This is a genomic window from Bosea sp. BIWAKO-01 (assembly GCF_001748145.1).
GTDB lineage: Bacteria > Pseudomonadota > Alphaproteobacteria > Rhizobiales > Beijerinckiaceae > Allobosea.
Genome location: NZ_BCQA01000001.1, coordinates 1 through 111656, shown reverse-complemented (window position 1 = coordinate 111656; position 111656 = coordinate 1). Strand labels below are relative to the sequence as shown.

Here is a 111656-nt window from a genome sequence, read left to right as displayed (position 1 = left end):
ACGGCTCCTTCAAGGCGATCAACGACCGCTACTGGTCCTTCAGCGTTCTGCCCTGATCGGGTCGGGGTCGGGCGGGGCGCGCGCAGCGTCCGCCCGCCATCCGCCAGCCGGAGGTTGCCAAGATGGATCTGCTGATGGGCTGGGGTGGCCAGGTCGCGCGCGGCGTGGTCACCACCATCGAGGTCGCCCTCGCATCGCTGCTGCTCGGCTTCATCTGGGGCATCCTGGGAGCGCTCGCCCAGCTTTCGCGCTGGTGGCTGGTCCGCAAGATCGGCTTCTTCTTCACGCTGGTGATGCGCGGGACGCCCGAGCTGCTGATCATTCTGATCGTCTATTTCGGCGGCTCGGTCGCGCTGGGCGGCCTGTCGAAGGCGATGAACAACGCCGGCGGCTTCGTCGAGATCCCGGCCTTCGCAGCCGGGGTCTTCGCGCTCAGCCTCGTTTTCGGCGGCTATGCGGCCGAGGTCCTGCGCGGCGCCTTCCTGGCGATCCCGAACGGGCAGATCGAGGCGGCCGATGCGTTCGGTTTCTCCTGGTGGGATTCGTTCGTGACGATCCGGCTGCCCCAGATGTGGCGCTTCGCCTTGCCCGGACTCGGCAATAACTGGATCTCGCTGATCAAGGATACCTCGCTGGTTTCGGTCGTCGGCCTGGAAGAAGTGATGCGTGTCAGCGCCATGGCGACCTCGGTCACGGGCGAACCCTTCCGGTTCTATCTCGTCGCGGCGGCGATCTTCTACATCCTGACCACGTCGAACGGCCTGCTCGTCGCGATGCTGGAACGCCGCGCCTCGCGCGGCGAGCGGGAGCTTGCCCGATGAACACCGCCTTGATGATCGAAAGCATCCCGGCGCTGCTGCGGGGAACCTGGCTGAGCATCCAGCTGCTCTCGGCCTCGCTGCTCTTCGGCCTGCTCCTGGCGGTCCCGCTCGCGATTGCGCGTCTGGAGGCTCCGCGGCCGGTGCGCGCGGCTGTGGCCTTCTACATCTCGTTCTTCAGGGGCACGCCGCTGCTGGTACAGATCTTCCTGGTCTATTACGGCGTCGCGCAGTTCGAGTTTGTCCGCGACAGCGCGCTCTGGCCCTATATCCGCGAGGCCTGGTTCTGCGCGGTCCTGACCTTCTCGCTGCATACCGCCGCCTATACCGCCAACATCCTGCGCGGTGCGATCAGCGCCGTGCCCGCCGGCGAGATCGAGGCCGCCCGCGCCTTCGGCATGTCGCGCTCGCTGGCCTACCGCATCATCATCCTGCCGCGCGCCGTCCGGCTGGCGCTGCCGGCCTACACCAACGAGGTCGTCAGCATGCTGAAGGCAACCTCGCTGGCGAGCACGATCACGATCATGGAGCTGACCGGCACCGCGAACACGATCGTCGCCCGCACCTTCGCGCCCTACGAACTCTTCGTGACGGCGGCCGCGATCTATCTCCTCATCACCACCGTCCTGACCGCAGCCCTGCGAGCGCTCGAATACCGGCTCGCCAGGCACCAACGCGATCTGCGCCCATCGGCCGTGATCGTCGGAGACCAACATGTCGAAGCCTGACCTGACAAAGACCGACCTGCCCGCGCTCGCCCGCTTTGCCGAACACCTGGCCGACCAGAGCGGCGCGATCATCCGCGACGCCATCGCGCAGCGGCGCAGCTTCGACACGAAATCCGACAGGAGCCCGGTCACCGAGATCGACCGGCGCGTCGAGGCCAGCCTGCGCCGTGCGCTGGAGGTGGCGCATCCCGACCACGGCATCCTTGGCGAGGAATATGCCTCGGTCGGGCTCGATCGCGATTTTGTCTGGGTGCTCGACCCGATCGACGGCACCAAGGCCTTCATCACCGGCATTCCGACCTTCGGCACCCTGATTGCGCTGGCTTTTCAGGGCGTGCCGATCCTCGGCGTCATCGACAACCCCGTCACCAGGGAACGTTGGGTCGGGGTCGACGGAAGCCCGACGCAGCGCAATGGCGAGGCCGTCGCCTCGCGCAAGGGGACGGTGCTCAGTGATGCGACCCTCGGCAACGGCAATCCGGAGCCCTTCGACGTCAGGGAGCGAGCCGCCTTCGAGAGGCTCAGGGTCGATACGAGATGGTGCGTCTATGGCGGCGGCTGCCATGCCTATGGCCGTGTCGCCGATGGCGCGCTCGACATCAGCATCGATAGCGGGCTCGACGCCTTCGACTACTGCGCCCTTGCCCCGATCGTGCGCAATGCCGGCGGCGCGATCAGTGACTGGGAAGGCAAGCCGCTGACGATCCATTCCGGCCGCCGCTGCGTCGCCAGCGGCAGCCCCGAACTGCACGAAAGGGTGCTCGAGCGCCTCAGGCTTCAGTGAGGCCAGTCACATCTGCCCGTGATGCTCAGTCCTTTCTGGCGCCGGGAACGCCGGCATTTCGTCCGTTTGCCCGGGAATTGTCGCGACCGTCCTCCGGTCAACCGAGAAGCCCGGTCTCGCGGAGGATGGCCTTGATCGTTGTCGCTTCCTCGGCGTTGAGGGAGCGTTGCGGGCGGGCCATCACGTTGGTGTCGATGATGCCGAGAAGCTGCATCGCCGTCTTGAACGCGCCGACGCCGGCCGAGCCGGCGCTGGTCCGGCCGAGCGAGATCCAGACCATCTCGAACAGGCGGCAGAGCCGTTCCTGCTCCTTGCGGGCCTCGTCCCATTTGCCTGCCTGGCTGAGCCGCCAGAGTTTGACGTAGCCCTTGGGGTCGACATTGGCGAGGCCGGGGACCACGCCCTGCGCGCCCATCAGCGCGGCGTTGTCGACGACGATCTCGGAGCCCGTCATGGCGAAGAAATCCGGCATGTCGGCGAGGTCCTGCCGCACGAACCGGAAATTGCCGTCGTCTCCGCTGGAATCCTTCAGGCCCGCCACGGTGCCTTCGCGGGCGAGCGTGACGGTCGTCCGGCGCTCCAGCTTGATATGGACGCAGACGGGGATGTCATAGGCGATCACCGGGCGATCGACCGCCTCGCGGACATAGCGGAAATGGTCGATCGTCTCGGCCTGGTTGGTGCGGGTGTAGAAGGGGGCGGTCACGACCAGCGCATCGGCGCCGGCCGATTGCGCCGCCTTGGCGTGCTGGATGACGCGATCGGTCGTCGGGTCGATCACCCCGGCAAAGATCGGGACGCGGCCGTTATTGATCTTGACGGCATGCTCGATGATCCTGCGGCGCTCGTCATCGCCGTGGAAGACGACCTCGCTGGTCGATCCGAGCACGAAGAGCCCGTCGACGCCGCCCGAGAGCAGATGCTCGATGACGCGGGTGAATGAGGGGTAATCGACCCGGAAATCCTGTGTCAGTGGGGTGACGACCGGGGGAACCACACCGTGGAAACGTGCCATGGAGCTTTGACTTTCTCTGCTTTGATCAGGTGATGTCGGCGCGGGGATCGAAGGCGTCGCGAAGCCCGTCTCCGATGAAATTGATGGCGAGCACGGTCGCGACCAGCGCGGCGCCGGCCGGCATCCATTGCCAGGGGTGCAGCTCCAGCACGACGGTCGAGCGCGCGGCCCTCAGCATGTTGCCCCAACTCGCTTCGGGTGGGACGATGCCCATGCCGAGAAAGGAGAGGCCGGCTTCGAGCAGGATCGCATTGGCGACCTGCAGGGTGGCGTAGACGACGAGGATATCGAGCGAGTTCGGCAGGGCATGGCGCCAGAGCAGGTGCCCGAGACCGGCCCCGAAGCCGCGCGAGGCGACGACGAAATCGCGTTCGCGCAGCTCCAGCAGGCGCGCCCGCACCATGCGCGACAGCACCGGCCAGGAGAGCAGGGAGATCACGAAGATCGTTGGCAGGATGCCCGTGCCGGTGATCGAGGCGAGCACCAGCAGCAGGATGACCGGCGGCAGCGTCATCGCGAGATCGACCAGGCGCATGATCATGCCGTCGAGGGCCCGCCCGCCGAAGGCAGCGACCGCGCCGACGACAAAGCCGACGCAAAGCGAGATCGCGACCGAGACGGAGGCGATCAGCAGCGAGATCCGCCCACCCTGCAGCAGCCGGGCCAGCGTATCGCGGCCGACGCCGTCGGTGCCGAGCCAATGGGCTGCCGTCGGTCCAGAATTCAGCGCCCGCAGATCGATGCTGTTGGGCGCGTGGCGCCACCAGAGCGGGTAGGTCAGCACGGCGAGCAGGACGGGCGCCAGGATGAGCAGTCCCGCGATCGCCGCGCGATTGCGAAGAAAGCGCCCGAGCGCGCGCTGCAGCGGGCTCCGGCTGCGGCCTCGCAGAGGGACCGCGCTCGCGGCGATCTTCGCATCCGCGTTCATCATCTCACCTGGATGCGCGGATCGACCACCGCATAGGCAAGGTCGGTCAGAAGGTTGACCAGGATGACGCCGGCACCGATCAGCAGCGTCGCGCCCATGATCACGGGGTAGTCGCGGGTCTCGACGGCCTTGACCATCAGCAACCCCATGCCCGGCCAGTCGAAGACACTCTCGATGAAGATCGCGCCGCCGATGGCGATGCCGATGGTCGAGCCGATCAGGGTGATGACGGGCAGGACGGCGTTGCGCAGGGCATGCCTGACGATGACCGCGAACTCGCCGACGCCCTTGGCACGCGCCGTGCGCAGATAATCCTGGTTCAGCACCTCGATCATCGAGGAGCGCATGTAGCGCATGAACAGCGCGGAATAGACGCCCGCCAGCAGCGAGGCGGGCAGGATGAGATGGGCCAGCAGGTCGGAGAGCGAGAAGGGCGCGCCCGGCGTCAGCATCCCGCCCGAGGGAGCCCAGCGCAGCACCACCGCAAAGACATAGAGGCCGAGCAGGGCGTTGAGGAAGGCCGGCGTCGAGATCGTGACGAAGGCGACCAGGCCGAGCCCGATATCGAGGGCGGAGTTGCGCTTGACCGCGCCGAGGACGCCGGCCGCGATGCCGAGCATGATCGCCATGGCAAGGCCGGTCAGCATCAGCAGCAGGGTCGGCCCGGTGCGCTCGACCAGCAGCGGCAGCACGCGCACGCCCGCCCTGTCGATGGAGTAGCCGAGATCGCCGGCGAGCGCCGCACTGAGCCAGACGAGATATTGCACCGGCCAGGACCGGTCGAGGCCGAGCCGCTGGCGCAGCGCGTCCATCTCGGCCTGGCTCAGCGGCGCCAGCGGATTGAGATAGGCGTCGACCGGGTCGCCGGGTGCCAGCCGGAGCAGCACGAAGACCATGATGCTGAGCGCAATCAGCATCATCAGACCGGCGGCGAGCCGTTTCAGATAGAAGCCAAGCATGGGTCAGTCCGTCGTCGAAGGGACGAGGGAGGGCCTTTTCGGCCCTCCAGCCGGCTCAGGGCGCGATCGACCATTTCTCCGGCGTGGCCGCAAACGGCCCGCCGCCCGGCGCCGGCGTCCAGACGAAGTCCTTGAGCTTGACCGAGGCGACACCATAGCGATTGGCGACCCACATCGTGCCCCAGGGCAGCGTCCTGTTCATGACGGCGCAGACATCCTGGTATTTCGTCGTCGCCTTGGCCTGATCGGTCTCGGCGACGGCCGCGTTCAGCGCGCTATTGAGTTCGGGGATCTTGATCTGCAGGAAGTTCTGGCCGACGGGCGGGATCTGGCTCTCGTTCAGCCCGAGATTGAGCGTTCCGGGATCGGGGCCGTTCTGCAAGCCGGCATAGACCAGGGGGAAATCAGCCGGGTTCGACGTCCGGGACATGGCGATGGCGTTATAGCCGGCGGGGTCCAGGGCGCGCGGCACGACATTGATGCCGACCTGGGCGAGCATGGACTGGACGGCGGCCATGACATTGGCGGTCAGCGGGTTGTTGTAATAGGTCAGCCAGGTGATCGGCTTGGCGCCGTTGATCTTGTCCCAGCCGGCCTCCTTGAGCAGCTGGGTCGCCTTGGCCGGGTCGTAGGCATAGGCCTCGAGGCCCTTCGGGATCAGGCTGCCTTCGACATAGCCGCAATCGGCCTTCTTGGCGGCGCCCTTGTAGAGGCTCTCGATGATCGCGTTGCGGTCGATCGCGTGCATCACCGCCTGGCGCACGCGGATGTCGTTCCAGAGCGGCACCTGGTTGTTGAAGCCGATATAGTTGGCGACGTAGGAGGCGCCTTCGATGATCGTGTAGTCCTTGTTGCCCTTGAAGGTCGGGACGTCGTCGGACTCGATATAGGTGAACTGGATCTCGCCGGCTCGCAGCGCCGAGATCGCGGCGGCCGCATTGGCGAAGTAGCGGTTGATCAGCCGGTCGACCTTGGGCTTGCCGCCACGATAGCTCTCATGCGCGGCGAGCTCGACGAAGCGGTCGGTCTCGTAACGCACGAATTTGAACGGGCCGGTGCCGATCGGCTTCGTCGACCAGAGCGCGTTCTTCGCCATGTCCTCGGGCGCGATCCCCGAAAGCACATGCGCCGGCAGGATCATCATCTTGGTCAGGCTGACGATCAGGGCGTTGTCGGGCCTGGAAAGCCTGACCACGACGGTGCGCGGGTCCTTGACCTCGACGCTGTCGATGGCCGCCAGGCGCGCAGACAGCAGGCTCGCGGTCTTCGGGTTCTTGTTGAGCGCGATGGTGAACTTGACGTCGTCGGCGGTGAAGGCCTGGCCGTCATGCCAGGTCTCCTGCGCCAGCTTGAACGTGTAGCTCAGCTTGTCGTCGCTGACCTCCCAGCTCGTCGCCAACGCCGGTACGAGCTTGGTCAGGCCGGCATCATAGGTCACCAGCGGCTCGAAATAGGTGCTCAGCCAGGTGTAGCCGGCCGGCGCCGTCATCGGGTTGAAATTGCCCTGCAGGCCACCGGGGCCGACATCGAAGCCTCCGGTGATCGTCTTCATCTGGGCGAAAGCCGGCGTCATCATCGTGCCGGCCAGCAATGCGGCGCCGATCAGCGCCCTACGATACGTCCTCATGGTCATCGTAACCTCCCATCAGCTCGCCGCCTTGTTGGCTGCGATTATTTTTGAGATGCCGTGATAGTGGTGGTCGAGGCGCTCGCGCGCCGTCTCGGCGTCGCGTTTCGCGACGGCCTCGACGATCTCGTGGTGATCGCGCCAGGTTGCGACCGGATCGCGATTTTCGAGATTGATGAAATCCGAGGCCTTGACGAAGGCCTGCCAGAAAATGTCGAGCAGCTTCAGCAGGAGCTGGTTGTTCTGGCAGCGGAACAAGGTGCGGTGGAAGCGCCGGTCCTCCTCGAGGAAGCTCTCTCCGGCATCGACCCTGGCCTTCATCTTTGCGGTGAGGGCGCGCAGCTCGGCGATGTCGTCGGCGCCGATCACCTGCACCGTCCTGCCGATCAGCGCGCCTTCCAGCGCGCGCCGAATGGTCAGGAGCTCTTCGAAATCATCGAGCCTGCCGCGCAGGCCGAAGGCGAGGTTGTCGAGCAGCGGGGCGAAGGAGAAGTCGCTGACGAAGATGCCGATGCCGCGCCTGGTCTCGACGATGCCGACCGATTCCAGCGCCTTGACCGCCTCGCGCACCGAGTTGCGGCTGACGCCGAGCTGCTGGGCGAGGTCGTTCTCCGGCGGAAGCTGGCTGCCCGGGGGCAGGCCGCTCTCGTCGATATAGGCCTTGACGCTTTCCAGCACGGAGACGTGCAGCGATTGCGGCTTCACCAGGGGCCTGATCGTCCGGGTCACGGCCTTCGACCTCTCCTGTGGCGGGTAACCCACGCCGCGCCCGAGAGCGCAGCCGGGCTTCCATCCGGTTGTTGAGCGATATCTACTTGTAGGATATCCGTGAAGTCAACAAGACGACTTGAGGGGATGCGACGATGGCGGGAAAGCTCGACCGGCCGGGCAGGTGGGGCTCGCTCCGCGGCAACTGGGCGACCTTGCTGCTGCCGATCGAGCCCGATGGGCGGATCGATCTGTCGCGGCTCGCCGACGAGATCGATGTTCTGATCGCCGCCAGGGTCGACGGCATCTATTCGAATGGCACGGCCGGGGAATGCCACAACCAGACCGAGGCCGAGTTCGACGCGATCCAGCGCGTGCTGGCCGAGCGCTGCAGCCGCGCGAACATGCCCTTCGTGATTGGCGCCTGCCAGCCCGATCCGAGCGTCGCGCTTGAGCGGCTGAGACGCGCCGCGGCGCATGCGCCGGACGGAATCCAGGTGATCTTGCCGGATTGGTGGCCGGTCAGCGATCCCGAAGCGGTGGACTTCCTGCAGATGGCCGCCGAGGTCGCTGGAGACATCAAGCTCGTGCTCTACAACCCGCCGCATGCGAAGCGTGTCCTGTCGCCGGCCACGCTCGCGGCCGTTCTGACGCAGGTGCCGCAGGTCGTCGGCATCAAGCTCGCCGATGGCGATGCGGCCTGGTACGCCGAGGCGCAGACGCATCTGGACGATTGGGCGCTCTACCTGCCCGGCCACCATCTTGCGACCGGCGTCGAGGCCGGCGTCGCTGCCGGCGCTTTCTCGAATGTCGCCTGCCTCAGCCCGCGCGGAGCGCAAGCCTGGACCGAGATGATGCTGAGCGATATCGGGGGCGCCCGCGAGATCGAGCAGCGCATCTGCGCTTTCATGGACGCCCATATCCTGCCGTTCCGGCGCGACCATGGCTATTCCAACGCCGCGCTCGACAAGCTGCTCGCCGCCATCGGCAATTGGGCCCCCGTCGGCCCGCGCCTGCGCCGGCCCTATCGCTGGATCGATGCGGCCGAGGCGGAGCGGCTGAGGCCGATCGCCCGGCGCATGATGCCCGAGATCATGGACGCGCGCTGAACCCCACCATGCCCTGACCGGTACCGAAGCGAGGGAGTGCCATGCCTGAGATCACCGGGGTTCGCTGCGTCCTGCTCAGTTCGCCCTATGCCGATGCCGATGAGCGCGAGATCAGGGCCTGTTTCCCGAACGGGCCGAAGCGCACGATCGGCATGGTCGAGGTCACGCTGGACAATGGCGTGACCGGCCTCGGCGAAGGCTATATCGCCGTGTTCGCGCCGCTGGTCTTCCAGGCTATCGTCGATCTCTGCACGCCGCTGATGCTGGGCAAGGATGGCTTCGACATTCCACGCCGGGTCAGGGACCTGCGTTCGCTCTGCGATTACTGGTCGCTCCAGGGCGCGGCGCGCCATGTCATCAGCGCCTTCGAGGCCGCCTTGCAGGACGCCAGGGGCAAGAGCCTCGGCCTGCCGGTGCATGAGCTGCTCGGTGGCGCCAGGTGCGATGCCATCCAGATCTATGGCAGTGGCGGCTGCTGCGACGCGAAGCACCAGTTCATTCGCGAGTTCGACCTGCTAAGCGCGAAGGGCATCAAGATCTACAAGATCCGCTCGCTCAAGGCTGATATCTGGCGGACCGTCTGGGTGCTGGAGGAAGCGGCCAGGCGCGGCATAAGGGTCGGCGTCGACATGTGCCAGAACCTGGCCGATCCGCCGCAGCCGGTGGATGACGTCGTCGCCTTCGTCGAGGCGGTGCATGCGGGGACGGCCGAGCGCATGCTGTTCCTTGAAGAGGCCGTCGGCCCCGACAGCCCCGAGGCCTTCCGCGAGCTGCGCCGGCGCATCGACGTGCCGGTCTGCGGCGGCGAGATCATCACGACGCCGAAGGAGATGATCGAGCGCATGCGCGCCGGCGCCTATGCCTTCGTCCAGCCCGACGCCTCGGTGATCGGCGGTCTCAGCGCGGTGATGGAGATTTTTGCCGCCGCGGACGAGCTCCCGGTCGAAGTCGTCGTGCATGCCTGGGGCGGAGCAGCCGCGATCATGACGAATTACCACGCCGCCTTTGCCGGCGGCGGCAAGCTGGTGGAATTCCCCATGCTCGATTTCCCGCTCGGCCGGGAGATGATCGGTGATCAGGGCCGGATCGACAACGGCCGGCTGCTGCTCCCGACCGCGCCCGGCCTCGGCCTGACCCTGACGCCGGAGATGGAGGCGCGCTATCCTTTCGAGGCGAGCGCCGTCTATAGCTGCGTCCTGAAGGACTGGGGCCCACCGCCGGACGAGGACTGGAAAGATCGAGGAGCGGCTGGTCGATTCGCTTGATGCGAGGCGTCATCTCCCAGGCCTATCTGCGGCAAGCAGGCTTTTCCTCCGGCAGCGACCAGGTCCGGCCATGGCCCCTTCCGCAAGCTGTGGGGCCAAGGCCGTCAATGCGCGCCGGCGCTGACGAAGTTGCGCAGCTCCGGCGTCTGCGGGTTGGAGAAGAGCTCCCGTGACGGCCCGCTCTCCCAGATCTTGCCCTGATGCATGAAGATCGTCGTGCTGGCGACGTTGCGGGCGAAGTTCATCTCATGGGTGACGAGCAGCATGGTCATGCCGCCCTTGGCGAGCTTTTCCATCACCAGCAGAACCTCGCCGGTCAGTTCCGGATCGAGCGCGGAGGTCACCTCGTCGAACAGCATCACCTTCGGCCGCATCGCAAGCGAACGGGCGATGGCGACGCGCTGCTGCTGCCCCCCGGAGAGATTGTCGGGATAGCTGTCGAATTTCTCGGACAGGCCGACTTGCGTGAGCACCTCGCGCGCCAGTGTCTCGGCCTGCGCCTGGGGCACATTCTGCGTGATCCGCGGCGAGAGCATGATGTTCTGGGAGACGGTCAGGTGCGGGAACAGGTTGTAGCTCTGGAAGACGATGCCGACATCCTTGCGCAATTCGCGCAAGTGTTTCGGATCCTGGTCGACGACATGTCCGGCGACCTCGATGCGGCCGGACTGGATCGCCTCCAGCCCGTTGATACAGCGCAGCAGCGTGCTCTTGCCCGAGCCGGAGCGGCCGATCAGGGCGACGACCTGCCCGGGTTCGACGGTGAGGGAGACGCCCTTGAGGACCTCGAGATTGCCGAAGCGCTTGTGGACGTCGTCAATGAGAACGGCTGGCATTCATCACCTGTTCGAGATGGCGGCTGAGCCGGGACAAGGGGAAGCAGATCGCGAAATAGATCAGCGCGACCAGCGTGAAGATCTGGAAAGGCTGGAAGGTCGCGTTGTTGACGAGCTGGCCGGCGCGCGAGAGTTCGACGAAGCCGACGACCGAGACGATCGAGGTGTTCTTCACGAGCTGGACGAGAAAGCCGACGGTGGGCGGCAGCGAGATGCGGATCGCCTGCGGCAGGATGATGTAGCGGTACTGCTGGCCGCGCGTCAGCGCGAGCGAGGCCGAGGCCTCCCATTGCTGGAAGGGGACGGACTGGATCGAGCCGCGCCAGATCTCGGCCAGATAGGCCGAGACATAGATCGAGAGCGAGGCAGCAGCCGCCAGGAAGGGCGGCAGTTCTACGCCCATCGCCGAGAGCCCGTAATAGCTCATGAACAGAACCATCAGCACCGGGATCGACTGGACGACCAGGATGTAGCCGGCGGCGAAGCGGCGCAGCGCGGCGACCTGCGAGAGCCGCATGATCGCGAAGACGCCGCCGATCAGCCCGCCGAGGATGAAGGCGACGCTGGTCAGCACCAGCGTCCAGCCGGCGGCGCGCAGGATGAAAAGCGCTTCGGGGAGGCCGAATGTTGTCATCAGGCTGCCTCCGCCTTGGCATCGACGCGGGCGAGCCCGGAGACCGGCGCGAAGAGCCGCTGGCCGAGCCAGAGCAGGAAGACCTTCAGACTCAGCGCCAGGAGCAGGTAGATCACGGTGACGATGATGTAGGTCTCGAAACTGCGGAAGGTCCGCTGCTCGATGATGGCCGCGGCGCCCGAGAGTTCCTGCACCGAGATGAAGGAGCAGATGCTCGATGCCAGCATCATCAGCACGAACTGGCTCGACAGCGCCGGCCAGACCCGGGCGAAGGCCGGTTGCAGCACGACGTACTGGAAGACCTGGCGCTTGCTGAGCGCGAGCGAAAGGCCGGCCTCGAGCTGCGATTTGTGAATGGAGTCGACGCCGGCGCGGATGATCTCCGTCGCATAGGCGGCAAGGTTTAGCGTCATGGCCAACAGGGCGGCCTGGGTGCCCGACATGCGGATGCCGACCAGCGGCAGGCCGAAGAATATCATGAAGAGCTGCACCAGGAACGGTGTGTTGCGCATCAACTCGACATAACAATCGACGGCGATGCCGGCCCAGCGGCCCGCCAGTGTGCGCAGCGCGACAAGCAGCACCGCGAAGATCAGGCCCAGCAGGATCGCGCTGGCAGACAGGCCGATCGTCAGCATGATCCCGTCAAGGATGATGTCGGTTTCGGCGAGGACGGATTCGAACTGGAGCGACATGATCCCTCGTCAGTCTGGCGCGAGACCCGCCGCGCAGGATCTGCGCAGCGGGACGATGCGAAACGGATCAGAAGGTTGGCAGAGGCGGCAGCGGACCGCCGACCCACTTCTCGGAGATCGCGTTCAGTTCGCCGTTCTGCTTGATGTAGTAGATCATGTTGTTGAGCCACTGCTTCAGCTCATAGGCGTCCTTGCGAACGGTCATCGAGTTCGGCTGCATGCCGAAGACGAACTTGAGCTCGGTCTCGGTTTCGCCGCGCGCCTTGATCGCGGCGTTCGCCTGCGCGTCGGGGCCGGCGATCGCTTCGACCTGCCCGGAGAACAGCGCCTGCATCGTGGTCGCGTCATCCTCGAAGCGCAGGATCGTGAGGTTGAGCTCCTTCTCGCGATTGGTGAATTCCCGCTCGACGCTGGAGCCGCGATTGACGCCGACCTTGCGGCCCTTGAGATCGGCCCAGTCTTTGATAGGCGTGCCCTTCTTGGCGTAGATGCCGGTCTGGAAGGCGCTGTAGGGGATGGTGAACATCACCGCCTTGGCGCGTTCCGGTGTCGGCGCCAGCGTCGCGACGAGGAAGTCGACCTTGCCGGCCTCGAGGGCAGGAATGCGGGCCGGCGGCGTAAGCTGGACGATCTCGACGGGCAATCCGAGATATCTGCCGATCAGGGCGGTGACGTCGGCATCGTAGCCGATCGCGTTGCCCTGCGAGTCGACGGAGCCATAGGGTGGCGCGCCGATCAGCACGCCGACGCGGACCTTGCCGCGCTTGATGATATCCGTGACCGACTGGGCCGAGGCATGACCGGCCGCGAGCGCGCCGGCGCCCAGCGCAAACAGCATCCCGATCATTCTGAGATTCTTGAACAGGCTCATGGTGCGTTTCCTTGTTGCGATCTGCTTCGTTGGCGACCGGCTTCGTGGCGTCCGGTTCGTTGAGAGGTGAGCAGGCGTGGTCGTTCAGGCAGTCTGGCGCGCCTCCCGTACGAGATTGACGAGGGGTTCCCCGGCGAAGCTGCGCTTGATGTTGTCGGCGATGGTCTGCTGGCGGCGCCAGATCGTCCCGCTCGTCCAGCCCGACATATGCGGGGTCATCACGATGTTCGGCAGCTCGTGAAAAGGCAGCTCGGAAGGCAGCGGATTGGCAGCGGCCGCGCTCGGGTAGCGATACCAGGTGTCGATCACCGCCCCGCCGATGCGCTTGTCCTTCAGGGCCTCGAACAGCGCCGTCTCGTCGATCGTCGGGCCGCGCCCGACATTGAAGATCAGCGCGTCGCGGCGCATCGCTGCGAAGGCGGCGGCGCCGACGAGGCCATTCGTTTCCGGCGTCAGCGGCACGGAGACCACGATGGCGTCGGCCGAGCCCCAGAATTCCTCCAGCCGATCGAGCGTGAAGGCGCGGTCGACGAGATCGGAGATCGGGACAGCGCTGCGATTGGCGACATGAACCTTCATCTCGAAGGCCTTGGCGCGCCGCGCGATCGCCTTGCCGATATGGCCGAAGCCGAGCAGGCCGATGGTCTTGCCGGCGATCTCGCCATGGACGCGCGCAGGCGAGCCGGCCCAATAGGCCCAGTCGCCGCGGCGCAGCTTCGCGTCGGCATCCGCCAGAGGGATATGCCGGGCGAGCAGCGCGCTCATGACATATTCCGCGATCGCCTGCTCGTGGCCGAAGCAGTTGCAGACATTAGCGGGAGCCGGCAGCAAGGCCAGGTCGACCGCGTCATAGCCGGCGCCCGGCACGTGGAAGAGCTTGAGCCCTGACGGGATCGGCAGACTGGCATCGAACTTCACGCCGATGATGACGTCGGCCTGCGCATAGGCCTGCTGGTCGGCGCCGATGCCGAGCCCGTCCGGCAGGATGCGAATATCGGCTCCCGGGCCGACGAGTTCGGCAAAGCCGGAGCTGAAGGAGGCGGCGTTCTCGCCATGGAAGATGATGCGCATGGGGTCCACTGGCCTGTTGCGTTTCAGGCGCCGAGCAGGGGCTCGACGCTGCAATCGAGTAAAGAAGGGTCGATGCGCGCCTCCATCTCGTCGAACATGCTGTCGACGAATTCGATCAGCGCATCGGAGGCCGCGACTGCGCGTTCGGCATGGCGGGTTGCGATCGCGTTCAGCACGGCGAGATGGTGATCGATCGTACCGTCGAGCGTGGTCTTCTCGGCCATATAGCTGTGGTAGATGAAGCCGATGCGCCGGAAGATGGTGTGCAGCGGGCGCAGCGTGTGTTCGAGGAACGGCTCGCCCGCGGCGGCCAGCACCATCTGGTCGATCCTGCGATCGAGCGCATTGAACTCGGCAAGCGTCAGCCCGTCGCGTTTCTCTCGCAGCAGGCGTTCCATGTGCAGCATCTGGTTGCGATGCGAGGGGCCGGCCCGTTCTGCCGCGAGGCGGATGACGAAGCGCTCGATGTCGCGGCGCAGATGCAGCAGCACACGTTCACGGGCGAGGTCGATCGGCGCGACCTGCAGGCCATGACGCGGGCGGATGATGATCAGCGTGTCGGCGGCGAGACGGTTGACGGCATGATGCACCGGGGTGCGGCCGAAGCCGGTCAGGTCCTGCAGGTCCTGCATGGCGAGAAAGCGGCCGGGCGCCAGCTCGCATTTGACGAGCAGTTCCTCAATCCGGTGATAGGCGAGTTCGAAGAGATTGATGCGATTACGCCGTGGCGGCGCGCTCGTCTCACCCTCTGCGACCAGCCGCGGGCGGCTTGGGCGCTTGGCCATGTCCCGTCTCCTCAGTCGTGGAACTCGTTGAACGGATCCATCTTGGCGTCGACCATAAACATGTTGTGATATTTTACAAGCACTCCTATGGTCGCCTCGTTTCGAGGGGGCGGGGCCGTCATCGGGCTCGTCTGTTCGGCACTCAACCAGGGCGTTCCCCGGCAAGAAACCCGGTGAAGAGCGCCAGCCGCCAGGGAGGCAGGCCGTGAAGATCACCGCCATCGAGACGTTGCGGACCGAAGAATTCGCCAATGTCCTGTGGGTTCGCGTCCATACCGATGCGGGCATCATCGGTCTCGGCGAGACCTTTTATGGGGCAGGGGCCGTCGAGGCGCATCTGCACGACACGCTCGCCATGCGGCTGCTCGGCAAGAACCCGCTGCATATCGAGGCGCTGCACAAGGAGATGACGAACCTGCCGATGGCGCAGGCCTCGACCGGCGTCGAGTCGCGTGCGACCTCGGCGGTCGATATCGCGTTGTGGGACGTCTTCGGAAAGGTTTGCGGCCAGCCGGTGCACCAGATGCTCGGCGGCCTCTGTCGTGACAGGCAGCGCATCTACAATACCTGTGCGGGGTACAAATATGTCCGCTCGCAGAACATCAAGCCGGTCTCGACCTGGAACCTGGGGGATGCATCAGGTCCCTATGAGGATCTTGACGGCTTCATGAACCGTGCCGATGCCGTCGCCGAAAGCCTGCTCGAAAGCGGCATCACGGCCATGAAGATCTGGCCGTTCGACCCGCCAGCGATCGAAAATCAGGGGCTTTTCATCACGCCTGACCAGATGCGGAAGGCGATCGAGCCCTTCGAGAAGATCCGCAAGGCGGTCGGCGACAAGATGGAGATCATGGTCGAGTTCCATTCCCTCTGGAACCTGCCGACCGCGATCAAGATCGCCCGCGCTCTCGAACCCTACAGCCCGACCTGGTACGAGGATCCGATCCGGATGAACTCGCCGCAGGCCCTGGCCGAATACGCCCGTTCGACCACGGTCTCGGTCTGCGCCAGCGAGACGCTGGGCTCGCGGTTTCCCTACAAGGACATGCTCGACCGCGACGCCATGCACATCGTCATGGCCGACCTGTGCTGGACCGGCGGGCTGACCGAAGGTCGCAAGATCGCCGCCATGGCGGAGACCTATCACCGCCCCTTCGCCCCCCATGACTGCATCGGCCCGGTCGGCTTCATCGCCGCGATCCATGCCTCCTTCAGCCAGCCCAACACGCTGATCCAGGAATCGGTGCGCGCCTTCTATACCGGCTGGTACAAGGAGCTCGTCGACACCATGCCGGTGATCAAGGACGGTTATGTCCTGCCGATGGAAGGGGCGGGGCTCGGCGTCGAACTGCTTCCCGCCGTCTTCGAGCGCGCGGACCTCACCGTTCGCCGTTCCAGCCTGTAAGGTCGCTGACCATGAGCAACCCTCTTTTCGATCTCACCGGCAAGACCGCGCTGGTGACAGGCTCCTCGCGTGGGCTCGGCCGCGCCATGGCGGAAGGACTGGCCGTTGCAGGCGCCCGCATCCTGATCAACGGCACCGACCCTGAGCGCGTCGCGCAGGCCGTCGCGGAGTTCCAGGCGGCCGGCCACCAGGCGGATGCGGCACCATTCGACGTGACCAACGAGCCCGAGATCCTGCGGGCCTTCGACGGCTTCGATGCCGCGGGCATCGCAGTCGATATCCTCGTCAACAATGCCGGCATCCAGTTCCGCAAGCCGATGGTCGAGCTCGCCACTGCGGACTGGCAGCGCGTTATCGACACCAACCTGACCTCGGCCTTCATGATCGGGCGCGAGGCGGCCAGGCGCATGATCGCGCGCGGTCATGGCAAGGTCGTCAATATTGGCTCCCTGACGAGCGAACTCGCCCGCGCGACGGTCGCGCCCTATACGGTCGCCAAGGGGGGCATCAAGATGCTGACGCGGGCCATGGCGGCGGAATGGGCCGAGCATGGCATCCAGGCCAACGCGATCGGCCCGGGCTACATGATCACCGACATGAACCAGGCCCTGATCGACAACCCGAGCTTCGACGCCTGGGTCAAGGGCCGGACGCCGGCCAGACGCTGGGGCAAGCCGGAGGAGCTTGTCGGGGCCGCCGTGTTCCTGGCCTCATCGGCATCGGATTACGTCAACGGCCAGATCATCTATGTCGATGGCGGGATGTCATCGGTTCTGTGATGGACTGCGGGCGTCCGTCGTCGCGTGACTTGTCCCGCCGCTTCAAGCCGGTTCGAGGTTCAGAATGGCGCGGGCCTCGGCGGGCGTTGCCGGCCGGCGGCCGTGGCGGGCGATCAGCTCGACGGCGAGGCTGACCAGCTCGGCATTGCCGGTCGCAAGCCGGTCCTTGCTGATCCGGATATTGTCCTCCAGCCCGGTGCGGACGGCGTCCGCGCCGCGGGCCAGCGCCCAGTCCATCACCCGCATCTGGTCGCGCCCGATGCCGGCGGCTGTCCAGGTCGCGCCGGGAATGATCCGCTTGGTCTCGGTGAGCAGGATGTCGAGCAGCACCTCGTCGGCCGGCATCGCATTCCGGACGCCCATCACGAACTGGATATGCGGGCGCGGTCCGATCAGCCCCTCGTCGATCAGGCGGCGCGCCGCATGAAGATGCGAGAGGTCGAAGATCTCGATCTCCGGTGCGATCCGATGCTCCTGCATCCGCGCTGCGAGATCGTTCACCAGGCTCGTCGGGTTCTCGTAGACGATCGTCGGAAAATTCACGGAGCCCGTCGAAAGCGAGGCCATGTCCGGGCGATGCACGAGGCTGAGGCCCCGCGCGGCGGGGTCGCGTCCACGGCCCCCGGTCGAGAACTGCACGATCATGCCCGGGCAGGCCTGGCGAATGCCGGCCTGCACCTCAGCGAAGCGCTCCGGATCGGAGGAGGGCGTCTCGTCGTCATGGCGGACATGGATATGGACGAGACTGGCGCCCGCCTCGAAGGCGGCGCGGGTCGAGGCGATCTGCTCGGCCGGCAGCACGGGCAGGTTCGGATTGTCCTTCTTGCGCGGCACGGAGCCGGTGATGGCGACCGCCACCACGACGGGAGAAGTGGTCATGCTGTCTGTCATCCCTGGTCGCCGCCGCCGGCCGGAAGCACGGTTCCGTTGATATAGGAGGCATCGTCGGAGGCCAGGAACAGGATGGCGGCGGCGATCTCGCCGAGCTCTCCGTAGCGGCCGAGATGCGAGGCCCTGAGCGTCTGGTCGACGACCTGCTGCATCCACTGCTTGTCGGTCTCGGTCAGCGCGTCGGTTCCCCGCGGAATCCGGCGCGGCGGAGCGGTGACCCCACCGGGGGCGACCGCATTGACGCGAATATTCGTGCCCGCGAGTTCGAAGGCGAGCGCAGCGGTCAGCGCGTTCACGCCGCCCTTGGCCGCGGAATAGGGAATGCGGTTGATGCCCTTGGTCGCAATCGAGGAGACGTTGACGATCGCGCCCCGGCCCTGTTCCAGCATGATCGGCAGCACGGTGCGGCAGCCCCACAAGGTCGGAAACAACGAACGGTTGATCTCGGCGACGATCTGGTTCTCGTCGAATTCCTGGAAAGGCCGCATCCAGATCGCGCCGCCGACATTGGTCACCAGCACGTCGATGGCGCCGTGGCTTTCCTTCGCCCGGGCCATCACCCGCTCATTCCCGGCGAAGGTTTCGAGATCCTCCTCCAGGGCGACGACGCGTCCCGGCCCGTAAGCCGCGGTGATCTCCTCTGCGACCTCCTGGATGATGGCCGAGCGATCGACGATCGTCAGCCTTGCCCCTTCGGCGGCCGCATCCAGCGCCACCTGCTTGCCGACGCCCTGCGCCGCGCCGGTGACGACGAGGCTGCGGCCTTCGAACCGGAGGCCGCGCGTGGATGGCTGGGACATGGTCATCTCCGGGAAAATGCCGCCATGAGGGCGGGGACTGGACGGTTGCGCACCGTCTCCGGTCAGGCCGGCGGGCGAAAGCCCGCCGGGGGGAGGGCCTCAGCCGGCGGTGACGTGCGCGCGGCTGACCTGCGTCTGCGGCACGCCTTCGCGCTCCTTGGTCAGCACGATGTCGAAGGTCGTGCGGGCGAAGGGGCGGTTCAGCCCGGCATTGCGGATCGCGTCCGCGTCGACGACGCGGTCCAGCGTGACGACGAGTTCGTCCCGCGTGCCGAAGGCGAAGTCCGTGTAGAGGTATTTGTCGCCGGTGAAGTTGAACTGCGTCGTCAGCTGGCGGTGACCCGGCGCCGAGATGAAGTAGTGGACATGGGCCGGGCGTTCCGCATGCCGGCCGAGCGCGGTCATCAGCTGGCGTGTCGCGCTTTCCGGCGGGCAGCCATAGCCGTTGGGCACGATCGTGCGGGCGCGATAGCGGCCCTGCTCATCGGTCTCGATGCGACGGCGCAGGTTGTAGGGCGCCTGCTCGCCATCGATGAAGGAATAGCCGCCCTTCGAATTGGCGTGCCAGAGGTCGACGATCGCGCCGGCGATCGGCTTGCCGTCCTCATCCGTGACCTGGCCTTCGATGATGAAGATCTCGCCCGGGTCGGTGCCGTCATCCATGCGGGCCTCGCCCTTGGAGAGCGGCGCGCCGGGCACATAGAGCGGACCTTCGATGGTGCGCATCGTGCCGCCCTTGAGGCCGGCAAGGCGTTCGGCCTCGTCGAGCCGCAGGTCGAGGAAATGCTCGAGCACGATGCCGGGAACGAGCAGGCCGAGCTCGTCATTCTTCGCCGCCCTGCCGATGAAGGCGACCGCTGCCCAGAATTCGTCCATCGAGACGTCGCACTCGTCGATCACCTGCATGATCCGGTAGAGCAACTGGGCCGTGACGGCCTTGGTGCGCGGGTCGCCCTTGTCATTGTCCATCCCGGCCGCGCGCGCAGCGAGATCCTTCTTGTCCTCGTCGGAGATCAGGTTGGTGGGCATGGCGGTTCCTCGTGTTTTGATGATTGGCGGCCATTTCCATGGCCGCAGCCGTTGTTTGTCAGCGGTCGTTGTCGTGCACGGATGAGGGATGGCGGCAGAGCGCCGTGACCTTCACGTCCATGTAGGGGAAGAGGGGCAGTTCGGAGAGGATGTCGTGCAGGGCCTGCGGGCTCTCGACATCGAAGATGCTGGTGTTGGCATAGCGCCCGGCGTGACGCCAGAGATGGCGCCAGAGCCCGACCCGCTGCAGCTCCTGTGCGCGCGCCCGCTCGCTCGCCTTCAGTGCGGTCGCCGTCTCGACCGGCAGGTCGGGCGGAATCCGGACATCCATTTCAACCTGGAACAGCATGGTTCTTACAATCCCGTCTTGGCGCGTGGCAGCACATGGACCGAGCGCTCGGTGCGGTCGCGCCGGAAGCGGGCCAATTGTGCTTCGGACACTGTTACGCCGAGCCCCGGCGCCGTCGGCACGGTGAGGCCGAAATCGGCATAATCGAGTGGTGTTTCCAGGATCTCCTCGGTCAGCAGCAGTGGGCCGAAGAGTTCCGTTCCCCATTCCAGCTTGCCGATGGTCGAGAAGAGATGGGCCGAGGCCGCGGTGCCGATGCCACCTTCCAGCATGGTCCCGCCATAGAGCCCGATGCCGGCGGCTTCCGCGATCGCGGCCACCTTGGCTGCGGCGAAGAGCCCGCCGGATTGTTCGATCTTCAGCGCGAACACGTCGGCGCCCGCCTGGGCGGCGATCGCGAAGGCGGTTTCGGGACCGTTCAGGGCCTCGTCCGCCATGATCGCAACCGGCGTCTCGCGGGCCAGCCGGGCGAGCGCGCCGAGATTGCGGAAGGCGACAGGCTGTTCGATGAGCTCGACACCGGCAGCCGCCAGCGCCGGCAGCATCGCCGACGCGGTGGCTTCCGACCAGGCCTGGTTGATGTCGACCCGCACGGAGGCGCGGTCGCCGAGCGCGCGCTTGATCGCAGCGACATGGGCGACATTGGCGCCGGGATCACCCTTGCCGATCTTGAGCTTGAAGATGTTGTGGCGGCGGCGTGCCAGCATCTCCTCGGCTTCGGCGATGTCGCGCTCGGTGTCGCCGCTGGCCAGCGTCCAGGCCACGGGCAGCCGGTCATGCTGGCGGCCGCCGAGCAGTTCGGAGATCGGCAGGCCGACACGCTGGCCGAGCGCATCGAGCAGGGCCGTCTCGACGGCGCATTTGGCGAAATGATTGCCCTGGACTGAAGCTGCGATGGTCGCCATCGTCCGGGCGATGCGGCTTGCGTCGCTGGCGAGCAGGATCGGCGCGAAATAGGTATCGATCGCGAGCTTCATGCCCTCCGGGCTCTCGGGACCATAGGCCAGGCCGCCGATCGTGGTGCCTTCGCCGATTCCGACCAGGCCGTCCGACATGTGCAGCCGCACGATCATCAGGGTCTGGCGATGCATCGTCGTCATCGCCAGCTGGTGCGGACGGATGGTCGGCAGATCGACCAGAATCGTCTCGACCTGTTGAATCCGCGGTCCTTCAGACACGTTTCGCTCCCATATTCATTGCAGCAAAGGCTAGGGCGCGCCCTTCCCGGGGAACAGGATCGATTGGGTGTATTTTGATACCCGAGGGGTATGGAGCCCCGTGAGGGCGGCCTTCACCACCGGCTTTCATCCGCCACGAAAAAGGGGCCGCGACCTGCCCCTCGGCGGTCGCGGCCCCTGGTTGTTCCTGCGGCTTCGCCTAGGCCGGGCGCAGCCGCATGGGCCTTACCGGGTCGCCGGAGCGGCGGACACGGGAGCAGCGAGGGCGGCGCCGACTGCCGGCCGAACCATCAGCGTCGCCAGCGCCGCGATCACCAGCGGAATGGCAAGCGTCATGAAGTAGCCGGACGGACCGGCACCGGTCAGCAGCGTGCCGCCGATCGCGGAGCCGATGATCGCCCCCGAGCGACCGACGCCGATGCCCCAGCCCGTGGCGGTTGCGCGCAGCTGGGTCGGGTAGGTGTTCGAGATCAGGTAGTTCAGCACGAGCTGCTGGCCGCCGATGCCGAAGCCGGCGAGCGCGATGAGGGAGAAGACCAGCGGCCAGCGGTCGCCCGCGAAGCCAAGCCCGAGCGCAACCGCGATCCCGACGGCGAACATGCCGATCAGGAGCTTTCGCGGGTCGACCTTCGGCAGGAAGGACGAAAGCGGCAGGGCCATGAGGATGAAGGCGGCGTTGACGACGACGGTGCCATAGGCGGCCTGGGCCTTTTCCAGGCCGAGCGTGGTGAGCGCGGTCGGCAGCCAGAGCAGCAGCAGGAACCAGGCGATCCAGTTGAACAGGTAGATGGCGGAGATCGCGATGGTGGCGCGGCGATAGCCCGCCTCGAACAGGCCGGCGATGGAGCCGCCATGGACGACCTTGCCGGCGCTGACGAGGCGGACCTGGTCGGGGATCGGCTGGCCGGTCATCTGCCGGAGCAGGCGGCGCGCCTCGTCCTGCTTGTCGTTCTGCTTGCGCGAGACGAGATAGGCGGGCGATTCCGGCAGCAGGAAATAGGTGATGACCATCAGGCCGAGCGGCAGGATGCCGCCGACGAGGAAAATTCCGCGCCAGCCCAGGATCGGCAGCCAGCTCGCCGCGATCAGGCCGCCGAGCATGGCGCCGGCCGGCAGGCCGAGCAGCACGCCGGTGATCATCGTGCCGCGCCGGGAAGCGGGGCTGTACTCACCCGCCAGCGCCAGAAGCGAGGGCGTCGCCCCGCCCATGCCGAGGCCGATCAGGAAGCGCAGCACGATGATCTGCGTCGGCGAGGTGGCGTAGGCGCCCATCAGGGAGAACACCCCGAACAGGAAGATGGCGATCAGGATCGCCTTGCGCCGGCCGTAGCGGTCGCCGAAGCTGCCGAGGCCGATCGCGCCGAGCGTCATGCCGATCGTGCTGGCGGTGATGACCCAGGTCAGGTCGGCGGCCTTCATGCCGAAATCCTGCGCGATCGCAGGTCCGATGAAGGCGATCGACTGGGTGTCGAAGCCGTCGAGCAGGGCGATGACGAAGCAGAGTGCGACGACGGCCCATCGGCGGCCCGTCATCGAGCCTGCATCGATGATGTCCTTGATGTCTTGCGTGCGGGCGGGTGGACTGGACATGGGCGCTCCTCAGATTTGTGATTTTTGTGGGTATGAACGGGCGAGATCGCGCCGCAGCTCGGCTGCGACGCGCTCGGCCTGCTCGATGGCGAGCAGATGGGCTGCGGGCGAGAGCATGACGAGGCGCGAGCCGGCGATGCCGGAATGCAGGGCCTCCGCCATCGCGAGCGGCGTGGCGGGGTCCTCGCGGCCGGCGATCACGGTCGTCGGAGCGTTCACGCGAGGCAGCAGCGGGCGCAGATCCATCCGGCCGATCGCCTCGCAGCAGGCGGCGTAGCCGTCCCGGTCGATGGCGGCGAATTCGCTGGCCACCGCGTCCGTGGCGCTGCGATGGGCGTCGCGGAAGCCCGGCGTGAACCAGCGCTGCATCGTGGCTGCGAGGATCGCCTGCGTGCCGTCGCGCCTCACCAGCCCGGCACGCTCCTCCCAGGCCTCGCGCGTCGGCATATAGGCCGTCGTCGCCATCAGGGTCAGGCCGGCAAGGCGCGCCGGGTGCCGCGCGGCAAAGGCCTGGCCGATCATCCCGCCAAGCGAGAGGCCGGCGACATGGGCGCGCGTCAGGTCGAGATGATCGAGCAGGGCTGCGAGATCATCGGCAAGATCGGCGATCTCGAAGGGCGAGGGGCCGTGGTTCGAGCCGCCATGGCCGCGGGTGTCGTAACGCACGCAGCGATATTCGGCCGAGAGTTCGCTTGCGATGGCGTCCCACATCCGATGCGTGGTGCCGAGCGAATTGGAGAAGACCAGCGCCGGCGCGGAGCCCGGACCGGTGACCGTGTAGAACAGGCGCAGGCCCGGTCCGGTTTCGAGATAGGGCATGGTCAGGCCCGCCGGCTTCGGCCGCGGCGCCCCGACAGGACAGCCGGCGCGCGTTTCGCAAGCCGCGCTGGCGCGGGCCGCAACGGTTCGGTCTCAGACATGGCTCTCCGGCGGCTCTGACGGCCAGCTCAGGTTCGCGGCGGAGCATCCTTCTCCTGCGCGAACGCTTCTTCCCTGCTTGTCAGGCTAGGCAGGCATAGTGTCGCTGGACAGGATCGTTTTGGTGTAAATTAATACCCCTACGGTATGGAAGCCCGGCTTCCCTGCCGATGCGGCGCGGAAGCCGGGCATTCGCCCGCGAGCATGTGACAACCGCCATGATGGCGGTCTCCGGGATGCAGCCGCACTGCATCGATCGGAGAGCGGGAGGAGCAGGCAGCGATGGATCTGCGTCATCTGCGCTATTTCACGACCGTCGCCGCGGAGGGCTCGTTCAGCCGCGCCGCCGAGAAGCTCCATATCGCCCAGCCGCCGCTGAGCCGGCAGATCCAGCAGCTGGAGGAGGAGCTTGGCGTGCGCCTGCTTGATCGCGGCCGGCCGATCACGATGACCGAGGCCGGGCGCTATCTCTACGAGCAGGGGCAACAGGTGCTGCAGCGCGTCGAGGAGATGAGCGCCATGACGACGCGCATCGGCAAGCGTCTCGTGCTGCAGTTCAATGTCGGCTTCGTCGCCTCGACGCTCTACGACACGCTGCCGCAATTGATCCGCGATTTTCGCATCCTGGTGCCGGATGTCGAGGTGCAACTCCTCGAGATGACGACGCTGGAGCAGATCTCCGCCTTGAAGGACGGTCGCATCGATGTCGGCTTCGGGCGTCTGCGCTTCGATGACGACATGCTGGTGCGCAAGGTGCTGCGCGAGGAGGGATTATGCGTGGCGCTCGGCGGAGCCCATGCGCTGCTGGCAAGCGGCCGGAAGCCGAAGCTGGCCGATCTCGAGACGGAGCCGTTGATCCTGTACCCGAAGGCGCCTCGGCCGAGCTATGCCGATCAGGTCCTGTCCTTCTACCGCGAGGCCGGGGTCAGGCCGCGCATCGGTATGGAGGTCCGGGACGTGCAGACCGCGCTCGGCCTTGTGGCCTCGGGCGTCGGGATTTGCGTCGTGCCGGCCTCGGTCCGGCGCTTCGGCCGCGACGATGTCCAGTTCCTCGATCTCGATGAGAGATTCACCAGCCCGATCATCCTCAGCTATCGCCGGAACGACACCTCGGCCTTGCTGCAGCAGATCATCGGGCTGGCGGGCAGGGGAACGCCCTGATCGCGATGTCTGAGGCGACTTGCCTGCCGTCGACCGGCTTGTGGGCGGGGCCGTCGATTTTGCTGCGTCCGCAATCTGAAATCCTGCGGCAATTGCCGGAAGCGCCTCGTCCTAAGTGGCCGTTCGCTTCTGGCCGCTCATCGCCAGCAGCACGAGCAGGAAGGACGCCGCCGTCAGCAAGGTCGAGATCGAGGCTATGGTCGGGTCGATTTCGTCGCGCAGTGCGGTGAACATTCGCTTCGTCAGTGTCTGGTATCGACCACCCGAGATGAACAGCGCGATGATGGTCTCGTCGATCGCCGATATGAAGGCGAAGATGCCGCCGGCGAAGACGCTGGCCTTGATCTGCGGCAGCGTCACCGTGAGGAAGGCGCGCAGACGGTTCATGCCGAGACTGCGCGCGACCATCTCCTGCGTCGGGTCGAAGCTCTGCAACCCTGCCACGACCGAGGTGATCACGTAGGGCAGGCCGAGCATGACGTTGGCCAGGACGAGCCCGGTCAATGTCGAGATCAAGCCGACCTTGGCGTAGATGAAGAAGATGCCGATCGCGATGATGATGATCGGCACGATCAGCGGCAGCATCAGCATCAAATGCAGGGCCCGCATCAACCGGCCGTTACCATTGCTGATGGCGTAGGCCGCCGCCGTTCCCAGCGGCGTGGCGATCAATACGGTCAGGGCCCCGATCATCAGGCTGATGCGCGTCGCCTGCATCCAGTTCGGATTGCCGAAATACTCGGCGTACCAGCGCAGGGAGAAGGAGGGCGGGGGGAAGGTGAGGAAGCGCGTGCCGGAGAACGACATCGGCACGATAATCAGCAGCGGCAGGATCAGGTAGATCAGGACCAGAGCCACGAAAGCTCCGAAGAGGATGCGCGGAAGGAGGGGCTGTTTCATTTCTGCCCCAGCATCTTGTCGAGCGGGATGATCCGCCCGACGGCCATGAAGATCGCCAGCACGCAGACGAGCAGCACCACGCCGACCGCGCTTGCTGCACCCCACTGGTTGTAGAGTTCGACATTCCGGCTCACGACCATCGAAATCATGATGGTGCGCCCGCCACCCAACAGTTCGGGCGTGATGTAGAAGCCGAGCGTCAGGACAAAGACCAGTGTCACGCCCGCGATGACGCCTGGCAGCGACAATGGCAGAAAGATGCGCAGGAAACTGTGAAGTGGCCCCCCGCCCAGGCTCGCGCCGGCAAGCATGAGTTCGCGGGGGATTTTCTGCATGGTGGAATAGAGCGGTAGCACCATGAAGGGCAGCAGGATGTGGACGGTCGCGATCACCGTGCCGAGTTCGTTATGGACCAGTGCGAGCGGCTCGCTGATCAGTCCTAAGCGCTCCAGAACCTGATTGGCGACGCCCGTGCGCTGCAGCAGGACGAGCCAGGCATAGGCGCGCACCAGAACGCTGGTCCAGAACGGCAGGATCACGAAGCTCAGGATCAGCACGTCCCAGGGCCGCCTGACATGAGCCGCAGCATACGCGACGGGATAGCCCAGGATCAGCGTCAGTACCGTGACCATCAGTGCGATTCGGAAGGTCAGGATGAAGCTGCGCCAGTAGACGTCCTCGCTGAAGATCCGGCGATAGTTCTCCAGTGTGAAGCCGTTGTCGTAGAAGGACTGGCCCATCAGCCAGCCCACAGGCAGCACGACGAGCGCCACGATCACGATCACGGCCGGCGAGGCGAGCAGGAGCATGAGCCCCTGTTCGCGGCGCCGGTAGCGGTCGGAGGGGTCGATGACGCTCATCCTGTCTCTCCCGTCAGGCTCGGGCTTGCCCCGAGCATCTCCTCCAAGGGATTCTCGGGTCCGCCTTGGGCGCGACCCGAGCCCGATGCCGTGTGGCGAGGCTACTTCTGGGCGAAGGAGAGCCAGCGCTTTTCGGCCGCTTCGCCTGCGGCCGAGGTCCACCAGGCATACGACATCAGGGCCTGTACCTTGGCGTTATCGGGCGCGCTCGGCAGTTCCTTGACGCGCGCCTCGGGGATGACCTTGGTGTCGTAGGCCTTGGGATTGGCCGGTCCATAATCGATATGCAGCGGGAGGTTGGCCTGATGCACCGGGTCGACCGCCTCGTTCAGGAATTTGATCGCGGTCGGCAAGTTCGGTGCGCCCTTCAGCACGCATAGCGAAGTGCTTTGCAGGATGCCCTGGTTATAGGTGTAGGCGACCTTTGCGCCTTCCTTGGCAAGCGCGCTGATGCGGCCGTTCCAGGCCATCACCATGTCGACCTCGCCGTCATTCAGGAGCTGGGCCGATTGCGCGCCCGACGTCCACCAGACGGTGATGTGGGGCTTGATCTCCTCGAGCTTCTTGAACGCGCGATCGACATCGAGCGGGTAGAGCTTGTCGGGCGCGACCCCGTCCGCCATCAGCGCGGCTTCCAGCGTGGCGAGGGGGTGATTGCGCAGCGAGCGGCGGCCGGGAAACTTCTTCACGTCCCAGAAATCTGCCCAGGTCTTGGGGGCCGACGCCGCGTCGGGGAATTTCTTCAGGTTGTAGCCCATCACGCTGGAATAGAATTCATAGGCGACCGAGTAGTCGCTGCGATACTCCGCGGGCATTGCGGCGGCGTTGGGAATCTTGCTGAAATCAAGCTTCTCGACGATGCCCTGCTCGCCACCGCGCAGGCAGAAATTGGTAGCGACGTCGACGACGTCCCAGGTCGGCTTACCCGTCGCGACCTGCGAGCGCATGATCGGCCAGGCGTCTGGAACGCTGTCTTGATTGACGGTGATGCCAAGCTTCTTGGCGGCGGGGTCGAGGATCGCCACGGTCTGCGCCTTCTGATAGGCGCCTCCCTGCGAAACGAAGAGTATCTCCTCGGCAAAGGCCGGCATGGAGCCGATCAGTGCCATCGAGAGGGCTGCGGCCGTGCCCGCAAGCCGGGTCTTCCCATATCGCTCAGCCATGGTCTGGTCCCCTTTTGTTGGATCGGATCTTCGAGCTACCGTCCGATCGCGTCTAGAAACTGGTACCAGCCGGCGACCATGCGCACGGCTGGCTCCCGAAGCGGATAGAAGGGCACGTGCCGCATGCGGGCGGCGTCGAGCAGGCCGACATCCGGCGTCTCGCCGCGCGCGTAGGCCGCAAGATAGCGCCCCATCAGGCTTGCCATCGCGACCCCGGCGCCGTTGTAGCCCATCGCGAAAAGCACGCGATCATCGGCGCGCCCGACATGCGGCACCGAATCCAGCGTCATCGCAACGAGCCCGGACCAGCGATAGGCCAGCGGCACGTCGGCCAGCTGCGGAAAAATTCCAACCATTGCCTTGTGCAGGGCGCGGAACGCAGCCGGAGAGTCCTTCTTGCCGAAGGCGCCGCGCCCGCCGAAGACGACCCGGTCGTCGACCATGCGGAACCAGCGCATCATGCGTTTGGTCTCGGTGTAGGTCCGGCGCGTCGGCATCACGCTTGCGGCAAGATTGGGTGAAAGCGGGTCGGTTGCGATGATCGCGCTGCGGAACGGAATCAGCGTCGTGCGGTAGTAGGCCGTTGCCGCCGTGAGATCGGAATAGCTGTTGGTCGCGACGATCGCCTGGCGGGCACGAACCGTGCCCTGCGGGGTTTCCACCAGAATGCCGTCGCCTTCCCGGCGCAGTCCCAGCGCCGGCGTATCGGCATAGATGTAGATACCGCGGTCAAGCAGGCCATTGGCGAGACCGCGGAGATAGTTCAGCGGATGGATGCCGCCGGAACCGGCATTGAGCACGCCGCCAACAAAACCGGCTGATCCGGTCTCTTCGCGCACCTGATCGGCGTCGAGCACCGACATGGTCGTGTCGCCGAGCTCGGAGCGCAGCCATTCAGCTTCCCTGACGGCGTAGTTCAGCGTCTCCTGGTTATGCGCGGCCTTGACCTGGCCAGAGCGCGTCAGCGCGGCATCGGCAATGTCGAATGCCTCCACCAGCTCGGCAACGATGTCGGTTGCTTCATGGGCGATCTCGTACATCCGCCGCGCCATCGCCTTGCCATGTGCAGCGGCGATCGCCGGGAAGGGCAATCGGAACTTGGCGGTGATGACGCCGCCATTGCGGCCGCTGGCGCCCCAGCCGGGCTGGTTGGCCTCGATCACGATCGGATTGAGGCCGCTCTTGGCCAGGTGATGCGCTGCCGAGAGCCCGGTATAGCCAGCACCGATGATTGCGACATCGGCCTGCTTGTCTCCATGCAGGACGGGCAGGGAGCGCAGGTCGTTGGCCGTCGCCCGCCAGAGCGAAGGGGCGGCCTCCAGGGATTGCCAGGCGGCGGCGTTGCTCACGTTGGATCACGCCCTCTCTGCTTCGACAGCGTCGGCGAGCGCCTTCAGCGTGGCGAAGTGGTAGTCCGGCTTGGTGACCTCCACGGTCGGGCTGCCGCCAAAACCCTTCTGGCCCTGGCGCCGCTCGATCCAGCACGTGGTGTAACCGAGCGATTTGGCGACGCCGATGTCGTGATACTGGCTCTGGGCCACATGCAGGATCTCTTCCTGCTTGAAACCGAAGGCCGACTGCCGCCCGCGATTGAACGCAAAGAACAGCGGATCGGGCTTTGGGTGGATGGCCTCGTCAGCGGTCACGCTGTCGTGGAACGGGTTTCCCAGTGCCTGCGAATAGAATGCGAAGGTCGGGCGGTCGGCATTGGTCATGGCCACCAGCCGAAAATGCTTGCGAAGCCGCACCAGGGCCTCGACGGAATCCGGGAAGGCCGGGTGGCGCAGGATCGCGTGCTGGAAGGCATCGGCGGCGGCGTCATCATGCGGCAAGCCGAGTTCCTTCGCGAGATGGATGTAGACGCGGCCCATCACCTCGCTCGAGCGCTCGTAATTGAGCTCGCGGCCCCTGAGATACGGCCCGAAGATATCGTCGTCCGAGAGCTTGGCGGCGGCTGCGCCGCCGATCCTGCGCACCGCGTTGAGGATGCCGGTCTCGAAATCGATCAGCGTGCCGACGACATCGAATGTGAGAACCTTGAAATCACGGAGCGCCATGGTGTCGACTTCTCTTGAAAGGGGCGGGGAGGGCCGAGCGATCAACCGCCTTTGGGTACGATGATCGTGTCTTGGGGGTGCAGGCTGACCTGGATGCGCTCGCCGATCGGCGGAATCCGGCGGGCGGCCTCGTAGTGACTGGGCTGGCGCAGGCTGAGCGTTGCGCCGCCGTCGATCCTCAGGAAAACGCGCAGGCTCTCGCCCTGAAAGACGATGTCGGTCACCTCAGCCGAAAAACTGTTGCGCTCGGGCGCGTCCGTTGGACCTGCGACGAGCAGCTTCTCTGTCTGGATCGCCAGCAGCAGATCGCCGGCGGGCGGAATCTTGCGGCTTGTCGCGAGCACGGTGCCAGCCAATGACACATGCTGGCCATCGACCCGCTCAACCGGCAGCAGGGCAGCTTCCCCGATGAAGCTCGCCACGAAGGCATTGCTTGGGTGGTCGTGCAGGCGGGTTGGCGCGTCGATCTGGACGAGCTTGCCGTCTTTCAGAATGGCGACGCGGTCGCTCATCGTCAGCGCTTCGCGCTGGTCGTGCGTCACGTAGATGATGGTTGCGCCGAGCCGCTTGTGCAGTTGGCGCAGCTCGATCTGCATGCTCTCGCGCAGCTGCTTGTCCAGCGCCGAGAGCGGTTCATCCATCAAGATCAGCCGCGGCTCGAAGATCATGGCCCGGGCAAGCGCGACGCGCTGACGCTGTCCGCCGGAAAGCTGGGCGATGCCGCGCTCCTCATAGCCAGCGAGATCGACCATCGCGAGCGCGCTTCGAACCCGCTCCGCATAGGTTGATTTTGGCAGCCGCCGCGCCCGAAGCGGAAAGGCGACATTCTCGCCGACGCTCATATGCGGAAACAGCGCGTAATTCTGGAAGACGATGCCGATATCGCGCTTGTGCGGCGGCGTGAAGGTGACATCGCGCCCGCCGAAATGGATCGAGCCGCCCGAAGGCTGGATGAAGCCGCCCAGGATCCCCAGCAGCGTCGTCTTGCCGGAGCCGGACGGGCCGAGCAGCGAGACGAATTCCTGCGGTGCGATGTCGAGCGATACGCCGTCCAGGGCCCGCACCGATCCGTAGATCTTGCTTGCGGACCGGATCTCGACGCGCTCGCCACCGGATTCTGCCATCGTGCTCTCCCGTGAGGAATACAGCGGCTGTTGGTGCGTCCCGGCAAAGACCGATTTCGGATCGAGCCATAAGGCGATCTTATGCCCGGCATCCAGGTCCGGCACTTGCCGTCAGGCAACGCAGCCCTCTCCGGGGCCATCGCTGCGAAGCTGCATTTCACGTCGCTATAAGAGTAATTTTGGCCGACAGCGGCAATTGCCAAATAATCAGCCTGATCATAACCTGATGTAATGTCAGAGCTGCGCCGCATGGTGTCGTCGAGCAATGCGCTCTTCGTGTTCGAGGCAGCCGCGCGCAGCGGTAGTTTTACGCGCGCAGCCGACGAGCTGAACGTCACCCAGCCGGCGGTCAGTCGCATGCTGTCGCGGCTCGAGGGACACCTGGGCGTGAAGCTGTTCGAGCGCGGCGGCAAGGGCGCGGTACTGACCAGGGAAGGGGAGGTGCTGCACCGCCGTGTGGCGGACGGTTTCCGCAGCATCGAGATCGGGTTGCGTGAAATCGAGCAACTCCGCGATGGCAAGGAGGCCGTGACGCTTTCGGTCTCCTCCGCCTTTACAACCCATTGGCTGATGCCGCGCATGGACCGCTTTCAGCGGCATTTTCCGGCCGTCGACCTGCGCTTTCAGATGATCGCCGGCTCCCTGCGCGGGCCGGTCGAGAATGTCGATCTCGGCATGCGCTTCGCCGAGGCCGACGAGGGTGTTTCGGCCGAGGCTGTCATCATTCGCGAAGTCATGCTTCCGGTCTGCAGCCCCGGCTATCGGCGTGATGCCGCAACGGCATCAGACGACGGCAACACCATCATCCAGCTGACCGACAGCTCGTCGGACTGGGCGGAGCAATATCCCCCATTCGCGACCGGCCGCGGCGGCCCGGTCAAAACCTTGAATTTCTCCGACTATGCCGTCGTCGTGCAGGCTGCCCTGCTCGGGCAAGGCATCGCCTTTGGCTGGACCACAGTCGTTTCGCACGCGTTGATCGTGGGTGCGCTCGTGCCGGCCTCGCAACGTCTGACGGTGGGCTCCCGGACCTGCGTGCTGGTCACGCCGCGCAACCGCCAGGCTCGGCCGGTCGTCCGGGAGATCCGGGAGTGGATCATCGCCGAGTTGCGTGCCGAGATCGAAGCCATCGATGCGCTCTACCCCGACATGGACCTGTTGAGGGCAAGCTATTAGGTCCCCCCGCCGGCCCGGTCTGCGACGAGAACATATGCGCCTGTCGCGGCATCCGGATCTGACCTGGAAGGCTATGCCAAACACGGCTCAGGAATCGGCAGCTTCTGCTCGGTCCGGCCGCGCCATCGGCGCCTGCACCCTGTGCCGCATGGTTTAGCATCGAACGATGGTGAAACGATCGTCCCTGCGCCGCTCGGCCCGATGCTGCGAATGGTCCGTTGGGGCGACCTTCGCGTGGCCGCAAGTTCGGATGCCGCCATCCGACGGGATTCAACAACGTGAGGAGCGGTTTCTCGATGTCACGACATTCCGACGGCACAGGGTCTGCTGACGTGCTCGATCTAGGAATGGCCCTGCCGTGACCGTGTCTGGACGCGTTTCCTCGCTTTGGCGCTATCCGGTCAGCTCGATGGCGGGCGAGCGCCTGGACGTCGCTCCGCTCGATGCATCCGGCGTCGTGGGCGATCGGCTCTGGGGCGTCGTTGACGCATCGAACGAGCGCATCGCCTCGCCCGGCCGCGAGAGGCATTTCGTCGAGGTCCCGCGAGGACACGCGCGCTGGACGTCTCAAGCCGGCGTATCCATCTCGGCCGACGGGTCGACCTGGGCGCAGCCGGACGATGCAGGCGCCGTCGAGGCCCTATCCTCCGTCTTCGGTTTTCCGGCCAACCTGAAGCCGTTCGTCGGGCGTGGGCAGGGTGGTTTTCGGCCGCGCTATGAGCATGCGCCGATCCATCTCCTGACAACCGCTGCCTTGCGAAGCCTGGAGCGCGAATTGCCAGGAAGCATCGTCGACGAGCGTCGTTTCCGGCCCAATATCGTGGTCGCGTGGCCGGACGAGCAGGAGGCGATTCCGGAGAATGCCTGGCTTGGCCGTGAAATCCGCATCGGCGATGTCGTTCTGAAGGGCAGCATCCCCTGTGGGCGGTGCGGCTTCATCACTATCGAGCAGGAGGGGCTTCCGGTCGATGTCGAGCTGTTGCGCACGGTGGTCAAGCGTCACAACCGCAACTTCGGAATCTATTGCGACATTCTGGTGCCCGGCGAGATCAGGCCGGGCGATGCCGTGACACTGGCCGGCGCCTGACCCCGGACCCGAACGGGCGTTCAAAAATCATTAGTCGGTTCAAGCCGTGCCTCCGCGATCCAGGGCGCCTCTAGGATGTCTGAAGGCGCGCGGGCTCGAGGTCCGGCACCTGAGGATAATCCCGCCGGACGCGCGCGAAGGCCGCCGTGACATCAGACTTTTGCCCAGCGGGCCCCGTCAGCATTGCGGCGAAGATCTTCGTCTTGGTGAAGAAGCGCCAGTGCACAGGCAAGGCGCTGAGTATCCGAGTCAGGCTTGCATAGGTCGGGGCGTCCCACACGGCCTCGAACGCGTCCCGCTCCGGTCCGAAATGGAAATGCGTGCCATGCGCGAGCGCCGCCATCGCCCTCCGGCGCGCGGTTGTCCCGGCCGGATCGACGGCGCCATCCGCGATGACCACGCCATAAAGGGAGGCCGCTGCCTCTGCGCTGACATAGCCCCGCGCCACATCCAGCATCACGCGCTCCGGCTCGCGCTCGAGCGCCGAGCCACGTCCGCCTCCACCTGGTGAATGGATATGGATGACGTCGCCCGGTTCGGCGATGGCGATGTCGATATTGCCGAGGATGCGCTCATTGGCGGCGCCCGGGTTGATCAGGAAGTTCGACGGCTCCGATGCGCGCCCGCCGAGCGTGCCCCAGGGCCGGAAGCGCGAACGATCGCGGTTGCGCACCGTGATGCGGGTGTTGGGTGCAAACACCTTGAACTCCATCACGGTCGCAAGCCCCCCACGCCAACGGCCGGCGCCTCCCGAATCCGGCAACAGCCCGTAGCGGACGAACTGGATCGGAACCTCGGTCTCTGTGATCTCGATCGGCGTATTCTTGAGATAGGCGCTGTCGGCGCCCGAGCCGTTCGGGCCATCGCGATGGGGCATGCCGCCGCCTCCACCCACGACCGGATTGATCGCGGCGATGACGCTGCGATGCGTGTGCTCATCGGTGGTCATCACGTTGACGATCGAGCTCGATCCGGCCGGAGCTGCCGGCATGCGCTCGGGCATGGCAAGGCTGAAAGCGCCGAAGATCAGGCTGCGAAGCCGCGCGCATGTCAGGCTCCGCATGCCTACCGCCGCCGGGAAGACCGGGTTCAGCACCGTGCCCTCGGGTGCGATGCACGTGAAGGGCCGCGTCAGGCCGGAATTGAGCAGAAGCTGCGGGTTCAGCGTGTAGAGCACATAGTAGACGCCGACGAGCAGCAGCGTGTGGCGCGGGTCGCTGCCGGTCGGGACGTTCAGCGAGGAGGTCAGCTGCGGGTCCGAGCCGGTGAAGTCGAGGGTGGCCTCGTCGCCCTTAATCGTCAGAGTCAGCGCGAGCCGGCACGGATTACCGTCGACGCCGTCCTCATCGGCGTAATCGGAGAAGAAGTAATCACCATCGGGGATCGAGCGCAGGATATCGCGGGCCTGATGCTCGGCGTAGTCCATCAAGCCTTCGAGGCCGTCCATAAAGCCCTTGGCGCCGAATTTGGTGATCATCGCCTGGATCTTGCGCTCGCCCGTGTTGAGCGCACCGGCCAGGGCCTTGAGATCGCCCATGTTCAGCTGGGGCTTGCGGACATTCATCATCATGATCCGCAGGATCTTGTCGTCAAACACGCCATCGCGGACCAGGGTCATCGGCGGGAAGCGGATACCCTCCTGGTGGATTTCGGTCAGAGAACGCGACAGGCTTGCCGGTACCGCGCCGCCCATGTCGGTGTTGTGGACATGGCCACCGACAAAACAGACGATCTCGCCCTCGTGGAAAATCGGCTTCCAGAGATGCGTGTCCGGAGCGTGGGTGGCGAGATAGCCGCTATAGGGATCATTGGTGAAGGCGATGTCGCCCGGCCGGTATTCGTCGACGAGGTCGATCGCACGGTTGTAGTTCATGCCGGGGTACCAGGTCGCGCCGAGATCCATCGGCACCGCGACGACCCGGCCGGTCTTGTCCATCAGCATGACGGTGAAATCCTCCGTCTCCTTGACGAAGGTCGAATGCGCGGTCCGGTACAGCGTGTAGGCCATGTTCTCCGCGGCGGCGCGGCAATGGTTCGCAAGAACCTGCAGGGTGACCTTGTCGACCATGATCAGGCATCCGTCCGCAAGCTGAGGTGAAGGTTGAGGCCGGCATCGACATGGCCGTCAAATCCCGACGGAATGCAGATGGTGGTATCGTCCTGCGCGACAACGGCCGGGCCGGCAAAGCGATGGCCGGGCTGCAGCGCCGAGCGGTGATAGAGCGCGACCTCGCGGCTCTCGCCGTCGAGCCAGACCGTGATCATCCTTTCCGGACGAAGCTGCGTCGCGGCCGGAGGAGCAAGCGTCAGGCTCGGCCGGGCGGTCGCGCCCGCAACGATGAGCCGCAGATTGACGATCTGCACCTCGGCGGCCTCGTCGTTGAAATCGTAGATCGCGAGATGCTGGCGATGGAACGCTGTGTTGAGCGCCGATATGTTGCCTTCGGTGATCCAGGCCTCCGAAAGCGGCACCTCGATCTCGAAGGATTGGCCGTGATAGCGCATATCGGCGGAGAGGCTTTCGATGACGGGCCCTTTGAAACCCTGCTCGCCCCTGATCCAGGCCTCGCCATCGGCTTTGAGCCGGGCCAGTGCCTCGTTGAGCCGGGGCACTGATGCCGGTTCGGACGTTGCGAAAATCGTCTGGATGAAATCGCCCTTCACATCGGCAATGAGCCCGCCGAGCGCGCTCACAACGCCCGGGCGTGGCGGCACCAATATTCTGGGAATGCCGAGTTCGCGCGCCAGAAAACAGCCCAGCATGGGCCCAGCGCCACCAAAGGGCATCAGTGTGAAGTCCCGCAGGTCGACGCCGAAGCGCGCGACGAGCTTGTTGACCTCGACGAACATCTCGGAGATCGCGACTTCGATGATCGCCTCGGCGGTCGCCTGCAGGGGATAGTCGAGGCGCACGGCGAGCTCTCCGATCACCGCCTCGGCGCGCTCGCGGTGCATGCCGATCTGATCATAGGCAATCGGCGCGTGGCCCAGGAAGCCGCAGGCCGCCATCGCGTCGGTGATGGTGGCGCGTGCGCCGCCGCGCCCATAGCAGGCCGGCCCAGGTGTCGATCCCGCGCTTTCCGGGCCGACCTTCAACACGCCGAACTGGTCGACCCAGGCGATCGAGCCGCCGCCGCTCCCGATCGAGGTCACCGAGACGCTGGGTACGAAGAGCGGGAAATCGCCAATCACCTCGCCAGTGCCGAATTGCGGCTCGCCATCGATGATCAGCGCGAGGTCCGCGCTGGTGCCACCAATGTCGAGCGTCAGCACGTTGGTGACATCGGCCTGTTCGGCAAGATAGGCCGCGCCTATGACACCTGATGCCGTACCCGATAGCAGCATGTTCACGCAGGCCGTCTTGCCTGCCTCGACATTCATGACGCCGCCATTCGATTTGGTCAGCATGGGAGCCGCCGGCACGCCGCGCGAGGCTAGTGCTGCTTCGAGCGAGGCGAGGTAGCGCGCGACGCGCGGATGCACATAGCCGTTCAGGATCGCCGTCGTCGTGCGCTCATATTCGCGGATGACCGGCCAGACTTCGCTCGATGCGAAGACGAACAGCTCCGGCGCGAGTGCCGTGATCTGCGCCTTCGCACGGGCCTCATGGACCGGATTGCGATAGGAATGCAGGAAGGAGACGATGATGCCGTCGGCTCCCTTCTTGCGGGCGCTCTCCACCGCTTTTTCAAGCGCCGCGCGATCCAGCTCCTCGACGACGGCGCCGCCGGCAAGCGTGCGCTGCGGTACGCCAAAGATCAGGTCGCGCGGGATCAGCTGTTCGGGGCGGGCACAGAACAGCGAATACATTTCCGGCATGCGCAGGCGCGCCAGTTCAATCACGTCCTCGAAGCCGGCTGTCGTGATGAGGGCGAGCCGGCTGCCCTTGCGCTGGATGATGGTGTTGATGCCGACCGTTGTGCCGTGAACGAAGGAGGTCACATCCGTTGGCGCGATGGCGTGGCGCTCGTGGAGCAGCGCCAATCCGTCCAGCAATTCCCGTCCCGGCTCGTCTGGCGTTGTCAGGACCTTGATCGTCTCGAGACGATTGGTGTCGGTCTCCAGCGCACAGAAGTCGATGAAGGTACCGCCGATATCGACACCAATACGCCAGCTCATGATCCAGACCGCCATGCAGGAGAGGGGGGCAGTCTCCGTGGCCGCGGCCGCGGCGTCCAAGATCAATTGCCGCAAACCCCATAAGTCTGGATTATGCCTTTGATGCGCCGGGCACCGTCAGGCCAAGCTCGCTGCAGGCTCTCCGGAGATGGTCACGCAGCAATTCGTGGTTGCGCGACAATGGCCGCCTGGCGCTGGTCAGAAGGCAGAGCGGAAGTGCGACAGAAGGTCGGAAGGGGCGCGTGACGAGGCCGGGAAAACTGTGCCAGGGTAACAGCCCGTCGACGATCGCGATGCCGAGCCCCTGCTGCACGAAGGCGAGCGCGATGATCGAAACGTCGATCTCGATTTCCGGCTGAAACGGGACGCCCTCGCGGCCCAGCGCATCGCGCAGCAACTGGCCCGGCAGCGACTCGGCTCGGTACGAAATCAAGGTCTCGCCGACGAGATCGGCGGCATCGATTGCGTCGCGTTGCGCCAAAGCATGACCAACAGGAAGCACACAGACGATCTGGGTATGCCCGATGATCTCGGTATCGATCAGCGGGATTGTCTGGTCGGTCATGGCGATGCCGAGCCCGGCATCGCCACGATCGATCATGACAACAATCACCTCCGCGGGCACGACGAAGGAGAGGATGCGAATATCCGCATGAGCGGCCCTGAAATGCCGTAGCGCCTCCGGTACCAGCGACAGCGAGGGCGGCGCCGAGGCGGCGAGCCGCACCACGCCGGATTTGCCGAGCCGCAAATCCTGTGCTCGTCGGCGCAGGCCGGCGAGATCGCCAAAAAGCCGGTCCACTTCGGGGAACAATTCCTCGGCCTCTGGCGTCGGAATGAGCCGTCCCTTGACGCGCTGGAACAGTTTGAGACCGAGTTCGTCCTCGGTGTGCAGGAGGATCTGGCTTAGCGCCGGCTGCGAAACGTTCAGCGCCCGTGCTGCGCTGGTGATCGTGCCGCAGCGCATGACCATCCGGAACACTTCGAGCTGTCGCGCGCGCATCAGACGTCCCTCATAATCGCAGCTTATAGGAAGCGGCGCGACTTGTGGATTGTACGGGATTGTGAGGGGTCGGCGACCGGAGTTCATGCTGGTCCCGGCGAACGAGCCTTTTCGGCGGTCCGGCTGTGGTCCTCATCCACGACGGCGGGCACTATCCCTCCGATACTGTTGCCGGCAAGCACATGGCCGCCCAGGCAACGATGTTTCCAAGGGAGCGCGCGACGATCAGGAATGATGTGCCGGCCTCGCTGTCGCGATCCCAGCCTGCGCCACGGCATGGGCTGCGCGCAGGCAAAGGTCCTCGCGCCAGGGCGGGGCGATGAGCTGCACCCCGATCGGCAGGGCGCCGGCGAAAACGGGCACGGCTGCGACAGGCAGGCCGATGCAGGAGATCGGTTGCGTGAACAGGCCGAGATTGGGCCGCAAGGCGACCGTCTCGCCCCGCAGCACCATGGTCTTGCTGCCGATTTCCGGTGCGACGCAGGGCGTGGCCGGCGCGATGATCAGGTCGACCGTGTCGAACAGCTGCATCATCTCGTCATGAAACCAGCGCCGTGCCCGCTGCGCCTGGAGATACCAGGCCGTCGGCTGCAGCGCGCCGGCGAGGAAACGGTCGCGGGTCTCCGGGTCGAAATCATCGGCACGTTGCTGCAGCCGGGCCAGATGGAAGGCCGAACTTTCGCCATTGGTGATCAGAAAGGCGGCGGCCCGGGCGATGCCCGCTCCGGCGATATCGAGCGGCCGCGCCGCACCCAGCGCCTGCGCGACCGCGGCGACGGCAGCTTCCGCATCGGGCATTCCATCGGTCGAGAAATAGCCGCCGGCGACTGCGATGCGCAGGCCGTCGACGCCCTGCTTCAGCGTCGGCAGCGTCGCCTCGGCCGCCTGGCGCGCACAGGCCGGATCCCCCGCATCATGGCCCAGCATCAGGTCATAGGCCATCGCGAGGTCGGTCACGTCCCGGGCGAAGGGGCCGAGATGGTCGAGCGAGTCGCAGAACGGAAAGCTGCGCGTGCGCGGCAGCCGGCCATAGGTCGGCTTGAGCCCGAAGACGCCGCAAAGCGAGCTTGGCACGCGAATCGACCCGTTCGTGTCCGAGCCGAGCGAGATCGGGGCGAGCCCCGCCGCCGTCGCGGCGCCTGACCCAGAGGATGAACCTCCGGCCATGCGGCTGAGGTCGTGCGGGTTGCGGCAGGGGCCGTCATGCGCGTTCTCGCCGGTGAAGTCATAGGCGTATTCGCCCATGTTCAGGCCGCCGAGCAACACGGCGCCTGCCGCCGTCAGGCGCTCGATCAGCACGGCATCGCGCGGGGCGGGCGGGCGCTCGCGGTTGATCTTCGAACCGGCCCGCGTCGGCAGGCCGGCAATGTCGAACAGGTTCTTGGCGGCGAAGGGCACGCCAGCGAGAGGGCCGAGGAGCGCGCCGGCTGCGCGGCTGGCATCGACTGCGCGCGCCTGCGCCAGCGCGCGCCCGACGGTGACGTCGGTGAAGGCATTGATCGCCGGGTTCAGGCGTTCGATCCGCTGGAGGAAGCCGGTGATGACCGCTTCCGCGGTCATCACGCCCTCCCTGATATCGGCCGCGATGCGGTGGGCCGGTGCGAAGGCATCGAAGCTCACGCAGGCTCTCCATCATGCGGGCGCCCGGCGCGGAACACGCCGGCCGGCTCGAAGCTGGCCTCGTCGAGCGGCGCGGCGAAGACGATCTCGGACATGGCCTTCGCCACCGCCAGGAATTGCAGGACGGCCGGGCGTTGCTCCTCGCTGATCTCCAGGCCGAGCGCGGGCGCCATCGCATCGCAATGGCGCGCCGCATCGAAGACGGGCTTCGGTTCGCTCATTCCGCCGGCTCCAGCTTGCCGCGCGGCTCGGTGGTCATCGTCTTCGCCGCGGTCACGACGGAGAGCGTGCGTGCGCAGAGGAAGAGGAAGCCCGCGACGATCGCGTAGGCGAGGCTGATCGAGGGCGTGACGCCGAACCCCTTGCCGATGCCGATCGCCTCGCCATGCATCAGGCCGAAATAGGTGAGGACGGCGCCCGCGGCCGCAAAGCCCGCTGCGTGCAGGAACTGCTTTTCGATGACGAAGACGGCGATTCGATGACGAAGACGGCGATGGCGCCGAGCACCAGCCCGGACAGGATCGCGCCGCCACCCATCAGTTCGAGCCCGTGATAGAGCACGCCCATACTGGCCATCTTGTCGATGCCGACAGCGGCCGCATTGGTCCCGGCCGCGCCGAGCGCTCCGTCGATCAGCACCTTGGCCCAGGCCGCGAGATGCGGCGTCAGCGCCAGAACGATGGCAGGCGCATGGCTTGCCGGCGTGGTCTGGAAGGCCTGCGCGCCGATCAGCATGCCGATATAGAGCAGGATCGGCGAGATCGCGACCAGCGGGATCAGCGCCAGCAACAGGGCAATGACGCCGAACCAGCACAGCACGATCACGATCAGCCCGGTCGCAGCGGAATAGCCGATGCGTCCGCCCATCGCCTTCCAGCCGGGATGGCCGATATAGACGGCATTGATGAACGGGTTGCCCATCAGGCAGCCGATCAGGCTGACGACGCCGTCGGCGGTCAGCACCCGCGTCGTCGGGTAATGGTCGCCGGCCGCTTCCGCGCTCTCGACATTGTCCATCGCCTCCACGAGATCGTAGATGCCGAAGGGGATCGCCGTGACGAGGATGATGCCGAGATAGGAGAAGCCGGAGAAGACATGGTCGACCGCCGGCAGCGGCAGCGAAAAACCGAAGGTCGAGAAGGCGGCGCCCAGCTTGGCGAGGCTCAGGCCCCCGACATCGAGCCCCAGCAGGGCCGAGCCCCAGGCGATGACCATGCCGAAGGCGATCGCGACCAGCCCCGCCGGGATGCCACGGGGGTAGCGCACGCCGCCGAACCAGCTGACCAGGATGATCGCGAGGCAGGTGAGGCCGATCGCCGGCGTCAGGAAGATCTCGAGTGCCGGGCGCATCGAAATGAAGGCGATCGAGACGCCGGCCAGCGTGCCGAGCAGCGCCGCGCGCGGTGTGACCTTGCGGATATAGGGCGCGATGAAGCCGCCGGCCATCAGGATGAAGCTCTGGAAGAACACCCAGACGAGCCCGGCCTCCCAGCCCTTGATCGGATCGCCGGTCATACTCGCGATCGGCAGCATGATCACGAAGGTGACGACGAACATATGCGGCACGCTGATGCCCGAGGGCAGGGCGCAGACATCGGCGCGGCCGGTTTCCCGGGCGAGCCGGTAGGCGAGCCAGGCGTAATAGCCGGTCGAGAGCAGCATCATCAGGCCAAGCGCGGGCAGGATACGGCCGAAGACGATTTCGCCGGGCATCTTCAGCACGAACTGCAGAAGCCCGGTCAGCACCAGCAGGTTGACCAGGATATTGGTGCCGAAGCCGAACAGGGCGTTCCAGTCGCCCGGCGTCCACAGGTGCGGCCTGCTTGTCGCGCTCGTCATGGTCTTCACCTCCGCGCTCAGGCAGCCCGGTCCCTGGCTGCGAGGGCGGCCAGCACCGCGTCCGTGGACGAGACCCAGCCGAAAATCCCGCCCTGGGCTGCGATCATCGCCAAGCCCACTCTGTGGAACTCCGGAAAATACGAGGCGCAGGCGTCGCCAAGGACGAGGCAGCGATAGCCCCGGTCATTCGCCTCGCGCACGGTGGTGTGGACGCAGACCTCGGTCGTCACGCCGCTGACGAGCAGCGTCTCGATGCCGCGATTGCGCAGCATCAGGTCGAGATCGGTCTGGTAGAAGGCGCCCTTGCCGGGCTTGTCGATCACCGGTTCGCCGGGCAGCGGCGCCAGCGCCGGCACGATGTCATGGCCGGCCTCGCCGCGGATGAGGATGCGCCCCATCGGCCCGGCAGCGCCGATGCGCCTGGCTGGATCGCCGCGCAGCACCTTGGCCGGCGGCGCGTCCGAGAGATCGGGCCGGTGGCCCTCGCGCGTGTGGATCACCAGCATGCCGGCCGCGCGGGCTCCTGCGAGCATGGCCTTGCAGGGCTGCACCGCCGCGCCGAGCAGGGCCACATCATTGCCGAGCGCGGCGCCAAAGCCGCCCGGCTCCAGGAAATCGCGCTGCATGTCGATGATCACGAGCGCGGTTCGCGCGAAATCGACGCTGAGCGAGAAGGGCTGGGCTGCAATCTCGGACCGGCTCACGAATGGCGCTCCCGTCGCTGGCGAACGGAACAAGCTTTGCAAGGGCTGTGCCTGAGCGCGGGGTGTGGCCCGGAGAGTCGGGCGGTGCCCGCTAAGGATTTGAAATCGTTTGATAGATTTGAACGCCGGAGGGTCGCAATCGGCGGATCGCCCAGGTCCGGCTCCGCAGCGCGGCCGATACGGGTGGCGGCATGCATAATCTTTGCATGCATCTCGCAAGCAAATGCTCATTCCATAGGCTGAAAAGCAGAGAGGCTATCTCGTGAGCACAATGACCATGCTTCTCGCCGATCATCTTGCCGGTCGGCGCACCATCCCGGAGACCGTCGCGGCAGCCTATGCGCGCTATCGCGACCATGATGACGAAGCGATCTTCATCAGCCTGCGGCTCGAAACGGAGGCGCTGGCCGAGGCGACGCGCCTTCAGGCCGAGGGCCCGCGGGGGCGCAGGCTCTGGGGCGTGCCCATCGCGGTCAAGGACAATATCGATGTCGCCGGGCTCGCCACCAGCGCGGCATGCCCGGCCTTCTCCTATCTCCCCGTCGCCGATGCCGGCGTGGTCGCGCGGTTGCGGGCAGAGGGCGCGATCATCATCGGCAAGACCAATCTCGACCAGTTCGCCACCGGCCTGAACGGCACGCGTTCGCCCTATGGCGTGCCGCGCAACGCCTTGCGCCCCGACCTGGTTCCGGGAGGCTCCAGCTCAGGCTCCGCCTGCGCGGTCGCGGCCGGCATCGTCCCTGTCGCGCTCGGCACCGACACTGCGGGGTCGGGCCGGGTGCCCGCCGGCCTGCAGAACCTCGTCGGTCTCAAGCCGAGCCTCGGCCTGGTCTCGACGGTGGGCGTCGTTCCGGCCTGCCGCACGCTCGACTGCGTTTCGGTGTTCGCGCTGACCGTCGATGACGCATCGGCCGTGCTGGAGGTGATCGCCGGCCCCGATGCGGCCGACCCGTTCTCCCGTTCGATACCGTTCGGGCGGCCGGGCGCGCTGGCGCCGCACCCGCGGCTCGCCATCCCGCGCCCGGCCGATCTCGATTTCGACGGCGCTTCGGCGGCGGCGGCGAGCTTTGCCCTTGCGGTCGAACGGGCGCGAGCGCTGGGCGCGATCATCGTCCCCATCGACATGACGCCGTTCTACGAGACCGCCCAACTGCTCTATGACGGGCCTTGGGTAGCGGAGCGCTATCTCGCCATCCGCGACCTGTTGATGGCCGAACCCGAGGCGATCCTGCCGGTGATCCGGCAGGTCATCACGGGGCGGCCGCTGCCGGATGCGGCCGAGGCCTTCGCGGCGCAATATCGGCTGGCCGGGCTTGCTCTCCGCGCCCGGGCCGCGCTGAAGGGCATCGATGCCATCATGGTGCCGACCATGCCGCGGCCGGTCACCCTGGCCGAGATGGCCGCAGACCCGATCGGCCGGAACTCGCTGCTCGGCCGCTACACCAATTTCGTCAACCTGCTCGACATGTGCGCGCTCGCCGTGCCGGTAAGCCTGATGGAGGACGGTACGGCAGCCGGCGTCACCTTGATCGCGCCGTCCGGCCAGGACGCGGCGCTGGCCGGCCTCGGGCGGGCCTTCCATCAGGCGTCGGGACTGACGCTGGGCGCGACCGGCCTGCCGCTGCCGCCGGCGAACGAGCCGGTTGCTGCCGCGACCGGCATGCTGGAGATCGCCGTCGTCGGCGCGCATCTCTCGGGCATGCCGCTGAACGGCGAATTGACCGCGCTCGGCGCGACCTTCCAGCGCGCGACAAGTACAAGCGCCGAATACCGTCTCTTTGCCCTGCCGGGTGGCCCGCCGGCGCGGCCGGGCCTGATCCGGGTCGGGCCAGGGGGAGTTCCGATCGCACTCGAGGTCTGGGCGCTGCCTCCTGAAGGCTTTGGCCGGTTCGTTGCCGGGATTCCTTCACCTCTCGGCATCGGCACGCTGGCGCTGGCCGACGGCACGCGGGTCAAGGGCTTTCTCTGCGAGCAGATCGCGACCGAAGCGGCGCGCGACGTCAGCGCGTTCGGGGGCTGGCGGGCCTATATTGCGGCGCAAGGCGCGCGTCAGGGCGCGCCCGCATAGCTCCTGAACGCATCGCGCACGATCCCGATATGGGCGCGCATCGCCTCGCTCGCGCCGGGCTGGTCGCCGCGCAGGATCGCCTGGACGATCAGGTCGTGCTCGCGATAGGAGCCGCCGAGCCGTCCGGTCGCCCGGAATTGCGCCCTGCGGAACGGCGCGACCCGGGCGCGCGTCATCAGGGTCAACTCCGCCAGGTAGCCATTATGCGATCCGGCATAGATCGCGGCGTGAAAGGCCTCGTTGGTCTCGTGATAGCGCGCGGGATCGCCCTCATGCACCAGCGCGCGCAGGGCCTGGTGCAGCACTTCGAGCCCGCGCCGTTCGGACACGGTCATGTTGCGGGCGGCGTGTCCGGCGCAGAGCGCCTCCAGCTCGGCCATGGCTCCGAACATGTCGTCGAGCTGCCGCGGGGTCGGCAAGGCGACGAGCGCACCGCGATGCGGCCGGACGCTGACGAGGCCCGAGGCGGACAATTGGCGGATCGCCTCGCGCACGGGTGTCCGCGAAACGCCGAACCGCGCCGCCAGATCCTGCTCGTCGAGCGGCGTCCCCGGTTCGAGCACACCGGAGACGATCTCGTCGGCGATCTGGAGGCGCAGCGCTTCCGTGCGCGTCGGCGCCGGCGCTGCGGGCTTGGCTCTGGCGGGGAGGGCGTGGGGCGGCATGGCATCAGCACCGGAGAACGGGCAGGGGCGTCGGCGCCTGCATCACAGGCATCGACGCGCCGGTCATGGCCAAGGTCGTGGCGAAGGTCATGGCCCGACGCGAAAGGAGCTCATTCCGCGATGACGCTGACATGGGCGGCGACGACCCGCCAGCCTTCGGGGAATTTGACCCAGGTCTGGCTTTGCCGGCCGACCTTGCCCTGCATGCTGGCGCGGCGGAACATCGTGTTGGCGGTCGCCATCGCATCGCCATAGCTGGTGATGACGGTGCGTTCGAGCGCGCGCTCGAGCCCGACGGGCGAGCGCGCCGAGCGGAACGCGGCGATCTCATGATGGCCGTAGAGGTTCTCGGCCACACCATAGCGCAGCGTCAGCGGGCTGTCCCTGAACAGCGCGTCCAGCGTGGCCACGTCGTTGCTCGTCAGCGCCTTTTCATAAGTCGCGAAGGCAGCCTCGACTTCGGCAAGCACGGCAGGGTCGTTGATCTTCATGAAAGGCGTCTCCAAAGGCCATGGCCGGTTTCGGCGCTGCACGCGCAACGGCATCTTGCGCCGTCACACCGGCGGATGCGGAATCGCGGTCAGCAGCTCTCTGGTGTACTCCGCTCTCGGATTGCCCAGAACCTCTTCTGCGGTGCCTTCCTCGACGATCGCGCCGCTGCGCATCACGATCACCCGGTCGCAGAGCAGCCGCACCACATTCAGGTCGTGCGAGACGAAGAGATAGCTCATGCCGAGCCGCCCCTTCAGCTCCTCCAGCAGGTTCAGCACGACGGCCTGGACGGAAACGTCGAGCGCCGCAGTGGGCTCATCCAGGATGACGAGGTCGGGGTCGAGCGCGATCGCGCGCGCGATGCCGACGCGCGCCTTCTGCCCGCCCGAGAGCTGATGCGGGAACCGGTCGATCAGCTCGGACGGCAGGCCGACAAGCCGCGCGAGGTCCTCGCAGCGCGCTCGCAGCGCATCGCGGCCGCTATACGCGCCCATCCGCATGATCGGGTCGGCAATCGCCCGCTCGGCGGTGAAGCGCGGATTGAGACTGTCGGTCGGGTCCTGGAACACCATCTGGATCCGCCGGCGCTGGGGCGAGGCTGCGAACTGCCGGGCGGGGATCGCGCCGATATCGCTGCCGTCAAAGACGATCCTGCCGCCGCTCGGGTCGATCAGGCGTGTGATCATCATCGAGGTCGTCGACTTGCCGCAGCCGGATTCGCCGACGAGCCCGAGCGTCTCGCCGCGCGCAATCGAGAAGCTGATGCCGTCGACGGCGCGGTAGGCGGGCTTCTCCCGCTCCGCCTTGCCCATCAGCCTGGCGAGGAACGCCCCCGCAGCTGGGCGCGGATACTCCTTGACCAGCGCCTCGACGCTGAGCAGCGGCCCAGGGGCCGCTTCGCCTCGCGCCATGTCAGATGCTACGGGCGCTGTCTTGGGCACCGGCTCCGCTTTCGGCGGTTCGGTCAGCAGATCGGCGAGCGACATGCCGATGCGCGGCGTCGCCTGCATCAGCCGGCGGGTATAGGGGTGCTGCGGATTGCGGAAGATCTCACTGGCCGCGGCCGTCTCGACGACGCGGCCCTTCTCCATGACGACGACCTTGTCGCAATAGGCGGCCGCCAGCCCGAGATCATGGGTGATCAGGATCGTCGACATGCCGCGCTCGCGGGTGAGCTCGACGATGAGGTCCATCACCGCCTTCTGCGTGGTGGCGTCGAGCCCCGTGGTCGGCTCGTCGGCGATCAGGAGCTGCGGCTGGCAGGCGATGGCGAGCGCGATCACCACGCGCTGGCACATGCCGCCCGAAAGCTCGAACGGGTAGGCGTCGTAGCGCTCCTCGGGCCTTGCGATCCTGACGCGCGTCAGGGCCTCGATCGCCTTCTCCCTGGCGGTCGCGCGCGTCGCCTGGACATGCTGCAGCAGCACATCCTCGATCTGCCGTCCGACCTTGCGGATCGGGTTGAGCGCGGCGCGCGGGTTCTGGAAGACCATCGAGATCTCGCGCCCGCGCAGGTCGCGCATCTGCGCCTCGTCGGCGGCGACGAGATCGACGCCGGAGAACGAGATCGAACCCTCCGCGACCCGGCCCGCCCGATCGAGAATGCGCACCACGGCATAGGAGGTCACCGATTTGCCGGAGCCGGACTCGCCGACGATCGCGACCGTCTCGCCCTTGCCGACGCTGATATCGATCGACTTCACCGCCTGCACTGCCCCCCGGCGCGTGGCGAATTCGACGGTGAGGTTCCGGATCTCGAGCAGCGGGATCGTGGCCACGGTCAGTTCCTCCGCTGGGGATCGACGAGATCGCGCACGCCGTCGCCGAGCAGGTTGAAGCAGAACACTGCGATCATCAGCGCCAGGCCGGGGAAGAAGGCGATCCACCATTCGCCGGAGACGATGAAGCTCGCGCCCTCGGCCACCATGATCCCCCATTCCGGCGTCGGCGGGCGCACGCCAAGGCCGATGAAGGAGAGGCCGGCCGCGTTCAGGATCGCGTAGCCCATGGTCAGCGACATTTGCACAGCCATGATCGGCATGATGTTGGGCACGATCTGGGTGAGGAGCAGTCGCCAGTCGGAATTGCCCGAGAGCCGCGCCGCCTGCACGAAACCGGCCTCGCGCCGCACATTCGCCTCGGCTCGCGCCACCCGCGCATAGAGCGGGAAATTGATGATGGCCGTCGCAATCACGATATTGGTGACGCTGTTGCCGAGCGCCGCGACGATGCCCATCGCCAGCACGAAGAGCGGGAAGGCCATGATCGTGTCGGCGACGCGCCCGACCAGCTTGTCGACCCAGCCGCCGAAGAAGCCGGCGCTGACTCCGGCGAGCCCGCCGAGCAGGAAAACGAGCGCGACCGAGGCGACCGCAATGGTGAAATCGAGCCGCGTCGCCGCGATGACCCGGCTGAAGATGTCCCGGCCGAGCTGGTCGGTGCCGAACCAATGCGCTGCGCTCGGGGCCTGGAGTGCCGCATTGGTGTTGCTCGCCAGCGGGTCGTAGGGCACGAGCGAGGGGCCGAAGATCGCCGCGAGCAGGATCAGCCCGAACAGCAGGAAGGCGAAGCCGGTGATCGGGTTTTCCGAAACCACGTGGCGCGCATGCGCCCACAGGCTCGTCGACGGTGGCGCCTCGAAGCGCAGGGCCGGCGTGGCGGCGGGGTCGAGCTTGCTCATGTCGTTCATGGGCCTCACCCCTCCAGCCTGACGCGGGGATCGATGACGCCGTAGAGCAGGTCGATCAGCAGGTTCAGCACGACGTAGAGGATCGCCATGGTCAGCACGAAGCCCTGGATCGGCGCGTAGTCCGAAGCGATCAGCGCCTCGACCGCGTAGGAGCCGACGCCTGGCCAGGCGAAGACCTTCTCGACCAGGACATTGGCGCCGAGCAGGAAGGAGAACACCATGCCGAGCGTGGTCACGACGGGCAGCATGGCGTTGCGAAACGCATAGGTGCCGATGACCTTGGCATTGGTCAGCCCGCTGGCGCGCGCCGTGCGGACGAAATCGGCTCCGAGCACCGCCAGCATCGAGGCGCGCGTCATCCGCGTGATCGGCGCCAGCGAGAAGATGCCGAGCGTGACCGCCGGCAGGATCAGTTGCGCCAGCGCAGCGCGAAAGGTTTCGAAATGCCCGGCAAGCAGGCTGTCGATCAGGAACAGCCCGGTGATGCGCGGCGGTTCCGAGGCGAAGACATCGAGCCGCCCGAGCGGCGCCGGCGACCAGCCGAGCAGGAAATAGAAGACATAGACCAGCAGGAGCCCGGTGAAGAACACCGGCAGCGAGACGCCGGCCGTCGCCACCACGCGGCAGAGATGGTCGATCCATGAGCCTTGCTTCACCGCGGCCAGTACGCCGAGCGGCAAGGCAACCGACATGGCCAGCAGCAGACCGGCGAGCGTCAACTCGGCGGAGGCCGGCAGCCGCGCCGCCAGGTCGGCCGTCACCGGCTGCCCGGTGGTCAGGGACTGGCCGAGATCGCCCTTGGCCAGCGCCGTGACATAGGAGACGAACTGCACCGGCAAGGGCTGGTCGAGCCCCAGCTTGCTGCGGATTTCGGCAATCGCCTGGGGCGTCGCCGCCGGCCCGGCGAAATAGGCTGCCGTGTCCCCCGGCAACACCCGCGTCAGCAGGAAGGTGACGATGATCACGCCGATGACCGACGGGATCGTCGTCATCAGCCGCCCGCCGATCATGCGAAGCATTGTGCAGCCTCCTTACCGAAATCCGGCGAAGTCGCCGCCGTCGCCGTTGCGCGCGGGGCTCGGTGCGCCGAGCGCTCAGCCCTTGGTCAGGTAGCGAAAATCGGGCTCGCGGCAGGGCTGGAACTGATAGCCGCCGATCGCCTTCTGGAGCGCCACGTCATGGGTCGGCTGCGCGATCGGCACCATCGGCACCTCGCGGTTCACCAGCTTGATGAAGTCGACGACATTGGCTTCATAGGCTGCCTTGTCGGGCGCGAAGCGCGCGGCGTCGATCAGCTTGTCGAGTTCCGGATTCTGATAGGCGGCGATGTTGAAGATCGAATTATTGCCGTGCATCGTCCAGAACAGGTAGTAATCGGGATAGTCGAGCCAGCCGGCGAAGCGGTTCAGCACCATCGGATTGGTCTTTTTGGCGATCTCGGTGCGGAAATTCGCGCCCGGCACCTTGTTGATCTCGACGGTGATCCCGATCGCGCCGAGCGCTTCCTTGATCAGCACCGCCATCGGCTCGGCAACCGTCGCATTGCCGGCGTCGAAATACAGCGTGGTCGAGAAGCCGCCGCCGGCGGCATCGACCAGCGCCTTGGCCCTGGCGACGTTGGATGTGTAGGGAAAGGGCTGCGGCCAGGCGACCTTGGGCGTCTCGGGCCCGCCCGACATGTCGACGCCGCGGCCGAACAGCGAGGCCTGCAGCAGCTTCTCATAGGGCATCACCCAGGCCACGGCCTGGCGCAGGCGCACATCCTTGAACGGCCCGACCTGCGTGTTGAGGTAGCAGCCCCAGACACCGTTGGGGATCGGCACGCCGACGACATTGACCTTGCCAGCGTCGAGCAGGTCCTTGAAGTCCTTCGGCGGCAGCCCGTAGGAGACATCGGCATCACCGCGTTCCATCAGGGCCCGGCGGGTCGAGGGCGAGGCGATGTCGCGCGCAATGATGCGGCGAAGCTGCGGCAGCTTGCCCGAGGTCCAGGCATCGTTCCGGACATAGATCGTTTCGACGCCGGGTTTCCAGCTCTCGACCTTGTAGGCGCCGGAGCCGGCCACATTGTTCTTGAGCCACTCCTTGGCATGGGGATCGCCGCCGCCGTTCTTGATCGCGAGCTCGGAGTCGAACACGAAGGGGATGGTGACCGCGAGGTTCGGCAGCGTCATCTTGTCCTTGCGGACGAAGTCGACGCGGAAGGTCTTGTCGTCGACGACGACGAACTGCTCGGGCTTCTCGAGCGAGCCGGCATTCATCTGCGTGGTGGCGAACCCCCCGATCGTGCAGGCGCGGTCGAGGGACCATTTCACATCGGCGGCCGTGACCTTGCGGCCGGAATGGAAGGTGGCGTCGCGCAGCTTGAAGGTGCAGCTCATACCGTCCGAGGCGATCTGCCAGCTCTCGGCCAGCTCGCCCTCGAGCTCGCCCATCGCGATCGTGTTGCCGCCGCCTCCCGGGATCGGCACCGGCTTGAAGCGCAGCAGCCGGTCATAGCAGTTCAGCGCGACGCCATTGACCGGCTGCGACGAGCCGATGCCCTGCATGTCCAGGCTGTTGGGCCCATATTCCTGCACCAGCAGCAATGTCTCGGCCCGGCTGGGTGTCTGTGCCCCGAGCTTGCCCTGCGCGACGAAGGGGGCAGCAAGACCGGCTGCGATGGCGGTACGGCGAGTGATCATCGGCGAGAGATCCTTGTTTTGCCAGTCGGGATGTCGCGGCGCGCCGGCTCGCCAGGATCAGGCCGGCGGGCGGGGCAGAGCGCCCTGTGGCCGGTCGCGAGGACACTCCGTTCCGCGCCTGTCGCGGCTCGGATGGTGCTCTGTCCTGGATGCGGGTCAGCAAAGGCGCACATGGGCGCCAGTCAAGCACGTAGCGTGCCAAGACTTAGACGATTGAAATCTCTTGAAAAATGCCGGCGTGGGCAGCCGCCCTCGTCGCGTTGCATGCAATGACTGGCATTCCGGCTATTTAGTGGGCAATTATCTCTGTTGCCGCGCGCTTGTGCTTATCAGCGCAGCGTTGATGCCGATCTCGGCCGCGTCGAGGATGGCAGGGTCCGATGCCGGATCGGCGGCCAGGCCTGCGGCGTAGCCGGAAAGATTGGTGCTCCAGACCAGGATAGTGTCGAGGCGCGATCGCGCGGCCAGGGTCCTTGCCTCGGTGAGCAGCCTGTCGCCGGTAAAATCCGCGGCATCGAGATTATTGGTGATGCCGAGCCAGAGATGGTCGCGGATGTCGACACCCCCACGGCGAAACTGCCGGGTGACATGCAGCGATTCCGCTTCGTCGCCCTGCGCGATCAAGCCGACGCGCCGGCCCGGCTCTGCCCTGAGGAGTGCAAGGGCCGCGAGAGCGGTGGTGACCGCCGGGATGCCCGTCTTGTCCTCGATCCGCCGGCACAGGTCGCGATCGGCGGCAAAGCCCAGCGCCGCGCCCCGCGTCGCGTTCCAGCAGATCGTATCGACGCCGGCCTCCTCCAGCAGCATCGCAGCGGTGTCGAAGGGGTCGAGCCTGTAGCCGGCCGCCGGCCCGGCCGCGACGATGCCGCCATAGGGCACTCGGGCGATGCAGCAATCGATCTCCGGAGTTCCAGCCAGCAGACGGGCCGCCGCGCGCTCGACGACCCGGTTGGAGGAGGGAACGATCAGGCCGATGGCGCGGCGTGCGGAAGCAGTCTCGGGCATGGCAGGCAGCGCGTTTCCGACGGGAGCGGGGGCGATCAGCGTCCCGGCTCATGGCCGGAAAGTAAAGCCTCGCCCCGCCTGTTCGCGACGAGCCGGAGCCAGCGCATGCGACAAGCGGACCGTGGCGGTCGCCGGGATTGCCCGTATTCGAGCTGTCGGTGCGTGTGCCGCCACAACGCCGGCGCGCAGTCAGTTTCGTCGCTGCCACCGGGTACGCAGCCTGGTCAACAGGTTCATGGCGGCGTGGACAAAGCGCGCCATGGGTTTGCGCAAGGGCGCAATGTCCGCGGCGATCAGCAGCAGGCCGAGCGGCAGCATCCAGAGCCCAAGCACGGGCAAAATCGAGAAGATGCCGCCGATTACGAGGATGAGGCCCGCGGGGAGCCGCACCCAGCGCGAGGCGGGATGCCGCAACCAACGCAGCAGGGATGCAAACCCCTGCGGAACCTCCCGCTCGATGCGCCGGAAGGCCAATCGGAGCTCGTGCTTTCCGTCGCTCATCATCTCTCCGGTCCAAAGGCGGTCGGATAACGCATGGCGGAACAACATGTTCGCCTCGGGGCCGCGCCTGGGCTGGAGCCGGGCATTCCCGGCGGATCGTCCTTCGTCGACCTTCTTCGCGCCGACACCGGAACAGCCTGTCCGGGGCGGCGTTGGGAGATGGGTGCAAGCGAAGGAGATCCCATGAGAAACGGCCAGGAAGCTCAGATCCGGGCGCGCTATTCGGCGCGACGGGGCGCCGGCGGCCCTGTCGCGCCTTCGCCGGTGCCGACCAATGCGGCTGGGTCGGCAGGCCCTGATGCCGTCGAGGCGACCGCTACGCGCGACGGCGCGCGCGCACGGCGTCTCGACCTTGATACCCCCGGCCGGGAATAGCCCCATGGAGTTGCTCGCGTGGGCTGAAGTCGACCTGATCTTCAGGTTGTTGGCGGGAACCGCCGCAGGCATTGCCGTCGGCTGGGAGCGCACGCTCAAGCAGAGCAGTGCGGGCATTCGTACGTTCGGGCTGGTTGGACTCGGAACGGCCGCAGCCGCCGGGATCTTCGGGGAGCCCGATCAGGCCGATGCGGCAAGCCGTGTCGTCCAGGGTGTTCTGACCGGAATCGGATTCCTGGGCGCCGGGGTGATCGTCCTTCGCGATCGGGAAATGACCCCCAGGGGGCTCACCACCGCTGCGGCCATCTGGGTGACGGCCGCTCTCGGCTGCGCTGCCGGCCTGGGCGACTGGAAGATCGTCGTAACCGCAACGGGCCTCGCATTGCTGCTGCTGGCGATCAATCATTCGATCGAGCGGTGGGCCGGCCGGAGAGGCGGGGGAACCGCAGCGAGTTCTCGGCGTCACGACCCTAATCTGGTGCGGTCCGCGTCCTGGAAACAGCCGAATAAAATGGACGATTAGGTTCGATCTTTTCGAACGGTCCTGGATGCCCTGAACGCTTGGCCTTCGAGCGTGACGTGCCCGTTCTGGCGCGCGGCGGCTGAGGTTTTCTGCCAGCCGGCTTATGGTGACGCGGCCGCCACGACCAACCTGATCGACAGGGCCCGGCCTTTCGAATGCGCCGCCAGGCCGGTCCTGCAGCCTTCGTTGACAGGCGTTCGATGAGCCGCTAGCTCTTAATCTAATACGTATTAGATTCAAGGAGAGGGCGTTGCCGCGCGAGCCGCATTCATCGAAACGTCTGGGAGTCGCGACCAGCACGGATGTCGCGAAGCGTGCGGGCGTCTCGCAGGCGACCGTTTCGCTGGTGCTGAATGGTGCGAGCGGGCGTGTCGGTCTGTCCGAGGCCACGCAGCAGCGTGTGCGCGAGGCGGCTGCCGATCTCGGCTACACCCCGAACTCCGTCGCGCGGAACCTGAGGCAGCGGCGCACCAATACGCTCACCTTCATCACGCCCGATATCGGTAACCCCTATTCGGCCGAAGTGATCGGCGCCGTGCAGCAGGTGGCGCAGGAACGCGGCTATCTGCTCGACGTGCTCGTCGCGGAGGATGAGGCCGCCAAGCTCAAGGCGATCGCGCGGCTGCGCGGGGGCGTCTCGGACGGCGTCATCACCTCGGCTCCGACGCGGGCGATCTGGGATGCGCTGAAGGAACTGGCACGACACGGCGTCCCCTGCGTCGCGCTGCAGGACCAAGGCGACGGCACGGAGATCACCTCGGTCGGCGTCGATCTCGAGGGCGGGGGATACCTGGCGACGCGGCATCTGCTCGCCTGCGGCTATCGGCGGATCGGCCATGTCTCGGGTCAGCAGCGGCATCCGTTGCGCGAGCGAGAGCGTGTGCATGGCTATCGTCGGGCCCTCCTGGAAGCCGGCTTGCCGGTGCGTCCGGAGTGGGAAATCGAAGTCGCAAACTCTCCGGAAGGCGGCGTGAAGGCGGTGGAGCTGCTGCTCGCCTTGCCGCAGCCGCGGCCGGAGGCGCTTTTCGTGTTCAACGACCAGATGGCGATTGGTGTGCTGCACGGCTTGCGCCGTCACGGCCTGCGCGTGCCCGAGGACATGGCCGTCGTCGGCTTCGACGGCATCGCGCTTGCGGCTTTCACCGTTCCGGCGCTGACGACGGTGGAGCATCGCCGGCTCGAGCTCGGCCAGCAGGCGGCGACGAGCCTGATCGACCAACTCGAGGGCGGGGAAAGCCCCGTTCGGTACACGCAGCTTCCGGTCCAGCTCGTGGTCCGGGAATCCTGCGGCGGCCTGAAGGATGGTGGCCTGCCAGCATAGAGCCCGCGACCACCAACAACGAAACCAAACCGCGAAAAGCGGTGATGATCCAGGGAAGGGAACAGGAATGACGAACGTCAACGGAACAGGCACGGCTTTCTCCCGGCGGCATATTCTGGGCGCCGGGCTCGCCCTCTCGGTCGCATCGGGGAGGGCCGTGCGGGCCCAGGCGCCGGTGAGCCTCAATTTCGCGGTCTGGGGCAACCGGGCGGAGGAGGACGCTTTCCGGCGGCTGATCGCCGGCTACACCGCGCAAAACCCCCATGTCTCGATCCGGCTGGAACTCAGCGGATCGTCAGGCCAGCTCTATCAGCAGGTCGATACGCGCCTCGCCGGCCGGCAGGCGCCCGATCTGGTCCGCATCCAGTACCAGCAGGTCGGCCGCTATGCGAAGGCGGGCGCCATCGTCGATCTGAGCGGGCATCTCGACGGCGGACTGGCCGCGCAGTTCGCCCCCGCGTTGTGGAAGGCCGTCACCTATCGGGACAAGGCTTTCGCCATTCCCCACCACACCGACACGCTCGCGGTCTATTGCAACATGGAGATGTTCCGGCGGGCCGGGATCGAGCTGCCGCGGCGGCTCGAGGACAGCTGGCGCTGGGAGGAGTTCATCCGGATCGCCCGGACGCTGAAGGACAAGGCCGGAGCGCCTTTCGGCTTCGCCTGCGCCTGGCAGAACACCGCCGCCTATCGCTTTCTGCCTTTCCTCTACCAGAATGGCGGCCAACTGCTCGACGAGCAGCTGCTCCAGCCGCGGCTCTCGTCGAAGGAGGGCCTTGAGGCGATCGCATGGGCGCAATCCTGGTTCACCGACAAGCTCGTGCCGCCCACGACCTCGATCAAGACCAACGAGCAGACGCAGAACCTCTTCGCCAACGGCACGATCGGCATGCTGGTGCATGGCGACTGGCAGATTCCGTTCCTGCAGGAAGCGATGAAACAGGCGGAGTGGCAGGTGACCTATATGCCGCGCAGCGTGAGCATGGCCTCCGATCTCGGTGGCAACTGCCTCGCCGTGACGCGCGACAGCAAGAACCGCGATGTCGCCATCGATTTCCTGCGCTATGCCACCAACGAGGCCAATATGCGCGATTTCTGCATCGCCGCCGGCTTCCTGCCGGTTCGGCGCAGCCTCATGGACACGAAGCTGGAGTACCCGCTCCGGCCCGACGCGATGCAGGTCTTCGTCGAGCAGTCGCGGACGATCCCGGACCATCTGGCCGCGACGGTGACGCTGCCGGATTTCAGCCGCATCAATACGAAGCTCGGCGAGCAGCTCGACCTCGCCTTCACCTCGGGCCAGTCGCCAAAGGACACGGCCGAGAACATCGAGGGCACCATCCGTAGCGTCCTCAAGGGGTGACGCCCGTGTCGCCTTCCTTCCCGTCTGCGAGGTGATCCATGTCCAACAGCGCAGTCATGGCCAACTCCGTACGCCCCGCCACCGCGGCGCGTACGCGCCGCTCCTTTCGGCGTCCCTGGATGCTGCCCTATCTCCTGATCACGCCCAATCTGCTTCTGTTCAGCGCCTTCAGCTTCTTTCCGCTGCTCTACGCCTTCTACATCAGCTTCCATGACTGGAGCCTGATCGGCGACGTCACCTATGCCGGTCTGGCCAATTACCGCAGGCTGGTGGCCGACACGCAGTTCTGGCATGCGCTGTTGAATACTGCGGTCTATGCCCTGGCTTCGGTGCCCACCACCATGGCAGGCGGCCTGCTGCTTGCAGTCGCGCTGAACCGACGGATGCCGGGGCGGGTCTTCCTGCGCAGCGTCTACTTCCTTCCGGTCGTGGTTTCAGCGGTTGCCACCGGCATCATCGCCGCCTGGATGTTCAACGAGCATTACGGCGTCATCAACTCGCTGATCGTGCGCCTGGGCGGCGACCGGATTCCCTGGCTGTCCTCGCCGGCCTGGGCGCTGCCGTCGCTGGTGCTGGCAACCTTCTGGGTCAGGGTCGGCTTCTGCATGGTGGTCTATCTCGCCGCGCTGCAATCGATCCCGACGCTCTACTACGAAGCCGCGACCATGGATGGCGCGTCACCCTCTCGCCAGTTCTGGAAGATCACGCTGCCCTTGCTGCGGCCCGCAACCTTCCTGTTGCTGATTCTCAACGTGATCCACTCCTTCCAGGTCTTCGACCTGATCTACGTGATGACCGGTGGTGGCCCGGGGTTCTCGACGACGATGCTGGTCCAATACATCTATCAGTCCGCCTTCATGACGTCCGAGATGGGCTATGCCAGCGCGATCGGCGTGGTGCTCTACGTCATCGTCCTGGGCTTCACGATCATTCAGTGGCGGGTCAGCCGCCAGTCGGAGAACGTGCTATGAGCGGCGTCACCTTCGAGGCGGGCGCCAGGCGCCCCGGCTCTCGCCGAACCGGCAACGTGCTGATCTGGATCGCGGTCGTGCTCGGCGCGCTGGCGATGATCTTTCCACTCTACTGGATGCTCGCGACCGCGATCCGGCCTCGTTCCGAGGTCTTCCAGCCGGTGGTGAGCCTGATCCCGCAGATGCTGACGCTGGAGAATTTCAGGAATGTCGCCCAGCGCCATCCGTTCCTGACCTGGGTGATGAATTCGACCTTCATCGCCGTGATCGCCGTGGTGATCACCGTGTCCGCCAACCTGCTCTGCGGCTACGTCTTCGCCAAGTTCCGCTTCCCCGGGCGCGACATCCTGTTCTTCGCGATCCTGGGTGCGCTGATGATCCCGATCCAGGTAATCCTGGTGCCGGAATTCCTCGTGACCTCCTGGCTGGGGCTGCTGAATTCTCCCTGGGGCGTCATCCTGCCACGCGCGGCTGAAGCCTTCGGTGTCTTCATGGTGCGCCAGTTCATGGTCAGCATTCCCGACGAGCTGATCGAGGCCGCGCGGCTCGACGGCGCCAGCGAGATGCGGATCTTCCTGCGCATCGTGCTGCCGCTCTCCAAGCCGATCATCGCCGTGCTGGTGATCTTCACCTTCATGTGGCGCTGGAACGACTTCGCCTGGCCACTCGTCGTCCTGACCGACCAGGAGCTCTTCACCCTGCCGCTCGGCCTCAACCTGCTGCGCGGCGAGGCCAATCCGGACTGGGGTGGCGTCATGGCGCTGGCCCTGATCTCCCTCCTGCCGATGCTGCTCATCTTCCTGATCTTCCAGCGCTATCTGGTTCAGGGGATCGCCAGCACGGGCCTCAAATGAGCCCTTTCCCGACCTCTACCCAAGAGAGACCATGACATGACCAAGATCGCCATGATCGGCGCCGGCAGCGTCGTCTTCGTCAAGAACCTGCTCACCGACATCCTCAGCCTTCCCGCGCTGAAGCAATGCGAGATCGCATTGTACGACATCGATGCCGAGCGCCTCGAAACGGCGGGGATGATGGCGCGCTGGACGTCCGGCCAGTTCGATGCCGGGGCGACCGTGACCGAGCACGCCGACCGCCGGCGCTGCCTGGAGGGCGCGGATTTCGTGATCAACATGGTGCAGATCGGCATGCACGAGGCGACGCTGCTCGATTTCGAGATCCCGCGCCGCTACGGCCTGAAGCAGACGATCGCGGATACCGTCGGCATCGGCGGCATCTTCCGCGGCTTGCGGACCATTCCCTTCATGGTGGACCTGGTCGGGGACATGCGGGCGGTCTGCCCCAATGCCCTGCTGATGAACTACACCAACCCGATGAGCATCCTGACCTGGGCGGTTTACAGGGCCTTCCCGGAGCAGCAGGTGGTCGGGTTGTGCCACAACGTCCAGCATACGGCGCGCGACCTTGCCTCTTATCTCGGGGTCGAGCGCTCGCGCCTGAGCTATGACTGCGCCGGCATCAACCACATGACCTGGTTCCTGCGGCTGGAGATCGACGGCAAGGATGCCTATCCGCAGCTGCGGCGCGCCGCCCGCAACCCGGAGATCTTCGCGCAGGACAAGATCCGCTTCGCCCTGCTGGAGCATCTCGGTCGCTTCGTCAGCGAATCCAGCGAGCATACGGCGGAGTACACGCCTTATTTCCTGCGCCGCGAGGACCAGATCGCGGAATTCGATGTGCCGGTGGACGAGTATATTCGCCGCAGCGAGCGCAATCTGCGACGCTATGCCGAAACCCGGCAGCGGCTGCTGGCCGGCGAGAGCTTCCCGCTCGAGCGCAGCGACGAATATGGCGCGTCGATCATCAATGGCATGGTCACGAACGAGCCGCAGCTCATCTACGGAAATGTCCGCAACACCGGACTGATCGAGAACCTGCCGCAGGATTGCTGCGTCGAGGTTCCGGTGATCGTCGACCGCAACGGCCTGCGGGCCTGCCATGCCGGCACGCTCCCGCCGGAACTCGCCGCCCATTGCGCGCCGCATGTCTTCGTCCAGGACCTCACCGTGCGCGCGGCCCTGGAAGGCGATCGGGACGCGGTCTACCGCGCCGCGGTGCTGGATCGCCATGCCGCGAGCGTCCTCTCGCTGCGCGAGATCCGCGCCATGGTGGACGACCTGATCGCGGCCCATGGTCCTGCCATGCCGGTCGGCATCCGCTCGGCGGCGCTCGCAGCCTGAGCCTGCCCAAGCAGGGCAGGCGGCCTGCCTGCCCGCAACGACAAGAACGATAAGGCCGCAAGGAGGGAACGATGAGTTGGCTGACCCTGGAGCATGTCCATAAGCGCTTCGGCGATCACCCGGTGATCCAAGATGTGAACCTGTCCGTGACCAACGGTGAGTTCTTGGTCTTCGTCGGTCCGTCCGGCTGCGGGAAATCCACCTTGCTGCGGATGATCGCCGGGCTGGAGGACATCAGCGACGGCACCTTGCGCATCGACGACGAGGTGATGAACGATGTGCCCGCCGCGCAGCGGGGCATCGCGATGGTGTTCCAGTCCTATGCGCTCTACCCGCATATGAGTGTCTACAAGAACATGGCCTTCGCGCTCGAGACGGCGCGGATGACCAAGGCCGAGATCGATATGCGCGTGGCCCGGGCGGCGGCGATCCTGCAGCTGGATCATTTGCTCGATCGCAAGCCCAAGGAACTCTCGGGCGGGCAGCGGCAGCGCGTCGCCATCGGCCGCGCCATCGTGCGCGAACCCAAGATCTTCCTGTTCGACGAGCCGCTCTCCAATCTCGACGCCGAGCTGCGCGTGCAGATGCGGGTGGAAATCGCCAAGCTGCACCAGCAGCTCGGCAACACGATGATCTACGTCACGCATGATCAGGTCGAAGCCATGACGATGGCCGACAAGATCGTGGTATTGCGCGCTGGCAAGGTCGAGCAGATCGGATCGCCGTTGGAACTCTACAACAACCCCGTCAATCGCTTCGTCGCGGGCTTCATCGGCAGCCCGAAGATGAATCTCCTGCAGGCCAGGATGCTGCCGGCGGCCGGAGGAGAAGCACGCGTGGCGCTGGCCGAGACCGTGTTGCCCCTGCCGCATCTCGCCGGCCAGGACGGCGCCGATTGCAGCCTGGGTGTCCGCCCCGAGCACCTGCGGCTCGGCGGCGCCGGCACGCGGATCGGCGAGGCGCAGGTCCAGCTCGTGGAACAGCTCGGCGGTTCCTCGTTGATCTACGGAGTCCTCTCCGACGGCCAGCCGATCACCGTTCAGGTCGAGGGGCAGCAGAAGCCGAAGCCGGGCGAGCGGGTGCCGCTGCATGTCGATATTGCGCTCGCGCATCTGTTCCGGCCCGACGGCCTGCGCGTCAATGCGCAGACCGAGGCACGCGGCTGAGGGGCGGGATGGCAAGGATCCGCCTCGGACTCGTCGGGCTCGGCAAGATCGCGCGCAGCCAGCATCTCGGCGCGATCGCGGCCACGCCCGGTTTCGAGCTGGTCGCAGCGGCGAGCCGGCAGGGCACGTTGCCTGGCTTGCCCGTCTTCACCTCGCTCAGCGCCATGCTGGCCTCGGATATCGAACTCGATGCCGTTGCCCTTTGCACCCCGCCTCAAGGCCGGCATGCGCTGGCGGCGGAGGCGCTCGAAGCCGGCTTGCATGTCCTGCTTGAGAAGCCGCCAGGCGCGAGCGTCAGTGAACTTGGTCCTCTCGTCGCAAGGGCGGAACGGAGCCGCCGGACGCTGTTCGCCACCTGGCATTCGCGCTTCGCGCCCGCTGTTGCGCCGGCGCGCGCCTTTCTCGCGCGGCACCGGCCGCGCTCGGTCGCCATCATCTGGAAGGAGGATGTGCGGGTCTGGCATCCCGGGCAGGACTGGATCTTCGAGCCCGGCGGGCTCGGCGTCTTCGACCCCGGCATCAACGCCCTCTCGATCCTGACCGCGATCATGCCCGAGCCGGTCTTCGTGACGCGCGCCTCACTGTCCGTCCCGGCGAACCGCCAGGCGCCGATCGCCGCCGAACTCGATCTCTCGGATCGTTCCGGGCTGCCGATCCATGCAGAGTTCGACTTCCGCCAGGTGGGCGACCAGACCTGGGACATCCAAGTCGAGACCGAGGCCGGCCTTCTGACGCTAGCCTCGGGCGGCGCGACGCTGAGCCGTGACGGCCGCATCCTGATCGACGAGCCGGAGCGGGAATATGTGCAGATCTACCAGCACTTCGCAGCGCTGATCGCGGAAGGCCGCAGCGATGTCGATCTCGCGCCGCTGACCCTGGTCGCCGACGCGTTCATGCTGGGGCGGCGATCGACCGTCGAGCCCTTCGAGGGGTGATGGTTCCCGGGCGCGATCCGACGCTGCTCGGTTCGCCCGTGTCGAGTCTGGCGATCCTTCACGCGGTCAGTCGACATCGCCGCCGGAGGCGTCATACAGGTCGATGACTGCCCGCCCGGCGCCATCGGCGTCTGATTCACCTGAGGTTGCCATGGAACTGCCGCCCAACATGTTCAAGCGCGCCCTGAGCGAGGGCCGCCATAAACTCGGGCTCTGGTGCAGCCTGCCGGGCGCCTATGCGGCCGAGGCGGTCGCCGGCTCCGGCTTCGATTGGCTGCTGTTCGATACCGAGCACTCGCCGGGCGATCCGCTAACCGCCTTGGCCCAGTTGCAGGCAGTGGCTCCCTATCCGGTCTCGGCCGTGGTCCGGCCCGCGAGCAACGATGCGGTGCTGATCAAGCGGTTCCTTGATTTCGGCGCCCAGACCTTGCTGATCCCCTATGTCCAGAATGCGGAGGAGGCAAAGGCGGCGGTCGCGGCGATGCGCTATCCGCCAGCCGGCATTCGCGGCGTCTCCGGTGTGACGAGGGCGACACGGTTCGGGCGTGTCGCGAACTACGGCAAGCGGGCAGGGGAGGAACTCTGCCTGCTGGTCCAGATCGAAACCCAGGATGCGCTCGACAATCTCGAGGCGATCGCGTCCGTCGATGGCGTCGATGGCGTGTTCATCGGTCCCGCCGATCTCGCAGCCAGCCTCGGCCATGTCGGCGAGCCCGGACATCCAAGCGTCACCGCGCTCATCGAGAAGGCGGTCGGCCGGATCCGCGCCTGCGGCAAGCCCGCCGGCATTCTGACGCCCGACACTGCGTTCGCCGCGCGCTGCATCGAGATCGGCACGCTGTTCACGGCGGTTGGCGTCGATGCGGCGATGCTCGTCAAGGCGACGGAAGCCCTGGCAAGGCAGTTCAGGTCGTGACGGCTGGTCTGGGTTCGGTGGAGAGATCGGAGGCGACAATGCGACTTCTGGACCATGTCGGCCCACCCTCTAAGGACCTGATCGCACTTCTCGCGCCGGGTGGGGTCCTGCGGGCCGCGATCAATCTCTCGAACTTCCTGCTGGTCTCCGGCCGGACGCCCGCGGGCGGCCCCGTCGGGGTGGCGCCTGACATGGCGCGCGCCTTTGCCGATCTGCTGGGCGTGGAATTGCGCTACGTCACCTATGAATCGCCCGGCTTGATTGCCGATTCCGCTGCCCGCGATGAATGGGACATCGCGCTGATCGGCGCTGAACCGCAGCGCGCCGAATTCATCAGCTTCACTCCCGCCTATACCGAGATCGAGGCGACCTATCTCGTTCCCGAAGGTTCGCCACTGCAGCATGTCGGCGATGTGGACAGGCCGGGGCGGCGCATCGCCGTCACCGACCGGACGGCCTACGGGCTCTGGCTCGACCGCAACATCGCGCATGCGACGCTGGTGCGGACCAAGACCATCGCCGATGCGGCGTCGGTCTTCCTCGAGGACAAGCTCGACGCTCTTGCTGGCCTGCTCCCCAGGCTGGTGACGGACCAGAAGGCGATCCCGGGCTCACGCATCCTGCCAGGCCGCTACATGGCGGTGCAGCAGGCCGTGGGAACACCGACCAAAAACGCCGCTGCGATCGACTATATCAAGCGCTTCGTGGCGAGCGCGGTCTCGTCCGGCTTCGTTGCCGGGTTGATCGACAAGCATGGCGTCGAGGGGCTCACGGTCGCCCTGGATCAGGGCTGATCCAGGGCGGCGCAGGCTGGAAGGGCTGAGGCGGTTGCCGCCGCCCGTTAGCGCAAGGCGAAGTGCCGCATGATCTGTTCGGCTGCGCGTTCGGGCGCGGTCGTCTCCGTGTCGATCGCGAGGCAGTTCTCGCGTGGGACCGGGGCTATGGTGTAGCGCGAAAGGAAATCGGAGCGGCCCTGGACGGAAATCGTCTTGCGTCTCTGCACCCTGTCGGCATTCCCGACGCGCTGCGCGGCTTCCCCTTCCGAGCAATAGAGGAACACGGGAAAGACAGAGCCGCCATTCCGGACCACATCGTCTTCCAGCTGATCGAAGAACGGACGGTCCTCCAGCTCGATATAGCAGAGGGTGACAATCAGACAGGAAATGTCGGCCTCGATCGCGGCCCGCAAGATGGATCCGCGGACCGTGTCCACCAGCTCCCAGAAGCCGGGAGCGTCAAAGTCGAAAATGGTTCTCGCAGCATCGATGGCGGCGTGATTGTCGAGCAGCCGCGCCGGCATCGCCGCAAGCAAGGCCTTGGCGACCGTCAGCTTGCCGCTTGCCGGTGCCCCGTGAAGAAAGATCAGCTTCATGGGCGCCATGCTATGGCCGTTCGGGAGCACCGCCCATTGGCAATTCGGCTCCCTAACCAATCCCCTCATCGGCATCTCGTGGCCGACCTGCTTGCTGTCCCGGCAGCACTTCCATGAAGCCGATGAAGGCCGACCGCGTTCGCATGACGTTATGCGGCCTCAGGCCGGACCGCGGCCTTGATTTTCCCGCCGGTTGCTGGCACCCGTCAGGCAGATCAGACGCGGATTCACAGATGTTCCTTCCCACCCACGCCACGCGAATGCGCAGGCCCGACCAGCAGGAGATTGGCCGGAGGGGTTGAGCGCGTGCGTATCGCCGCGCGAGTGAGCGTCGGACCCAAGCCCTCCGGTTCTGCGGAGGGCTTTTTTGTTTCATCAGGTCTCGGCGCGTCACCCGTGGAATGACCCCAGGAGGGCATCATGGCGAACGCACTCATCACCAGCGCACTTCCCTATATCAACGGCATCAAGCATCTCGGCAATCTGGCAGGCTCGCTGCTCCCGGCCGACATTCACGCCCGTTACCGACGGCAGATCGGCGACCAGGTTCTCTTCATCTGCGCGACCGACGAACATGGAACCCCGGCGGAACTGGCGGCGGGCGAAGCCAAGACCGACGTCGCGACCTATTGCCATGCGCAACATGAGATCCAGGCGGGAATCTATCGTCAGCTCGGCCTGTCCTTCGATCATTTCGGTCGCTCATCCTCGTCGCGCAACCACGCGCTGACCCAGCACTTCTTCCAGTGCCTGGAGCAGAACGGCTTCATCGAGGAGCGGGTGCTCGAACAGGTCTATTCGCCCGCCGACAGGCGTTTCCTGCCGGACCGCTACATCATCGGCACCTGCCCGCATTGCCGCTTCGAGGCTGCGCGGGGCGACCAATGCGAAAGCTGCACCCGTCCGCTCGACCCCGTCGACCTGATCGCCCCGCGCTCGGCCCTGTCGGGGAGCACCGCTCTCGAGGTCAGGCCGAGCCGGCACCTGTTCCTGCGCCAGTCGGCCCTGGTCGGCGAGCTGGAGGCGTGGATCGCAAGCCGGTCCGGATGGCCGCCGCTCGTCACCTCGATCGCGCGCAAATGGCTCAACGAGGGCATCCAGGACCGGTGCATCACCCGGGATCTGTCCTGGGGCGTTCCGGTGCCGAAACCCGGCTTCGATGGCAAGGTCTTCTATGTCTGGTTCGATGCGCCCATCGCCTATATCGCCGCGACGCAGGAATGGTCCGATCTCGACCCGGAACGGCGCGACTGGCGGCGCTGGTGGTGGAAGGCCGGGGATGTCGAGACCATCCAGTTCCTCGGCAAGGACAATGTGCCCTTCCACGCCGTCAGCTTCCCCTGCACGCTGTTGGGTTCCGGCGAACCCTGGAAGACCGTTGACGTGATCAAGGGCGTCAACTGGCTCACCTATGAAGGCGGCAAGTTCTCGACCAGCCAGCGCAGGGGCGTGTTCCTCGACCAGGCGCTGGCGCTGCTGCCGGCCGATTACTGGCGCTGGTGGCTGGCCGCGAACGCGCCCGAGAGCAACGATACCGACTTCAGCTTCGCGCGCTTCGCGGCCGACGTGAATTCCGACCTGGCCGACAATTTCGGCAATCTCGTCAATCGCGTGCTGAAACTCGTCGCGGCCCGCCATCAGGGGATCGTTCCGGTGAACGGCGCTCCCGGCTCTACCGAGTTGGCGCTGTCGGACGAGCTTGCGGGCCATCTGCATGCGCTTCGCGCGCATCACGACCGGCGTGCGCTGCGCAAGGCGGCCGAACAGGTTCGCGCAGTCTGGCGGCTCGCCAACGGCTATCTCGCGCGGGAGGCGCCCTGGTCGACCCGCTCCACTGACCCCGACCGCAGCGCCGTGGTGATCAGGACGAGCGTGAACCTCCTTGCGATCGCCGCCGAAATCGCCTGGCCGTTCATCCCCGAAAGCGCCAGCCGCGTCCTGGCTGCGCTGGGGCGTGCCGAGCAACCCACGACCTGGCCCGCTGCCGGCGACATCCTGGCCGACCACCACGCCGGACGGTCGCTCGGGCCGCTGCCGCCCCTCTTCGCCAAGCTCTCGCAAGACTGGGTCGCGCAGAATCGGGCACGGTTCGCCGGCGGTTGACCCGGTCGAGGAGGGCGCCCGATCGACGGAGACGCAAGCGCAGCATGGTCGCAAATCGGCTGCAAGCGTCTCCGCTGGTTCGTCGCTGAGCTCGTGCAGCGTGTTGATCTCGCCGGCCTCATCGCGATGAGGTGGGCGAGATCAAGCCAGGCACAGACGGTCCCAGCCCCGGCGAGCGAAGGGCAGGGGCGGTCTGTCGATGTGGCGGTTCAGCCCCCTTCGGACTCCTCGCTTGCGATTCGCTGCGCCAGGAGCTTGTCGATCCGCCTGCCGTCCATGTCGACGATTTCGAACCGCCAGCCCGCATAGTCGAAATGCTCGCCGATCTCGGGGAGGTGTTCGAGCCGGGCCAGGGCGAAGCCGGCGATCGTGTGGAAATCGCCTTCCGCCGAGCGCAGCCGGAAGCCAAGCCGATTGAAGGCATCATGGGCCGGCATCATGCCGTCGATCAGCAGCGAACCATCGTCGCGCTCCACGATATCGGGTTCCTCGCCCTCGACATCGGGCAGGTCGCCGGCAATGGCTTCGAGGAGATCGGTCTGGGTGACGATGCCGTCGAGGCCGCCATATTCGTCGATGACGATTGCCAGGCGAACGGGAGCCTTCTTGAAGCGCTCGAGCACGCGGAAGATCGGCGTCGTCTCGTGCACGATGACGGGGTCGCAGATCACGGCCATGGGGTCGAGCGCCTTGCCGTCCAGGACCTGGTCGAGAAGATCCCGCTTCAGGATCATGCCCAGGGGCTCGTCGATGCCACCGCGTCCGACCAGCAACTGCTCATGGCGACATTCGCGTATGGTCCGCAGCATCTCGTCATGGGTGTCGTCGGCGTCTATCCAGGCGACGTCCCGGCGCGGTGTCATAATGTCGGCGATACGCCGGTCGCCGATGCTGAGCACGCGCTCGACCAATTCCTGCTGCGCCGGCTGGAGGATGCCGGCCTCCTGGCTCGCCTGGACGAGAAGTTTCAATTCTTCCGGCGAATGCAGGGATTCCTCTCCCGTTCCCGGCCGCAGGCCGCAGAGGCGCAGCACGAGATTGCCGAGGCCATTCAGCGAGATGATCGCAGGCCGCAGCAGGAACAGGAACATTCCGAGCGGCCGCACCACCCAGAGCGCCGTCCCTTCACTGCGCTGAAGGGCAAGGCTCTTGGGGGCGAGTTCGCCGAGAACGATGTGCAGGGCCGTGATGATGATGAAAGAGATTGCAACCGCGATGGCATGGGAACTGGCTGTCGCCAGCGAGCCCGGCAGGCTGTTCAGGAGCGGCTCGATCAGGTGCGCCAGCGCGGGCTCTCCGATCCAGCCGAGCGCCAGCGAGGAGATGGTGATGCCAAGCTGCGTCGCTGCGAGATTGGCGTCGAGATTGTCGACGGCGTGCTTGAGGGCGGCGGCATTCATGCGCCCCGCCGTGACAAGCTCGGAAACGCGGCTTCGGCGCACCGCGACCAGCGAAAACTCGGCCGCAACGAAGAAGCCGTTTGCGGCGACGAGAAGCAATACGGCAAGCACTCCGACCAGGTCGAACATGCTGCCATCGGTACTGGACATGGACTCCGTTCCGGCTGCAGAAGCAGCCATGCGTTGTTGATGGTGGAACCAGCCATAGCATGGCGGGGCGCTCGCTGTATGCGGGGGCTAGTCGCTCGCGCGGAGATCAAAGCCGCGTCGATCGCTCATCGAAATGAAGGTGTCGCGCCTGTCATCCTTGCCAATAGTGGGCGATCTGCCATTCTCATCCGATAACATCTGGGGAATTGGCCGTGAAATACAGGTCGATGGGCGTCGGCGATCCTGCGCCGTGGTTCGAGCAGCGTTCCACAAGCAACCCGACCTATAAATTCTCCAGCGCAGCCGGGCGCTATATTGTCCTGTGCTTCTTCGGTTCCGCTGCGCGAGCAAGCACGGTATCCGCGCTCAAGATCCTGTCCGAGCAGCGCGACCTCTTCGACGATGACAAGATCGCCTTTTTCGGTGTCAGCAACGACCCCGATGACGAGCTCAAGCAGCGCGTCAGGCAACGCATGCCCGGCATCCGCTACTTCTGGGATTTCGATCTGCTGATCAGCAAGGAGTTTGGCGTCGCGCCCATCGAGGACGAGCCAGGCACGGATATGCCCCTGCGGCGCGCCTGGTATGTGCTCGATCCGACGCTGCGCGTCATGGCGGTCTTTCCCTTCACCCGCGAGGGGGGTGAGCGCCAGGAGGTTGCCGCGTTCCTTGCCGCGCTGCCACCGGTCGACGCGTTCCCGGGCTTCCAGGTGCACGCGCCGGTCCTGGTATTGCCCAATGTCTTCGAACCGGATTTCTGCCGGCAGCTGATCGCCCTGCACGAGGCCGATGGCGGTAATGAATCCGGCTTCATGCGCGAGAAGGACGGGAAGACCGTCCTGATCTCCGACCATGCCCACAAGCGCCGCTCCGATGTCCTCATCGGCGACACGGAACTGATCGGGGTCATTCAGGGCAAGATCGGCAAGCGCATCGTTCCCGAGATCAGGAAGGTCCACCAGTTCACGGTGACCCGCATGGAGCGTTATCTCGTGGGCTGTTACGACGCGGAGACTGGCGGGCATTTCGCCGCACATCGGGACAACACGACCAAGGGCACGGCGCATCGCCGCTTTGCCGTCTCCATCAACCTGAACGCCGATTTCGAGGGCGGCGAGGTCAGCTTTCCCGAATATGGCGCGCGCAGCTTCAAGCCGCCGGCCGGCGGCGCTGTCGTCTTCTCCTGTTCGCTGCTTCATGCCGTCTCGCAGGTAACGCGGGGCAAGCGCTTCGCCTTCCTGCCCTTCCTCTATGACGATGCTGCAGCCAGGCTGCGGGAGGACAATCAGGTGTTCATGGAGGCCGGAGGCAGCTATCTCGCCGGGACGCGCTAAGGCATCGGCCCGGAAAGGTGGATTGCGGCTGGGAAAGCCGATCCGACCTCAGGCGCAGCGCCCGGCCACGACGGGGGAATTTGGCCGGGCATCGGGCCAGACCGCAGCCCTGGACGGCGGCCTATCTGTCTGCGGCTACAGGCTCTTAAGGTTGCGTGTCATACTATGCGCGACCGCGGGGTGGCGTCACGGCGCGGCCTGCGAAACGCGGCGAGTGTGTCAGGGACGGCATGACGGTCGGCATCGCAGAGACAGGAACCGGCACGGGCGCCACCGCGTCAGGTGTCCCGGCAGACAATGCGCGGTTCGTCGCCGCGCTGCTCAGCGGCTTCGGCCTGTTCATCATGATCCTGACCCTGCAGCCCTTCGCCGGCGCGCCCGAAGTGTCCGAGACCGGGGCGTCGACCGGCAATGTCGTCAACCAGATCGGCTATGTCAGTCTCGCCATCCTCTATCTCGGCGCGATGCTGCGGCTGAGCGAGCGGGGGGCGCTCGCGCAGCTTCGCTCGAGCGGCTGGATCATCGTTCTGCTGGTCGCCGCCTTTTCCACCGGGCAGGCTCCGGATCCGGCAGCCGCGCTGCGGGCCCTGCTGCTGACCAGTTTCGCCTTGGTCGTCGTGGTTGGCGTCCTGCTCCTGCCCAGGAGCGAGCAGGATTTCGCCAGCGCCGCGGCCAATGCCGTGCTCGCCGTGCTTCTGCTGGTCTATGCCGTCATCCTGCTTGCGCCGTACCTTGCGATCCATGGCGCCGAGGGTGTCGAGGGCGGCCATGCCGGCGACTGGCGTGGACATCTCTCGCACAAGAATTTTGCCGCGCCGGTGTTCTCGATCCTCACCATGTTCGGCATCTATTGCTGGCGCATGGGGCTCAGGCTGCGCGGGCTGATGATCGTCGGCCTCGGCATGGTCTTCGTGCTGAACAGCGGTTCGAAGACGACGATGGGCTTCCTGCCGGTGGCGATCGGGCTCGTCCTCTTCGGCCGCGCCATCGCCGCGCCCCGCCTGATGCTCGTGATCCATGCCGCGCTGGTGCTGCTGGTCGCGGCGCTCACGATCGGCACGGTGCTGTCGCCGGCGCTTCTGCGCGTCTCGAGCGCACTCATCTCCGACCCAACCTTCACCGGGCGTGACGAGATCTGGCGCTTCGCCATTGCGCATGTCACCGAGAAGCCCTGGTTCGGCTACGGCTATTTCGGTTTCTGGCAGACGCCGGTGGTCTCGATGCTGGAGGAGAATTTCGAGGCGAGCTGGGACGTTCGCGGCATCGGCTCCGCGCACAACAGCTATCTCGACGCGATGGTGATGTTCGGGATTCCGGGCGCGATCGTGACGATCTTTTGCCTGATGGTCCTGCCTCTCCGGAACTATCTCCGCGCGGGCCGGATCGCAGCCAGCCGGAACCTGGCCGACCTCTTCCTGATGATCGTCATCTTCATGACCTATGTCGGCATGCTGGAATCCTTCCTCCTCAATCGCGCCGACCCGCTCTGGATGCTGTTCGCCCTGGCGGTGTTCGGCCTCGAATTCGCCGGCCGCATGGCGATCCGGCGGCTCTGACGGCGGCGTCCGGATTTTCAGCGGAGCGCCGCCCGGATCGCAACTCTGTCAGGTCCGTGCTTGCCCGCCCTGACCGGCTAGATCGCGTTGACCGAAATCGCCTCGGCAGCGGTCTTCCGCTCGCTGTAGCGCGTGGTGAGATAGGCGGCGCGGTCGCGCGTCAGCAGCGTGAAGCGGACGAGTTCCTCCATCACGTCGACGACGCGGTCGTAATAGGCGGAGGGCTTCATGCGGCCTGCCTCGTCGAACTCCTGAAAGGCCTTTGCGACGGAGGACTGGTTCGGAATGGTCACCATGCGCATCCAGCGCCCCAGCACACGCAATGTGTTGACGGCGTTGAACGACTGCGAGCCACCCGAGACCTGCATCACCGCCAGCGTCCGGCCCTGGGTCGGGCGCATCGAGCCGAGCTCCAGCGGTATCCAGTCGATCTGGTTCTTGAAGACGCCGGTGATCGTGCCGTGGCGTTCCGGGCTGCACCAGACCTGCCCCTCCGACCAGAGCGCCAGATCCCGCAACTCCTGAACCTTCGGGTGGTCCGGCGGGACGCTGTCCGGCATCGGCAGGCCGGCAGGGTCGAAGACCCGGGTTTCGGCCCCGAGATGCTTGAGGATACGCTCTGCTTCCAGGGTCAGCAGCCGGCTGTAGGAGCGCGTCCGGAGCGAGCCATAGAGCAGTACGATTCGCGGAGGATGAGTGGCGCGCCCGGCCGGCTCAAGCTGGGTGAGATCGGGAGCGACCAGACGGTCGAGGTCGACGTTCGGAAGATCGGTCATGACGTTGCCTTCGCGGGATTGCGCGGGCTTCCCCGCTCGTACCAGCCCCTGGAACGGTTCACGATCCAGACGACGGACAGCATGACCGGGACTTCGATCAGAACGCCGACGACCGTTGCGAGGGCGGCGCCGGAGTTGAAACCGAACAGGCTGATCGCGGCTGCAACCGCGAGTTCGAAGAAGTTCGAGGCTCCGATCAGGGCCGAGGGGCCGGCGACGCAGTGCTGCTCGCCGGCCGCCCGATTGAGGAGATAGGCGAGGCCCGCGTTGAAATAGACCTGGATCAGGATCGGAATGGCCAGGATCGCGATGATCGAAGGCTGGGCCAGGATCTGCACGCCCTGGAAGCCGAACAGCATGACCAGGGTCGCAAGCAGGGCCAGCAACGATACAGGTGAGAGGGCGCTGAGAAGCCGTTGCAGCGCTTCGTCGCCGCCGGAGGCGAGCACGCTCCTGCGGATGACCTGCGCGACGATGACGGGAACCAGGATGTAGAGCGCGACCGACAGACTCAGCGTGCCCCAGGGAACCGTGATCGCGGACAGGCCGAGCAGCAGGCCGACGATCGGGGCGAAGGCGACGATCATGATCGCGTCGTTCAACGCGACCTGGCTCAGCGTGAAATGCGGCTCGCCCCTGATCAGGTTGGACCAGACGAAGACCATCGCGGTGCAAGGCGCCGCTGCCAGGATGATCAGCCCGGCGATATAGGAATCGATCTGCTCGGCGGGCAGGTGAGGGCGGAACAGCCAACCGATGAAGAGCCAGCCCAGCAGCGCCATCGAGAACGGCTTGACGGCCCAGTTCACGAAGAGCGTGACGCCGATGCCGCGCCAATGCTGGCCGACCTGGCGCAAGGCTGCGAAGTCGATCTTCAGCAGCATGGGGATGACCATCAGCCAGATCAGGGCCGCCATCGGCAGGTTGACCCTCGCGATCTCGGCGCTGCCGATCGTTTGAAAGGCGGCCGGGAACAGCTGACCGAGGGCGACGCCGGCAAGAATGCACAGCGCCACCCACAGCGTGAGGTAGCGTTCGAAGGCGGACATGGGCTTTCCCTGGGGCATCGGCCCGAAAAGTGGTTTGCGGTTTTCGGGAAAGCTGATGCGACACAGGAAGCATCGGCCCGAAACGTGGATTGCGGTTCTCGGGCAAAGCCGAAGCAAGCACAGACGGCCAGGTTATCGGACCGGGTGCGATGCCCGGTCAGCCGCTCGCGACGCGGCGGCCGGCTTCGTCGACGATTCGCTGGCCGTCCTCCTTGACGAACGGCCCGCGTTGCGGCGGCAGCAGGTCAATCACCTCTTCCGAGGGGCGGCACAGCCTCACGCCGTTCGGCGTCACCACGATCGGGCGGTTGAGCAGGATCGGGTGTTTCTCGATCGCGTCGAGCAAGGCGTCGTCGCCTAGGGACGGATCCGCGAGACCGAGTTCGGCGAACGGCGTCCCCTTCTCGCGCAGGGCCTGCCGGAGCGTGAGACCCATGCGCGCAACGAGGTTCGCGATCATCGCCCGGGAGGGCGGGGTCTTCAGATATTCGATGACGTGCGGTTCGACGCCGGCGTTCCGGATCAGGGCAAGCGTGTTCCGCGAGGTTCCGCAGTCGGGATTATGGTAGATGATGACGTCCATCGGCGGGGACCTTCGGTGGGCAGCAGGGAACAAGTTCGTCGATGAGCGGCTGGCACAGATCGGCCCGCCCGCCGCAGCAATCCTTCAGCAGGAAGGCGATCACCGCGCGGAAGCCGTCGAGATCGGCGCGATAGATGATCGAGCGGCTCTGCCGCTCGCCTGCAATCAGGCCTGCGCGCGACAGGATGGCGAGATGGGCCGACATAGTATTCTGCGGAACGTCCAGCAGCCGCGCGAGTTCGCCGGCGGGAACGCCTTCCGGCTCGCGCTTCACCAGCAGCCTGAAGGTGTCGAGGCGCGTGGGCTGCGCCAGCGCGGCCAGCGCAAGGATGGCTTGTGAATTATCCATATATCCAAGTTAATGGATATTACTGGCGCTGGCAAGTGCCCCCGTTTCCTTGAAAGCCCCTCTGAGTTCCAGGCCGTGCCGAACGTGCGCCGCAGGCGCACGAGGGCGGGCGCCGACGCCTCACCTCCGCCGCGACAAAACGGTTCAGTCGCAGCCCGGCCCTGCACCCGTGGCGCGCCCCTGTTCGGCTTCACACGCCTCCGCGGCGTCCCCCATCGCCTCGGTGAGGGCGACGATCCGGCGGCGTGTCTTGAGGTTCCTGATCGAGGCGAAGGCCTTGGCCAGGCGGACGCCGTCCCGCGTGGCGAGCAGGTCCGTGACCTCCGGGGGCGGGGCTTCCGGCGTTGAATCTGCCGCCGGAGGGGGGATCACGGGCGCTCCCTCGAAGAAATGAGCAACGGGGATTTGAAAGATATTGGCAATGTGCTGGAGCCGGCTCGCACTGATCCGGTTCACGCCCTTCTCGTATTTCTGGATCTGCTGAAACGTGATCCCCAGCAACTCGGCAAGCTTCGTCTGGCTGTAGCCCGTCAGGCGGCGCATTCTTCGCAGGCGAATGCCGACATACTCATCGACCCGGTTTGGTTCCTTCACCTGTGCCGCCCCTGACTTTCCGACTATCGAAAAGGGACTATAGGCCCCTCAAGCCGTTCTTGTCCGCCCCGGTCGAAAAAGTCAGCCGACTAACGTCGCACCAAATGAGGTGAAGAAGGTGGGGCGCTCTTGCGGGGTGGGCGCGCGCCGGTTTTCCCATGCGCTCGCAGGCTGGCGTTGTGGTCGCTTCCCGCCAAAACCCCGCAATCGCCGGGGCAAGCCGGTCCGGCCCGACCGCGAAGCCGCCTCGCCCGGGCGGAGCACGCCAGGATGATCGGACCGGATGTCGTATCGGGTCCGATCATCCGACCGTTCCGTGTTCGCATTGGCTGTCCCGAAAGCCGCGGTCCACTGTCGTGCCGATGCCTCAGTCGGTGGTGCCGAGCGGGGCACCGACACCGATCCGCGAAGTGATCAGGTCGTAATGCTCGACGCGCCGATGAGCGGCGAAGTTGAACATCGTCTCCTTGCCGAAACGCGTGGCGTCGAGATCGCAGGCATGGATCAGCAGCCCGTCCTCCTCATGGTCGAGTTCGCCGACGATCTTGCCGCTGGGATCGGCGATCAGCGTGCCGCCGAAAAGCGGGAAACCGTCCTCGACGCCAGCCTTGGCGACCGCCACGACCCAGGTCGAGTTGTGATAGGCGCCGGCCTGCACCGACAGGCGATGATGGAACAGGCGGTCGGCCAGCGTCTCGGTCTTGGAATGGCCGTTGGTGGTCGGCGTATTGTAGCCGAGCACCACCATCTCGACGCCCTGCAAGCCCATGACGCGATAGGTCTCGGGCCAGCGCCGGTCGTTGCAGATCGCCATGCCGACCAGCCCGTTCTCGAAGCGCCAGACCGGGAAACCGCGGTCGCCGGGCTCGAAATAGCGCTTCTCGAGATGCTGATGCGCCCGGGTCGGGTCGCGTTCGGCATGGCCGGGCAAATGCACCTTGCGGTACTTTCCGATGATCTCGCCGGTCCTGTCGACCAGGATCGAGCTGTTGAAATGCCGTCCCTCCGGCGTCAGCTCGGCATAACCGAAGCTCATGGCCATGCCGAGCGCGCGCGCCGTGTCGAAGAGCGGCTGCGTGTCGGGGCCGGGCATCGCGGTCTCGAACCACTGGTCGGCCTCGACACGGTCCTCGCAATACCAGCGCGGGAAGAAGGTCGTCAGGGCGAGTTCCGGATAGATGACGAAATCGGCGCCGCGGGCCTTTGCCTGCTGCATCAGCGCGATCATCCGGCGCACGACCGATGCGCGATCATCGGCGCGGTGGATAGGACCGAGCTGAGCCGCTGCAACGGTAAGAAGGCGGGACATCGAAAGAGACTCCTTGGGCTGTGAAGGCCAGTTCAAACTGGCCGCAATCTAGCCGGGCGCCACCAAAACAAGTATATACCATTTCTCTACTGACCTATAAGTGGAGGTTATGTGCCATGGCGATGAATCTTCGGCAGATCGAGATGTTCCGCGCGGTCATGGTGACAGGCTCGATCAGCGGCGCGGCGCGCCTGCTCTCGGTCTCCCAGCCGGCGATCAGCCGGCTCCTGTCCTATACCGAGGATCGGCTCGGCCTGACGCTGTTCGAGCGCGTCAAGGGCCGCGTCCAGCCGACGCCCGAAGCGCGGCAGCTCTTCGCCGAGGCTGAGCTCGTCCATCAGGGCGTGACCCGGGTCAACGACATGGCGGAGGAGCTGCGCCGCGGCAGCGCGGGCTCGATCCGACTGCTGGCAAGCCCCAGCGTCGGCCACATGCTGGTGCCGAAGGCGATCGGCCGCTTCCGCCAGTCGCATCCCGATGTGCGTGTCGATTTCGAGATCCTGACGCTGGCCGAGCTGATCGCGCGCATCGCCAGCCATCGCGCCGATCTTGCCGTCACCTCAATGGCTGTCGAGGATCCGAGCGTGAAAGCGACGCAGATCGCCGAGGGGCGCCTGCGCGTGATCTTTCCCGAAGGGCATCCGCTCAGCAGCAAGCGCGTGCTGAAACCGGCCGACCTCGTGCCCTATCCGATGATCGGCTACGGCTCGCAGACGCCCTATGGCATGATCGTCAATCGGGCTCTTGGGGCCACTGCAAAGCCCATTCGCTTCAACGCGCAAGTGCGCTTCACGCCGAATGCCTGCTCGCTGGTTCAGGCCGGCGGCGGCATTGCGATCGTCGACGACTTCGTGCTGGTCGACAATGCCTGGCCGAATATCCGCTCCCGCCCGCTGGTGCCGAAGACGACGACGCGGCCGCACCTGCTGTCGTCACGCGTCGAGCCACTGTCGCGCATCGCACGCAGTTTCGTGCAAGGTCTGATGGAGCTGGTGCCCCCGGCGACCGAGTCAGCCTTGCCGGATTGAGCGGGGGCGGGTGCCGCCTGCAGCGTCCCATAACCATATATTATGCATTGCAGCAAAATTGGTATGCGTTTTGAGCTGGCGCGCGAGGCGGAAGCGGTGCGCTAACGCCTGGAAGCGGCCAATGCGCCGATGAAGCTGGTGGCCGAGAAGCTGCAGGATGCCGTCGCGAGCTTCTGTGTCGGCCTCGCCCGGCAGCCCTACCAGGTAGAGCGCTACGGCGCGCCGCTGCGCTGAGGCGCGGCTCCGTTCGGCATCCCGGCGAACGGAGAACCGCTTCGGGCGCGCCACCGGCCGGCCGGCTTGCGCGACGGGCCGGCCGTCGCCGCCACTTCACCAATAAGCCCTGTAAACCGTGCGGGGGTAGTAGTGTGGGCCGTAATAGACCCGGTTCCAGCCGTAATAGCGCGGGGCGTAATAGACGGGCCGCGCATAGTAATAGCGCGGACGGTAATAGACCCGCGGGCCGTAATAGGCATAGGCGGGGTAGCCATAGCTATAGCCGTAGCCATAGGCCGGATAGCCGTAGCCATATCCGTAGCCATAGGCTGGGGCCGCAGCCGCTGAGGCGACCAGGCCTCCAAGCAGCGCCCCGCCGACCAGCCCGGCCGCGACAGCCCCGCCGCCCCAGCCATAGTTACGATAATACCCGCCGCGATAGCCCCAGCCGCCCCCGCGCCAATATTGCGCGTCGGCGGTTCCGACACTGCCGGTCAAGATCAAGGCGGCAGTGGCAAGCGTTGCGAGTTTCCTCATGACACCCTCCACCTCTTGCTGTGACGCAAGCGAGGCCAACCGACGCCATGTCGCTTCCGCTATCCCCGGGCAGAAGTGCCGTCGTGGGCCGGTGCTTTCGCGCCAACCGTCTCCGATGACGACGAATTTACACGCGTTTCCGGCGCGATGCAGCAATGCTGATGCCGCGCGCCAGGGCGGCGGGCCCGGACGCGTGCAAGAAGTGCGGCGGCGTTGGCGAAGGTGGCCCTGATGGCTCGCATATGCCGCTGCCAGAGTTCTGAGCGCCAGTGTTGAAGCCATGAGTGGATCACGTGGGGCTGTGAGATCACAGCTCGACCTGTGTCCGCCCGCCTGCAAATGTTCGCCTATGACGAAAAATCCCGGGCATCTTGTCGCTATAGGTTATGACGACGTTGCAGACGCATATCTCGAACGGTTTGGGATATCTGCCGTTCGGCAGAAATGGGCGGGGCGTCTTATCGACAGCCTGCCAACCGATGGGGGGCGGGTCCTCGATCTCGGCTGCGGTGCGGGCATCCCCGTGGCGCGCGATCTTGCGGTACTGGGTCACGCCGTCATTGGTGTCGACGGATCGGCACAACAGATCCTGAGGGCTCGAAAGAACGTCCCGCAGGCGACGTTCATCCCCGCGGATATGTGTGACGTGGCGCTTGAAGCCGGTTCATTCGACGCGATCGGCGCCTACTATTCGATCACGCATGTTCCGCCTGCCCAGCAAGGCCCGTTGATCCAGAAGATCGCGCGATGGCTGAAGCCGGGCGGTGTCTTTGTTGGAAGCTTTGGAACAGGCGCCTCAGGCGAGTGGACCGGTGAATGGCTGGGAACCACCATGTTCTTCGGTCACAACGCTGAAGCGGAAACGTTGAAACATCTATCCGATGCCGGATTGACCGTCCGCAGATCGGCGATCGAAAGGCAGGACAACGAAGAAGCCTCCTTTCTGTGGATCGAGGCCGCAAAGAACACCTGACCGTCGCCCGGCTCAGAGCGCTGTTGGCGTCTCCCGCCGGTCAGATCGAAAACGGGCTCGCAGCGGCTTCGATCAATCGGACCAGCGAGAGAGCCGTCATCTCCGATGACTTCGGATTGGCGGCAAGGGCGCGGTTCTCGATTGCGATCTCGAGCCGGCCGAACGCCCCGCTTGCGGCAAGGCGATGGCTGTTTGCCTTTGCTCCGGGATCGGCGACGAGCTCGATGCGGGTCCGGTCGAGCCCGATGCCGGCCAGGGCGCTGATCACTGCGACATTGGCGTTCTGCGGAAACAGCGACGCCGCCTCGCGCGCGGATCCGCGGAAGAAAATCAAGGGCTCCGCAAGCGCGTCGAGCGACGCCATCCCCTCGGCCGCTGTGCCGCGCCAGGCCGCGGGCGGTTTGACGATCGTATGGGTGACCTTGTCCAGGGGAAGTGCCGCGGCGGCTGCCAGAGCATCGATTCCACCGAGCGCGCCCGCCGGAATCAGGAGTCTGCTGCCATTGGTCTCTGCCACCTCCAGAAGCCTGCCGAGCAGCGCGTCGTCGCAAAAGGCGCTGGTCGAGGCCGCGACGAAGGCTGGGGCGTGGCGCAGCGCTGCCACGCCCCAGCTGGCCACGGCCGCGCGCCCGGCGGCTTCGACGACGAGGTCGAGGCCGAGACCGGCGAGCTGGTCCGGATCCGTGATCGGCGTTGCCCCGGTCGGCAGGTCGGGCTTGGCCGACAAGTCGCGAAGGCCGATGGCCGCGATATTGACGCGGGAGGCCGAGCGCTCCGCCAGCAACCCGGCGACGCGACGGCTGATCGCGCCCCAGCCGATCAGGGCGATCCGAAGGGGCTTGCGGGGGTGCGGCATGGTCAAGCGGCCGCGATGCTGCGAGCGAGTTCGAGCAGCTTGCCACCGTTCAGGCCATCGAGGAGGCTGAAATGATGTCCCGCGCAAAGGACCGGAGGCCCGGCCCGCCAGGCGGTGGCGAGCGCGGTTGACTGGGCCTTGAAGGCATCGCTTTCCGCTTCGCCTACGGCGAAGGCGAGGCGCGCGGCCGGGCAGGGCCGGCCAGGCAGGCTCAGGCGTTTGGCCCGGGCCAGGTCGTCGAGGCCGAGCAGGCGCCCAATCGGGAGATGGCCGAGAGGTTCCAGGTCAAAGAGACCCGAGAGCAAGAGCCCGGAGGCAATGGGCGGAGCATCCGACGCAACCAGGGCCTTGGCAGCGAGATGGCCGCCGGCGGAATGCCCCGCGAGATGCAGCCGCCCCGCGTCGATGCCGAGCGCTTCGGCTTCCCCGACCAGGAAATTCAGGGCAGCGACGATCTGCGCCGTGCTCTGCTCCAGCAGGGTCTCCGGCGCGAGGCCGTAATTCGGCATGGCGACGGAGAAGCCGGCCGCCAGCATGCCCCGTGCGAACTGCGCGTGCTGGACCTTGTCGGAGGCCTGCCAGTAGCCGCCGTGGATGAAGACCCAGAGCGGCGGGCGCGAGACGCCCTGTGGCAGGTAGAGGTCGAGCGTCTCGAAACGCCCCGGCCCATAGGCCAGGTCGTGGCTGCGGTGATGGGCTCGGAAGGCCTCGCCGTCGCGGCTCCATTGCCGGAACAGCGCCTTCATGTCGGCCTGGAGGCGCGGGCTGTACTGGCGGGCGAGCTGCGGCAGCGTGTAGCCTTGGACGAGCCTCTCCGGCGGCGGTGTCGGCGCGGAGTGACGCGCGCGGATCGCCAGGCCGGGCTCGGCCCTCGGTTGCAGCCGGATCGGCGGGCGGAAGCCGGCGAAGACCTCGCGATAGGCGAGCTCGACCTCATGGCGCGAGAGGTGGAAGGCCGCCGGCTCGCCTGCCTCCCATGTCATCGAGAGAAGGTGCTGCGGCCCGCAGCCGGCTGCGACCAGCCCGTCGAGGATCGCCGCGAGCGCATCGCGCAGCGCCTCGACCGGATCTGGCAGGGATGTCGTCGCGACGAGTTCCGCCGCGACCATGTCAGACGCCGACATAGCGATGGACCATTTCTGCCTGCGCCGCGAGATCGGCACTGCTGCCGGACCAGACGGTGCGGCCCTTCTCCAGGATGTAGTGGCGATCGGCGATGCGTTTGAGGACGTTGATGTTCTTGTCGATCAGCAGGATGGACTGACCCTGCGCCTTGAGCGCATCGATGCAGGACCAGATCTCGGCGCGGATCACCGGCGCGAGCCCCTCGGTCGCCTCGTCGAGGATGAGCAGTTTCGGATTGGTCATCAGCGCCCGGCCGACCGCAAGCATCTGCTGCTCGCCGCCTGACAGGGTCCGCGCCGATTGGGCGGCGCGCTCCTCAAGGCGCGGGAACAGGCGATAGACCCGTTCGAGCGTCCACGGCTCTGCACGCTTCAGCCGGTTCGATGCGGTGGCGACGAGGTTTTCGCGCACGCTCAGCGTGGGGAAGACCTGCCGGCCTTCCGGCACCAGGCCGATGCCGCAGCGGGCGATCTTCTCCGGCGGACTGCCTGATACGGCGCGGCCCCTGAAGTGGATTTCGCCGGCCTTGGGCGGGAGCAGGCCCATGATCGAGCGCACGGTCGTGGTCTTGCCCATGCCGTTGCGGCCGAGCAGCGTGACGACCTCGCCCTCTTCGATGTCGAGCGCGACGTCGAAGAGAACCTGGCTGGCGCCGTAGGCCGATTGCAGGTTGCGCACGCTCAGCATCAGGCGTCTCCCTCGCCGAGATAGGCGATGCGGACATCCGGGTTGTCGCGAATTTCGGCGGCCGTCCCGGTCGCGATCACGCGGCCATAGACAAGCACGGAGATCCGGTCCGCCAGTGCGAAGACCGCGTCCATGTCGTGCTCGACGAGCAGCAGGGTAACGCGCCCCTTCAGGGTCCGGAGCATCGCGACCATCTGTTCGCTCTCGGCATGGCCGAGGCCCGCCATCGGTTCGTCGAGCAGGAGCAGGCGCGGTCCGCAGGCGAGCGCCACCGCGAACTCGAGCTGCTTCTGCTCGCCATGGGAGAGATCCGCGACCTTGACCTCGGCGCGCGCCGCCAGGCCCGCCACCGTCAGATGCTGCCGCGCCCTGGCGCGCAGCGCTTCGTCGCGGCGGGCATTGGCGAAGAAGCGAAAGCTGTGCCCTTCATGGGCCTGCACGGCCAGCGCGACATTGTCGAGCATGGTGTAGTCCGGCAGCAGATGGGTGATCTGGAAGGTGCGGGCGAGGCCACGACGGACGCGCTGAGGCGTCGGCAGCCGTCCGATATCCTCTCCGTCCAGGCGGATCTCGCCCTCGTCATGGGAGAGCTCGCCGAAGAGCTGGGTGATCAGGGTGGTCTTGCCTGCGCCGTTTGGGCCGATCAGGGCGTGGACCTCGCCTTCGATCACGTCGAGATCGACCTTGTCGGTGGCTACGAGCCCGCCAAAACGCTTCTGCAGGTTGCGGACGGAAAGCAGGGGGCCGGTCATCTCCCGACCCTTCCGACACGGTTGAAGAGTGCGCTGAGCCCGCCTTGCGTGAACAGGACGACGAGTAGCAGGATGGGCCCGAGAATGAGCTGCCAGTGCTCGGTCCAGGCGGTGAGCACGGTTTCCAGGATGACGAGCGCGGCCGCACCGAACAGGGGGCCGAGGACCGTGCCGACACCGCCGAGGATGACCATGATCATCAGCTCGCCGGACTTGGTCCAGTGCAGCATGTCGGGGCTGACGAAGCGCAGGTAATTGGCCATCAGCGCTCCGGCGAGCCCGGCCCCCATGCCGGAGACGACGAAGGCGGTGAGCTTGTAGGAATAGGGCGCGACGCCGATCGCCGCCATGCGGCGCTCGCTCTGCCTGATGCCGATGAGGACCATGCCGAAGCGCGAGCCGACGATCCGCGAGAGCGTGCCGAAGACCAGCGCGGCGGCCGCCAGGCAGATGAAGTAGAAGACCGTGTCGTTACGGGTGTCGAGGTCGAACAGCACATTGCGGCGGCGGATGATCAGCCCGTCATCGCCGCCATAGGCCTTGATCGAGACGAAGAGGAAGAACAGCATCTGCGCGAAGGCAAGCGTGATCATGATGAACTGGACGCCGCTCGTGCGCAGGCAGAGCGCGCCGATGCACAGGGCGAGGATGCCCGCGACAAGCATCGCGGCCGGAAGGGTGATCAGGAGCTGGTTCGTTCCCGGGATCAGGCCGAAGAGCAGCGCGTCGCCGACGAAGCCCTGGTAGAGGATGCCGACGACATAGCCGCCGATGCCGAAGAAGGCGGCATGGCCGAAGCTCACCATCCCGCCGAAGCCGAGGGCGAGATTGAGGCTGGCGGCGGCAATCGCGTAGATCAGCACGCGCGTCGCCAGGGGTACGAGCGAGGGCTGGCCGATGGCCTGCACGACGAAGGGCAGGGCGGCGAGCGCCAGGCCGATCGCGGCAGCCGTCAGGACCCGGCCATGGGCCGGCACCCGGGCACTGGAACTGGTCATGATCTCGTCATGCATGGGCGGGAAAGAGCCCCTTCGGGCGCACGAGCAGCACGATTGCCATCAGCAGATAGATCCCCATCGAGGACAGGCCGCCGGCGAGCGCATCGGCTTCGGATGGGTTCATGACCGAGCGCAGGAGGCCGGGGAGGAAGGCGCGCAGGCTGGTGTCGACAAGGCCGACGATCAGCGCGCCGAAGAAGGCGCCCCGGATCGAGCCCACGCCGCCGATCACCACGACCACGAAGGTCATGATCAGGATCTGCTCGCCCATGCCGACCTGGACGGCGAGGATCGGCCCCGCCATCAGCCCGGCAAGTCCGGCGAGCAGGGCGCCGAGCCCGAACACGGCCGTGTAGAGCAGGCGAATGTCGACGCCGAGCGCCCTGACCATCTCCCGATGGGTCGCGCCGGCGCGCACCAGCATGCCGACGCGTGTGCGGTTGATCAGGAGATAGAGCCCAAGGGCCACCGCAAGGCCAACCGCGATGACCGCGATCCGGTAGACCGGATAGACCAGCCCCGGCAGCAATTCGATCGAGCCGTTCAGCTCAGGAGGCATGGAGACGAAGAGCGGCTGCCTGCCGAACAGGATCGTCACCGACTGGTTGAAGATGAGAATGAGCGCGAAGGTCGCGAGCACCTGGTCGAGATGGTCGCGCGCATAGAGCCGGCGCAGGACCAGGAGTTCCATCGCCATGCCGGCCGCGGCTGCCGCGGCAAGCCCGGCTGGCACTGCAAGCAGCAGTGAGCCGGTGCTGGCTGCGACAAAGGCTCCGGCATAGGCGCCGATCATGTAGAGCGAGCCATGCGCCAGGTTGATCACGCCCATGATGCCGAAGATCAAGGTCAGCCCGGCGGCGAGCAGGAACAGCATCACGCCGAACTGCAGGCCGTTGAGCAGTTGTTCGAGGATCAGCGTCATTGGCGGTCAACCTGATCAGAGCTTGCACTGCGCCGCGTAGGCGTCGCCGTAATTCGTCAGGATCTTGCCGACGGTCTTGAGGACGAGCTTGCCATCGGCGTCTCTTTCGGCCCGCAGCCCATACCAATCCTGGATCGGATGCTGGTTCTGGCCGAACTTGAAGGCGCCGCGCACGGACTGGAAATCGGCCTTGGCGAGCGCCTTGCGCAGGGCCGGCACATCGGGCTTGCCGGCGGTGGCTTTCAGCGCGGAGGCGATGGCCAGCGCCGTGTCATAGCCCTGGCTCGCGTAATAGGTCGCCGGGCGATTATAGGTCTTGGTCCAGGCTGCCATGAAGGCCTTGTTGGCCGGGTTATCGAAGTCGGAATTCCAGTGGCTCGAGGCGTTCACGCCAAGCGCAGCATCGCCAACCGCGGCAAGCGTCACCGCATCGAGCGAGGGGGCCGCGACGACCATCGGAATCTTGCCGGTCAATCCCGCCTGCTGGTACTGGCGCAAGAACGCGATACCGAGGCCGCCAGGGTTGAACTGGTAGACGAAATCGGGATTGGCGGCACGGATCTGCGCCATCTCCGCGGAGAAATCGGTCTGGTCGAGACGGGTATAGACCTCGCCCACGACCTCGCCCTTGAACATCCGCTTGAAGCCGGCGATGGCATCCTTGCCGGCCTGGTAGTTGGCGGCGAGGACGAAGGCCTTCTTGTAGCCGAGATTGTTGGCGTTCTGGCCGGCGCTCTCGTGCAGGCTGTCGTTCTGCCAGGCGACGGCGAAGTAGTTCTCATGGCATTCCTTGCCCGCGAGATTGGAAGGCGCGGCGTTGGCGCTGACATAGAGTGCGCCGGAATCGACGATGTCGGGCACGGTGGCGCCGGCGACGTTCGAGAAGACGATGCCGGTCAGGATCTTGATGCCATCGGTCTTGAGCATGCGCTCCGCAATCTGCTTGCCCTGACCGGGCTTGAGCGCGTCATCCTCGACGACGAGCTCGACGGGAACGCCGCCGAGCTTGCCGCCTTGCATCTCGATGGCGAGCTTGAAGCCATCGCGGATATCCTGGCCGAGATAGCCGCCCGGTCCGGACAGGGTGGTGATCATGCCGACCTTGACGGGCTGCTGGGCGATGGCAGCTCCTGCCATCGAGACGGAGGCCAGTAGGCCCAAGAGCAATTCGCGAAATGTCATGGTGAACTCCGGTCGCTTGCGTTCATGCCTCTGAGATTGTTGCTGCGCCTTATGCGTGTTGGCGCTTACGTAAAGGAATCTGACGGCGCGGCCGGGATTCGGCCGCGCCGCGGAATTCCTACAGGCAGACCCATCCGGCCGGCGGTTCCTTGCCGGGATGGAGAGTGCCGCAATGCGGGCAGGTTCGGGCCTGCTCGTTGTTGTAGAAGGCCTTGTAGAGCGGCGGCAGGTCGTCGACGATGCTGACGAGATCGACCTCGACGCGATGCACGAGCTTCGTGCAGTTGAAGCAGTACCATTCGAAGGCGTCGAGCCAGCCCTCGGGCCGCTTCGGCTCGATGACGAGGCCGATCGAGCCTTCCTGCGGGCGCTGCGGCGAATGGCGCACATGCGGCGGCAGCAGGAAGATCTCGCCCTCCCGGATCGTCACGTCGTAATGCTTCCCGTCATCGACGACCTTGAGCATCATGTCGCCCTTGAGCTGGTAGAAGAACTCCTCCACCGGATCGTCGTGATAGTCGGTGCGCTGGTTGGGGCCGCCCACGACGGTGACCATGAGGTCGGAATCCGTCCAGATCTGCTGGTTGCCGACCGGAGGCCTCAGCAGATGCTGATGCTCCTCGATCCATTTCGCGAAGTTGAAGGCCTTCAGCCGTCCTTCCGTCGCCATCGTTCCACCTCTCCCGTTTTGTCTGCCGGCGGTTCAGCCGGTCTTGGCCAATGATGCATCTGCGGCGTGCAGCTTCAGCCCGCAGGACTCGAAGGCGGCGCGTGTCGCGGCCTTCTCGGTCTCTGTCAGCTCCAGCAGCGGCGGCCTGACCCGGCCGCCGGCCTGGCCGAGCAGCTCCTGCCAGTATTTCTGATGGGCGTGCGGCTTCTCGGCGGGCCTCGTGTCACGCAGCGCCTCGCGGACCGGGTTCAGGCTGTCGCGCACGGCGCGCGCCTGTGCGGCGTCGCCACGGAAGGCGAGATCGGTATACTCGCGCATCCGCAGATCGTGCGGCGTCTGGATCAGGCAGGGTGGCGAGGAGCAGAGATAGAGCTGCCAGCCGAGTTCGAGGATGTTGTCGAGCCATTCTTCCTCGGAGGCGCTGCTGACCAGGATGCGATCGCCGGCGAGCCTGGTGAGTTCGGCGTACATCGGGCGCGGCACGCTGTACTTGATCGCGACGACGTTCTCGATGTCGGCCAGCCGGTTGCAGAGCTGCGGCGACAGCAGATAGCCGCTGTCGGGATGGCTCCACAGCGCAATACCGATATCGACCTTCTCGGCAATCGTCCGGTAGTATTCGTAGACCGTCTGCTCCTGCGCCTTGAAGAAATGCAGGACCGGGGCGTGGACGACGATGTAGTCGGCACCGACCTTCTGCGCATGCCGGGCGAGATCGATCACGACATCCATGTTCTGGTCCGAGCAGGACATGATCGTCGCGGCCCGGCCGGACGCTGCCGCGACGGCGATCTCGAAGCTAAGCTTGCGCTCCTCGACCGACATCGAGAAGAACTCGCCCTGCTTGCCGGCGATGAACAGCCCGTCGATGCCGAGTTGATCGGTCCAGTGCCGGATATTCGCGCTGAAGCCGTCCCGGTCGATCGTGAGATCGCGGGTGAACGGCGTCAGGGCGGCTGCCCAGATGCCCTTCATATTGGCGCGGGCATAGGCCTTTGCGTCCTTCTTCGAATACTTCATGCCGATTGCTCCTGTTGCGGGCCCGCCGTCAGAGACCGCGTTCAGATGCTCATGCGGTGCGAGACGTTCTTGATGACGGTGTAATGCGAGAGCCCTTCGGCCCCGCCCTCGCGGCCATAGCCGCTGTCCTTTACGCCCCCGAACGGCGTCTCCGCGACGGAGGCCTCGAGGGTATTGATCGAGAGGTTGCCGGCTTCGATCCCTTCCGCCAGCCGGTCCGCATTGCTCGCGGCATGCGTGAACGCATAAGCGGCGAGCCCGAAGGGCAGGGCATTGGCTTTTTCGATCGCCTCGTCGAGGGACGAGACCGGATTGATCAGCGCCAGCGGGCCGAACGGCTCCTCGCGCATAGCCCGAGCGTCATCGGGAACATCGGCTATGACGGTGACCGGGAAGAAGTAGCCGCGGTTGCCGAGACGTTCGCCGCCCGCCAGCACGCGGCCTCCCTTTGCCCGCGCATCGGCGACAAGCGTCTCGAGCGCCTCGATGCGGCGGGAGTTGGCGACAGGCCCCATCTCCGTCGACGGGTCCAGGCCATTGCCGATGGTCACCGCGCGCGCCTTCTCGGCGAAGGTCCGGGCGAAGGCGGCGTAGATGCTCTTGTGAACGAAGAAGCGTGTTGGAGAGGTGCAAACCTGTCCGGCATTGCGCGATTTGCGCTGCGCGGAGGCGATGGCGGCAGCCACCGGGTCGACATCGTCGCAAACGATGACCGGGGCGTGGCCGCCAAGCTCCATGAGCACCGGCTTCATATGGCGCGCCGCCAGCGTCGTCAGTTGCTTGCCGACTGCGGTCGAGCCGGTGAAGGCGATCAGGCGGGTCTGCTCCTGGGGAATGAGATAGTCCGAAACCTCCGACGGAATGCCGAAGACGAGGTTGAGCACGCCGGCCGGCAGCCCGGCATCGTGAAAGGCGCGGGCAATATGGATGGCACCGGCAGGTGTTTCCTCGGCGGCCTTGAGAATGATCGAGCAGCCAGCGGCCAGCGCGCCGGCGATCTTCCGGGATGGCTGGCTCATCGGGAAATTCCACGGTGAGAACGCCGCCACCATCCCGATCGGTTGATGCATGACGATGTATTTGATGCCGGGCTCGCTGGGAATGACGCGGCCGTAGAGGCGCTGGCCTTCCGCGGCATCCCATTCGAAGAACTCGCAGCCCCGGATCACTTCCAGGCGGGCCTGTGCAATCGGCTTCCCGTGTTCCAGCGTGATCGAGAAGGCGATCTCTTCGATGCGCTCACGCATGAGGGCGGCCGCCTTGAGGATGATCTCGCCGCGCCGGCGCGGCGATGTCCGGCTCCAGATCCTGAACCCGTCGGCTGATGCGGACAGGGCGGCATCCAGATCCGACCGCGTCGCGAGCGGGACCATGCCGATGACGCTCTCATCGACGGGGTTCAGGACCGGCTGCCCGTTCGAGGCGCACTTCCACGCGCCGCCGATATACATCTGAAGGTCAGGGTAGCAGTTCATCATGAGCCTCGAATGGACGGTGCTGGCGGGAGCAGAGCGCTTGCGATCGACGAGCATCCGGCTTCGCTCCGCGAGAGGCGCGAGCCCTGTGCGTCGCGCTGCCTGGCTCGTTGCCATCCTGGAGCGCGGGACGCGCTTTGACCTGAAGCCCTGCCATCCCTGGCCATCTCCAAGGCCGGTCCCGCCCGATGCGTGACCCCCGCCTTGACCAGGATCATCGATTGGGTGGCGCTATACGGCAATTCTACATATTTGTATGAATTCAGATGATTTTCTTATGAGTGGTTCCCATGACCGTCTCGCTTCGACAGATCCAGGCCTTTCTCGCCGTGGCCGAGTGCGGCACGTTCACCAAGGCTGCGGAGCGGCTGCACATGGCCCAGCCCGCACTCTCGCAGCTCGTGCGGGAGCTGGAGCGTGCCCTCGGCCTGCGCCTGTTCGACCGGACGACGCGGCGTGTCGAGCTGACCGAAGGCGGGCGCGAATTCCAGGGCTCCTCGGCCAAGATCATGCACGACCTGGATCTGGCCGTGCGCAACGCCAATAACCTCGCGGAAAGACGGCGTGGCCGGATTGTCGTTGCCGCTCCGCCCTTGCTGGCGGCCGTCCTGCTGCCGATGGCGATCGTCGAACTCGGCCAGCGATATCCCGGCATCGAGGTCGCCATCATCGACGCGCGGACCGATGCGATCGTCGAGGAGGTCAGGCTCGGTCGGGCGGATTGCGGGCTGGGCACGTTCTCGGCGATCGAGGACGGCATCGAACGCATGCCGTTGGCGCGCGACAGTCTCATGCTGTTCTGTGCCCGGACGCATCCCTTCGCCACGCGCCCCTCGTTGCCATGGGGCGATCTGGCCGGGCAGCGTCTGATCACCCTGACCAGGGACAGCGGCATCAGGCTGCTGGTGGAGGTCGGCTATGAGACCGCGGAAGTGCCGTTGCGTCCGCTCTACGAGGTCTCGCAGATCGCCACGGCATTGGCGCTGGTCGAGGCCGGTCTCGGCATTGCGGTGCTCCCGACCTATGCGCTGGCCATGACCCCCCATCGCCCGATTGCCGCTCGCCCCCTGGTCGAGCCGACGATCGCGCGCGACGTCGTCATGATCCGGCCGAGCGGCCGTTCGTTGTCGCCCGCAGGACTGGCCTTCGAGAACATCCTGCGCGGCTCGATCCGGCGACTGGGCGAGCTGGATTGGAGCATGTCGAGCGAGGCGGGGATGTGACGGGCCTGGAGCGTCCGCAGCCGTCAGACTTCGCAAGTTCGCTCCGCTGCTTGCAGCGCGCGGCTTCCGCTCGATCCCGACCGCACTGCCGCTGTGCGCTGGCAACTGGCCGGGGCGATCCGCTAACCACTGGCCACCGTGAGGGCGACGGTTCGCGCCGAATGATCACTCCCGGGTAGGTGGTCAACGGGGACGCTCGACCGTTCTCGGATTCTGCTCATATGGTCCTGCAGTGTTCGGCGGGCGCCGGTCAGGCCGGTGTCACGCGTGATACCGCAAGGCATCGACGAGCAGCGCAAAGGCAGCCGAAGGCTGACGCCGGCTCGGGTAGTACAGGTGGTAGCCGGCGAAGGGAGGGCACCAGTCCTCCAGCACGCGCACCAGGGTGCCCTTCGCCAACTGCTCCGCGACATGGTCCGCCATGACGAAGCCGAGCCCGAAGCCGGCCTCGGCCGCGCGCGTGATCATGGCGACATTGTTGAAGGCGAGCTGCCCTTCGACTCTGACGCGGAGTTCACGTCCATCCCGCTCCAGCTCCCAGGCATAGAGGCCGCCGCCGCTGAGTAGGCGCAGGTTGATGCAGCTGTGCTCGGCGAGGTCATGCGGGGTCAGGGGAATGGAGCGGGTGGCGAGATAGCCGGGCGATCCGACCACCACCATGCGCAGATCCGGCCCGATACGGACCGCCACCATGTCCTTGGCGAGCGCTTCGCCGAGCCGGACGCCGGCGTCGAAGCGCTCGGTGACGATGTCGGTCAGGCTGGAATCGATGCTGAGCTCGACATGGATGTCGGGGTAATGCGGCAGGAACCGCTCCAGGGCCGGCCAGAGCACGGTCGTCGCCGCGTGCTCGGAGGTCGTGATGCGGATCGTCCCGGCCGGCTTCTCCCGCAACTCGTTGAGGGAGGCCAGTTCCGAGCCGATGCTCTCCAGCGCCGGGCGCAGCGTGCCCAGCAGCCGCTCCCCGGCCGCGGTTGGCGCGACGCTGCGGGTGGTGCGGGTCAGCAGGCGCACGCCCAGCCTGGTCTCGAGCCGGCGGATCGTATGGCTCAGCGAGGATTGCGAGGTGCCGAGCTTGGCGGCGGCGCGCGTAAAGCTCTGCTCCTCGGCGACCGTCAGGAAGGCATTGAGATCGACCAGTTCCTCGCGCCGCATTCATGAATCCCCGATATGGCTTCATGCGGTTTCTATCGCCTAATCCAATGAATGTCGCGCGGCTACAGTGCTGGGGAGGATCGGGAGTCTGTCCGGCTCCAGGCACGAGGACGTGAGGAAACGCGGATGGACATCAAGCGAAGCGGGGCGCAGCCTTCTGCAAAGGGGCCGGCCGAGTATTTCACGGGCACGGCCAGGATCGATGCGCCCTTCGCCGGCGGCGGCGCCTTGAGCGGTGCGACCGTCACTTTCGAGCCCGGGGCGCGGACGGCCTGGCACACCCATCCGCTCGGCCAGACCCTGCTGGTGCTCTCAGGCCTCGGCCGGGTGCAGCACGAGGGCGGCCCGGTCGAGGAGATCCGGCCTGGCGACATCGTCTGGTTCGAACCGGGCGAGAAGCACTGGCACGGCGCCGCGCCGGACTGCGCGATGGCGCATGTCGCCATCGCCGCGATGAAGGATGGTTCGGTGGTGACCTGGATGGAGAAGGTCGTGGACCAGGATTATCTCGGGCAGGTTCATCGCGGAGAGATGCGGGGATGACGGATGATCGCAGCCCTGCGCAAAAGGCCTATGGCGATGTCGCTCCGGCCCTTGCCGATTTGAGCGATCGCGTTCTGTTCGGCGAGATCTGGGAGCGCCCCGGCCTGTCGAAGCGCGACCGCAGCCTGATCACCGTCGCGAGCCTGGTTGCGCTCTACCGAACGAACGAACTGCCCGGCCATGTCCGGCGCGCGCTCGGTAATGGCGTGACGGCGGACGAGCTGACCGAACTCGTCACCCATCTCGCATTCTATGCGGGCTGGCCGACCGCCAATTCCGCCATTCCAGTGCTGCGCAAGGCGCTCGATGAGGCCGGCGCGTCAACGATCATCAGGACGGGAGACCAGGAATGAAGACCGTTGGCTATGCCGCCCGGTCGGCCGCTTCGCCGCTCGCTCCCTTCGATGTCACGCGACGGGAGCTTCGGCCGAACGATGTCGCGATGGAGGTGCTTTATTGCGGCGTCTGCCACACCGATCTGCACCAGGCCCGCAACGACTGGGGCTGGAGCCAGTATCCGCTGGTGCCGGGCCATGAGATCGTCGGCCGGGTGACCGCGGTCGGCCGCGATGTCCACCGCTACAAGGCCGGCGATCATGTCGCGGTTGGCTGCATGGTCGATTCCTGCCAGGCCTGCGACCAGTGCCGCAAGGGGCTGGAACAGCTCTGCCGCAAGGGCAATGTCCAGACCTATAACGACAAGGAGCGCTTCTCCTGCGAGCCGGCCGAGCCGACCTATGGCGGCTATTCCAAGCACCTCGTGGTGCGCGAGGAGTTTGCGCTGCGCGTGCCTGACGGGCTCGATCTCGCCAAGGTCGCGCCGCTGCTCTGCGCCGGCATCACCACGTACTCGCCGCTGCGCACCTGGAATGCAGGGCCGGGCAGCCGCGTTGGCGTGGTCGGTCTCGGCGGCCTCGGCCATATGGCTGTGAAGCTCGCGGCTGCGCTCGGCGCCGATGTCACCGTGATGAGCCGCACGGCAGACAAGCAGGCCGATGCGCTGGCGCTCGGCGCCGACCGGCTGCTGGTCTCCAGCGATGCCGAGGCCATGGCCAGGGCCGCGAACGGCTTTGACCTGATCATCGATACCGTGCCGGTCAAGCACGACATCAACCCCTATCTGTCGCTGCTCGATGTCGATGCGACGCTCGTCCTGGTCGGCCAGGTCGGGCCGCTCGCGGAGCCCTCGACCGTGCCGCTGCTGCTCGGCCGCCGGCGCATCGCCGGCTCGCCGATCGGCGGCATCGCCGAGACGCAGGAGATGCTCGATTTCTGCGCCAAGAAGGGGGTTCATCCCGATGTCGAGATGATCCGCATGGACGAGATCAACGACGCCTTCGTGCGGCTCGAGCGCGCCGATGTGCGCTACCGCTTCGTCATCGACATGGCCTCCCTGGTTTCAGCGCAGGCGGGGTAGGGCGCGCGGGGCGGATCAAGAGATCAGGGCCGCGCCATCGCGGATGCCGCGGCCATGCCGAATGGCGGTGCCATTCCGAATGGCCGTGCCATTCCGAATGGCGGCGCCATTTCGTGCGAGCGCCTGGGGGAGCAAGCCATGAGGCCCATCGTCATCTGCCACATGCTCTCGTCGCTGGACGGCAGCCTCCATCCCAGCCACTTCACCTGGAGTCCCGATGGCGGCAAGGCCGAATGGTCCGGGCTCTATGAAGAGGTCCACGAGGGGCTCGAGCCCGACGCCTGGCTGGTCGGCCGGGTGACGATGGCCGAGATCAGCAAGGTTGGTCCGCGCGCACCGGCCCGGGTCGGCCCGGTCCAGCGGCCCTGCCATTTCGCGGTCCGTGAAGCTGACTGCTTTGCGATCGCGCTCGACCCATCCGGCAAGCTCCACTTTGCCGGGCCGAAAATCGGCGGTGACCCCGTCGTGGTGCTGCTCGATCGCGGCGTTGCTGACAGTCACCTCGCCGAGCTTGCCGCGGACGGCATCTCCTATATCGTCTCCGAAACCGCGAAGATCGATCTGGCCGCCATGCTGGATGTCCTCGGCCACGAGCTCGGCATCCACCGACTGCTGCTCGAGGGCGGCGCCGGTATCAACGGCTCGTTCTTCGCCGCCGGCCTCGTCAATGAGCTGAGCCTGCTCCTCGTGCCCGCGCTCGACGGACGGGCCGGACATCAGGGTTTCGTCGAGGCAGGAGAGGACGGCCTCGACGGCGATGTGCAGCTCTCCTTCAAGAGCTGCGAGCCGCTGGCGCATGGCATCCTGCATCTGCGCTACATCGTGGCGCCGCGCTGAGCCCCGGACACTTCGTCTTGGGGCGTGCGCCTCAAGGGTGTTCGTCCCGATGTCGAGATGGTCCGCATGGACGAGATCAACGAGGCCGTCGAGCAGCTCGAACGGCGATGTGCGCTATCGCTCCGTCAGCGACATCGCTTCGCTGGTCCCGCCGCCGGGGGGTAGGCACGCGCGCTGAGGATCATGGCCGCGTCATTCCGCATGGCGCGGCCAGTCCTGGCGATGCAAGCCCTTGTGCCGCTCCGCCTTTGCGGTGTCGGCCTCAGCGCCCGACTGAGGGCAGCCGCGGCCTCGCGACCGTTGCCGATCTGGAGGGCGAGGACGCGACGACCCGGTCCGATGCCTCGAGCGCAGCGATCACGCTGGGTTGAATGTAGCTCCGCAAGTCCTGTCGCCAGGTTTCGGTCATCTTGTCCCAATGGAACTGATGATGGTTTCGTACAGATTCATGCAATGCCCGGGCGGCCGCCTCGACGGCTGCCGCGACGCGTCTCTGGTCCATCTCATACCCCCTGCAACCCACCCCATGAGTATGGGCAGATCATCGCGGAGGCGGGAAGGCCGGTTCGATGGGGCGAAAGACACATTACGGTTATTCCGGCTCACGTATCCTCCCGTGCCAAGGCGCAGCGATGCCGGGCAAGGCCGAGGAGCCGTCCCGATCGAGACCCGGCCGTCTCATCCGAAGTCACAGGCGACCTGACGACAGCTCAGACGCTCTCCCCCAGGCACGTCTTCTGGGATAGGCTGGCATCTACCTGATCGGTCGCATCAGCAAGGGGAGCCGCCATGAGGCCAGCCTCCAGACGGTCATTCGGCCTGTGCGCTTTCGGCCTGGCTTTGAGCGTGACCGGAGCGGTGTCCGCGCAGCCGGCCGTGCCCGCGCCTGTCGTCACCACCATCTACGAGGCGCCGAAGAACCCGGCGCATCAGCCAGTCCTCGATCGCCTGCGCGAAAGGCAGGCACTCGAGAAGGCGTCCGAATTTTACCGGCTTTTCCGGCTTCCGAGGCCATTGACGCTGAAGGCGAAGGGCTGCGACGGCGAGATCGATGCCTGGTTCGAGAATGACGAGATCACGATCTGCTACGAGTATGTCGCGTATGTCCTCGACATCGCGCGCAATCCCAAGCGGCCCGATTGGGTGAGTGAGAACGATGCTCTTGTCGGGCCAGTCATCGACCTGTTCCTTCACGAAGGGGGGCACGCGATCTTCGACTATCTGAAGGTTCCGGTGCTGGGGAATGAGGAGGACGCCGCCGATTTCGTCGCGTCCTACGTGGAACTCAACCTTTACAAGGCTGATGCCTATGGCCTGATCGCCGGCATCGTCTATTGCTACCTCAACGAGGCGGGCGTCCACAGCTTCAAGAGGCTCAGGCGGATGCGGGGCGGCCCGGTCGACGGGCAGACATTCGCCGATGTTCACAGCACTCCGCTGCAGCGCGTGTACAACGTGCTTTGCCTCGCCTACGGATACGACCCCGTCCGCTACAAGGCGCTGATCGACAAGGGCGTGCTGCCGGCCGAACGCGCCAGCGGCTGCAAGGTCGAGTATGAACAGGTCGACTACGCATTCAAGACGCTGCTCGTCCCGCATCTCGACCAGGCGGCGCTCGCCCGGCTGTTTCCGCAGGTGAATTCCGCCGCTCCGAAATAAAGCATCTGTCTGGAGAAAGTGGAGCCCGGCCTTACACTCGGAGCCCTATCAGCGGGCGCCCCAGGAGTGCGGCCTCGCACCAGTCGCCGCCCATCGCCCGCTACCAGTAACGAGAGTCGGGCTGGCAAGGAGGGCAGGGCTGGCAAGTCTTGTGAGAAGAGAACGGCCAGTTGATCCGGCCGTTCCCTGACATATTGGCTTGGCGTGTCAGCCCTTGGTGACGATCGGAGTTGCCGCGGGAGCCGGCGGAGGAGCTTTGCCCTTGCCGTAATAGGCGCATCCACCGACGCCAGACAGCGCCACTGAAACAGCCAGGATCAGGAGTGTTTTCATCGCGCAGCCCTCGTTGAGTAGGTCCCCACCCCTCCATCATAGTACAAATTGGAGGCCAAATCTCGATGAATTCTCGCCTCCAAGTTTATCCTGGCGCAAACTGAGGTGTGATTGCTGCCCTGATCATCGCAGCGCCGGGGCAGCAGGGCGGAAGATCGCGGAGCCATGATCGAACTCCTGCCAGCCCGGCTTCCTGCTCCGCTTCCGGATCACGATAATTCGATAATGTTTCGGTTTTTTTAGCATTTACAAGGAGCGTTGACTAAGCAACCATTCCCTCGGCCTGGGGAGGTGAAGCACAGTACAGAGGTTCTGGGATCATGCCGGACCGCGCGGTTGCTATTGTCGACGACCACCCCTTGTTGATGGAGGGGATCGGTGCACTGCTGAAACGATGGGGCGGTTTCGCGCTCGCCGCGACCGGGAACGTCGCGGAGGATATCGTCTCGATTGTCAGGACGCACCGCCCTGGTGAGATGATCGTCGATCTCAATATGGCGGGCGATGTCTTCCAGGCGATTGCGGATGCGTTGAAGATCGCTCCCGAGACGAAGATCATCGTGTTCACCGCCTCGACAAGCCCCGAGGATGCGATCCGGGCCCTGGACGCCGGGGCCAAGGGCTATGTCCTGAAAGGCAGCCCAGGCGAGGATCTGTTCCAGGCCCTTCAGGCGGCGCAGCACGGCGATGTCTATGTCACGCCCGCCTTCGCGACCAAGGTGATCGGTGCCTTGAAAGACAAGGCCCTCGAACGGCAGAAGGCGATCAGCAACAGGCTCAGCGTCCGCGAGGAGCAGATCGTCAAATTGCTGCTGCTCGGAAAACGCAACAGCGAGATTGCCCGCGAGCTATCGCTCAGCGACAAGACCATCAAGGGCTATATGACCAACCTGATGGCCAAGCTGAATGCGCGCAACCGCCTCGAGGTGGTGCTTGCTGCGCAACGGCTGAATTTGCCGATGACCACCGCGACGGTCACAAGGCTCAACGCGTAAGGGAAGCCTGATCCTCGCTTGTCCGAGATGATGGCGCTCTACGCCGTCGCGTCGTGCCGGCGTGCTGAACTGACGTCAGAGGCACCGCTTGCGGCCGTGCGCTCAGGGCCGCGCCGGTTTCCGATCAACAGGGTGCAGGCGAAGCTGCCCAGGCCCATGAGCCCGACCACCCAGCCGAGCGGCCATGCCGTGCCGTCGGCAAAGCTGCCGACCAGCGCGGAGCCGAGGATGCCGCTGCCGTAATGCAGCGCCCCTGCCAGGGCAGACACGGTGCCGGCGCGTTGGGGGTGGCCGGCCATGGCACCTGCGATCGAATTGGCGACGATGAAGCCGGTCGCGGAAATGAACAGGAAGAGCGGTAGCACCAGCCCCCAGAGCCCGCCGAGATCGCCCTTCGCCGCAATCGCGAGAAGCAGGCCGGCGCCTGCCGCCAGCCCTGTGCCGAAGCGCAGCAGCCGGTCGCTGCCGAAGCGCGGCACCAGGCGGGCATTGAGCAGGTTGGTCGCCATGATGCCGAGGATGCCGACGCCGAACAGCGCGCCATAGAGCGTGGGCGGGACATGGTGATAGCCGATATAGGCGAAGGGCGTGCCGGCGATGTAGGCGTAGATGCCGCCATAGAAGAAGCCGCCGGCCCCGGCATAGCCGAGCAGCCGGCGCTGGCGCAGCAGCGCGCCGTAGCCCAGGAAGGCGCGCGCCAGCGGTTCATGGCTGCGCTGCTCCGGCGGCAGGGTCTCCGGCAGCATGAGGACCGCGGCCAGGGCGGCAAGGCCCAGGGCGACGAGCACGAGGAAGATCGCGCGCCAGCCGGCAAGGCTGAGGATCTGGCCGCCGAGGAGCGGGCCGAGCAATGGCGCAATCGCCATCACGGTCATCAGCGTCGAGAGCATCTGCGCCGTGCGTGCACCGTCATAGAGGTCGCGGACCATGGCACGGCCCAGCACCACCCCGGCGCAGGCGCCGACGGCCTGGACGATGCGCCAGCCGATCATCGCTTCGGCGCTGCCGGAAAGCGCGCAACCGGCCGAGCCGATGACGAAGAGCACGAGGCCGATCGCCACCGGCCGGCGTCGGCCGAAGCGGTCGCTGATCGGGCCCCAGAACAGCTGGCCGAGGCTGAAGCCGATCAGGAAGCCCGAGACCGTGAACTCGATCAGCCCGGTATCGGCGTGAAGCGCGCGCGCCATCTCCGGCATGGCAGGCAGATAAAGGTCGGTCGAGATCGACGCGAACCCCATCAATGCGCTGAGCACGCCGAGCACCCGCCAGGGCTGGCCGGCCGCATCGGGGCGCAATCGGTCGGCGGCGCAGGCAAGCGCCTTGGCTTCGATGTCGTTGCTCATGGAGCCGTTCCGTACGGGTACCGTGCCGGCGCTCAGAGGCCGGTGGTGGCGAGCAACTGCTCGGGATAGCGCTCACCCTCGATCGCGATCGCCGCCGCAGCCTGCTTGATCTCGGCGAGATCGGCGGCGGTGAGCTCGACCGCGACGGCGCCAAGGTTCTCCTCGAGGCGATGAAGCTTGGTCGTGCCGGGGATCGGTACGATCCAGGGTTTCTGGGCGAGCAGCCAGGCGAGCGCGATCTGTGCCGGCGTCGCGCCCTTGTCGGTGGCGATGCGCTGGAGGAGATCGACCAGGGCCTGGTTCTTCGCCATCGCCTCGGGGGTGAAGCGCGGCAGGATGCTGCGGAAATCGCCCTCGCCGAGCTTGGTGTCCTTGCTCATCGCGCCGGTGAGAAAACCCTTGCCGAGGGGGCTGTAGGGCACGAGGCCGATGCCGAGTTCCTCGCAGGTTTCCAGAATGCCATTGCTCTCGACGCCGCGCGTCCACAGCGAGTACTCGTTCTGCAGGGCGGTGATCGGCTGCACGGCATGGGCGCGGCGCGCCGTCTTCGCGCCGGGTTCTGAGAGCCCGAAATGCCTGACCTTGCCGGCCGCGATCAGGTCCTTGACGGCGCCGGCGACATCCTCGATCGGCACGCCGGGGTCGACGCGATGCTGGTAGAATAGGTCGATGACATCGACGCCGAGCCGCTTGAGGGAGGCATCCGCGACCGCCTTGATCTGCGCGGGGCGGCTGTTCAGGCCGGACTGCTTGCCCTCGACGAAGTTGAAGCCGAACTTGGTGGCGATCACCACCTGGTCGCGGACCGGTCGCAGCGCTTCGCCGACCATCTCCTCATTGGTGTAGGGGCCATAGACCTCGGCCGTATCGAAGAAGGTGACGCCGCGCTCCACCGCCTGGCGGATCAGGGCGACGCCCTCCTGCCTGCTGAGCGTGTTGGCATAGCCGAAATCCAGCCCCATGCAGCCATAGCCGAGGGCCGAGACTGCAAGGCCATTCTGTCCAAGAAGACGTGTCTTCATTGCCTGTTCTCCAGCGTGCAAAGGGCGTTCTCTCGCCGTGATGCCGAAGATAGGGGAAGCGTCGTCGATCAATTAGGCGGCATAAACCGCATGAAGTCATATCCTGGATTCATCAATGAGCGGAGCCACGCCTGAGTGGGCCTTCGACTGGCCGCCCCCGACCAGAGCTTGATCGAAAGGCCGTGGCGGGCCGAACTCAGGGTATTCGGGAACCGGGAGGGGGAACGTCCCCCTCGGCCAGCGCCGCATTTCTGTAGCGGGGATCGTGCGTGACTTCGGCCTCCACCCAGGACGGAAGGTCGACATGCTGAGCGGCCTCGGTCAGTTCGACCTCGGCGAGGACAAGCCCCGTATGGCGGCCTGAGAACACATCCACGTCCCAGGTCAGCCCACCATGCTCGACCCTGTATCGCATCTTTTCGAGGGGTGGACCGATGCAGAGTGTCCGCAGCATCTCCTCGGCTTCGGCGACGGGGATTTCGTATTCGAATTCCGGGCGGGCCAGACCATGCGTCTCCCCCTTGATGGTCAGGAACGCCTCCTCGGCGGCACAGCGGATGCGGACGCTGGTCGCGCCCTTCGGCGTAAGATAGCCCTGGCGCAGGGGCTGCCCCGGGCCAGCTTTCTCCCTCCAGTCGTCGCCGATGACGAGGAATTTGCGTTCAATCTCTGTGCCCATGTCCGGTTCGCTGTTGGGTCTCGTCTCACCAGCGATAACCTGATCGGCGCTCTCGGCATAACCCGCAAGGCGACCTCGCGGCTTCGCACGGCACCCCGGATCGGCATCCCCGATTGGGTTTCGGCCGGCAGGCGTCGATCGCCGTTTCCGGTGCCCCGCAATACTGGCAGTGCCTCTGCAGCGGCAGCGAACGTTTTGCTCTGTCATCGCCTTCCCGGAGACAGAATTTTTCGCCGAGCAGCAGCGTTCTCGCATGTGCAGCTCCAGGAGAATGCCGTTCGCGGTTTTGTTGTATTTTAGAAAGAACATTCTGTTTGACTAAAAGAACGTTTCTTCGCCAGTATTTCGACGGCCGGTCACGACATTCATCCGTGATCCGCAGCGAACCGAGCGAGGAACAACCATGTCGAGCCATGCGCTTTCCGTAGGGGCACGAGGGGCGAGGCGCCGCACGATCCTGGCCATGTCCCTACTGCTCTGCGTCGCCATGCCCGGTCTGGCGGCGGCTCAGGGGCAGCCCGCATCACCCCCGAAAGCTCCGGCCGGCACGAAGCTGGTCGTCGCCGACCAGAATGAGGCGCTGCAGAGCCTGATGCGGGCGTCGGGGGCCCATGACAGGCTGTCGAGCCAGGTGACCTATGCCAATTTCCTCGGCGGCCCCGCCATTCTCGAGGCCTTCCGGGCGGGGGCTCTCGATCTCGCGACCGTCGGCAACACGCCGCCGATCCAGGCTCATGCGGCTGGTGAGCAGATTCCGATCATTGCCGCGCGAACCTCCTCGGAGACCGACTATTCCCTGGCCGTACGCCCTGGGCTGAAGATCGCCTCGCTGGAGGACCTGCGCGGCAAGAGCATCGCCTATGGCGAGGGCACAGGCCGGCAGCCCTTCGTCCTGAACGCACTGAAGCTCGCAGGGCTGACCAGGAAGGATGTGCGGCTCGTGCCCTTGCGGGCCGCCGATTTCCCGGATGCGGTGCGGACGGGGCAGGTCGATGTGGCGGCGCTCAACGAGCCGCATTTCTCGCGCTATCTCGCCGATTTTGCCGATCGCGGCGCGAGCGCCCTGCCGAAGGAGCAGAACGATCGCCTGCCGAAGAGCCTGACCTATCTCTATGCGAGCAAGCGGGCCCTGGACGATCCGGCCAAGCTCGCAGCCATTCGCGAGTTCGTGGCGGCCTGGATCGATGCCAACCGCTGGTCGCATGCGAATGCCGAGAGCTGGGTCGAGGCCTATTACGTCAAACGCCAGAACCTCAAGCCGGCGGATGGGCGCAGGATCGTCGAAGCCGAGGGCCGCTTCGAATTTCCCCTGCTCGCCAGCCTGATCCCGAAGCAGCAGGCCTTGATCGACGTCATCCATGAGGCTGGCGACTTGCCGAAGCGCCTCGATGCGCGCGAGGAATTCGATCTGCGCTTCGACGACATCATCGCCGCCAAATCCAATTGAGGCTGTCCATGTCTGATCAAAGCCACGCGCTCATTGCGACGGCCTATTCGGCGCCCTTCGCCGCCATAGCGGGCGTACCGGCGCAGGCTCATCCGGTCCCGCTGGTGCAGCACAAGCTGCCGAAGCTGGCGCCGGGCCGCCTGCCGACGGGCGCCATCCTGTTCGGGCCGGTCGCGCTGGTCGTTCTCTGGGAACTCGCCTCGCTGACGGGATGGCTCTCGCCGAAATTCCTGGCGGCACCGTCGACCGCTCTGACCACCGGCTTCGAGCTGCTGCAATCGGGCACGCTTTCCGAGCATTTCCTGGCATCGGCCGGGCGTGCCTATCTCGGGCTCGGCATCGGCGTCGCGGTCGGCCTGCTGCTGGCGCTCGCTTCCGGCCTCAGCCGGATCGGCGAGGCCTCGATTGACGGGCTCGTCCAGATCAAGCGTGCGATCCCGACGCTCGCGCTGATCCCGCTCGCGATCCTCTGGCTCGGGATCGGCGAGGCCATGAAGGTCGCCCTGATCGCCTCCAGCGTCTTCGTACCGATCTACATCAACACCCATGCGGCGCTGCGGGGCATTGATATCCGCCATGTCGAGCTCGCCCGCAGCGTCGGGCTGACGCGCAGCGCCTTCCTGCGCGAGGTCGCGCTGCCCGGCGCCTTGCCCGGCTTCTTCACCGGCCTGCGTCTTGCCGTGACCACCTGCTGGACGGCGCTCGTCGTGCTCGAACAGATCAATACCAGCCAGGGCATCGGCTACCTGATGAACCGCGCCCGCGACTATGGCCAGACCGACATCATCGTGGTCGGCCTCGCGATCTATGCGGTGCTCGGCCTCGGCTCCGATTTCGCGGTCCGCTCCTGGGAGCGCAAGACGCTGTCCTATCGCAAGGCGCTGGCGTCATGAACGCCTCAGCTCATCCGCTCCACCTGCCGCAGCCGGACGCCCTCGCGGTCAGCCTGCGCGACGTCACCCGCCGCTTCTCTGGCCGCATCGTGCTCGGGCCCGTCTCGCTGGGCTTCACCGCGGGCGAGTTCGTTGCGCTCATCGGCAAGAGCGGCTCGGGCAAGAGCACGCTGCTGCGCGCCATCGCCGGGCTCGACGATGGTGTCGAGGGCGAGGGCACGCTCACGGTGCCGGCCGACCGCTCCGTCCTCTTCCAGGACTCGCGGCTGCTGCCTTGGAAGAGCGTTCTGCAGAATGTCGTCTTCGGTCTGCGTGCGGCCGACAGTGACGCTCGCGGGCGGCAGGCGCTGGCCGATGTCGGCCTCTCCGGGCGGGAGGAGGCGTGGCCGAACGCGCTCTCCGGCGGCGAGCAGCAACGGGTGGCGCTCGCCCGCTCCCTGGTGCGCCAGCCGCGCCTGCTTCTGGCGGACGAGCCCTTCGGCGCACTCGACGCCCTGACGCGGATCCGGATGCACGATTTGCTCTTCCGCCTGATCCGGCAGCATCGCCCGACGGTCCTGCTCGTCACCCATGACGTCGACGAAGCGATCAAGCTCGCCGATCGCGTACTCGTCATCGACGAGGGACGCATCACCCTCGACCAGCCGGTTTCCCTGGCCCACCCGCGCGCCAGGCACCCGGGCTTTGCTGCGCTGCGTGGCGAACTCCTCGCCGCGCTCGGCGTCACCGACCCCATCTGACCGCCACCCGAGAGAGCGAACCCATGACTCGTGAACTTCACCTCAATCTCTTCATCAACGGTCGCGGCCATCACGAGGCGGCCTGGCGTCACGACGGCTCGACGCAGCGGGCGCTGACCGACGTCTCCTATTACCGCGACCTGGCGCTGGCGGCCGAGGCGGCAAAACTCGATTCCGTCTTCTTCGCCGATCATGTCGCGCTGGGCGACGAGCTGGAGCACGCGGCGCGCGGCGAACTCGAACCGCTGACCCTGCTCGGCGCACTCTCGGCGCTGACCGAGCGCATCGGGCTGATCGCGACGGCTTCGACGACCTATAGCGAGCCCTATAATCTCGCCCGCCAGCTCGCCTCGCTCGACCATCTCAGCGGCGGCCGCATCGGCTGGAACATCGTGACCTCCTGGGCGCCGGCGGCTGCGGGGAACTTTGGCCAGGAGCGGCAGGCCGGGATCGACCAGCGCTATGAGCGGGCGCATGAGTTCGTCGAGGTCGCCTCGAAGCTCTGGGACAGTTGGGCACAGGACGCGATCATCGACGACCGCGAGACCGGGCATTTCGCCAGGCCCGACCGGATCCGCCGCGCCGATCACCGTGGCACGCATTTCGGCGTCGCCGGAGCGCTGAACATCCCACGCTCGCCGCAGGGGCGGCCCGTCTTCGTCCAGGCGGGCGCCTCCACCGATGGCCGTGCGTTCGCGGCCCGCTATGCCGAGGCGATCTTCACCGCGCATCTCACCAAGGAGAGCGCCATCGCCTTCTATTCCGACATCAAGACGCAAGCCCGCGTGCTCGGCCGCCGGGGCGACCAGATCGTCATCCTGCCCGGGATCAGCGCCGCGATCGGCTCGACCGAGGCGGAGGCGAGGCGGGTCTGGGAGGAGCTGAACGAGCTGTCCCACCCGACCGTCGGCCTGTCGCGCCTGTCGAACCGCTTCGGCGGTCATGATTTCTCGCATCTGAAGCTCGACCAGGTCCTGTCGGTCGAAGATTTTCCCGATCCCTCGCAGGTACAGGCCTCGCGCAGCCGGGCGCAGGCGATCACCGCCCTGGTCGGGCGCGAGCGGCCGACGCTGCGCGGGTTGCTGCACAGCCTTGCCGGAGCGCGTGGGCATTTCACCGCGACCGGCACGCCCGAGCAGATCGCCGACGTGATCGAGGACTGGTTCGTCTCGGGCGCGGCCGACGGCTTCAACGTCATGCCGCCGATCCTGCCGAGCCAGTTTTCGCTCTTCACCAGCGAGGTCGTGCCATTGCTGCAGAAGCGCGGCCTGTTCAGGACGGAGTATGGCGAGGGCTCCTTGCGCCAGCGCCTGGGGCTGGATCCGGTGCCGAGCCAATTCGACCAGCAGGAGCCGCTGCAAAAGACGGCCTGATCGGCATCGAAACGTCAGCAGAACAAGCGCCGAGCGGGCGCGCCAAGGAGAGCCGCCCGTCTAAGCGGGCCTGGAAGAACCGACTCCAGGCCTCTCGTCCCAAAAGCAAGAAGGCTAATCCTATCCATTAATCTGACTAATAGTCATATCGCTTCGTGCTGTGATTGGCATTCATCCCTCGGACGAAATCGCAAGGCCACGGGCTTGCATCACCGCCGAGAAACGCATGTCATCCAGCACCGAAAGCCTGAAGGCCGCACTCTGCCAGGTCATTGATGACCGGCGGGACGAATTCCTCGCTCTTCTCCAGGATTTCCTGCGCATCCGGAGCGTCAATCCGCCCGGCGACATGCGGGAAGCGGCCGATTTCGTGCGGGGCATCCTCGGCCGCTTCGGGCTTCCTCATCGCACGGTCTCCTGCCGCGACGACATGCCCAACATCCTGGCGCGATGGGACGCCGCTCGGCCCGGACGCCATCTCGTCCTCAACGGCCACATGGATGTCTTTCCGGTGACGGACGATGCCTTGTGGGCGGCTGAGATCGTGGGGGACCGCATCGTCGCCCGCGGCGCGTCCGACATGAAGACCGGAACGCTCGCCTCCATCCTGACCTATTGCCTGCTTCACCCCTATCGGGATCGCCTGAACGGCGCCCTGACGCTGACCGTCGTATCGGACGAGCAATCGGGCGGCCGCTACGGCACGAAGTACCTGTTCGACGAGCATGCAGACGCGATCACCGGCGATTGCTGCCTGAACGGTGAACCCAGCGGGCTCTCCAATGTCCGCTTCATGGAGAAGGGCACGCTGCGCTTCTCGCTGTCGGCGAGGGGGCCGGGCGGCCATGGCGGGTATCCGCACCGGGCCAACAATCCGATCGAGCAGGTCACCAACGCCGTTCACGCGATCTACCAGCGCTACCACCGGCTGCTCGCGACCCTGCCACCCGAAATCGACGCGATCCTGACCTCTCCCGAAACTGTCGCGGCGGCCGATGCCAATCTCGGGAAAGGGGCGGCGGATAATGCCCGTCGCATTACCGTCAACGCCGGCATCATCGAGGGCGGCCAGAAGGCGACGCAGATTCCGACGCAATGTTCCGTGCATCTGGACATGCGCTTCCCCATCGGCCCGGATCGGGACCGGATCCGCGGCGAGCTCGAGACGCTCGCCAGCGAGTTCGGCTGCACGCTGCTCGTGAATGAAGACCACAGCTATCCCGCAAGCAGCACCGACCCGTTCGGCGAGATGGCCACGATCCTGCGCGGCAACATCAGAGACCTGCTCGGCCATGACGCGCCGCCGGTCTGCAGCCTGGGCGGCACCGACACGCGCTATTGGCGCTGGCGTGGCATTCCCGCGCTGATCTGCGGGCCGTCGCCGATCAGCATGGGCACCGATGAGGAGCACGTCACGCTGGATGAGGCCATCGCCGTCCTCAAGCTGCATGTGATGTGCGCGATCGATTATCTCGGTCGCCCCGCGAGCCCGACCGCCTAGGGCATCGCTCCGAAAAATAGAAACCGGTTTTCGGAAAAATCCGATGCCCAGGCACAGCGCCTGATCGCCGCTCCTGCGTCCGAACGGGCGCATGGCGATCCAGGCCGGACTGCGCACCCTGGCGATCCAGGGCCGCCAATACTCAATGGGGATCAGTGAATGAGACGCATCGCTTGCGCGTTGCCGGCCGGCTGCTGCGATCGGAGCCCGCCATGACATCGACCGTTACGACAACGGCCGCTTCAGGGCCCGGCGGCTTGCCTGCCGATGAATACCGCATCGCCCATTATACCATCATGCCGCAGCGGCATTACGGGCGCTTCCTCGCCGCCGCGGCGATCCTCGCCATTCTCGCCGCGATCGCGCGGGCCTTCGCGCTCGGCGACATCGAATGGCGCTATGTCGGGCAGTTCCTGACCGCTCCCGCGATCATGCACGGCCTGGCCAACACCATCCTGCTCGCCATCTGCGCGATGGTCCTGGGGATCGTGCTCGGCGTCGTGTTCGCCGTCATGCGGCTGTCGCGGAACCCGGTCCTGCGCGTCGTCGCCATCGGCTATGTCTGGCTCTTCCGGGCGGCTCCCGCGCTGCTTCAGCTGCTGATCTGGTTCAACCTGGCCCTGATCTTCCCGCGCATCGCCTTTCCCGGATTGTTCGATGTCCGGACGGTGGATGTCATGACGCCTTTCGTGGCCGGCCTGCTGGGGCTTGGCATCCAGCAGGGCGCCTACACCTCCGAAGTCGTTCGCGCGGGTCTCCAGTCGGTCGACCAGGGACAATACGAGGCCGCCCAGGCCATCGGCATGACGCGCCTGCGAATGCTGCGCAGAATCGTGATGCCGCAGGCCATGCGTGTCATCGTTCCTCCGGTCGGCAATGAATTCATCGGGATGATCAAGCTCACATCGCTGGCGAGCGTGATCCAGTATTCCGAAATGCTGCACGCGGCGCAGACGATCTACTACGCCAATTCGCGTGTCCTTGAGCTCTTGTTCGTGGCGAGCATCTGGTATCTCGCCATCGTCAGCCTGCTGAGCTTCGGCCAGAGCTTCGTCGAGCGGTATTTCGGCCGCGGCGACCGGGGAGGCCGGCGATGACCCGTCACCACGCCACGCCGCTGGTGCGGGCCATCGATATCCGCAAGACCTTTGGCGACTTCGAAGCGCTGAGGAACATCACGCTCGATATCGAGCGCGGGGAGGTCGTCTGCGTCATCGGCCCATCGGGCTCGGGAAAGAGCACGTTCCTGCGTTGCATCAACCAGCTCGAGCAGATCGACGGCGGAGCGATCTGGGTCAATTCCGAACTCGTCGGATACAGGCGGGAGGGGCAGAAACTCTATCACCTCAAGGACCGCGAGATCGCCCGCCAGCGCCGTTCAATCGGCATGGTGTTCCAGCGCTTCAATCTCTTCCCGCATTTCACGGCGCTGGAGAACATCGTCGAAGGGCCGGTGCAGGTGCTGGGCGAGGAACCTGGCCAGGCGCGCGAGCGGGCCCGGGCGCTGCTGGTCCAGGTCGGCCTGGCCGACAAGGAGAACGCTTATCCCAGCCAGCTTTCGGGTGGCCAGCAGCAACGGGTGGCGATCGCGCGCGGCCTGGCCATGCGGCCCGACCTGATGCTGTTCGACGAACCGACCTCCGCGCTCGATCCGGAACTCGTCGGCGACGTGCTGCAGGTCATGCGGGAACTCGCCAGGAGCGGCATGACGATGATCGTCGTCACCCACGAGCTCGCCTTCGCCCGCGAAGTCGCAGACCGCGTCGTCTTCATGGACAGGGGCGAGATCGTCGAAGTGGACCGGCCGGACGCCCTGCTGTCCACGCCGAAGCACAGGCGCACCCAGGAATTCATCTCGGCCGTACGCGCGTAGGCGCCCGGCCGTCGCTTTCAAAACAGAAGAGGAGTGGGAACATGAAGATCCAAGCATGGGCCGTCGCGGCGTTCCTGGCCGGCCTGTCCTGCGCTCAGGCGCAGGCCGTACCGGACAAGTTCAGATCGGCCGGGAAAATCGTGATCGGCACGGTGGCGAACTATCCGCCCGTCACCTTCAAGGACCCCGCCACCAACACGCTCAGCGGCTACGACATCGATGTCGGGAACGCGATCGGCGAACGGCTCGGCGTCAAGGTGGAGTGGCAGGAAACCAGTTTCGAGCAAATGATCAGCGCGGTCACGACCGAGCGGATCGACCTCGTCCTGGCCGGAATGAACGATCTACCCGAGCGGCGCGAACTCATCGACTTCGTCGATTACATGCAATCGGGCGTCCAGTATTTCGTCCAGCAGAAGCGGGCCGACGAATTCAAATCCGCCGCCGACCTCTGCGGGAAGACGGTCGGAGCGAGCCGGCGCACCAATTTCCCGAAGGAGATCGAGAGCTGGAGCCAGGACAATTGCGTCAAGGCCGGTAAGCCGGCGATCAAGGTCCTCGGCACGGAAGGGTCGGCCGACGCGCGGGCTCAACTCCGCCAGGGTCGCATCGACGCGGGCGCGCAGGGGAACGAAACCCTGCCTTACCTGATGTCGCTCGAGCCCAATACATACAAGCTCCTGGGAGAGCCCTATGCGATGACCTATCAGGGTATCGGCGTGTCAAAGAAGAATTCCGGGCTGCGAGACGCCGTGGCTGCCGCATTGCAGGCGATGATCGCAGACGGGAGCTACCAGAAGATCGTCGACAAATATGGCGTCCAGCCGAGTGCGGTCAAACGCGTCGCGATCAACGGCAAGACGTTGGACTGATCCGGCAGGCAGGCTGGCCAGCAGGAGGTCAGCCTCCCTCCTGCTCGAACAGGTGGAACTGATCCCCCATCCACGGCGCCATGTCGTGGAGAAGGGGCATCGCCTGGGTCCGCAGGAGTTTGCAGAGGAGCTGGGCAACCTCCTGCGGGATCGTTCCCAACTCGGACTTCCGGGCATAGAGATCGACGCGTCGCCGCAATTTCATCGCGGGCAGGGCGACCAGCCGCGTTCCGCGCAGCCGCTCCCGTGTCTGCAGGGCGATCAGCGGCGTCGTGATCGTCCAGCCCAACCCGGCAGACACCATCGTTGCGATCGTGTCTGCCGTGTCGCTTTCGAACTCGCGGGGAAAGTCGAGCCGCCGCTGGCGGATCGCCTGCTCGATCTGCCGGCCGGCGCTGGTGCGCTGGGTGTGACGGATGAAGCTGAGCCCTTGGAGATCCGCCAGGCTCTCGACCGGCTTGTCCCACGCTTCCGGCAGCAGCAGCGCAAAGGGCTCGATCAGCAGGGGGATGGTGAGCGCGACATCGGTCTCCCTCAACAGGTCGACGCCGATCAGGATATCGATCTCACGGCTTCGGAACTGCTGTTCGCTGAGCCCGCGCAGGTTTGCAAAAAGCGAGCATCGCTTGAAGGAATGGCCGAGTTCCCGCACGAATTGCGGGCCGACGACCGTGGTCAGCGAAGCGACCATGGAAATCCTGAGGGTCGGCGTCGCGTTGCGGCTCATGCGACGCAGATTGATGTCGAGTTCGGTGGCCTCGGTGAGCAGCGCTTCCGCACGCTCCAACAGCATTCGGCCTGCCGTGGTGACCTGAACCGGACGGATGCTGCGGTCGATCAGCGAAACCTCGAACTCCTTCTCCAATGACGCCAGGACCTGGGACACGGCGGACTGGGTGAGGCCGAGCATGCGTCCGGCTTCCGTGAGGCTTCCGGCGGATACGGCGGCCCGGAAAATCTCCAGCTGACGTAGGTCAAAGCCAAGCTTGCGCAATCCCCGTTCCTTCTCCGATCGACGTGCGGGAGCGCCCCCCGTGCTGCGTCTTCCCGCGTGCCTAATGGAGCGGGCGTGAAAGCGGAAGTCGGGAGCAGGAGCAGCGCTGGCCGGAGGCGTCGGGCGAGCTGCCGCACGCCTCCAGCCATGCCTCAGAGCAGCGTGATCTTGCCGCTCGCCAGTTCGTAATGCGCCCCGACCACCTTGATCTTCTTAGCTGCGACGAACTCCGTGAGGATCGGCTTGGCAGTCTCGAGGCGGCGTTTGCCGCGGCGGATATTTTCCGCGATCGCCGCGGCGAGGAGGTCGTCCGGCTTGCCGGCCTTGGCGGCCGCGACCGCCGGCCTGAGCTCGCGCACCATTTCCTGGAGATGGCCCGGCAGGGTCGCCTTGTCCCGCACGACCTTTATCGCGGCGTCGATGGCACCGCAGCCCGAATGGCCAAGGACCATGACGAGCGGCGTGTTGAGATATTTCACGGCATATTCGACGCTGGCCAAGCCATCGTCATTGACGAAGTTGCCGGCGAGGCGGACCACGAAGAGGTCGCCGGGCCCCTGGTCGAAGGCGAGTTCCGGCGAGACCCGCGAATCCGCGCAGCTCAGGATTGCGGCGATCGGATACTGGGCGCTGGCGCGGGCAACCCGGCCAGCCGAATAATCCTGGTTGGTTGGCGTATTGGCCGCATAGCGCGCATTGCCGTCGATCAGCCGCTTCAGCGCCTCGTCCGGCGAGATCGCATTCTGCGGGGCTGCGGTCTGGGCGAAGGCCTGCCGGGGCAGGGCGGCGGCGCCGGCAAGGGCCGCCATGCCTGCAAACAGTCCACGGCGGGACAGGCCGGACGCGGGCGAGCAGCAGAGATCACACATGACGGAAGTCTCCTCCAGAACGGCTCGCATGGCGCGCAACCTCCGCCGCTGAGCGCGGCGCTTCACGATCCTTGCCGCAGGCTCGCAGACGCAGCCCGCACCCTATTACTGCTACAGGATGGGGATGCTGCGAAGTGCGGATTTTGCAGGGCTTCCTCATGGGCAGCTTGCCTGAACCCGGTCCATTGCGGCATTCCATCAGTCCTGTGTCCGGGCTGGCTGGCGGTTCAAAGTCTGGACGGTCCTCGGAGGGGCAGGTCGCTCCACTTCCGGCCGATCGGCGAACATCCCGTGCCCGGCGCGATCGCGCTGCGCGGCTCCCGCATATCTGGCTTGTGCCGGAAGCGGACCTTAAGCGCCACCTTCGCCGATTGCCTTAAGGCGGGCTTAATTCTGTAGCTCTTACCACGAGCATCGGGTCCAAAGCATCGTCACGCTTTGGATTCAATAAAAGAAGGCTGGATCCGGCCAGTATAGTGGCTGGTATCTTGTCAGTTGAATCCGAGGGTAAGTCATGAATAGTCAAGATATCCAGGGGATGGTGAACAATCTGAAGGAAGGGCGCCTGTCGCGGCGGTCCTTTATTCAGAGAATGGCGGCTGTGGGTATCACGGCGCCGATCGCGAGCCAGATCCTTGCCTGGAACGGCGTCGCGATGGCGAACGCTACAATCGAATACAAGCCGACCAAGGCTGGCGGCGGTGGGCCGTTGAAGATCCTGCTCTGGCAGGCGCCGACCCTGCTGAACCCGCATTTCGCGTCCGGCACCAAGGATCAGGTCGCCTCGCGCGTCTTCTACGAGCCGCTCGCCGGCTGGGACAAGGAGGGCAATCTCTTCCCGCAGCTCGCCGCCGAAGCTCCCACCAAGGCCAATGGCGGCCTCTCCGAGGACGGCAAGAGCGTCACCTGGAAGCTGAAGCAGGGCGTGACCTGGCATGACGGCAAGCCGTTCACGGCCGACGACGTCGTCTTCACCTGGGAATACGCCGCCGATCCGGCGACCGCCGCCTACACCACCGGCGCCTACAAGGACATCAAGGTCGAGAAGATCGACTCCCACACCGTCAAGGTGATCTTCAAGGAAGCGACGCCGTTCTGGGCCGATGCTTTCGTCGGCGTCGCCGGCATGATCATCCCGAAGCATCATTTCGGCGAGTACAAGGGCGCCAAGTCGCGCGAGGCTCCGGCGAACCTGAAGCCCGTCGGCACCGGCCCCTACAAGTTCGTCGACTTCAAGCCGGGCGACGTCCTCACCGGCACGCGCAACGAGAATTACCACGTCCAGAACAAGCCGCATTTCGACACGCTCGAGGTCAAGGGCGGCGGTGACGCGATCTCGGCGGCGCGCGCCGTGCTGCAGACCGGCGAATACGACTACGCCTGGGATACACTGGTCGAGGACGAAGTCCTTAAGCGCATGGAGACTGGCGGCCGCGGCAAGATCAGCGCAGCGCAGGCCGGCGACGTGGAGTTCATCACCCTGAACACCACCGACCCATGGACCGAGGTCGACGGCGAGCGTTCCAGCGTCAAGACCAAGCACCCGACGCTGAGCGACCCGGCCGTGCGCCAGGCGATCAACCTGCTGATCGACCGCGACTCGATCCAGAAGTTCATCTATGGCCGCGGCGGCATCGCGACGGCGAGCTTCGTCAACCAGCCGAAGCAGTTCAAGTCGGAGAAGCTGAAATACGAGTTCAGCGTCGAGAAGGCCAACAAGATCCTCGACGAGGCCGGCTGGAAGAAGGGCGCCGACGGCATCCGCGAGAAGGATGGCAAGAAGCTCAAGTTCGTCTTCCAGACCTCGATCAACGCGCCGCGTCAGAAGGTCCAGGCGATCATCAAGCAGGCCTGCCAGCGCGCCGGCATCGATCTCGAGCTGAAGTCGGTGACCGCGTCCGTGTTCTTCTCCTCGGACGTCGCCAACCCCGACACCTACACCAAGCTCTATGTCGACATGGAGATGTACACGACGACGCAGCCGCAGCCGGATCCGGAGCGCTTCCTGAACCAGTTCGTGTCCTGGGAAATCGCCAACAAGGAGAACAAGTGGCTCGGCCGCAACGTCTCGCGTTACTCCGACCCGGCGGCTGACGAGGCCTACAAGGCTGCCCAGAAGGAACTCGACCCGGCCAAGCGCGCTGCGCTGCTGATCAAGGTCAACGAGATCTTCTGCGAAGCCAACGTGATCCTGCCGGTCCTGTCGCGGACCAAGGTCGTCGCTGCGGCGCTGACCCTCGCGCATGATCACAGCGGTTGGGACGTCGACACCTGGAACCTCGCGTCCTGGTATCGCAACTAAGCACGAAGCAGCCCCTCACCGGGACATCCCGGTGAGGGGCCGCAACCGATATCCGCGACGCCGGCATCCGCACGGCGTCACGACCTCGCCGTGGCAGGGCCCGGCGGGAT

General features: G+C 65.9%; 108 protein-coding genes and 1 pseudogene (1 of these 109 running past the window's edge). 44 read left to right on the top strand and 65 right to left on the bottom strand.

The window, feature by feature from the left end; genetic code table 11:
* The 4 genes from BIWAKO_RS00545 to BIWAKO_RS00530 all read left to right on the top strand — a co-directional run.
* Nucleotides 1-56: the final stretch of a transporter substrate-binding domain-containing protein gene (locus tag BIWAKO_RS00545; RefSeq protein WP_069876862.1), read on the top strand. It extends 727 nt beyond the left edge of the window; the window shows 56 of its 783 coding nt (coding positions 728-783); the start codon falls outside the window, past its left edge; the stop codon is at nucleotides 54-56.
* Nucleotides 57-122: 66 nt separating this feature from the next.
* On the top strand, nucleotides 123-821 hold the full coding sequence (locus BIWAKO_RS00540; RefSeq protein WP_069876860.1) for an ABC transporter permease: 699 nt from the start codon (nucleotides 123-125) through the stop codon (nucleotides 819-821).
* Nucleotides 818-1546, top strand: a complete 729-nt coding sequence (locus tag BIWAKO_RS00535) for an ABC transporter permease (RefSeq protein ID WP_069876859.1) — start codon at nucleotides 818-820, stop codon at nucleotides 1544-1546. Before BIWAKO_RS00540 ends, BIWAKO_RS00535 begins: the two co-directional genes overlap by 4 nt.
* On the top strand, nucleotides 1533-2330 hold the full coding sequence (locus BIWAKO_RS00530; protein WP_069876857.1) for an inositol monophosphatase family protein: 798 nt from the start codon (nucleotides 1533-1535) through the stop codon (nucleotides 2328-2330). The genes BIWAKO_RS00535 and BIWAKO_RS00530 overlap by 14 nt, the downstream gene beginning before the upstream one ends.
* A 97-nt stretch (nucleotides 2331-2427) precedes the next feature.
* On the opposite strand, the gene BIWAKO_RS00525 is transcribed toward BIWAKO_RS00530, so the two are convergent.
* The 5 genes from BIWAKO_RS00525 to BIWAKO_RS00505 are packed head-to-tail and all read right to left on the bottom strand — an operon-like array spanning nucleotide 2428 to nucleotide 7588.
* A complete protein-coding gene (locus BIWAKO_RS00525) occupies nucleotides 2428-3345 on the bottom strand; it encodes a dihydrodipicolinate synthase family protein (RefSeq protein ID WP_069876856.1) in 918 nt (305 codons plus the stop codon).
* A 25-nt stretch (nucleotides 3346-3370) separates the two neighbouring features.
* Entirely contained in the window at nucleotides 3371-4273 is a 903-nt protein-coding gene (locus tag BIWAKO_RS00520; protein ID WP_069882040.1) for an ABC transporter permease, read from the bottom strand.
* Nucleotides 4273-5232, bottom strand: coding sequence for an ABC transporter permease (locus BIWAKO_RS00515; RefSeq protein ID WP_069876854.1), 960 nt, complete (start codon nucleotides 5230-5232; stop codon nucleotides 4273-4275). The genes BIWAKO_RS00520 and BIWAKO_RS00515 overlap by 1 nt, the downstream gene beginning before the upstream one ends.
* 55 nt (nucleotides 5233-5287) lie before the next feature.
* Complete coding sequence (locus tag BIWAKO_RS00510; RefSeq protein ID WP_069876853.1) at nucleotides 5288-6865, bottom strand: ABC transporter substrate-binding protein; 1578 nt, start codon at nucleotides 6863-6865, stop codon at nucleotides 5288-5290.
* Nucleotides 6866-6877: 12 nt separating this feature from the next.
* Nucleotides 6878-7588, bottom strand: a complete 711-nt coding sequence (locus tag BIWAKO_RS00505) for a FadR/GntR family transcriptional regulator (RefSeq protein ID WP_069882039.1) — start codon at nucleotides 7586-7588, stop codon at nucleotides 6878-6880.
* A gap of 134 nt (nucleotides 7589-7722) precedes the next feature.
* On the opposite strand from BIWAKO_RS00505, the gene BIWAKO_RS00500 reads away from it, so the two are divergent.
* Together BIWAKO_RS00500 and BIWAKO_RS00495 are read left to right on the top strand one after the other, a co-directional pair.
* Entirely contained in the window at nucleotides 7723-8676 is a 954-nt protein-coding gene (locus BIWAKO_RS00500) for a dihydrodipicolinate synthase family protein (RefSeq protein WP_069876851.1), read from the top strand.
* A gap of 41 nt (nucleotides 8677-8717) precedes the next feature.
* Nucleotides 8718-9941: a mandelate racemase/muconate lactonizing enzyme family protein gene (locus tag BIWAKO_RS00495; RefSeq protein ID WP_069876849.1), complete on the top strand. Its 1224-nt coding sequence runs from the start codon at nucleotides 8718-8720 to the stop codon at nucleotides 9939-9941.
* A 104-nt stretch (nucleotides 9942-10045) separates the two neighbouring features.
* Here the strand turns inward: BIWAKO_RS00495 and BIWAKO_RS00490 are convergent, their stop codons facing one another.
* From BIWAKO_RS00490 to BIWAKO_RS00465, 6 genes are all read right to left on the bottom strand, one after another.
* On the bottom strand, nucleotides 10046-10777 hold the full coding sequence (locus tag BIWAKO_RS00490; protein WP_069876848.1) for an amino acid ABC transporter ATP-binding protein: 732 nt from the start codon (nucleotides 10775-10777) through the stop codon (nucleotides 10046-10048).
* Entirely contained in the window at nucleotides 10758-11411 is a 654-nt protein-coding gene (locus BIWAKO_RS00485) for an amino acid ABC transporter permease (protein ID WP_069876846.1), read from the bottom strand. Before BIWAKO_RS00485 ends, BIWAKO_RS00490 begins: the two co-directional genes overlap by 20 nt.
* Nucleotides 11411-12106 carry an amino acid ABC transporter permease gene (locus BIWAKO_RS00480; RefSeq protein WP_069876844.1) on the bottom strand — a complete coding sequence of 232 codons (696 nt, stop codon included), beginning with the start codon at nucleotides 12104-12106 and terminating at the stop codon, nucleotides 11411-11413. Before BIWAKO_RS00480 ends, BIWAKO_RS00485 begins: the two co-directional genes overlap by 1 nt.
* Before the next feature lie 67 nt (nucleotides 12107-12173).
* A complete protein-coding gene (locus BIWAKO_RS00475; protein WP_069876843.1) occupies nucleotides 12174-12977 on the bottom strand; it encodes a transporter substrate-binding domain-containing protein in 804 nt (267 codons plus the stop codon).
* An 84-nt stretch (nucleotides 12978-13061) separates the two neighbouring features.
* A complete protein-coding gene (locus BIWAKO_RS00470; RefSeq protein WP_069876841.1) occupies nucleotides 13062-14048 on the bottom strand; it encodes a 2-hydroxyacid dehydrogenase in 987 nt (328 codons plus the stop codon).
* A gap of 23 nt (nucleotides 14049-14071) precedes the next feature.
* Nucleotides 14072-14833, bottom strand: coding sequence for a GntR family transcriptional regulator (locus BIWAKO_RS00465; RefSeq protein WP_069876839.1), 762 nt, complete (start codon nucleotides 14831-14833; stop codon nucleotides 14072-14074).
* Nucleotides 14834-15038: 205 nt separating this feature from the next.
* On the opposite strand from BIWAKO_RS00465, the gene BIWAKO_RS00460 reads away from it, so the two are divergent.
* Together BIWAKO_RS00460 and BIWAKO_RS00455 are read left to right on the top strand one after the other, a co-directional pair.
* Nucleotides 15039-16238: a mandelate racemase/muconate lactonizing enzyme family protein gene (locus BIWAKO_RS00460; protein ID WP_069876838.1), complete on the top strand. Its 1200-nt coding sequence runs from the start codon at nucleotides 15039-15041 to the stop codon at nucleotides 16236-16238.
* Nucleotides 16239-16249: 11 nt separating this feature from the next.
* A complete protein-coding gene (locus BIWAKO_RS00455; protein WP_069876836.1) occupies nucleotides 16250-17017 on the top strand; it encodes an SDR family oxidoreductase in 768 nt (255 codons plus the stop codon).
* Between the two features lie 42 nt (nucleotides 17018-17059).
* On the opposite strand, the gene BIWAKO_RS00450 is transcribed toward BIWAKO_RS00455, so the two are convergent.
* From BIWAKO_RS00450 to pcaD, 7 genes are all read right to left on the bottom strand, one after another.
* Complete coding sequence (locus tag BIWAKO_RS00450; RefSeq protein WP_244523328.1) at nucleotides 17060-17896, bottom strand: 3-oxoadipate:acetyl-CoA acetyltransferase; 837 nt, start codon at nucleotides 17894-17896, stop codon at nucleotides 17060-17062.
* Nucleotides 17897-17904: 8 nt separating this feature from the next.
* On the bottom strand, nucleotides 17905-18708 hold the full coding sequence (benD, locus tag BIWAKO_RS00445) for a benzoate diol dehydrogenase BenD (RefSeq protein WP_069882038.1): 804 nt from the start codon (nucleotides 18706-18708) through the stop codon (nucleotides 17905-17907).
* A 99-nt stretch (nucleotides 18709-18807) separates the two neighbouring features.
* Nucleotides 18808-19737, bottom strand: a complete 930-nt coding sequence (locus BIWAKO_RS00440; protein WP_069876833.1) for a dioxygenase family protein — start codon at nucleotides 19735-19737, stop codon at nucleotides 18808-18810.
* Nucleotides 19738-19795: 58 nt separating this feature from the next.
* Nucleotides 19796-20086: a muconolactone Delta-isomerase gene (gene catC, locus BIWAKO_RS00435; RefSeq protein WP_069876831.1), complete on the bottom strand. Its 291-nt coding sequence runs from the start codon at nucleotides 20084-20086 to the stop codon at nucleotides 19796-19798.
* 5 nt (nucleotides 20087-20091) lie between these two features.
* Complete coding sequence (locus BIWAKO_RS00430; protein ID WP_069876830.1) at nucleotides 20092-21264, bottom strand: muconate/chloromuconate family cycloisomerase; 1173 nt, start codon at nucleotides 21262-21264, stop codon at nucleotides 20092-20094.
* A gap of 225 nt (nucleotides 21265-21489) precedes the next feature.
* Complete coding sequence (locus BIWAKO_RS00425; RefSeq protein WP_201788600.1) at nucleotides 21490-22854, bottom strand: MFS transporter; 1365 nt, start codon at nucleotides 22852-22854, stop codon at nucleotides 21490-21492.
* Between the two features lie 9 nt (nucleotides 22855-22863).
* Nucleotides 22864-23673 carry a 3-oxoadipate enol-lactonase gene (gene pcaD / locus BIWAKO_RS00420; RefSeq protein WP_069876828.1) on the bottom strand — a complete coding sequence of 270 codons (810 nt, stop codon included), beginning with the start codon at nucleotides 23671-23673 and terminating at the stop codon, nucleotides 22864-22866.
* Between the two features lie 381 nt (nucleotides 23674-24054).
* On the opposite strand from pcaD, the gene BIWAKO_RS00415 reads away from it, so the two are divergent.
* A complete protein-coding gene (locus BIWAKO_RS00415) occupies nucleotides 24055-24933 on the top strand; it encodes a LysR family transcriptional regulator (RefSeq protein ID WP_069876826.1) in 879 nt (292 codons plus the stop codon).
* Between the two features lie 111 nt (nucleotides 24934-25044).
* Here the strand turns inward: BIWAKO_RS00415 and BIWAKO_RS00410 are convergent, their stop codons facing one another.
* The 6 genes from BIWAKO_RS00410 to BIWAKO_RS00385 form a co-directional block, all read right to left on the bottom strand.
* Complete coding sequence (locus BIWAKO_RS00410; RefSeq protein ID WP_069876824.1) at nucleotides 25045-25833, bottom strand: ABC transporter permease; 789 nt, start codon at nucleotides 25831-25833, stop codon at nucleotides 25045-25047.
* On the bottom strand, nucleotides 25830-26693 hold the full coding sequence (locus BIWAKO_RS00405; RefSeq protein WP_244523327.1) for an ABC transporter permease: 864 nt from the start codon (nucleotides 26691-26693) through the stop codon (nucleotides 25830-25832). Before BIWAKO_RS00405 ends, BIWAKO_RS00410 begins: the two co-directional genes overlap by 4 nt.
* Nucleotides 26694-26794: 101 nt before the next feature.
* The gene (locus BIWAKO_RS00400) at nucleotides 26795-27802 is read right to left on the bottom strand and encodes an ABC transporter substrate-binding protein (RefSeq protein WP_176733452.1); all 1008 of its coding nucleotides are present in this window, start codon (nucleotides 27800-27802) and stop codon (nucleotides 26795-26797) included.
* An 89-nt stretch (nucleotides 27803-27891) separates the two neighbouring features.
* Nucleotides 27892-29205: an NAD(P)/FAD-dependent oxidoreductase gene (locus tag BIWAKO_RS00395; RefSeq protein ID WP_069876821.1), complete on the bottom strand. Its 1314-nt coding sequence runs from the start codon at nucleotides 29203-29205 to the stop codon at nucleotides 27892-27894.
* Between the two features lie 6 nt (nucleotides 29206-29211).
* Nucleotides 29212-29913 carry an HAD-IA family hydrolase gene (locus tag BIWAKO_RS00390; RefSeq protein ID WP_069876819.1) on the bottom strand — a complete coding sequence of 234 codons (702 nt, stop codon included), beginning with the start codon at nucleotides 29911-29913 and terminating at the stop codon, nucleotides 29212-29214.
* A 41-nt stretch (nucleotides 29914-29954) separates the two neighbouring features.
* Nucleotides 29955-31037, bottom strand: a complete 1083-nt coding sequence (locus BIWAKO_RS00385) for an ABC transporter ATP-binding protein (protein ID WP_069882035.1) — start codon at nucleotides 31035-31037, stop codon at nucleotides 29955-29957.
* 231 nt (nucleotides 31038-31268) lie between these two features.
* On the opposite strand from BIWAKO_RS00385, the gene BIWAKO_RS00380 reads away from it, so the two are divergent.
* A complete protein-coding gene (locus BIWAKO_RS00380; protein WP_069876817.1) occupies nucleotides 31269-32213 on the top strand; it encodes a LysR family transcriptional regulator in 945 nt (314 codons plus the stop codon).
* Nucleotides 32214-32571: 358 nt separating this feature from the next.
* Nucleotides 32572-33300, top strand: coding sequence for an MOSC domain-containing protein (locus tag BIWAKO_RS00375; RefSeq protein WP_074471489.1), 729 nt, complete (start codon nucleotides 32572-32574; stop codon nucleotides 33298-33300).
* Nucleotides 33301-33370: 70 nt separating this feature from the next.
* Here the strand turns inward: BIWAKO_RS00375 and BIWAKO_RS00370 are convergent, their stop codons facing one another.
* From BIWAKO_RS00370 to BIWAKO_RS00340, 7 genes and pseudogenes are all read right to left on the bottom strand, one after another.
* Nucleotides 33371-35368, bottom strand: coding sequence for a hydantoinase B/oxoprolinase family protein (locus tag BIWAKO_RS00370; RefSeq protein ID WP_069876815.1), 1998 nt, complete (start codon nucleotides 35366-35368; stop codon nucleotides 33371-33373).
* Between the two features lie 2 nt (nucleotides 35369-35370).
* On the bottom strand, nucleotides 35371-37419 hold the full coding sequence (locus BIWAKO_RS00365) for a hydantoinase/oxoprolinase family protein (RefSeq protein ID WP_084652103.1): 2049 nt from the start codon (nucleotides 37417-37419) through the stop codon (nucleotides 35371-35373).
* A 91-nt stretch (nucleotides 37420-37510) separates the two neighbouring features.
* Nucleotides 37511-38422 (bottom strand): LysR family transcriptional regulator, encoded by a 912-nt coding sequence (locus BIWAKO_RS00360; protein WP_069876814.1) that lies wholly within the window; start codon nucleotides 38420-38422, stop codon nucleotides 37511-37513.
* A 225-nt stretch (nucleotides 38423-38647) separates the two neighbouring features.
* Nucleotides 38648-40042 carry an AtzE family amidohydrolase gene (locus BIWAKO_RS00355; RefSeq protein WP_069876812.1) on the bottom strand — a complete coding sequence of 465 codons (1395 nt, stop codon included), beginning with the start codon at nucleotides 40040-40042 and terminating at the stop codon, nucleotides 38648-38650.
* Complete coding sequence (locus BIWAKO_RS00350; RefSeq protein ID WP_069876810.1) at nucleotides 40039-40263, bottom strand: DUF4089 domain-containing protein; 225 nt, start codon at nucleotides 40261-40263, stop codon at nucleotides 40039-40041. The genes BIWAKO_RS00355 and BIWAKO_RS00350 overlap by 4 nt, the downstream gene beginning before the upstream one ends.
* A pseudogene (locus BIWAKO_RS00345) lies at nucleotides 40260-41881 on the bottom strand (regulator). The gene BIWAKO_RS00350 and the pseudogene BIWAKO_RS00345 overlap by 4 nt, the downstream one beginning before the upstream one ends.
* Nucleotides 41882-41898: 17 nt before the next feature.
* Nucleotides 41899-42585, bottom strand: a complete 687-nt coding sequence (locus BIWAKO_RS00340) for a cysteine hydrolase family protein (protein ID WP_069876808.1) — start codon at nucleotides 42583-42585, stop codon at nucleotides 41899-41901.
* Nucleotides 42586-42856: 271 nt separating this feature from the next.
* Between BIWAKO_RS00340 and atzF the strand changes: the two genes are divergently transcribed.
* Nucleotides 42857-44653, top strand: a complete 1797-nt coding sequence (atzF, locus tag BIWAKO_RS00335; protein WP_069876807.1) for an allophanate hydrolase — start codon at nucleotides 42857-42859, stop codon at nucleotides 44651-44653.
* Here the strand turns inward: atzF and BIWAKO_RS00330 are convergent.
* From BIWAKO_RS00330 to BIWAKO_RS00295, 8 genes are all read right to left on the bottom strand, one after another.
* Nucleotides 44635-45318, bottom strand: a complete 684-nt coding sequence (locus BIWAKO_RS00330) for a GntR family transcriptional regulator (protein WP_069876805.1) — start codon at nucleotides 45316-45318, stop codon at nucleotides 44635-44637. The genes atzF and BIWAKO_RS00330 overlap by 19 nt on opposite strands.
* Nucleotides 45319-45428: 110 nt before the next feature.
* Nucleotides 45429-45809, bottom strand: a complete 381-nt coding sequence (gene hpxZ / locus BIWAKO_RS00325) for an oxalurate catabolism protein HpxZ (protein WP_069882032.1) — start codon at nucleotides 45807-45809, stop codon at nucleotides 45429-45431.
* 63 nt (nucleotides 45810-45872) lie between these two features.
* On the bottom strand, nucleotides 45873-47588 hold the full coding sequence (locus BIWAKO_RS00320; protein WP_069876804.1) for a dipeptide ABC transporter ATP-binding protein: 1716 nt from the start codon (nucleotides 47586-47588) through the stop codon (nucleotides 45873-45875).
* Nucleotides 47589-47590: 2 nt separating this feature from the next.
* Complete coding sequence (locus BIWAKO_RS00315) at nucleotides 47591-48490, bottom strand: ABC transporter permease (protein ID WP_069882031.1); 900 nt, start codon at nucleotides 48488-48490, stop codon at nucleotides 47591-47593.
* 14 nt (nucleotides 48491-48504) lie between these two features.
* Nucleotides 48505-49518, bottom strand: a complete 1014-nt coding sequence (locus tag BIWAKO_RS00310; protein WP_069876802.1) for an ABC transporter permease — start codon at nucleotides 49516-49518, stop codon at nucleotides 48505-48507.
* Nucleotides 49519-49593: 75 nt separating this feature from the next.
* Nucleotides 49594-51183 carry an ABC transporter substrate-binding protein gene (locus BIWAKO_RS00305; RefSeq protein ID WP_069876800.1) on the bottom strand — a complete coding sequence of 530 codons (1590 nt, stop codon included), beginning with the start codon at nucleotides 51181-51183 and terminating at the stop codon, nucleotides 49594-49596.
* Nucleotides 51184-51483: 300 nt separating this feature from the next.
* Nucleotides 51484-52188 carry a hypothetical protein gene (locus BIWAKO_RS00300; protein WP_069876798.1) on the bottom strand — a complete coding sequence of 235 codons (705 nt, stop codon included), beginning with the start codon at nucleotides 52186-52188 and terminating at the stop codon, nucleotides 51484-51486.
* 189 nt (nucleotides 52189-52377) lie between these two features.
* Nucleotides 52378-52689 carry a hypothetical protein gene (locus BIWAKO_RS00295; RefSeq protein ID WP_210185083.1) on the bottom strand — a complete coding sequence of 104 codons (312 nt, stop codon included), beginning with the start codon at nucleotides 52687-52689 and terminating at the stop codon, nucleotides 52378-52380.
* Between the two features lie 183 nt (nucleotides 52690-52872).
* On the opposite strand from BIWAKO_RS00295, the gene BIWAKO_RS35135 reads away from it, so the two are divergent.
* The 11 genes from BIWAKO_RS35135 to BIWAKO_RS00240 all read left to right on the top strand — a co-directional run bounded on the left by BIWAKO_RS35135 (nucleotide 52873) and on the right by BIWAKO_RS00240 (nucleotide 63254).
* Complete coding sequence (locus BIWAKO_RS35135) at nucleotides 52873-53064, top strand: hypothetical protein (protein WP_141739920.1); 192 nt, start codon at nucleotides 52873-52875, stop codon at nucleotides 53062-53064.
* A 4-nt stretch (nucleotides 53065-53068) separates the two neighbouring features.
* Nucleotides 53069-53587 (top strand): MgtC/SapB family protein, encoded by a 519-nt coding sequence (locus tag BIWAKO_RS00285; RefSeq protein ID WP_069876793.1) that lies wholly within the window; start codon nucleotides 53069-53071, stop codon nucleotides 53585-53587.
* Nucleotides 53588-53837: 250 nt separating this feature from the next.
* A complete protein-coding gene (locus BIWAKO_RS00280) occupies nucleotides 53838-54908 on the top strand; it encodes a LacI family DNA-binding transcriptional regulator (protein ID WP_084651085.1) in 1071 nt (356 codons plus the stop codon).
* Between the two features lie 67 nt (nucleotides 54909-54975).
* Entirely contained in the window at nucleotides 54976-56271 is a 1296-nt protein-coding gene (locus tag BIWAKO_RS00275) for an ABC transporter substrate-binding protein (protein WP_069876791.1), read from the top strand.
* Between the two features lie 38 nt (nucleotides 56272-56309).
* A complete protein-coding gene (locus BIWAKO_RS00270; protein ID WP_084651083.1) occupies nucleotides 56310-57242 on the top strand; it encodes a carbohydrate ABC transporter permease in 933 nt (310 codons plus the stop codon).
* Nucleotides 57239-58096: a carbohydrate ABC transporter permease gene (locus BIWAKO_RS00265; protein ID WP_069876788.1), complete on the top strand. Its 858-nt coding sequence runs from the start codon at nucleotides 57239-57241 to the stop codon at nucleotides 58094-58096. Before BIWAKO_RS00270 ends, BIWAKO_RS00265 begins: the two co-directional genes overlap by 4 nt.
* A 36-nt stretch (nucleotides 58097-58132) precedes the next feature.
* Nucleotides 58133-59443, top strand: coding sequence for an alpha-glucosidase/alpha-galactosidase (gene melA, locus BIWAKO_RS00260; protein WP_069876786.1), 1311 nt, complete (start codon nucleotides 58133-58135; stop codon nucleotides 59441-59443).
* A 71-nt stretch (nucleotides 59444-59514) separates the two neighbouring features.
* A complete protein-coding gene (locus BIWAKO_RS00255; protein ID WP_069876784.1) occupies nucleotides 59515-60609 on the top strand; it encodes an ABC transporter ATP-binding protein in 1095 nt (364 codons plus the stop codon).
* An 8-nt stretch (nucleotides 60610-60617) separates the two neighbouring features.
* Nucleotides 60618-61544 (top strand): Gfo/Idh/MocA family protein, encoded by a 927-nt coding sequence (locus BIWAKO_RS00250; RefSeq protein WP_069876783.1) that lies wholly within the window; start codon nucleotides 60618-60620, stop codon nucleotides 61542-61544.
* Between the two features lie 151 nt (nucleotides 61545-61695).
* Nucleotides 61696-62460, top strand: a complete 765-nt coding sequence (locus BIWAKO_RS00245; protein WP_069876781.1) for an aldolase/citrate lyase family protein — start codon at nucleotides 61696-61698, stop codon at nucleotides 62458-62460.
* 38 nt (nucleotides 62461-62498) lie between these two features.
* Complete coding sequence (locus tag BIWAKO_RS00240) at nucleotides 62499-63254, top strand: transporter substrate-binding domain-containing protein (RefSeq protein ID WP_069876779.1); 756 nt, start codon at nucleotides 62499-62501, stop codon at nucleotides 63252-63254.
* 47 nt (nucleotides 63255-63301) lie between these two features.
* On the opposite strand, the gene BIWAKO_RS00235 is transcribed toward BIWAKO_RS00240, so the two are convergent.
* Nucleotides 63302-63832 (bottom strand): ATP-binding protein, encoded by a 531-nt coding sequence (locus BIWAKO_RS00235; protein ID WP_141739919.1) that lies wholly within the window; start codon nucleotides 63830-63832, stop codon nucleotides 63302-63304.
* A 420-nt stretch (nucleotides 63833-64252) separates the two neighbouring features.
* Between BIWAKO_RS00235 and metG the strand changes: the two genes are divergently transcribed.
* Entirely contained in the window at nucleotides 64253-65935 is a 1683-nt protein-coding gene (gene metG, locus BIWAKO_RS00230; protein WP_069876775.1) for a methionine--tRNA ligase, read from the top strand.
* A gap of 209 nt (nucleotides 65936-66144) precedes the next feature.
* Here metG and BIWAKO_RS00225 read toward each other — a convergent pair whose 3' ends face one another.
* Nucleotides 66145-67485, bottom strand: a complete 1341-nt coding sequence (locus BIWAKO_RS00225) for a hemolysin family protein (RefSeq protein WP_069876774.1) — start codon at nucleotides 67483-67485, stop codon at nucleotides 66145-66147.
* A 212-nt stretch (nucleotides 67486-67697) separates the two neighbouring features.
* Here BIWAKO_RS00225 and BIWAKO_RS00220 point away from each other — a divergent pair, with 212 nt between their 5' ends.
* Together BIWAKO_RS00220 and BIWAKO_RS00215 are read left to right on the top strand one after the other, a co-directional pair.
* Nucleotides 67698-68819, top strand: a complete 1122-nt coding sequence (locus BIWAKO_RS00220) for a 2OG-Fe(II) oxygenase (protein WP_244523326.1) — start codon at nucleotides 67698-67700, stop codon at nucleotides 68817-68819.
* Between the two features lie 230 nt (nucleotides 68820-69049).
* Nucleotides 69050-70375 (top strand): O-antigen ligase family protein, encoded by a 1326-nt coding sequence (locus BIWAKO_RS00215; RefSeq protein ID WP_069876771.1) that lies wholly within the window; start codon nucleotides 69050-69052, stop codon nucleotides 70373-70375.
* A gap of 77 nt (nucleotides 70376-70452) precedes the next feature.
* On the opposite strand, the gene arsH is transcribed toward BIWAKO_RS00215, so the two are convergent.
* The 6 genes from arsH to BIWAKO_RS00185 all read right to left on the bottom strand — a co-directional run bounded on the left by arsH (nucleotide 70453) and on the right by BIWAKO_RS00185 (nucleotide 75035).
* Complete coding sequence (gene arsH, locus BIWAKO_RS00210) at nucleotides 70453-71151, bottom strand: arsenical resistance protein ArsH (RefSeq protein WP_069876769.1); 699 nt, start codon at nucleotides 71149-71151, stop codon at nucleotides 70453-70455.
* The gene (arsB, locus tag BIWAKO_RS00205; RefSeq protein ID WP_069876767.1) at nucleotides 71148-72200 is read right to left on the bottom strand and encodes an ACR3 family arsenite efflux transporter; all 1053 of its coding nucleotides are present in this window, start codon (nucleotides 72198-72200) and stop codon (nucleotides 71148-71150) included. The genes arsH and arsB overlap by 4 nt, the downstream gene beginning before the upstream one ends.
* Nucleotides 72201-72357: 157 nt before the next feature.
* Nucleotides 72358-72783 (bottom strand): arsenate reductase (glutaredoxin), encoded by a 426-nt coding sequence (gene arsC / locus BIWAKO_RS00200; protein WP_069876766.1) that lies wholly within the window; start codon nucleotides 72781-72783, stop codon nucleotides 72358-72360.
* Nucleotides 72761-73132 (bottom strand): ArsR/SmtB family transcription factor, encoded by a 372-nt coding sequence (locus tag BIWAKO_RS00195; protein WP_069876764.1) that lies wholly within the window; start codon nucleotides 73130-73132, stop codon nucleotides 72761-72763. The genes arsC and BIWAKO_RS00195 overlap by 23 nt, the downstream gene beginning before the upstream one ends.
* 144 nt (nucleotides 73133-73276) lie before the next feature.
* Entirely contained in the window at nucleotides 73277-73726 is a 450-nt protein-coding gene (locus BIWAKO_RS00190) for a helix-turn-helix domain-containing protein (protein ID WP_244523325.1), read from the bottom strand.
* Between the two features lie 367 nt (nucleotides 73727-74093).
* A complete protein-coding gene (locus BIWAKO_RS00185; RefSeq protein WP_069876761.1) occupies nucleotides 74094-75035 on the bottom strand; it encodes an N-carbamoyl-D-amino-acid hydrolase in 942 nt (313 codons plus the stop codon).
* Between the two features lie 116 nt (nucleotides 75036-75151).
* On the opposite strand from BIWAKO_RS00185, the gene BIWAKO_RS00180 reads away from it, so the two are divergent.
* Nucleotides 75152-76063 (top strand): LysR family transcriptional regulator, encoded by a 912-nt coding sequence (locus BIWAKO_RS00180; protein ID WP_069876759.1) that lies wholly within the window; start codon nucleotides 75152-75154, stop codon nucleotides 76061-76063.
* Nucleotides 76064-76393: 330 nt separating this feature from the next.
* Here the strand turns inward: BIWAKO_RS00180 and BIWAKO_RS35810 are convergent, their stop codons facing one another.
* Nucleotides 76394-76816: a hypothetical protein gene (locus BIWAKO_RS35810; protein WP_069876756.1), complete on the bottom strand. Its 423-nt coding sequence runs from the start codon at nucleotides 76814-76816 to the stop codon at nucleotides 76394-76396.
* Nucleotides 76817-77165: 349 nt separating this feature from the next.
* On the opposite strand from BIWAKO_RS35810, the gene BIWAKO_RS00170 reads away from it, so the two are divergent.
* Complete coding sequence (locus BIWAKO_RS00170) at nucleotides 77166-77789, top strand: class I SAM-dependent methyltransferase (RefSeq protein WP_069876755.1); 624 nt, start codon at nucleotides 77166-77168, stop codon at nucleotides 77787-77789.
* Nucleotides 77790-77829: 40 nt separating this feature from the next.
* On the opposite strand, the gene BIWAKO_RS00165 is transcribed toward BIWAKO_RS00170, so the two are convergent.
* The 10 genes from BIWAKO_RS00165 to BIWAKO_RS00120 all read right to left on the bottom strand — a co-directional run bounded on the left by BIWAKO_RS00165 (nucleotide 77830) and on the right by BIWAKO_RS00120 (nucleotide 87476).
* Nucleotides 77830-78645 (bottom strand): aspartate dehydrogenase, encoded by an 816-nt coding sequence (locus tag BIWAKO_RS00165; protein WP_069876753.1) that lies wholly within the window; start codon nucleotides 78643-78645, stop codon nucleotides 77830-77832.
* Between the two features lie 2 nt (nucleotides 78646-78647).
* Nucleotides 78648-79754, bottom strand: a complete 1107-nt coding sequence (locus BIWAKO_RS00160; RefSeq protein ID WP_069876752.1) for an alpha/beta hydrolase — start codon at nucleotides 79752-79754, stop codon at nucleotides 78648-78650.
* A 1-nt stretch (nucleotide 79755) separates the two neighbouring features.
* Complete coding sequence (locus tag BIWAKO_RS00155) at nucleotides 79756-80457, bottom strand: ABC transporter ATP-binding protein (protein WP_069876750.1); 702 nt, start codon at nucleotides 80455-80457, stop codon at nucleotides 79756-79758.
* A complete protein-coding gene (locus BIWAKO_RS00150) occupies nucleotides 80457-81209 on the bottom strand; it encodes an ABC transporter ATP-binding protein (RefSeq protein WP_069876748.1) in 753 nt (250 codons plus the stop codon). Before BIWAKO_RS00150 ends, BIWAKO_RS00155 begins: the two co-directional genes overlap by 1 nt.
* Complete coding sequence (locus BIWAKO_RS00145) at nucleotides 81206-82207, bottom strand: branched-chain amino acid ABC transporter permease (protein WP_201788599.1); 1002 nt, start codon at nucleotides 82205-82207, stop codon at nucleotides 81206-81208. Before BIWAKO_RS00145 ends, BIWAKO_RS00150 begins: the two co-directional genes overlap by 4 nt.
* A gap of 7 nt (nucleotides 82208-82214) precedes the next feature.
* Complete coding sequence (locus BIWAKO_RS00140; RefSeq protein WP_069876744.1) at nucleotides 82215-83129, bottom strand: branched-chain amino acid ABC transporter permease; 915 nt, start codon at nucleotides 83127-83129, stop codon at nucleotides 82215-82217.
* A gap of 15 nt (nucleotides 83130-83144) precedes the next feature.
* Nucleotides 83145-84311, bottom strand: coding sequence for an ABC transporter substrate-binding protein (locus BIWAKO_RS00135; RefSeq protein WP_069876742.1), 1167 nt, complete (start codon nucleotides 84309-84311; stop codon nucleotides 83145-83147).
* Between the two features lie 118 nt (nucleotides 84312-84429).
* On the bottom strand, nucleotides 84430-84981 hold the full coding sequence (locus BIWAKO_RS00130; RefSeq protein ID WP_069876740.1) for a 3-hydroxyanthranilate 3,4-dioxygenase: 552 nt from the start codon (nucleotides 84979-84981) through the stop codon (nucleotides 84430-84432).
* A gap of 33 nt (nucleotides 84982-85014) precedes the next feature.
* Entirely contained in the window at nucleotides 85015-86001 is a 987-nt protein-coding gene (locus BIWAKO_RS00125; protein ID WP_069876739.1) for a dihydrodipicolinate synthase family protein, read from the bottom strand.
* Nucleotides 86002-86042: 41 nt separating this feature from the next.
* On the bottom strand, nucleotides 86043-87476 hold the full coding sequence (locus BIWAKO_RS00120) for an NAD-dependent succinate-semialdehyde dehydrogenase (protein ID WP_069882029.1): 1434 nt from the start codon (nucleotides 87474-87476) through the stop codon (nucleotides 86043-86045).
* 290 nt (nucleotides 87477-87766) lie between these two features.
* Here BIWAKO_RS00120 and BIWAKO_RS00115 point away from each other — a divergent pair, with 290 nt between their 5' ends.
* A complete protein-coding gene (locus BIWAKO_RS00115) occupies nucleotides 87767-88699 on the top strand; it encodes a LysR family transcriptional regulator (protein ID WP_069876737.1) in 933 nt (310 codons plus the stop codon).
* A gap of 261 nt (nucleotides 88700-88960) precedes the next feature.
* On the opposite strand, the gene BIWAKO_RS00110 is transcribed toward BIWAKO_RS00115, so the two are convergent.
* Nucleotides 88961-89854, bottom strand: a complete 894-nt coding sequence (locus tag BIWAKO_RS00110; protein ID WP_069876735.1) for a LysR family transcriptional regulator — start codon at nucleotides 89852-89854, stop codon at nucleotides 88961-88963.
* A 126-nt stretch (nucleotides 89855-89980) separates the two neighbouring features.
* On the opposite strand from BIWAKO_RS00110, the gene BIWAKO_RS00105 reads away from it, so the two are divergent.
* The 5 genes from BIWAKO_RS00105 to BIWAKO_RS00080 all read left to right on the top strand — a co-directional run bounded on the left by BIWAKO_RS00105 (nucleotide 89981) and on the right by BIWAKO_RS00080 (nucleotide 94310).
* Nucleotides 89981-90397, top strand: a complete 417-nt coding sequence (locus BIWAKO_RS00105) for a (R)-mandelonitrile lyase (RefSeq protein WP_069876733.1) — start codon at nucleotides 89981-89983, stop codon at nucleotides 90395-90397.
* Nucleotides 90394-90750: a carboxymuconolactone decarboxylase family protein gene (locus tag BIWAKO_RS00100; RefSeq protein ID WP_069876731.1), complete on the top strand. Its 357-nt coding sequence runs from the start codon at nucleotides 90394-90396 to the stop codon at nucleotides 90748-90750. The genes BIWAKO_RS00105 and BIWAKO_RS00100 overlap by 4 nt, the downstream gene beginning before the upstream one ends.
* Nucleotides 90747-91814: an NAD(P)-dependent alcohol dehydrogenase gene (locus BIWAKO_RS00095; protein ID WP_069876730.1), complete on the top strand. Its 1068-nt coding sequence runs from the start codon at nucleotides 90747-90749 to the stop codon at nucleotides 91812-91814. Before BIWAKO_RS00100 ends, BIWAKO_RS00095 begins: the two co-directional genes overlap by 4 nt.
* 138 nt (nucleotides 91815-91952) lie before the next feature.
* Nucleotides 91953-92651 carry a RibD family protein gene (locus BIWAKO_RS00090; protein ID WP_069882028.1) on the top strand — a complete coding sequence of 233 codons (699 nt, stop codon included), beginning with the start codon at nucleotides 91953-91955 and terminating at the stop codon, nucleotides 92649-92651.
* 876 nt (nucleotides 92652-93527) lie between these two features.
* Nucleotides 93528-94310 (top strand): DUF4344 domain-containing metallopeptidase, encoded by a 783-nt coding sequence (locus BIWAKO_RS00080; RefSeq protein WP_176733229.1) that lies wholly within the window; start codon nucleotides 93528-93530, stop codon nucleotides 94308-94310.
* A 207-nt stretch (nucleotides 94311-94517) separates the two neighbouring features.
* On the opposite strand, the gene BIWAKO_RS37055 is transcribed toward BIWAKO_RS00080, so the two are convergent.
* A complete protein-coding gene (locus tag BIWAKO_RS37055; protein WP_274533569.1) occupies nucleotides 94518-94643 on the bottom strand; it encodes a hypothetical protein in 126 nt (41 codons plus the stop codon).
* 320 nt (nucleotides 94644-94963) lie between these two features.
* On the opposite strand from BIWAKO_RS37055, the gene BIWAKO_RS00075 reads away from it, so the two are divergent.
* Nucleotides 94964-95638 (top strand): LuxR C-terminal-related transcriptional regulator, encoded by a 675-nt coding sequence (locus BIWAKO_RS00075; protein WP_069876727.1) that lies wholly within the window; start codon nucleotides 94964-94966, stop codon nucleotides 95636-95638.
* Nucleotides 95639-95676: 38 nt separating this feature from the next.
* On the opposite strand, the gene BIWAKO_RS00070 is transcribed toward BIWAKO_RS00075, so the two are convergent.
* The 3 genes from BIWAKO_RS00070 to BIWAKO_RS00060 all read right to left on the bottom strand — a co-directional run bounded on the left by BIWAKO_RS00070 (nucleotide 95677) and on the right by BIWAKO_RS00060 (nucleotide 98682).
* Nucleotides 95677-96981: a multidrug effflux MFS transporter gene (locus tag BIWAKO_RS00070; RefSeq protein WP_069876725.1), complete on the bottom strand. Its 1305-nt coding sequence runs from the start codon at nucleotides 96979-96981 to the stop codon at nucleotides 95677-95679.
* Nucleotides 96982-97013: 32 nt separating this feature from the next.
* The gene (locus tag BIWAKO_RS00065; protein WP_069876723.1) at nucleotides 97014-98003 is read right to left on the bottom strand and encodes an aldo/keto reductase; all 990 of its coding nucleotides are present in this window, start codon (nucleotides 98001-98003) and stop codon (nucleotides 97014-97016) included.
* Between the two features lie 196 nt (nucleotides 98004-98199).
* On the bottom strand, nucleotides 98200-98682 hold the full coding sequence (locus BIWAKO_RS00060; RefSeq protein ID WP_069876721.1) for a CYTH domain-containing protein: 483 nt from the start codon (nucleotides 98680-98682) through the stop codon (nucleotides 98200-98202).
* A gap of 463 nt (nucleotides 98683-99145) precedes the next feature.
* Here BIWAKO_RS00060 and BIWAKO_RS00055 point away from each other — a divergent pair, with 463 nt between their 5' ends.
* The 8 genes from BIWAKO_RS00055 (at nucleotide 99146) to BIWAKO_RS00020 (ending at nucleotide 107381) form a co-directional block, all read left to right on the top strand.
* Complete coding sequence (locus BIWAKO_RS00055; RefSeq protein ID WP_141739917.1) at nucleotides 99146-100129, top strand: PhnD/SsuA/transferrin family substrate-binding protein; 984 nt, start codon at nucleotides 99146-99148, stop codon at nucleotides 100127-100129.
* A gap of 8 nt (nucleotides 100130-100137) precedes the next feature.
* On the top strand, nucleotides 100138-101022 hold the full coding sequence (locus BIWAKO_RS00050) for an ABC transporter permease (protein ID WP_069876717.1): 885 nt from the start codon (nucleotides 100138-100140) through the stop codon (nucleotides 101020-101022).
* Entirely contained in the window at nucleotides 101019-101762 is a 744-nt protein-coding gene (locus BIWAKO_RS00045) for an ABC transporter ATP-binding protein (protein WP_069876716.1), read from the top strand. The genes BIWAKO_RS00050 and BIWAKO_RS00045 overlap by 4 nt, the downstream gene beginning before the upstream one ends.
* Nucleotides 101763-101785: 23 nt before the next feature.
* On the top strand, nucleotides 101786-103135 hold the full coding sequence (locus tag BIWAKO_RS00040) for an LLM class flavin-dependent oxidoreductase (RefSeq protein ID WP_069876714.1): 1350 nt from the start codon (nucleotides 101786-101788) through the stop codon (nucleotides 103133-103135).
* A gap of 226 nt (nucleotides 103136-103361) precedes the next feature.
* The gene (locus tag BIWAKO_RS00035) at nucleotides 103362-104636 is read left to right on the top strand and encodes a M20/M25/M40 family metallo-hydrolase (RefSeq protein ID WP_069876712.1); all 1275 of its coding nucleotides are present in this window, start codon (nucleotides 103362-103364) and stop codon (nucleotides 104634-104636) included.
* A gap of 212 nt (nucleotides 104637-104848) precedes the next feature.
* Nucleotides 104849-105733, top strand: coding sequence for an amino acid ABC transporter permease (locus BIWAKO_RS00030; RefSeq protein ID WP_069882026.1), 885 nt, complete (start codon nucleotides 104849-104851; stop codon nucleotides 105731-105733).
* Nucleotides 105730-106509 (top strand): amino acid ABC transporter ATP-binding protein, encoded by a 780-nt coding sequence (locus tag BIWAKO_RS00025; RefSeq protein ID WP_069876710.1) that lies wholly within the window; start codon nucleotides 105730-105732, stop codon nucleotides 106507-106509. Before BIWAKO_RS00030 ends, BIWAKO_RS00025 begins: the two co-directional genes overlap by 4 nt.
* A 41-nt stretch (nucleotides 106510-106550) precedes the next feature.
* Complete coding sequence (locus BIWAKO_RS00020; protein WP_069876707.1) at nucleotides 106551-107381, top strand: ABC transporter substrate-binding protein; 831 nt, start codon at nucleotides 106551-106553, stop codon at nucleotides 107379-107381.
* A gap of 28 nt (nucleotides 107382-107409) precedes the next feature.
* On the opposite strand, the gene BIWAKO_RS00015 is transcribed toward BIWAKO_RS00020, so the two are convergent.
* Nucleotides 107410-108375: a LysR family transcriptional regulator gene (locus BIWAKO_RS00015; RefSeq protein WP_069876706.1), complete on the bottom strand. Its 966-nt coding sequence runs from the start codon at nucleotides 108373-108375 to the stop codon at nucleotides 107410-107412.
* Between the two features lie 152 nt (nucleotides 108376-108527).
* Nucleotides 108528-109244: a carbonic anhydrase gene (locus BIWAKO_RS00010; protein ID WP_069882025.1), complete on the bottom strand. Its 717-nt coding sequence runs from the start codon at nucleotides 109242-109244 to the stop codon at nucleotides 108528-108530.
* Nucleotides 109245-109758: 514 nt separating this feature from the next.
* Between BIWAKO_RS00010 and BIWAKO_RS00005 the strand changes: the two genes are divergently transcribed.
* Nucleotides 109759-111546, top strand: a complete 1788-nt coding sequence (locus BIWAKO_RS00005; protein WP_069876703.1) for a peptide ABC transporter substrate-binding protein — start codon at nucleotides 109759-109761, stop codon at nucleotides 111544-111546.
* Nucleotides 111547-111656 lie beyond the last annotated feature (110 nt).

Bases quoted from the DNA above. Each gene is read 5' to 3' on its own strand.
- BIWAKO_RS00090 (WP_069882028.1), top strand. From the start codon at position 91,953: ATGAGGCCCATCGTCATCTGCCACATGCTCTCGTCGCTGGACGGCAGC.
- BIWAKO_RS00185 (WP_069876761.1), bottom strand. From the start codon at position 75,035: ATGTCCCGCCTTCTTACCGTTGCAGCGGCTCAGCTCGGTCCTATCCAC.
- BIWAKO_RS00495 (WP_069876849.1), top strand. From the start codon at position 8,718: ATGCCTGAGATCACCGGGGTTCGCTGCGTCCTGCTCAGTTCGCCCTAT.
- BIWAKO_RS00275 (WP_069876791.1), top strand. From the start codon at position 54,976: ATGACGAACGTCAACGGAACAGGCACGGCTTTCTCCCGGCGGCATATT.
- metG (WP_069876775.1), top strand. From the start codon at position 64,253: ATGGCGAACGCACTCATCACCAGCGCACTTCCCTATATCAACGGCATC.
- BIWAKO_RS00100 (WP_069876731.1), top strand. From the start codon at position 90,394: ATGACGGATGATCGCAGCCCTGCGCAAAAGGCCTATGGCGATGTCGCT.
- BIWAKO_RS00315 (WP_069882031.1), bottom strand. From the start codon at position 48,490: ATGAGCAAGCTCGACCCCGCCGCCACGCCGGCCCTGCGCTTCGAGGCG.
- BIWAKO_RS00010 (WP_069882025.1), bottom strand. From the start codon at position 109,244: ATGTGTGATCTCTGCTGCTCGCCCGCGTCCGGCCTGTCCCGCCGTGGA.
- BIWAKO_RS00530 (WP_069876857.1), top strand. From the start codon at position 1,533: ATGTCGAAGCCTGACCTGACAAAGACCGACCTGCCCGCGCTCGCCCGC.
- pcaD (WP_069876828.1), bottom strand. From the start codon at position 23,673: ATGCCCTATCTCGAAACCGGACCGGGCCTGCGCCTGTTCTACACGGTC.
- BIWAKO_RS00455 (WP_069876836.1), top strand. From the start codon at position 16,250: ATGAGCAACCCTCTTTTCGATCTCACCGGCAAGACCGCGCTGGTGACA.
- BIWAKO_RS00425 (WP_201788600.1), bottom strand. From the start codon at position 22,854: ATGTCCAGTCCACCCGCCCGCACGCAAGACATCAAGGACATCATCGAT.
- BIWAKO_RS00410 (WP_069876824.1), bottom strand. From the start codon at position 25,833: ATGAAACAGCCCCTCCTTCCGCGCATCCTCTTCGGAGCTTTCGTGGCT.
- BIWAKO_RS00525 (WP_069876856.1), bottom strand. From the start codon at position 3,345: ATGGCACGTTTCCACGGTGTGGTTCCCCCGGTCGTCACCCCACTGACA.
- BIWAKO_RS00055 (WP_141739917.1), top strand. From the start codon at position 99,146: ATGTCCCTACTGCTCTGCGTCGCCATGCCCGGTCTGGCGGCGGCTCAG.
- BIWAKO_RS00440 (WP_069876833.1), bottom strand. From the start codon at position 19,737: ATGCCCACCAACCTGATCTCCGACGAGGACAAGAAGGATCTCGCTGCG.
- BIWAKO_RS00110 (WP_069876735.1), bottom strand. From the start codon at position 89,854: ATGCGGCGCGAGGAACTGGTCGATCTCAATGCCTTCCTGACGGTCGCC.
- catC (WP_069876831.1), bottom strand. From the start codon at position 20,086: ATGCTGTTCCAGGTTGAAATGGATGTCCGGATTCCGCCCGACCTGCCG.
- BIWAKO_RS00065 (WP_069876723.1), bottom strand. From the start codon at position 98,003: ATGAAGACACGTCTTCTTGGACAGAATGGCCTTGCAGTCTCGGCCCTC.
- hpxZ (WP_069882032.1), bottom strand. From the start codon at position 45,809: ATGAAGATCAACGACCCTGCCGTGCTTGCCGAAGTCGAGGCTGCCTTC.
- BIWAKO_RS00125 (WP_069876739.1), bottom strand. From the start codon at position 86,001: ATGAAGTATTCGAAGAAGGACGCAAAGGCCTATGCCCGCGCCAATATG.
- arsC (WP_069876766.1), bottom strand. From the start codon at position 72,783: ATGGACGTCATCATCTACCATAATCCCGACTGCGGAACCTCGCGGAAC.
- BIWAKO_RS00060 (WP_069876721.1), bottom strand. From the start codon at position 98,682: ATGGGCACAGAGATTGAACGCAAATTCCTCGTCATCGGCGACGACTGG.
- BIWAKO_RS00295 (WP_210185083.1), bottom strand. From the start codon at position 52,689: ATGAGCGACGGAAAGCACGAGCTCCGATTGGCCTTCCGGCGCATCGAG.
- BIWAKO_RS00490 (WP_069876848.1), bottom strand. From the start codon at position 10,777: ATGCCAGCCGTTCTCATTGACGACGTCCACAAGCGCTTCGGCAATCTC.
- BIWAKO_RS00250 (WP_069876783.1), top strand. From the start codon at position 60,618: ATGGCAAGGATCCGCCTCGGACTCGTCGGGCTCGGCAAGATCGCGCGC.
- BIWAKO_RS00365 (WP_084652103.1), bottom strand. From the start codon at position 37,419: ATGAGCTGGCGTATTGGTGTCGATATCGGCGGTACCTTCATCGACTTC.
- BIWAKO_RS00020 (WP_069876707.1), top strand. From the start codon at position 106,551: ATGAAGATCCAAGCATGGGCCGTCGCGGCGTTCCTGGCCGGCCTGTCC.
- BIWAKO_RS00235 (WP_141739919.1), bottom strand. From the start codon at position 63,832: ATGAAGCTGATCTTTCTTCACGGGGCACCGGCAAGCGGCAAGCTGACG.
- atzF (WP_069876807.1), top strand. From the start codon at position 42,857: ATGACCATGCTTCTCGCCGATCATCTTGCCGGTCGGCGCACCATCCCG.
- arsB (WP_069876767.1), bottom strand. From the start codon at position 72,200: ATGTCCGCCTTCGAACGCTACCTCACGCTGTGGGTGGCGCTGTGCATT.
- BIWAKO_RS00140 (WP_069876744.1), bottom strand. From the start codon at position 83,129: ATGACGCTGATCCTCGAACAACTGCTCAACGGCCTGCAGTTCGGCGTG.
- BIWAKO_RS35135 (WP_141739920.1), top strand. From the start codon at position 52,873: ATGAGAAACGGCCAGGAAGCTCAGATCCGGGCGCGCTATTCGGCGCGA.
- BIWAKO_RS00025 (WP_069876710.1), top strand. From the start codon at position 105,730: ATGACCCGTCACCACGCCACGCCGCTGGTGCGGGCCATCGATATCCGC.
- BIWAKO_RS00470 (WP_069876841.1), bottom strand. From the start codon at position 14,048: ATGCGCATCATCTTCCATGGCGAGAACGCCGCCTCCTTCAGCTCCGGC.
- BIWAKO_RS00400 (WP_176733452.1), bottom strand. From the start codon at position 27,802: ATGGCACTGATCGGCTCCATGCCGGCCTTTGCCGAGGAGATACTCTTC.
- BIWAKO_RS00310 (WP_069876802.1), bottom strand. From the start codon at position 49,518: ATGCTTCGCATGATCGGCGGGCGGCTGATGACGACGATCCCGTCGGTC.
- BIWAKO_RS00255 (WP_069876784.1), top strand. From the start codon at position 59,515: ATGAGTTGGCTGACCCTGGAGCATGTCCATAAGCGCTTCGGCGATCAC.
- BIWAKO_RS00520 (WP_069882040.1), bottom strand. From the start codon at position 4,273: ATGAACGCGGATGCGAAGATCGCCGCGAGCGCGGTCCCTCTGCGAGGC.
- BIWAKO_RS00145 (WP_201788599.1), bottom strand. From the start codon at position 82,207: ATGACCAGTTCCAGTGCCCGGGTGCCGGCCCATGGCCGGGTCCTGACG.
- BIWAKO_RS00050 (WP_069876717.1), top strand. From the start codon at position 100,138: ATGTCTGATCAAAGCCACGCGCTCATTGCGACGGCCTATTCGGCGCCC.
- BIWAKO_RS00155 (WP_069876750.1), bottom strand. From the start codon at position 80,457: ATGCTGAGCGTGCGCAACCTGCAATCGGCCTACGGCGCCAGCCAGGTT.
- BIWAKO_RS00070 (WP_069876725.1), bottom strand. From the start codon at position 96,981: ATGAGCAACGACATCGAAGCCAAGGCGCTTGCCTGCGCCGCCGACCGA.
- BIWAKO_RS00535 (WP_069876859.1), top strand. From the start codon at position 818: ATGAACACCGCCTTGATGATCGAAAGCATCCCGGCGCTGCTGCGGGGA.
- BIWAKO_RS37055 (WP_274533569.1), bottom strand. From the start codon at position 94,643: ATGAAAACACTCCTGATCCTGGCTGTTTCAGTGGCGCTGTCTGGCGTC.
- BIWAKO_RS00300 (WP_069876798.1), bottom strand. From the start codon at position 52,188: ATGCCCGAGACTGCTTCCGCACGCCGCGCCATCGGCCTGATCGTTCCC.
- BIWAKO_RS00390 (WP_069876819.1), bottom strand. From the start codon at position 29,913: ATGGCGCTCCGTGATTTCAAGGTTCTCACATTCGATGTCGTCGGCACG.
- BIWAKO_RS00350 (WP_069876810.1), bottom strand. From the start codon at position 40,263: ATGAGCGAACCGAAGCCCGTCTTCGATGCGGCGCGCCATTGCGATGCG.
- BIWAKO_RS00465 (WP_069876839.1), bottom strand. From the start codon at position 14,833: ATGGCCAAGCGCCCAAGCCGCCCGCGGCTGGTCGCAGAGGGTGAGACG.
- melA (WP_069876786.1), top strand. From the start codon at position 58,133: ATGACCAAGATCGCCATGATCGGCGCCGGCAGCGTCGTCTTCGTCAAG.
- BIWAKO_RS00105 (WP_069876733.1), top strand. From the start codon at position 89,981: ATGGACATCAAGCGAAGCGGGGCGCAGCCTTCTGCAAAGGGGCCGGCC.
- benD (WP_069882038.1), bottom strand. From the start codon at position 18,708: ATGTCCCAGCCATCCACGCGCGGCCTCCGGTTCGAAGGCCGCAGCCTC.
- BIWAKO_RS00515 (WP_069876854.1), bottom strand. From the start codon at position 5,232: ATGCTTGGCTTCTATCTGAAACGGCTCGCCGCCGGTCTGATGATGCTG.
- BIWAKO_RS35810 (WP_069876756.1), bottom strand. From the start codon at position 76,816: ATGAGGAAACTCGCAACGCTTGCCACTGCCGCCTTGATCTTGACCGGC.
- BIWAKO_RS00115 (WP_069876737.1), top strand. From the start codon at position 87,767: ATGACCGTCTCGCTTCGACAGATCCAGGCCTTTCTCGCCGTGGCCGAG.
- BIWAKO_RS00245 (WP_069876781.1), top strand. From the start codon at position 61,696: ATGGAACTGCCGCCCAACATGTTCAAGCGCGCCCTGAGCGAGGGCCGC.
- BIWAKO_RS00075 (WP_069876727.1), top strand. From the start codon at position 94,964: ATGCCGGACCGCGCGGTTGCTATTGTCGACGACCACCCCTTGTTGATG.
- BIWAKO_RS00405 (WP_244523327.1), bottom strand. From the start codon at position 26,693: ATGAGCGTCATCGACCCCTCCGACCGCTACCGGCGCCGCGAACAGGGG.
- BIWAKO_RS00265 (WP_069876788.1), top strand. From the start codon at position 57,239: ATGAGCGGCGTCACCTTCGAGGCGGGCGCCAGGCGCCCCGGCTCTCGC.
- BIWAKO_RS00415 (WP_069876826.1), top strand. From the start codon at position 24,055: ATGGATCTGCGTCATCTGCGCTATTTCACGACCGTCGCCGCGGAGGGC.
- BIWAKO_RS00475 (WP_069876843.1), bottom strand. From the start codon at position 12,977: ATGAGCCTGTTCAAGAATCTCAGAATGATCGGGATGCTGTTTGCGCTG.
- BIWAKO_RS00165 (WP_069876753.1), bottom strand. From the start codon at position 78,645: ATGCCGCACCCCCGCAAGCCCCTTCGGATCGCCCTGATCGGCTGGGGC.
- BIWAKO_RS00270 (WP_084651083.1), top strand. From the start codon at position 56,310: ATGTCCAACAGCGCAGTCATGGCCAACTCCGTACGCCCCGCCACCGCG.
- BIWAKO_RS00225 (WP_069876774.1), bottom strand. From the start codon at position 67,485: ATGTCCAGTACCGATGGCAGCATGTTCGACCTGGTCGGAGTGCTTGCC.
- BIWAKO_RS00385 (WP_069882035.1), bottom strand. From the start codon at position 31,037: ATGGCAGAATCCGGTGGCGAGCGCGTCGAGATCCGGTCCGCAAGCAAG.
- BIWAKO_RS00030 (WP_069882026.1), top strand. From the start codon at position 104,849: ATGACATCGACCGTTACGACAACGGCCGCTTCAGGGCCCGGCGGCTTG.
- BIWAKO_RS00040 (WP_069876714.1), top strand. From the start codon at position 101,786: ATGACTCGTGAACTTCACCTCAATCTCTTCATCAACGGTCGCGGCCAT.
- BIWAKO_RS00045 (WP_069876716.1), top strand. From the start codon at position 101,019: ATGAACGCCTCAGCTCATCCGCTCCACCTGCCGCAGCCGGACGCCCTC.
- BIWAKO_RS00485 (WP_069876846.1), bottom strand. From the start codon at position 11,411: ATGACAACATTCGGCCTCCCCGAAGCGCTTTTCATCCTGCGCGCCGCC.
- BIWAKO_RS00170 (WP_069876755.1), top strand. From the start codon at position 77,166: ATGACGAAAAATCCCGGGCATCTTGTCGCTATAGGTTATGACGACGTT.
- BIWAKO_RS00005 (WP_069876703.1), top strand. From the start codon at position 109,759: ATGAATAGTCAAGATATCCAGGGGATGGTGAACAATCTGAAGGAAGGG.
- BIWAKO_RS00160 (WP_069876752.1), bottom strand. From the start codon at position 79,754: ATGGTCGCGGCGGAACTCGTCGCGACGACATCCCTGCCAGATCCGGTC.
- BIWAKO_RS00240 (WP_069876779.1), top strand. From the start codon at position 62,499: ATGCGACTTCTGGACCATGTCGGCCCACCCTCTAAGGACCTGATCGCA.
- BIWAKO_RS00285 (WP_069876793.1), top strand. From the start codon at position 53,069: ATGGAGTTGCTCGCGTGGGCTGAAGTCGACCTGATCTTCAGGTTGTTG.
- BIWAKO_RS00510 (WP_069876853.1), bottom strand. From the start codon at position 6,865: ATGACCATGAGGACGTATCGTAGGGCGCTGATCGGCGCCGCATTGCTG.
- BIWAKO_RS00195 (WP_069876764.1), bottom strand. From the start codon at position 73,132: ATGGATAATTCACAAGCCATCCTTGCGCTGGCCGCGCTGGCGCAGCCC.
- BIWAKO_RS00450 (WP_244523328.1), bottom strand. From the start codon at position 17,896: ATGACCACTTCTCCCGTCGTGGTGGCGGTCGCCATCACCGGCTCCGTG.
- BIWAKO_RS00330 (WP_069876805.1), bottom strand. From the start codon at position 45,318: ATGCCGCCCCACGCCCTCCCCGCCAGAGCCAAGCCCGCAGCGCCGGCG.
- BIWAKO_RS00360 (WP_069876814.1), bottom strand. From the start codon at position 38,422: ATGCGCGCGCGACAGCTCGAAGTGTTCCGGATGGTCATGCGCTGCGGC.
- BIWAKO_RS00540 (WP_069876860.1), top strand. From the start codon at position 123: ATGGATCTGCTGATGGGCTGGGGTGGCCAGGTCGCGCGCGGCGTGGTC.
- BIWAKO_RS00130 (WP_069876740.1), bottom strand. From the start codon at position 84,981: ATGGCGACGGAAGGACGGCTGAAGGCCTTCAACTTCGCGAAATGGATC.
- BIWAKO_RS00135 (WP_069876742.1), bottom strand. From the start codon at position 84,311: ATGACATTTCGCGAATTGCTCTTGGGCCTACTGGCCTCCGTCTCGATG.
- BIWAKO_RS00370 (WP_069876815.1), bottom strand. From the start codon at position 35,368: ATGGTCGACAAGGTCACCCTGCAGGTTCTTGCGAACCATTGCCGCGCC.
- BIWAKO_RS00480 (WP_069876844.1), bottom strand. From the start codon at position 12,106: ATGTCGCTCCAGTTCGAATCCGTCCTCGCCGAAACCGACATCATCCTT.
- BIWAKO_RS00035 (WP_069876712.1), top strand. From the start codon at position 103,362: ATGTCATCCAGCACCGAAAGCCTGAAGGCCGCACTCTGCCAGGTCATT.
- BIWAKO_RS00120 (WP_069882029.1), bottom strand. From the start codon at position 87,476: ATGAACTGCTACCCTGACCTTCAGATGTATATCGGCGGCGCGTGGAAG.
- BIWAKO_RS00180 (WP_069876759.1), top strand. From the start codon at position 75,152: ATGGCGATGAATCTTCGGCAGATCGAGATGTTCCGCGCGGTCATGGTG.
- BIWAKO_RS00150 (WP_069876748.1), bottom strand. From the start codon at position 81,209: ATGACCGGCCCCCTGCTTTCCGTCCGCAACCTGCAGAAGCGTTTTGGC.
- arsH (WP_069876769.1), bottom strand. From the start codon at position 71,151: ATGACCGATCTTCCGAACGTCGACCTCGACCGTCTGGTCGCTCCCGAT.
- BIWAKO_RS00500 (WP_069876851.1), top strand. From the start codon at position 7,723: ATGGCGGGAAAGCTCGACCGGCCGGGCAGGTGGGGCTCGCTCCGCGGC.
- BIWAKO_RS00305 (WP_069876800.1), bottom strand. From the start codon at position 51,183: ATGATCACTCGCCGTACCGCCATCGCAGCCGGTCTTGCTGCCCCCTTC.
- BIWAKO_RS00095 (WP_069876730.1), top strand. From the start codon at position 90,747: ATGAAGACCGTTGGCTATGCCGCCCGGTCGGCCGCTTCGCCGCTCGCT.
- BIWAKO_RS00380 (WP_069876817.1), top strand. From the start codon at position 31,269: ATGTCAGAGCTGCGCCGCATGGTGTCGTCGAGCAATGCGCTCTTCGTG.
- BIWAKO_RS00215 (WP_069876771.1), top strand. From the start codon at position 69,050: ATGACGGTCGGCATCGCAGAGACAGGAACCGGCACGGGCGCCACCGCG.